Annotated in this window: 85 protein-coding genes and 1 other annotated feature; of the genes, 20 read left to right on the top strand and 65 right to left on the bottom strand. The window is 36.1% G+C overall.

All coding sequences use genetic code 11. The features are described from left to right. Positions 1-40: 40 nt before the first annotated feature. Entirely contained in the window at positions 41-484 is a 444-nt protein-coding gene (locus tag RV15_RS11290; protein ID WP_071878150.1) for an EbsA family protein, read from the bottom strand. Between the two features lie 83 nt (positions 485-567). On the opposite strand from RV15_RS11290, the gene RV15_RS11295 reads away from it, so the two are divergent. Beyond that, positions 568-963 (top strand): ribonuclease HI family protein, encoded by a 396-nt coding sequence (locus tag RV15_RS11295; RefSeq protein ID WP_071878151.1) that lies wholly within the window; start codon positions 568-570, stop codon positions 961-963. Between the two features lie 29 nt (positions 964-992). Here the strand turns inward: RV15_RS11295 and ybaK are convergent, their stop codons facing one another. The 5 genes from ybaK to RV15_RS11320 form a co-directional block, all read right to left on the bottom strand. Next, positions 993-1481: a Cys-tRNA(Pro) deacylase gene (gene ybaK, locus RV15_RS11300; protein WP_071878152.1), complete on the bottom strand. Its 489-nt coding sequence runs from the start codon at positions 1479-1481 to the stop codon at positions 993-995. Between the two features lie 100 nt (positions 1482-1581). Continuing rightward, the gene (gene aroD / locus RV15_RS11305) at positions 1582-2337 is read right to left on the bottom strand and encodes a type I 3-dehydroquinate dehydratase (protein ID WP_071878153.1); all 756 of its coding nucleotides are present in this window, start codon (positions 2335-2337) and stop codon (positions 1582-1584) included. Between the two features lie 13 nt (positions 2338-2350). After that, on the bottom strand, positions 2351-3553 hold the full coding sequence (locus RV15_RS11310) for an MFS transporter (RefSeq protein WP_071878154.1): 1203 nt from the start codon (positions 3551-3553) through the stop codon (positions 2351-2353). Between the two features lie 16 nt (positions 3554-3569). Further along, positions 3570-4448, bottom strand: coding sequence for a shikimate dehydrogenase (locus RV15_RS11315; protein ID WP_071878155.1), 879 nt, complete (start codon positions 4446-4448; stop codon positions 3570-3572). Between the two features lie 16 nt (positions 4449-4464). Further along, positions 4465-6525 carry an oxidoreductase gene (locus RV15_RS11320; protein WP_071878156.1) on the bottom strand — a complete coding sequence of 687 codons (2061 nt, stop codon included), beginning with the start codon at positions 6523-6525 and terminating at the stop codon, positions 4465-4467. Positions 6526-6850: 325 nt separating this feature from the next. On the opposite strand from RV15_RS11320, the gene RV15_RS11325 reads away from it, so the two are divergent. Beyond that, entirely contained in the window at positions 6851-7747 is an 897-nt protein-coding gene (locus RV15_RS11325) for a LysR family transcriptional regulator (RefSeq protein ID WP_071878157.1), read from the top strand. Positions 7748-7869: 122 nt separating this feature from the next. Here the strand turns inward: RV15_RS11325 and RV15_RS11330 are convergent, their stop codons facing one another. Next, positions 7870-9042, bottom strand: a complete 1173-nt coding sequence (locus tag RV15_RS11330) for a class I SAM-dependent rRNA methyltransferase (RefSeq protein ID WP_071878158.1) — start codon at positions 9040-9042, stop codon at positions 7870-7872. Between the two features lie 313 nt (positions 9043-9355). On the opposite strand from RV15_RS11330, the gene RV15_RS11335 reads away from it, so the two are divergent. The 3 genes from RV15_RS11335 to RV15_RS11345 all read left to right on the top strand — a co-directional run bounded on the left by RV15_RS11335 (position 9356) and on the right by RV15_RS11345 (position 12829). Continuing rightward, on the top strand, positions 9356-11455 hold the full coding sequence (locus tag RV15_RS11335) for an LTA synthase family protein (RefSeq protein WP_139243022.1): 2100 nt from the start codon (positions 9356-9358) through the stop codon (positions 11453-11455). A 107-nt stretch (positions 11456-11562) separates the two neighbouring features. Next, entirely contained in the window at positions 11563-12273 is a 711-nt protein-coding gene (locus RV15_RS11340) for a hypothetical protein (protein WP_071878159.1), read from the top strand. 4 nt (positions 12274-12277) lie between these two features. Next, positions 12278-12829, top strand: a complete 552-nt coding sequence (locus tag RV15_RS11345) for a hypothetical protein (protein WP_071878160.1) — start codon at positions 12278-12280, stop codon at positions 12827-12829. 44 nt (positions 12830-12873) lie between these two features. Here the strand turns inward: RV15_RS11345 and RV15_RS11350 are convergent, their stop codons facing one another. Together RV15_RS11350 and RV15_RS11355 are read right to left on the bottom strand one after the other, a co-directional pair. Continuing rightward, positions 12874-14343: a sensor histidine kinase gene (locus tag RV15_RS11350; protein WP_071878161.1), complete on the bottom strand. Its 1470-nt coding sequence runs from the start codon at positions 14341-14343 to the stop codon at positions 12874-12876. Beyond that, entirely contained in the window at positions 14344-15063 is a 720-nt protein-coding gene (locus RV15_RS11355) for a response regulator transcription factor (protein ID WP_071878162.1), read from the bottom strand. Positions 15064-15213: 150 nt separating this feature from the next. Between RV15_RS11355 and RV15_RS11360 the strand changes: the two genes are divergently transcribed. Then, positions 15214-15987, top strand: coding sequence for a Cof-type HAD-IIB family hydrolase (locus tag RV15_RS11360; protein WP_071878163.1), 774 nt, complete (start codon positions 15214-15216; stop codon positions 15985-15987). Positions 15988-16012: 25 nt separating this feature from the next. On the opposite strand, the gene RV15_RS11365 is transcribed toward RV15_RS11360, so the two are convergent. Further along, positions 16013-16201, bottom strand: coding sequence for a hypothetical protein (locus RV15_RS11365; protein WP_071878164.1), 189 nt, complete (start codon positions 16199-16201; stop codon positions 16013-16015). 254 nt (positions 16202-16455) lie between these two features. Here RV15_RS11365 and RV15_RS11370 point away from each other — a divergent pair, with 254 nt between their 5' ends. After that, complete coding sequence (locus RV15_RS11370; protein ID WP_071878165.1) at positions 16456-17217, top strand: threonine/serine exporter family protein; 762 nt, start codon at positions 16456-16458, stop codon at positions 17215-17217. 12 nt (positions 17218-17229) lie between these two features. Beyond that, entirely contained in the window at positions 17230-17688 is a 459-nt protein-coding gene (locus RV15_RS11375) for a threonine/serine exporter family protein (RefSeq protein WP_071878166.1), read from the top strand. Positions 17689-17733: 45 nt separating this feature from the next. On the opposite strand, the gene RV15_RS11380 is transcribed toward RV15_RS11375, so the two are convergent. The 5 genes from RV15_RS11380 to RV15_RS11400 form a co-directional block, all read right to left on the bottom strand. Further along, positions 17734-18519, bottom strand: a complete 786-nt coding sequence (locus RV15_RS11380) for an ABC transporter ATP-binding protein (RefSeq protein ID WP_071878167.1) — start codon at positions 18517-18519, stop codon at positions 17734-17736. Beyond that, positions 18516-19403 carry an ABC transporter permease gene (locus tag RV15_RS11385; protein WP_071878168.1) on the bottom strand — a complete coding sequence of 296 codons (888 nt, stop codon included), beginning with the start codon at positions 19401-19403 and terminating at the stop codon, positions 18516-18518. Before RV15_RS11385 ends, RV15_RS11380 begins: the two co-directional genes overlap by 4 nt. Before the next feature lie 27 nt (positions 19404-19430). Next, positions 19431-20420 (bottom strand): tryptophan ABC transporter substrate-binding protein, encoded by a 990-nt coding sequence (gene trpX, locus RV15_RS11390; RefSeq protein ID WP_071878169.1) that lies wholly within the window; start codon positions 20418-20420, stop codon positions 19431-19433. A 442-nt stretch (positions 20421-20862) separates the two neighbouring features. Then, positions 20863-21450: a GNAT family N-acetyltransferase gene (locus tag RV15_RS11395; RefSeq protein WP_071878170.1), complete on the bottom strand. Its 588-nt coding sequence runs from the start codon at positions 21448-21450 to the stop codon at positions 20863-20865. Positions 21451-21562: 112 nt separating this feature from the next. Beyond that, complete coding sequence (locus RV15_RS11400) at positions 21563-22222, bottom strand: hypothetical protein (protein WP_071878171.1); 660 nt, start codon at positions 22220-22222, stop codon at positions 21563-21565. Between the two features lie 213 nt (positions 22223-22435). Further along, positions 22436-22682, top strand: a binding site (T-box leader). A 65-nt stretch (positions 22683-22747) separates the two neighbouring features. Here RV15_RS11400 and RV15_RS11405 point away from each other — a divergent pair. Next, on the top strand, positions 22748-23866 hold the full coding sequence (locus RV15_RS11405; protein WP_071878172.1) for a 5-methyltetrahydropteroyltriglutamate--homocysteine S-methyltransferase: 1119 nt from the start codon (positions 22748-22750) through the stop codon (positions 23864-23866). 20 nt (positions 23867-23886) lie between these two features. Then, positions 23887-25008 (top strand): 5-methyltetrahydropteroyltriglutamate--homocysteine S-methyltransferase, encoded by a 1122-nt coding sequence (locus RV15_RS11410; RefSeq protein ID WP_071878173.1) that lies wholly within the window; start codon positions 23887-23889, stop codon positions 25006-25008. Between the two features lie 50 nt (positions 25009-25058). Here RV15_RS11410 and RV15_RS11415 read toward each other — a convergent pair whose 3' ends face one another. Further along, positions 25059-26003: a DUF7916 family protein gene (locus tag RV15_RS11415; RefSeq protein WP_071878174.1), complete on the bottom strand. Its 945-nt coding sequence runs from the start codon at positions 26001-26003 to the stop codon at positions 25059-25061. A gap of 259 nt (positions 26004-26262) precedes the next feature. On the opposite strand from RV15_RS11415, the gene efbA reads away from it, so the two are divergent. Further along, positions 26263-27975: a fibronectin-binding protein EfbA gene (gene efbA / locus RV15_RS11420; protein WP_071878175.1), complete on the top strand. Its 1713-nt coding sequence runs from the start codon at positions 26263-26265 to the stop codon at positions 27973-27975. 155 nt (positions 27976-28130) lie between these two features. On the opposite strand, the gene RV15_RS11425 is transcribed toward efbA, so the two are convergent. Further along, positions 28131-29942, bottom strand: coding sequence for a penicillin-binding transpeptidase domain-containing protein (locus tag RV15_RS11425; protein WP_071878176.1), 1812 nt, complete (start codon positions 29940-29942; stop codon positions 28131-28133). 169 nt (positions 29943-30111) lie between these two features. Continuing rightward, positions 30112-30516 (bottom strand): MerR family transcriptional regulator, encoded by a 405-nt coding sequence (locus RV15_RS11430; protein WP_071878177.1) that lies wholly within the window; start codon positions 30514-30516, stop codon positions 30112-30114. Between the two features lie 107 nt (positions 30517-30623). Between RV15_RS11430 and RV15_RS11435 the strand changes: the two genes are divergently transcribed. Then, a complete protein-coding gene (locus RV15_RS11435; protein ID WP_071878178.1) occupies positions 30624-31460 on the top strand; it encodes an oxidoreductase in 837 nt (278 codons plus the stop codon). A gap of 66 nt (positions 31461-31526) precedes the next feature. Here RV15_RS11435 and RV15_RS11440 read toward each other — a convergent pair whose 3' ends face one another. After that, a complete protein-coding gene (locus RV15_RS11440) occupies positions 31527-32975 on the bottom strand; it encodes a DEAD/DEAH box helicase (RefSeq protein ID WP_071878179.1) in 1449 nt (482 codons plus the stop codon). Between the two features lie 217 nt (positions 32976-33192). Beyond that, positions 33193-34176: an aldo/keto reductase gene (locus RV15_RS11445; RefSeq protein ID WP_071878180.1), complete on the bottom strand. Its 984-nt coding sequence runs from the start codon at positions 34174-34176 to the stop codon at positions 33193-33195. A 115-nt stretch (positions 34177-34291) separates the two neighbouring features. On the opposite strand from RV15_RS11445, the gene RV15_RS11450 reads away from it, so the two are divergent. Both RV15_RS11450 and RV15_RS11455 read left to right on the top strand, forming a co-directional pair. Then, positions 34292-35125, top strand: a complete 834-nt coding sequence (locus RV15_RS11450) for a helix-turn-helix transcriptional regulator (RefSeq protein ID WP_071878181.1) — start codon at positions 34292-34294, stop codon at positions 35123-35125. Positions 35126-35237: 112 nt separating this feature from the next. Further along, entirely contained in the window at positions 35238-35876 is a 639-nt protein-coding gene (locus RV15_RS11455) for a DUF998 domain-containing protein (RefSeq protein WP_071878182.1), read from the top strand. A 320-nt stretch (positions 35877-36196) separates the two neighbouring features. Here RV15_RS11455 and RV15_RS18955 read toward each other — a convergent pair whose 3' ends face one another. The 28 genes from RV15_RS18955 to RV15_RS11595 all read right to left on the bottom strand — a co-directional run bounded on the left by RV15_RS18955 (position 36197) and on the right by RV15_RS11595 (position 65024). Next, a complete protein-coding gene (locus RV15_RS18955) occupies positions 36197-36520 on the bottom strand; it encodes a hypothetical protein (protein ID WP_071878183.1) in 324 nt (107 codons plus the stop codon). Positions 36521-36605: 85 nt separating this feature from the next. Continuing rightward, entirely contained in the window at positions 36606-37589 is a 984-nt protein-coding gene (locus tag RV15_RS11465) for an aldo/keto reductase (RefSeq protein WP_071878184.1), read from the bottom strand. Between the two features lie 178 nt (positions 37590-37767). Next, a complete protein-coding gene (locus RV15_RS11470) occupies positions 37768-39510 on the bottom strand; it encodes a class I mannose-6-phosphate isomerase (RefSeq protein ID WP_071878185.1) in 1743 nt (580 codons plus the stop codon). Then, entirely contained in the window at positions 39485-40036 is a 552-nt protein-coding gene (locus RV15_RS11475; RefSeq protein WP_167364096.1) for a glucose-6-phosphate isomerase family protein, read from the bottom strand. Before RV15_RS11475 ends, RV15_RS11470 begins: the two co-directional genes overlap by 26 nt. A 20-nt stretch (positions 40037-40056) precedes the next feature. Then, on the bottom strand, positions 40057-40833 hold the full coding sequence (locus tag RV15_RS11480; RefSeq protein WP_071878187.1) for a glucose-6-phosphate isomerase family protein: 777 nt from the start codon (positions 40831-40833) through the stop codon (positions 40057-40059). Next, positions 40823-41239, bottom strand: coding sequence for a PTS sugar transporter subunit IIA (locus tag RV15_RS11485; protein ID WP_071878188.1), 417 nt, complete (start codon positions 41237-41239; stop codon positions 40823-40825). Before RV15_RS11485 ends, RV15_RS11480 begins: the two co-directional genes overlap by 11 nt. A 49-nt stretch (positions 41240-41288) precedes the next feature. Beyond that, a complete protein-coding gene (locus RV15_RS11490; protein ID WP_071878189.1) occupies positions 41289-42107 on the bottom strand; it encodes a PTS system mannose/fructose/sorbose family transporter subunit IID in 819 nt (272 codons plus the stop codon). A gap of 2 nt (positions 42108-42109) precedes the next feature. Next, positions 42110-42925, bottom strand: coding sequence for a PTS mannose/fructose/sorbose/N-acetylgalactosamine transporter subunit IIC (locus RV15_RS11495; protein ID WP_083429168.1), 816 nt, complete (start codon positions 42923-42925; stop codon positions 42110-42112). Beyond that, positions 42925-43428 (bottom strand): PTS sugar transporter subunit IIB, encoded by a 504-nt coding sequence (locus RV15_RS11500; RefSeq protein WP_071878190.1) that lies wholly within the window; start codon positions 43426-43428, stop codon positions 42925-42927. Before RV15_RS11500 ends, RV15_RS11495 begins: the two co-directional genes overlap by 1 nt. A 94-nt stretch (positions 43429-43522) precedes the next feature. Next, the gene (locus RV15_RS11505; RefSeq protein WP_071878191.1) at positions 43523-44230 is read right to left on the bottom strand and encodes a GntR family transcriptional regulator; all 708 of its coding nucleotides are present in this window, start codon (positions 44228-44230) and stop codon (positions 43523-43525) included. 344 nt (positions 44231-44574) lie between these two features. Beyond that, a complete protein-coding gene (locus tag RV15_RS11510; RefSeq protein WP_071878192.1) occupies positions 44575-45090 on the bottom strand; it encodes a YjbQ family protein in 516 nt (171 codons plus the stop codon). 3 nt (positions 45091-45093) lie between these two features. After that, positions 45094-45795 carry a triose-phosphate isomerase gene (locus tag RV15_RS11515; RefSeq protein WP_071878193.1) on the bottom strand — a complete coding sequence of 234 codons (702 nt, stop codon included), beginning with the start codon at positions 45793-45795 and terminating at the stop codon, positions 45094-45096. Positions 45796-45809: 14 nt separating this feature from the next. Continuing rightward, complete coding sequence (locus tag RV15_RS11520; protein WP_071878194.1) at positions 45810-46637, bottom strand: class II fructose-bisphosphate aldolase; 828 nt, start codon at positions 46635-46637, stop codon at positions 45810-45812. A gap of 11 nt (positions 46638-46648) precedes the next feature. Continuing rightward, positions 46649-46933 (bottom strand): PTS sugar transporter subunit IIB, encoded by a 285-nt coding sequence (locus tag RV15_RS11525; protein ID WP_071878195.1) that lies wholly within the window; start codon positions 46931-46933, stop codon positions 46649-46651. 24 nt (positions 46934-46957) lie between these two features. After that, positions 46958-48295 (bottom strand): PTS galactitol transporter subunit IIC, encoded by a 1338-nt coding sequence (locus RV15_RS11530; protein WP_071878196.1) that lies wholly within the window; start codon positions 48293-48295, stop codon positions 46958-46960. 18 nt (positions 48296-48313) lie between these two features. Continuing rightward, entirely contained in the window at positions 48314-48769 is a 456-nt protein-coding gene (locus RV15_RS11535; RefSeq protein ID WP_071878197.1) for a PTS sugar transporter subunit IIA, read from the bottom strand. Positions 48770-48771: 2 nt separating this feature from the next. Continuing rightward, positions 48772-50745, bottom strand: coding sequence for a BglG family transcription antiterminator (locus RV15_RS11540; RefSeq protein WP_071878198.1), 1974 nt, complete (start codon positions 50743-50745; stop codon positions 48772-48774). Between the two features lie 190 nt (positions 50746-50935). Continuing rightward, positions 50936-51841 (bottom strand): magnesium transporter CorA family protein, encoded by a 906-nt coding sequence (locus tag RV15_RS11545; RefSeq protein WP_071878199.1) that lies wholly within the window; start codon positions 51839-51841, stop codon positions 50936-50938. Positions 51842-51910: 69 nt separating this feature from the next. Then, positions 51911-52339, bottom strand: coding sequence for a MarR family winged helix-turn-helix transcriptional regulator (locus tag RV15_RS11550; protein ID WP_071878200.1), 429 nt, complete (start codon positions 52337-52339; stop codon positions 51911-51913). Positions 52340-52531: 192 nt separating this feature from the next. Continuing rightward, entirely contained in the window at positions 52532-53281 is a 750-nt protein-coding gene (locus RV15_RS11555) for an alpha/beta hydrolase (protein ID WP_071878201.1), read from the bottom strand. Between the two features lie 5 nt (positions 53282-53286). Beyond that, complete coding sequence (locus RV15_RS11560) at positions 53287-54255, bottom strand: LacI family DNA-binding transcriptional regulator (RefSeq protein WP_071878202.1); 969 nt, start codon at positions 54253-54255, stop codon at positions 53287-53289. Positions 54256-54268: 13 nt separating this feature from the next. Next, the gene (locus RV15_RS11565) at positions 54269-57574 is read right to left on the bottom strand and encodes a GH36-type glycosyl hydrolase domain-containing protein (protein WP_071878203.1); all 3306 of its coding nucleotides are present in this window, start codon (positions 57572-57574) and stop codon (positions 54269-54271) included. A 14-nt stretch (positions 57575-57588) separates the two neighbouring features. Beyond that, positions 57589-59739, bottom strand: a complete 2151-nt coding sequence (bglX, locus tag RV15_RS11570) for a beta-glucosidase BglX (RefSeq protein ID WP_071878204.1) — start codon at positions 59737-59739, stop codon at positions 57589-57591. Between the two features lie 57 nt (positions 59740-59796). Beyond that, entirely contained in the window at positions 59797-60627 is an 831-nt protein-coding gene (locus RV15_RS11575) for a carbohydrate ABC transporter permease (RefSeq protein ID WP_071878205.1), read from the bottom strand. A gap of 14 nt (positions 60628-60641) precedes the next feature. Next, the gene (locus tag RV15_RS11580) at positions 60642-61526 is read right to left on the bottom strand and encodes a carbohydrate ABC transporter permease (RefSeq protein WP_071878206.1); all 885 of its coding nucleotides are present in this window, start codon (positions 61524-61526) and stop codon (positions 60642-60644) included. A gap of 118 nt (positions 61527-61644) precedes the next feature. Then, the gene (locus RV15_RS11585) at positions 61645-62886 is read right to left on the bottom strand and encodes a sugar ABC transporter substrate-binding protein (RefSeq protein ID WP_071878207.1); all 1242 of its coding nucleotides are present in this window, start codon (positions 62884-62886) and stop codon (positions 61645-61647) included. Between the two features lie 361 nt (positions 62887-63247). Further along, positions 63248-64273 (bottom strand): zinc-binding alcohol dehydrogenase family protein, encoded by a 1026-nt coding sequence (locus RV15_RS11590; RefSeq protein WP_342715571.1) that lies wholly within the window; start codon positions 64271-64273, stop codon positions 63248-63250. Between the two features lie 205 nt (positions 64274-64478). Beyond that, positions 64479-65024 carry an NAD(P)H-dependent oxidoreductase gene (locus RV15_RS11595; protein ID WP_071878208.1) on the bottom strand — a complete coding sequence of 182 codons (546 nt, stop codon included), beginning with the start codon at positions 65022-65024 and terminating at the stop codon, positions 64479-64481. 182 nt (positions 65025-65206) lie between these two features. Between RV15_RS11595 and RV15_RS11600 the strand changes: the two genes are divergently transcribed. Continuing rightward, positions 65207-65503: a winged helix-turn-helix transcriptional regulator gene (locus RV15_RS11600; RefSeq protein ID WP_071878209.1), complete on the top strand. Its 297-nt coding sequence runs from the start codon at positions 65207-65209 to the stop codon at positions 65501-65503. Positions 65504-65998: 495 nt separating this feature from the next. On the opposite strand, the gene RV15_RS11605 is transcribed toward RV15_RS11600, so the two are convergent. The 15 genes from RV15_RS11605 to RV15_RS11670 form a co-directional block, all read right to left on the bottom strand. Then, on the bottom strand, positions 65999-66685 hold the full coding sequence (locus tag RV15_RS11605) for an alpha/beta hydrolase (protein WP_071878210.1): 687 nt from the start codon (positions 66683-66685) through the stop codon (positions 65999-66001). 258 nt (positions 66686-66943) lie between these two features. Further along, the gene (locus RV15_RS11610) at positions 66944-68155 is read right to left on the bottom strand and encodes an ABC transporter permease (protein WP_071878211.1); all 1212 of its coding nucleotides are present in this window, start codon (positions 68153-68155) and stop codon (positions 66944-66946) included. Beyond that, positions 68145-68831, bottom strand: a complete 687-nt coding sequence (locus RV15_RS11615; RefSeq protein WP_071878212.1) for an ABC transporter ATP-binding protein — start codon at positions 68829-68831, stop codon at positions 68145-68147. Before RV15_RS11615 ends, RV15_RS11610 begins: the two co-directional genes overlap by 11 nt. Beyond that, a complete protein-coding gene (locus tag RV15_RS11620; RefSeq protein WP_071878213.1) occupies positions 68828-69670 on the bottom strand; it encodes an efflux RND transporter periplasmic adaptor subunit in 843 nt (280 codons plus the stop codon). The genes RV15_RS11615 and RV15_RS11620 overlap by 4 nt, the downstream gene beginning before the upstream one ends. 322 nt (positions 69671-69992) lie before the next feature. After that, positions 69993-70715, bottom strand: coding sequence for a dihydrofolate reductase family protein (locus RV15_RS11625; protein WP_083429169.1), 723 nt, complete (start codon positions 70713-70715; stop codon positions 69993-69995). A 2-nt stretch (positions 70716-70717) separates the two neighbouring features. Next, positions 70718-71878: an MFS transporter gene (locus tag RV15_RS11630; RefSeq protein WP_071878214.1), complete on the bottom strand. Its 1161-nt coding sequence runs from the start codon at positions 71876-71878 to the stop codon at positions 70718-70720. A gap of 43 nt (positions 71879-71921) precedes the next feature. Beyond that, the gene (locus RV15_RS11635; RefSeq protein ID WP_071878215.1) at positions 71922-72236 is read right to left on the bottom strand and encodes a carboxymuconolactone decarboxylase family protein; all 315 of its coding nucleotides are present in this window, start codon (positions 72234-72236) and stop codon (positions 71922-71924) included. Positions 72237-72265: 29 nt separating this feature from the next. Next, positions 72266-72673 (bottom strand): cupin domain-containing protein, encoded by a 408-nt coding sequence (locus tag RV15_RS11640; RefSeq protein WP_071878216.1) that lies wholly within the window; start codon positions 72671-72673, stop codon positions 72266-72268. Positions 72674-72676: 3 nt separating this feature from the next. Continuing rightward, positions 72677-73210, bottom strand: a complete 534-nt coding sequence (locus RV15_RS11645; RefSeq protein WP_071878217.1) for a flavodoxin — start codon at positions 73208-73210, stop codon at positions 72677-72679. A 111-nt stretch (positions 73211-73321) separates the two neighbouring features. Continuing rightward, on the bottom strand, positions 73322-74206 hold the full coding sequence (locus RV15_RS11650; RefSeq protein WP_071878218.1) for a LysR family transcriptional regulator: 885 nt from the start codon (positions 74204-74206) through the stop codon (positions 73322-73324). A gap of 70 nt (positions 74207-74276) precedes the next feature. Beyond that, positions 74277-74426 (bottom strand): hypothetical protein, encoded by a 150-nt coding sequence (locus RV15_RS18745; RefSeq protein ID WP_167364097.1) that lies wholly within the window; start codon positions 74424-74426, stop codon positions 74277-74279. Positions 74427-74504: 78 nt separating this feature from the next. Then, the gene (locus tag RV15_RS11655; RefSeq protein WP_071878219.1) at positions 74505-74843 is read right to left on the bottom strand and encodes a MerR family transcriptional regulator; all 339 of its coding nucleotides are present in this window, start codon (positions 74841-74843) and stop codon (positions 74505-74507) included. A 14-nt stretch (positions 74844-74857) separates the two neighbouring features. After that, positions 74858-75496 (bottom strand): NAD(P)H-binding protein, encoded by a 639-nt coding sequence (locus tag RV15_RS11660; RefSeq protein ID WP_071878220.1) that lies wholly within the window; start codon positions 75494-75496, stop codon positions 74858-74860. A 33-nt stretch (positions 75497-75529) separates the two neighbouring features. Then, complete coding sequence (locus RV15_RS11665) at positions 75530-76513, bottom strand: aldo/keto reductase (RefSeq protein WP_071878221.1); 984 nt, start codon at positions 76511-76513, stop codon at positions 75530-75532. Between the two features lie 303 nt (positions 76514-76816). Then, the gene (locus RV15_RS11670) at positions 76817-77209 is read right to left on the bottom strand and encodes a MerR family transcriptional regulator (RefSeq protein WP_071878222.1); all 393 of its coding nucleotides are present in this window, start codon (positions 77207-77209) and stop codon (positions 76817-76819) included. A gap of 149 nt (positions 77210-77358) precedes the next feature. Between RV15_RS11670 and RV15_RS18960 the strand changes: the two genes are divergently transcribed. The 3 genes from RV15_RS18960 to RV15_RS18970 all read left to right on the top strand — a co-directional run bounded on the left by RV15_RS18960 (position 77359) and on the right by RV15_RS18970 (position 78104). Then, positions 77359-77520, top strand: coding sequence for a hypothetical protein (locus RV15_RS18960; protein ID WP_245791346.1), 162 nt, complete (start codon positions 77359-77361; stop codon positions 77518-77520). A 78-nt stretch (positions 77521-77598) separates the two neighbouring features. Beyond that, complete coding sequence (locus tag RV15_RS18965) at positions 77599-77838, top strand: SDR family NAD(P)-dependent oxidoreductase (protein WP_245791348.1); 240 nt, start codon at positions 77599-77601, stop codon at positions 77836-77838. A gap of 179 nt (positions 77839-78017) precedes the next feature. Further along, complete coding sequence (locus RV15_RS18970; protein WP_281246837.1) at positions 78018-78104, top strand: putative holin-like toxin; 87 nt, start codon at positions 78018-78020, stop codon at positions 78102-78104. A 466-nt stretch (positions 78105-78570) separates the two neighbouring features. Here the strand turns inward: RV15_RS18970 and RV15_RS11680 are convergent, their stop codons facing one another. Further along, positions 78571-78939: a winged helix-turn-helix transcriptional regulator gene (locus RV15_RS11680; RefSeq protein WP_071878223.1), complete on the bottom strand. Its 369-nt coding sequence runs from the start codon at positions 78937-78939 to the stop codon at positions 78571-78573. A 187-nt stretch (positions 78940-79126) separates the two neighbouring features. Between RV15_RS11680 and RV15_RS11685 the strand changes: the two genes are divergently transcribed. Further along, positions 79127-79519, top strand: a complete 393-nt coding sequence (locus tag RV15_RS11685; RefSeq protein ID WP_071878224.1) for a RidA family protein — start codon at positions 79127-79129, stop codon at positions 79517-79519. A 404-nt stretch (positions 79520-79923) separates the two neighbouring features. Here the strand turns inward: RV15_RS11685 and RV15_RS11690 are convergent, their stop codons facing one another. Then, a complete protein-coding gene (locus RV15_RS11690) occupies positions 79924-81075 on the bottom strand; it encodes a hydroxymethylglutaryl-CoA synthase (RefSeq protein WP_071878225.1) in 1152 nt (383 codons plus the stop codon). Between the two features lie 185 nt (positions 81076-81260). Between RV15_RS11690 and RV15_RS11695 the strand changes: the two genes are divergently transcribed. Next, on the top strand, positions 81261-83681 hold the full coding sequence (locus tag RV15_RS11695) for a hydroxymethylglutaryl-CoA reductase, degradative (RefSeq protein ID WP_071878226.1): 2421 nt from the start codon (positions 81261-81263) through the stop codon (positions 83679-83681). The last annotated feature ends 39 nt before the right edge of the window (positions 83682-83720 follow it).

Consider the following 83720-nt stretch of genomic DNA (forward strand, 5'->3'; position numbering starts at 1 on the left):
AGGGCGATAGCCCTCATGGGTGTTTGTCCCAGGCTCTTTTTTAATAATGTTTACAGATAGTCAATTCAGGATCATCAATAATTTTTGCTGTAAACAGTGCTTGTCGCTTAAGTGAGGCTATAAATGCTGTTTTATTTTTCTTCGTCATAATAAACATTTGTGTGTTTTCTTTAAACCCTGTTGATGTCATTTCAATACATTTAGGTCCGACTCGAATCATTTCGATTGTTGATAATGTTATTTTTTTACGTCGTATCGGCAGTAACGCGTGTACGATCAAATGCTCGTCATCAATAATAAAATAACGATTATGTCCCAGTAATACAAAGAAAAAGAAAATGCCTAATACGATATTACTAATCAAATAAGGACGAGTATGTTCCAATGTCAATATCAAACTTAAAAATAAAATGCCAAATGTACAGGACCAATAAATTATCGCTGTTGATAATTCTGGTTGCCAATGATAGACTCTTTTCTTCATGTAGCGACCCCTTAATAAAAATTCAATATGTTATAATAGTACCACACTTCAACTTTTAACGAAAAGAAAATAAGGAGATTTTTATGTTACGAATATATGTCGATGCTGCAACAAAAGGAAATCCTGGGCCAAGTGCTGGCGGTATCGTTCTTGTAGGTGATAGACTTCACGAACAAATCCACGTACAACTTGGGGAGTGTTCCAATCATGAAGCTGAGTTTAAAGTGTTTATTAAAGCTCTACAATTGGTTATTGAAAAAGACTTAAATGAGCAAACTGTCTTAATCCATTCTGATAGTAAAATCGTTGTTCAAACAATTGAAAAAAGGCATGCCAAAAACCCTATATTCCAACCTTACCTCTATACCTTTCAGCAATTAGAAAGTAGTTTTCAACTATTATTGGTAAAATGGGTTCCTGAAAGTCAGAATAAAGGTGCAGATACTTTGGCTAGACAGGCATTACATAAATATCAGTAGCGATTGAGACCAGAACGATAATTTCTGCTTTACATTGTTAAGTCTACTATGCTCCCATTCGTTACTTGAAGAATCGACAAGGGGGATAACTCAATCTGCATCCCTCTTTTACCTGCGGAAATAATGATTGTATCAAAGATATTCGCTTCTTCTCCAATATATGTTGGAAACAGTTTTTTCATTCCGATTGGGGAACAGCCGCCTCTAATATAGCCAGTCGTTTCTTCTAAATCTTTCAAATGAAGCATATCAACTTTTTTATTACCACTTGCAATTGCTAATTTCTTTAGGTCTAATTCTTTATTACCTGGAATAACTGCAACAACGGGACCAGTCTTATTTCCAACAGTCACCAAAGTCTTAAAGGTTTTCCCATCTTCGATCCCTAATTTTTCAGCAACACTACCTGCACTTAAGTGGTCTTCACTCCATTCAAATTCATATTCTTTATATATGATTTTATGTTGTTCAACAATTCGCATTGCGTTTGTTTTTTGTATTTTCTTTTTTTTCGCCATTTTTATTCACCTCATGATTAAGTTTATCAAAGAAATCAACGGATGCAAGAAAAATAGACTAGTTCGAAATGAGTTGTCTCGTTTCAAACTAGTCTATTGATTACAATGCTAAAGTGTTAAGAACTTCGCGTAGCTCGCCTACTGGAACTTGGCCTGGAGCTGATGCCTTTTTAGCGGCACCAAAAGTCATGGCTGAACCAAACACTTCTCCGCACATCCGGCTAACCATTCCTAGTTGTCCCATTGACATTGTAACGATTGGTCGATCCGCATGTACCGTCTTCATTTCATTCGTAGCTTCCAAAAGTGTTAACACATCATCTGAATTTTGCGGCATTACAGCAATTTTACAGATATCAGCATTTTTTTCCTGCATACGGCATAATCTTGAAACAATTTCTTCTTTGTTGGGTGTTTTATCAAAATCATGGTTACACATCACAATTTTGATTTCATTTTCATGTGCTGCTTGAATGGTTTGTTGAACAAGAGCATCATCCATAAACAATTCAACATCCAATAAATCGATTGTACCATTTTCGATGACTGCTTTGTACAAACCAAAGTATTGTTCATCTGAAAACGCAATTTCGCCGCCTTCTTGTTTCGTACGAAACGTGAACAGAACTGGTTTATCGTTTAAGATTTCTGCAATCTTTTTTGACATTTCAGCAGCTGCGTGAAAATCAGCTACTTGATCAAAAAAATCAACACGCCATTCCACTAGATCACAATCGATCGTTAATAAATGTTTAGCTTCTGCTATTAATTCTGCTTCATCTTTACCTACTAGAGGAACAATAATTTTAGGACTCCCACTGCCGAGAGTCACGTTTTTAACTGTGACTGTATTCATTTTTTTCTCCTTTTTATTTAGATGTATCGATCGTTTGGCGATAGCGAATAAAAATGATGACCGCTAAAACAAAACCGATTCCTGCAATGATCGTATCAAATAACATGATACCTCGTACATTGGTTTTGGCGATTTGAGCCGCTGCCACTGGAATCACAAATGAAGCGATACTCCCAAATGTATAATAAATCCCTGTAATTGTCCCTTTACCTGCTGGGAACATTTCGCCCATAACTGTTAATCCCAATTGTAACACGCCACCCGCTGCAAAGAAACCAACTAAGGCCGCTCCAATCATACAAACAAGCGGTGTTGGGAATAACCACATAATAGCGATCGTCAAAAATGAAACGAATGTATAAATAACAACTAGATACACTGAACGAACTTTAGAAGCCATAATTGCTGTGAATGCTACACATAATAATGAACCAATAGAATAATAAGAAACTAAGACACCTGCATCTGTTTGAGCCATACCAGCAACTTGTTCACCGTATGTTCCAATAAATTGACTGATCAAATAAAAAGTCGCTTGTGCGATAAAACCATAGATAACAAAAGCAACACCTTCGATCGCCATCTTAGGTTTTGATTTAAATTTAACAGTTGGTGCTTGCTCAACTGCTTCTTCCGTTTCTTCAGCTAGTTTTGCATCTGCATCTGGAAATGGTTGTTTCCATAAGTAAATCGCATTGACACCAAGTAAAATTGCAGCGATCATAAATGACCAACCAAACCATAAGTGATTAGAAGCTAGGAATTTAATCAGCAATGGCAAAGCGAATTGACCACCTTGAATAAAAGCTTTTAATAAAACCGTTGCAGTTCCTGCTGTTTTTGGAAATGATTCCATCAAGGCAGGATACGTTCCAGAATCTAGGAATGAATTAGAAATTCCGGCAATTACTGCAAAAAACATCGCTAACTCAACACTTGGACTATACAGTATGCCAAAGAAATAAGCTGCATATGTCACCATTCCTAAATAAATAAATGGCTTCCGTCCAAACTTATCAGATAAACGCCCTGAAATCATGATTGCGATCAAACGTCCGATCCCTAACATCGAAATAACTTTGGCGATCCCCATCAAATCTGTATCCCATTGTGTCATCAAAGAGTTTTGATTTTGTGAAATAATAATAACGCCCATCCCATGGACAATGTAGTTAATATATAGACCTATGGCGGTCGGTGTGTATTTATTTTTCATCATTTTCTCCTAACTGTTAGTCCTTAAATAGTAGTTCTTTAATATAGTCAACCGGCATATCTTCCCCAGTAAATTGTTTGAATGCTTCTGCTCCTTGATAAAGCATCATACCAAGTCCGTTGATTGTTTTCTTCGCCCCATGTTCACGAGCAAATTTTAATAATTTTGTTTCTTTTGGAATGTAGACAACATCAAAGACAACTAAATCTGGACGGATCACTTCTGGATCATTGATTAGACTTTCTTCTTGTAGAGGTTTCATTCCTACGCCCGTTGCGTCAATATAGATACTACTTTCACTAATTGACTGTTTAAATGCTACTTGATTAGATAAATCAGTTAGTGTTGCTGTACATTCAGTATTATCGTTGATTTTTTTTACTGTTGCTTCAGCATTTTTATAATGTTGATCGTTGATATTAAAAATCCGTAATTCCTTAGCACCATCCAATGCTGCTTGGATGGCAATTGCAGTTCCTGCACCACCGGCACCAGTCATTGTAACGATTTGATCTTTGACCTCTACGCCTTCTTCTTTTAGCGCACGCATTGCCCCAGTTCCATCTGTTACATGCCCTACTAAGTGTCCTTTTCCATCTTTATTTGTCACAGTATTAACCGCACCAACTAATTTTGCAGCTGGTGAAAGCTCGTCTAAATAAGGAATAATTGCTTGTTTATTTGGCATAGAAACATTAGAACCGCGAATCCCTAAGGCACGAATCCCTTGAACTGCATCGCTCAATTCATCGTTTCCCACTTCAAAGGCCATATATGCATAATCTAAACCTAATTTAGCAAAAGCCTCATTATGCATGGTTGGAGATAAACTATGGCGAATCGGTGTTGCAATCAAACTAATTAATAATGTGTGTCCGTCAATTCTTTCTGTCATTTTAAATTCCCTCGCTTTATATAGTTTGTGTTGCTTTTTGTAGATTTTTTGCTTGTTCAAATAACATTTTTTGCGTTCGAGTATTTTCTAACACTTCAATTGTTTTTAAAATGTCCCGAGCTTCTCTGGTACCTTCCATGATTCGTCTAGCAACTTTGCTGTCTCCCATATTTAAAAGTACAGCACCGTTATTTCTAGCATACTGATCCAATTCACGAATCATCGGTGCCTCAGCACGCATGCCCAAACAGACAAAACCTAAGTCAAATGGCAATTCGATCATTTCGCCATCTTTTTCAACTAAGAAGCTGCTTGCTCTAACTTCTGCTAATTTTGTTTCAACATGAACTTCTACGCCAAATTTTTCTACGATCTCCATCATGGCAAGTTTAGTGATCAAATCTAAATCTTTCCCAATTTCACCTTGCATTTCTACGATGCTAACTTTTTTAGCACCACGTTCAGCGTAATATTCTACAACGTCCAAACCTACAGCACCGCCACCGATCACAATGATTTCTTTGCCTTCAAATTCTTGGAATTTTGACATATCATCCAAAATATCAAAAATAGAAAAGATTTTTCTGTTTGGATTGTCTAATTGTTCTTTTAGACCATTGATTGGTGGTAATAAAGGTTTAGCCCCAGTAGCGTTCACAATAATGTCTGGACCGATTGCTTCAATATCCGACAATGTTGCTGCTTGATTTAGATGGATTGCTAAGTTATCTAATTCTTTACAACGGTTGATTTCATAAGTAATAAAATCATCGATTCTTTTCTTATCTGGGAAGCGAGCAATTTCATGCCCTAAGCCGCCTAGATAATCTTTTTGTTCAAATAGCTCAACATTCACACCCACTTCAGCTGCTGTTGCAGCGGCTTCAAGTCCTGTAGTACCGCCACCAATTACAACCATCTTAGTTGGATGTAAAACGGGTTTCATTTTGTAGTCATCTTCATAATGTAGATCTGGATTAACCGTACAACGCATTGGACGAGCTTTAGCAATTCGATGATCAGCGCAGCCAATGTTGCAGGAAATACATTTTCTTAGTAAATCTTCTTGTCCGTTAGCCACTTTGTTGACCCAATTAGGTTCGGCAATCAAGCCTCGGCCCATTGCTAGTAGATCTGCATCCCCAGATTCTAGTATTTCAGTTGCACGTTTGGGACTACGAATATTACCAGAAGTTACTGTCACTTTATCAGGGAAACGCTCTTTGACAGCTTTTGACATATACGCACGCCAGCCATCCGCTAAATTCATTTTGTCGATTTGATACTGTAAACTATCATTCAATGCAGCAGAAACATTTAGAATATCTACTTCATCTGCAAAATACTGTAAAATCTCAATTGTATCTTCTAAAGTATTACCGCCTTCTAACAATTCGTCAGCACTGAAGCGCAGCGAGATCGGGAAAAATGGACCAACAGCTTTCCTAACAGCTTCAACCACTAGTTTAGTCAAACGAGCACGATTTTCTGGACTTCCGCCAAATTTATCTGTACGCTTATTGTATAAAGGAGATAAAAATTGACTTAAAAGATAAGAATGTCCTGCGTGAATTTCTACACAATCAAAGCCAGCACGTTGCGCTCTTAAAGCACCATCTGCATAGCGATCAACAATTCCATAAATTTCTTCTTCAGTCAATGGACGGGGAATCGGATTGCCCTTCTTAGAAGGAATATTCGATGCTGAAACAGGTTGCTCTCCTTCTAAACGTAGTCCATAAGCTGAAGCTCCCGCATGGTTGATTTGAACCGAAGTACAGGCACCGTAGGCATGCATTTTTTCATTAAAATGCCATAGCCCTGAGATATATTGATCATTATCCATTCTTAATTGGCGGGCACCATTTGTCCCCATCGGATAATCAATACAGACATTTTCTAATGTAATTAAACCTGTTCCACCTTTAGCACGTTGTTCATAATACGACACATGTTGCATACTGAACGTGCCATCCATATTGGCGAAATTCGTTCCCATTGGTGGCATAACAACACGATTTTTTAAGGTCATACGTTTTACAGTTAAAGGTTCAAAGATTGCTTGATAATTATTCATGATAACCTCCTATTTTTAAAAGCGGAACACATCGGTTAATCCCTAGGAAAATAGAAACTTATGACTGAGGTGCTTTTTGTCACATGCCATTTTTCTAGCAGATTCGCTCACCAAAATGTTACTTCATCTTGTTACTTTTTTCACAATTGCTATGAATTTATTCTAATTCATCAAACCAATAAATTCCAATGAATGTTTTTTATATTTTTCATAAATAATATTCATATATATATAACTTAGCTCATTTTCTCTTTATTTAATGCATAATTCTACATTTATTGATAAACTGTACTTATAGATGAACGACTGATAAGGAGTATTACTTATGAATTTGCGACAACTAGAATTTTTTAGAATGCTGGCGGATACTCAACACATGACACATGCAGCCAAATTATTAAATACCACACAGCCCAATTTAAGCCACTCTATGTCAGAATTAGAAAAGGAATTGGATGCAAAGCTATTTGAAAAAAAAGGAAGAAATATTCAATTAACAAAATACGGAAAATTTTTCTATACATATGTTTCAACGGCTTTAGAAGAATTAGCCAAAGGTGAACGTGCCTTGAAAGAATTAGTTAGTCCAGAAAAAGGGTTGATTGATTTTGGTTTTATTTATACTGCAGGTTCTTTTTTAGCTCCAATGCTAATGAAAGAATTTTCAACCTATCCTGGTAATGAACAAATCCGCTTTAATTTATTTCAAGGCAATTCATCAGATATGACGGACTTACTCATAAAAGAAGATGTAGATATTGCGATTACGTCCAAGCTAAAAGAAGATGAACAACTTAATTACGAGATCTTAACGGAACAAGAAATTGTTTTGGTTGTACCGTTAAACCATCCTTTAGCTGCATATGACAGTATTTCGTTGAAACAAATAAGTGAGTACCCTTTTGTTTATTTTAATGAACGAAGTGGCTTGCGGCCTTATCTTGATAAAATGTTGACTGCCGCTTCCATCACACCAGCTATCGTTTGTGAAGTAGAAGAAGATCACACTATGCTTGGATTTGTAGCCTATGGTTATGGAATTGCACTGATGCCTAAAATCCCATCAATTTCCGCCTATGCTGTTAAAACTTTGACTCTTGAGGACAATTTTTATCCGCGCTATATTTATCTAGCTACCAAAAAAGATCATTTTCTTTCACCGGCTGCTTTACGCTTTAAAGAATTTATTGTTCCATTTGCACAAAGCTTGTTTTATCAATAGAAAAAAGTGATTGGGAGATAACTCTTCGAGTCATATCTCAATCACATGGATTCCGGATGAACGGTGGAAGCAGAAGCAACCCCTTCGGAAATAAGGTTAAACACTTCTGCCCCATCTTCTTTCTATTTCTTTATTTCTATGAAAAAGACTTTCAAATAATTGCCTTCTTCGAAATGTTTATTCGTTTTAAAGTCACTTGGTAATTGATATGTTTCCTTGAATTGATAACGAACTTGTTTTTCTTCCAATGCGTCGACAATCATTTTTTTGTATTTTTCCAAAGAAATATTTGCAGCATTTGTCGAAGCAATCAGCAACCCTCGATCTTTTAAAATAGTCACAGAGTCCTTGACTAAGTCCCCATAATTTTTAGCCACTGAAAATACTTTTTTCTTATTTCGAGCAAAACTTGGCGGATCTAAAATGATCACATCATAGCTTAACTGCTTACGAACAGCATATTTAAAATACTCAAAAACATCCATGACAATAATTTTCTGATCCTCTACTGCTAAGTGATTCATGTCAAACTGCTCTTTCGTCTTTGGTAAACTACGCTTAGCTAAATCCACACTTGTTGTTGTACTCGAACCACCCATTGCACTAGCAACCGAAAAAGCGCCTGTATAACTAAACATGTTTAACACAGTTTTACCTGCCGCAACACCTTCTACTAAGCGCCCTCGCACTTCTTTTTGATCTAGAAAAATACCTGTCATTAAACCATCATTTAAATATGTTGCGTAGGCAACACCATTTTCATAAACCAACAACGGAACAGGTGCATCTAAGCCAAATAATTTTTGAGACTCTGGCAATGACTTAGTAGCAAAACGGATTTTTTCATAAGCTCCTTTAATTTCTGGAAAACTTACTCTAAAGGCCTGGATGATTTCTTCTTTCATGCAATATAGCGTTTCGTTATACCAAGAAAACACTGCAAAATCATCATAACGGTCAATGATTAAACCACCGAGTCCATCTCCTTCTCCGTTAAACAAGCGATAAGCGGATGTCGAGTCATCTTGCTCAAATACCATTCGATGACCTTTAGCGTTTATAAATAATCCTTCTAAAAAAAGTGAATCCACACTTCCTTGCCAATTAACTAGCCACCCAATCCCCTTGTTCTGCTCACCAAGATAGCCAGTTGCGATAAATTGACCTTTACTGTCGACAAATTTGACCCATTCCTGTGAAAATGACTGTGGCACATCGAATAAATCTTCCTTTTGAATAAGAGGATATCCGCCTTTAAATTTTTTTTCAGATTTTTTTGTTACTATTATATTCATTTTTCATTACATCCTTTAGACAAATTTGAATTTTTTAATAGACAAGCTGGGTTTGCTCGTGTCCTTATCATCCGCTAGTATATCAAATAATAACGTTTCTGTCGTTAACTATATCGACTTTACTTTCGTTCAACATATTAAGAAAAGTAAAATTTTATTAACTTTTCCACCTCAAAAACCTGATTTAAATTGACATAAAATTAGAGAGAGAGTAGAATTAGAACAGTATATTGAAAGCCTTTGAAATTTTTCACGGCTTTCTTTTAGATTTGACTTTGGAAAGGATACGTTTACTTTGAATATTATCAAAAAAATGCATATGCCTAAATTTTTAAATACCCGGTTGGGACTGTTTGGGTTTGTTGCTTTGTTAATCTGGCTGAAAAACATTTTTGCTTATACAGTTGATTTTCACTTAAGAATCGAGAATGCCTTTGAGTACTTCATTCTTTTCATTAATCCAATAGCTTCTACCTTTTTCTTATTAGCTATTGCATTATATGTGAGAAGAAAAAAAGCTTCATATATTACTATGATGATCATTTATTTCTTGATGTCTTTATTGTTATTCTCAAACGTGGTGTATTATAGAGAATTTACTGACTTCATTACAGTTAATACCATGCTTGGTGCTGGTAAGGTTGCCAGCGGTCTTGGCGAAAGTGCTCTCCGTTTATTCAGACCTTACGATGTGCTTTATTGGCTTGATTTTATTATTGTTGGCATTTTGTTGCTTACTAAAAAAATCAAGACAGATGAACGTCCAGTTAGAGCTCGGGTAGCTGTTTCGATCAGTATGTTGTCGGCTTTATTCTTTGTAGCAAATTTAACGTTAGCTGAAACTGCACGCCCACAATTATTAGGACGTCAATTTTCTCGTGACTACATTGTTAAATTTTTAGGATTGAATGCCTTCACGGTTTATGATGGCGTAACAACTTATCAAACAAACCAAGTGCGAGCAGAAGCTAGCGAGAACGACATGGATGCTGTTTCTGATTATGTCAAAGGTCATTATGCTGCACCAAATTCTGATACATTTGGTATGGCTAAAGGCAAAAATGTTATTTATATCCACTTAGAAAGTTTCCAACAATTTTTGATTGATTATAAATTAAAAGACGAAAAGGGTGCTGAACATGTTGTTACACCTTTTATCAACAGTCTCTATCACAGTAACAGTACCTATAGTTTTGATAACTTCTTCCATCAAGTGGGACAAGGCAAAACAAGTGACGCTGAAACTATGTTTGAAAATTCATTATTTGGTTTAGATCAAGGTTCTCTATTTACTCAAGTAGGTGGAAAAAATACCTTTGAAGCGGCCCCTGCTATTCTAGGTCAAGAAGCGGGCTATACAAGTGCTGTCTTCCATGGTAATGCTGGAAACTTCTGGAATCGTAATGAAACATACAAACATTTAGGCTATAATTACTTCTTTGATGCAAATTACTATGATGTCAATGAAGATAACTCATTCCAATATGGCTTGCATGACAAACCATTTTTCCAACAGTCTGCACAATACTTGGAACATTTACAACAACCGTTTTACTCTAAGTTCATTGCTGTTTCTAATCACTATCCATATTCTCAATTTACAAATGATGAAGCTGGATTTCCGATTGCTCAAACATCTGATGAAACCATCAATGGATATTTTGCTACAGCCAACTATCTTGATAAATCAGTTGAAGAATTCTTTAATTATTTAAAAGCTTCTGGATTGTATGATAACTCTGTCATAGTCCTTTACGGGGATCATTACGGTATTTCAACTTCTAGAAATGATAACTTGGCTGAATTAGTTGGAAAAACCAAATCGACTTGGAATGACTTTGATAATTCAACAATGCAACGTGTTCCTTATATGATTCATGTTCCAGGTCAAACAAACGGCGGTATCAACCACACTTACGGTGGTCAAATTGATGCTTTACCTACCCTATTACATTTAATGGGTATTGATACTAAGAACTATATTCAAATGGGACAAGACTTGTTCTCTAAAGAAAATGCTCAACTGGTTGCCTTTAGAAATGGTAACTACGTTTCACCTAAATATACGATGTTAGGTTCTAGTATTTATGAAACTGCAACTGGCCGTTTGTTAGAAGAGCCAACTGAACAAGAGAAACAAGAAGCGAAAGAATTGAAAGACAAAGCCAACTTACAGCTTCAAATGTCCGACCAAACAACCAATGGTGACCTATTACGTTTTTACACAAATAGTGGATTAACTCCAGTAAATCCGGATGATTATAATTACAAAGATCAATTGAAACAATTAGAAAAAATCGAAGAGGACAAAGGGACAAAATCAACTAGTGTTTACAGTAAAAATAATAGTACCTCAACAGTTGATAAATACCATACTGAATCTTTCCAAGATTATCTGAAATCTGGAAAATAACACAAAACAATCATAAAAGCTTGAGTAAATTACTCAAGCTTTTTTATATCTTATTCATAATTAATTCATATTCTTCTTTTATACTTAGTTTAGTGAGGTGAACAGATTTGAAAAGCATACGTTACGCTTTCGCTAGCGTTTCTTACCATAAAAAAATTTCCTTTGGCATTGGTGTCTGCTCTGCTTTTTTTCTTTTTATATTAACCAGTATTTTAAATCTTATCGATATTGAAAAATCTTTTTATAATCAGATAAGCAATCTGCTTAACGTTACTGACTATCACACCAATTATCAAAAAACCATTCAGTTTTATTCTTCATTGTATCTAATTACTTTGTTTGTGTGGGGACTATTGTTCACTATGTTACTTTTCATCTCGTTAAAAATAAAAAAGCAAGATATGATGAAATGGCGCATTATGGGATTTTCCAATCGATTTGTCATTAAACAATCTATATTAGAAAGTATTATTCCCATATTAGCCGGAATAATCACAATGGCACTGTTTCTTATTGTCTGTCAGCATACATATGAATATATTTTAATACAAGTCAGACCATTGCTTGCAAAAAGCCTAGGCGTCAAGCCCGTTGCTTTTTTCTCATCAAAAGTATTAATAGAAAGCACACCCAATCATTTAGCAAATACAGCAAGCGATACACATTTTTTATCTATGAGCATTAGCAATTTACCGATTCTCACAATTTTTAAAGCTTTTTCAAGAAACTGTCTACTATTATTATCTGTGGGATCTAGCATCACCCTGTTTTTAACCTATTTTCTTTCATTCAATTCAAAAAAAGTATTTAGGACGTGAGTAAATGAATTTTCCTTTAGCAAAAAATTGGACCGAAGATAGTTTTAATGAGCTATTTCAACAGCAACATATGACTGTACTTTTAGAGGATCAAAGCAGCATTCAAGCAGATTTTTACTTTCTTATCGATAAAACATTCGATATGAAGCAGTCAATGGCGATCGGTTTTATTTTATCTGAAAATACCTTTTTACCTTACCTTTCCATTAGAGATAACCTCTTTGTCGGATCCAACATCAAAGAAAAAGATAAAAAGAAGTTGCTCAATGAATTATTCGATTATGTCGCTCTTAATCCAAGCGTATTGGTCAAATCAGAAGATACTCTGACCTCTTTTGAACAAATCAAACTGCAGTTAGTTCAATTACTTCTTATTGATAAAGATATCATCATTATCGATGATATCTTTCAAAAACTCTCTGTTGCCCAACGCCAAGAACTATTACCATTGCTTCAAAAAATAGCCAAAGAAAAAAAGAAAGCTATTTTAGTTCTAACCAATGATATTCAAATTGCTGAAAGTCCGTATATGGATAAAATTATCAAAACAGCTTAAAAAAGATCTAGTTAAACGTTTTTGTTTAACTAGATCTTTTTTATTTAGTCTTCATCTTCTATTTCTACATCAGGAAATGAAATAGTAAAGCTTGTCCCCTTACCTGCTTCACTTTCTACACTGATCTTTCCTTTGTGTAAACGAACCAGCTGTTGAACAATTGATAGACCTAAGCCAGATTCACCATATTTAGTGTTTTTTCTAGATGGATCTACTTTGTAGTAACGATCCCAAATATTATGAACCTGTTCTTCTGTCATTCCAATACCAGTATCAGAAATTGTGATAATCGTTTCTAAGTAGCCTTTTTGCAAATGAACACGAATCTCGCCATCTTGGGTAAACTGTATCGCATTTTGAATAATGTTAACCATGATCTGAACAAAGCGATCATAATCTGCATAAACATCAATTGCTTCATCAGCTTCTAAAATAAGCTTGTCATTCGCCGTAGCAGCTTTTCCTTCTAATTGCGTTAAGATATTCTTTAATGTTTCAGTTGCATCAAATTTTTTCACTACAATACTAATTTGATTCGTTCTGATCTTTTCATAATCTAAGTTTTCATTCACTAATCGAATTAAGCGCGACGTTTCATTTTGCATAAGCTTGATGGCATTTTCTCTTTGCGTCTCTGGTATTGCATTATACTGCAGGCCTTCCAACAATCCATTGATGGTCGTCAAAGGTGTTCTCATCTCATGAGAGGCATCTGCCATAAATTGGCGCCGTCGATCTTCCTGACGATCAATTTCTTCTCTAGATTCTTTTAGCGATCTTGCCATTTTATTAAAATCTTCTGCTAAATCATCAAACTCATCCTTGTCATGAGTTACAAGTTTGATATCAAAATTACCGCTAGTTATCTCTTTGGTAGCTTTTCTCATACGATTGATCCGCTTCACTTGGAAACTAGCGAAGAAATAACTCAAGATCAAGCTGACAATACTTGATATGATAAAACCTTTGAATAAATTGGCTGTGATTGCATCAACACTGTCTGACACATTCTTAGCAGGTTGAGTAATCACTAATGCACCAATGATCGTATTTTCCTTTGACTGAATATTGGTTTGAGTCACTGGTAACATCACATAAGATGACATTTGCTTATTTCCATAAATATCTTTATCGATAGTCGTATACTCTTGTTGACCTGCCATCAAATTATCCCACTTACTTTCGATCAACGAGTAATCTAATTTTTTTTCTGTATTGACTGGGTATTGAATCGCCATTTCTCGATCAATAAAAACAAACTGCACATCTTGCTTACTTAACACGCTCTCAGACAACGTAAACGACATATTTAGTAACTCTTGATCAGACATTCCAGGATAGCGATTGATTGAGTCTTTTGTCTTCCAAGCTGACTGCGCATAGCCACGCAGCTGCTCATAATTTGTATCCTGCATTGTTTTTTTGGTCAGTTGCGTAAACGAGGTGCCAACAATCAAAATAATCAGAATGATCACACCCCAAAAGGCTAGCAATTGTTGATATAAATATTTCATCTAAGCGACTCCAGAATCATCAAATTTATACCCAACGCCCCAAACCGTTTGAATGACTTGCGGTCCTACTTTTTCAATTTTTTGACGTAATTTTTTAATATGCGCATCTACCGTACGCTCATCTCCAAAATATTGATAATCCCAAACCATTTCAAGTAATTGTTCTCGTGAAAATACTTGCCTTGGTTTTTTCGCTAATGTATACAACAAATCAAATTCTTTTGGCGTTAACCCATCAATCTGTTTATTATCAAGATACGCTTCTCTTGTCTTAGTGTTCATTTTAAAATGGTCCGTCTCTACATCAAATTGATCATCAGAACGGTTTGTACCATCCGGTGCATGTTCACCGATCTCCGAACGACGATGCAAGGCTTTTATCCGTGCAATTAGCGTTAGCGGACTAAACGGTTTTGTAACGTAGTCATCCGCTCCCATCTCCAATCCTATTACTTGATCGCTTTCAGAATCTCTAGCTGTCAACATAATGATCGGAACAGTGTTGGAAACTTTGCGAACCTCACGACACACCGCCATACCATCCATCGTTGGTAAGTTCAAATCTAGTGTGATCATATCCCATTTTTCCGGATTTTCTAAAAAAGCATCCAATCCTTCTTTTCCATCATATTTAAATGTAGCTTCCCAGCCCTCATTTAAGAAAAACATTTGCATCATTTCTGAAACTGATTCGTTATCTTCTATCATTAATACGTTCATTAGTTACTCGCCTCTTCCCTTCAAGTTTAACGTCATTTATATTATACTCTAAAAACAAGCCAGCTCCAATAACTTCTACCTTTCTTCAAAAAAGCTTTGTCTTTTATTCAATCTTTGATACTATTAAAGATGAAAGGACGTTGAAAATTCATGGAAAATATACAAGCAGTTGCTTTTTTTGATTTAGATGGAACACTGTTGAATGATAAGTCACAAATTACCTCAGAAATAACAAAGGCTATCAGCTCTTTGAAAGCCAACAATGTCTTACCGATGATCGCCACTGGTCGGACAGTTGTAGAAATCGAACATATTATGAAAGACAGCGGTATTGATTCAGCAATTGTTATGAATGGCCAGTTTATTCAAGTGGAAGGCAAAAAAGTTTATTCAGATGAGTTTACCTATGATGAATGTCTGAAAATGTATGAGCACGTCAAAAGTTTGGGACATGAAATTTCATATTATAATGACCAACAAATTTGGTGTTCTGGTCACAGCGAGATATTAGCGAACGCCTATGCGTTTATCCATTCAGATGTCCCAGTAATCGATCACTCCAGCTTAAAAGATAAGACCATTAACATGATGTTAGTCCTATCTGAAGATGGTGACGAGCATTATTTAAAGCATTTTCCTGAAATGACTTTTTATCGTAATGGTCCGTATTCTATCGATACTGTTCGAAAAGGAGTTTCTAAAGGATCAGGTGTCAAAAATCTCTTCAAAGCCTTAGATTTACCAACTGTTCCAACTTTTGCATTTGGTGATGGAATCAATGATCTGGCTCTTTTTGAAGCTTGCGATAATAAAATTGCGATGGGCAATGCACGGAACGAATTAAAGGAACGTGCTAGTTTTATCACTAAGAAAAATACAGATGGCGGAATCGTTCATGCCTTAAAGCACTTTGATCTGATGTAAAGAGCGTATTAAAAAATCCCACTTCTTATTTAGAAGATGGGATTTCTTTTTTATGTCTTTTTTGATGAACACAGATAACGGTTCCTGTCACTTGAATCAGTAAGAGAAAAAGCAAAATTGCGCTTAATCCTAAATGTCCTTGATCGATGGTTCTTTTTAACAATACAAGTAAAATCAGACTGCTTACTGAATAAAGTGACCATTGTTTATCCATAATATCTAGACCCCTTTGGTTTGTTATCTATAAGGATAGGACTTTTAAGTATAAAATGCAAGGATCTTTTAGGTATCTGTGAAGTTTCCAACAATTTTTTAGTATTTTTTTATAATTTTAAGGAAAATCTAACCCTATTACTCACACTTTTCTTCATGCTTTTTCCGTCTAAAAATGCTCTATCCATTTCAAACGGTTCAAAAAAATGATACACTGATTTTACTGCAAATTTTACCGTAAGGAGTCTTTGATTTATGAAAGTGCAAAAACACTCAAATTTACAACTTATTTTAGATACCTGTTTAATGGCAGGAAAAATCATGACAGAAAGTGGATCTGAAGTTTATCGTGTAGAAGATACGATGAATCGAATTGCCGAAAATGCTGGTCAAAAGGAAAGTGTTAGCTATGTTACTGCAACAGGTCTGTTCATGGGATTTCGTTCAAGTAATTACACTCAATTAGAAAATGTAACTGAGCGAAGTATTAATTTAGAAAAAGTAGCGATTGTTAATAGTCTTTCACGAAAATTTGCTGACAAGGAAATTTCTTTGGAGGAACTTCATCTAAAACTGACAAATATCAATCATGAAGCACCAACCTATTCTGTTCCCTTACAAATTTTTGCAGCAGGGATCGTTAGCTGCACATTGATGTATATTTTTGGTGGAAATTGGCACGATTTTTTAGCGACTTTCTTCGTTGGAATGATTGGTTTTAGTGTTGCTTATTTTACTAAACAATGGCTGAATATCAAATTTTTAGATGATTTTTTGGCCGCTTTTACGGTTGGCCTATTGGCCTATTTAGCAGTGAGATTCCACTTAGCAGGCAATATTGACAATATTATTATCGGGGCGGTTATGCCACTTGTACCAGGGGTTGCTATCACAAATTCATTCCGAGATATTTTAGCAGGGCATTTATTAAGTGGCACGGCACGCGCAACGGAAGCGATATTTATTGCCGGATCGATCGGCATTGGAATTGCGATTGTATTTAAACTATTTATGTAAGGAGAAAAGAATGTGGAAGTTGTGATTCATTGTTTATTTAGCTATCTCAGTACGGTTACTTTTGGGCTAGTAACAAATGTTCCCAGAAAAGCATTAAACGCATGTGGTATTACGGGAACTGTTGGGTGGATGATTTATTGGTCTACTAAAAATCTTGAGGCTGGCGGGATTTTTGCTAATTTTCTAGGTGCAATTGGCATCGGTCTGTTAAGTATTTATTTTTCGCGTAGAAAAAAAATGCCGATGACTATTTTTAACATTCCTAGCCTTGTTCCTCTAGTCCCTGGTGGTCCAGCCTATCAAGCAGTCAGAAGTGTTGTTTTAGGGGATTATGTTGGTGGGGCACATTTCATTATTAAAGTGATCATGACTGCCGGTGCGATTGCTGCTGGTTTTATGGTAACTGGTATTGCGGAACGTTTATTGAAAAATATATTAGATAAAAATAAACCTACTATCAAAAATCAATAAAAAAATCATTCAAGTAGCCCTATAAGTACTTGAATGATTTTTTATTTAGTCAATCGAGATCTCTTGCGCCTCTTCTTCAAAGAACAATAGTAAATCTTGTAATGTCAATTTTTCTTTTTCCTCTTTCTTTAAATCCTTGATGATTTGTCCTTTTTGTAAAACGATCAAACGATTTCCATAATTCAAAGCATCCTCCATACGATGAGTGATCATTAAACATGTCAACTGTCCTTCTTTGATCCGTTGATCTGTCAGTTGCATCAATTGTTTCGATGTCTTAGGATCTAAAGCTGCGGTGTGTTCATCCAAAAGTAACAGTTCCGGCTTAGTCAATGTTGCCATCAATAGACTTAAGGCTTGTCTTTGTCCACCAGAAAGATTCCCAGTCGGTGTATCTAAATGATTTTCCAGCCCGTTTCCAACTTCACTGCAAATTTTAGTAAAAAAAGTTCTTTCCTCATTCAATTTGCGCAATCGAAAACCACGTCTTTTGCCTCGATGCAGCGCTAGTAGTAAGTTCTCAGCAACAGTCATTCTTGGTGCTGTACCCATTTTGGGATCTTGGAAAACCCGCGAGAGAAATTGGGCACGCTTTTCTTCAGAATAAGAAGTGATATTCTGATTGTTGATAAACAAGTCTCCTTCACTTAATGATAGTGTTCCTGCAATACTATTAAATAATGTACTCTTGCCAGCCCCATTGCCGCCTAGTACTGTCACAAATTCTCCTTGAGAGATTGTCAGGTTCACATGATTTAAAATCGTTTTTGTTTCATTCAGTCCATTGTCAATATTTTTTGTTGCATTCTTTAGTTCTAAAACGACACTCATTTGTCTCCCTCCTTTTGTGGTAAGAAATGCAGATTCAAGGCTTTTTTCAGCTGCGGAATCATTAAGCAAGCAGCTAATATTACGGCAGAGAAGATTTTTAGATAGGTTGTATCAAAGCCAAGTTTGATAACAAATAAAATCAATAATTGATAAATAATACTGCCTACAACGACAGCCACTAAACGTTCAGCAAAAGTTAATTCACCAAAAAGTACTTCTCCTATGATGATTGATGCGAGTCCGATAACGATCACACCGGTTCCTTTATTTACATCTGCATACCCATCATTTTGAGCAATAAGCGCTCCAGATAACGCAATCACACCATTTGATAACGTTAATCCTAGTATCTTCATAGAATCTGTTTTTATACCGATCGAACGAGCCATATGCTCGTTATCGCCCGTTGCGATGTATGCTTGTCCTAAGTTTGTATTGAAGAAAAACAATAGTAAACTAATGATGATTGTCAAAACAATCACGCCCAAAAAGATTATGTCATAATAATTGGGTAAATTTAGTTGCAAAAAGAAATCCTGAATTTTTGGTTGATTCAATAAAGATAAATTTGGTGTCTGCATCACATAAAGAATGACCGAATTCAAACCCGACATTACTAAAATACCAGCTAAAATAACTGGAATCTTTCCTTTTGTAAATAGTAAGCCTGTCACCAAACCAGCGCACATACCTGCCAAAACGCCCAATAGTGTTGCTAAAATCGGATGAATTCCAGATGTGATCGCTGTAACACAAACTGCTCCCCCTAGCGGAAACGAACCTTCTGTCGTCATATCTGGAAAATTTAAAATACGATAGGTCATGAAAATTCCTAATCCTAGTATTGCCCATAACATTCCTTGTCCAATTGCTGAAACAATCATTTGATCCTCTCCTTATGTTTATTATGTTTATTCTATAATGGTTGCTTTTGATTTAATTTTTTCTGAGATTGAAATACCTAATTTCTCTGCTTGCTTTTGGTTGATGATGATATCTCCTGTTTTAAAAGTATAAATTGGCGTTGTTGCAGGTTTGGTTTGTCCTGATAAAATAGCTGCTGCCATTTTCCCTGTTTGAACCCCTAAATCAAATTGATTAATCCCAACTGTAGCAAGGCCACCTTGTTCAACCATTGTATCAACAGATGGAATAATCGGTGTTTTGGTTTTATTGGCTTCATTGACAACCGTTTGCATCGCATTGGCTATCGTATTATCAGTAGGAATATAGATAGTATCAACTTCACTTGTCATGACCTGAACAGTTTGTGCGATTTCATTACTGGATGGAACCACATATGTTTTTACAATCAAGCCTTTCTTCTCAGCAGCTTTTTTTGCTTCTTCTACTTGAAATTTAGAATTTTCTTCAGATGATGCATAGAGAATACCAATTTTTTTACTTTTGGGTAATATTTCCGTTAATAAATCAAATTGAGCAGCTACTGGCGACTTATCGCTTACCCCGGTAATATTTCCTCCTGGGACTTGATTATCTTTTACTAAGCCTGCACTCACTGGATCTGTAATGGCACCCAGAACGATTGGTATTTCTGTCGTCGTATTTGCCAGTGCTTGCGCCGCTGGTGTGGCAATTCCAATCAACACATCTGCCTTTTTTTCTTGTATTAATTGCTGGCTCATGGTCGCTAATTTACTTTGATCGGCCTGACCATTTTGAAAGGCAATCGTCATATTTTTCCCATCTTCATAGCCTTCTTCTTCCAACCCAGCTTGAATCCCCTTGTATATTTTATCCAAAGCAGGATGACTAACAAATTGCAACACTCCAACTGTTGGTAATTTTTCAGGAGTAGCTTCCTTCTTTTCAACAAAAAATGATCCGATTAAAAAAATGACAATGATTGCTACAACGATCGATAAACGATTTTTTTTCATATATTCTCCTCCTAATTTAAAAGCTGAACAGGCTCATTTAATTTTTATCTTTTTCTCGAAAAGTTAGCCTATAAAGCTAGATAATGTGAAACTGATTCATTCCATTAAATGAAATAAATTTAGACAAAAAAACAACGACAAACCCTAAAAAAGGAGTGGTCGTTGTTTTTATAACAAAAACCACATAGATCAATCATCTACGTGGTCGAAATTCATCTTGAACAAACCGACATAGATACAAATTTTAGAATTTGTCTTCTAAAGTTGCATCTATGAGAGTATCATACATACAACTATCTACGCCAGTTTTGCCATGAATTATTCAATTCGCTGATTGGTTTTGATAGTCGGTTCATGTAATCACTCCTCTAGTTTTTCTGTTAACGTAAGTTTACACTAAAGAGAATTTGTTCGTCAAGCCTAAAAATAGGCTAATTTAAGATTATTTTGAATTTTTCTTCTCAATTTGGGCTTTTTTTAGCCGTCTGCGGTAGCTCCAGCTGTCTTTATTTTCTTTAAAAGGATAAAAGCCTAAGTTTGTAAACATTTTCTGAGAGGTTTTATTCCAATTGAAAATTTCGCTTACCGTAATAAAATCACGGTTCATTTTTTTTGATTTATAAATAAAATATTTTGTGACCATCCGGCCTATCCGACGATTGCGAAAAGCTTGATCGATCACAATAGCATAATCATCTTCTGCCAGCCAGACATCCCCAATGATTTGACAATGGCTACCATGATTGTATTCAATATAATAAAGTAGCCCGTGTTGATTTTGCCATTCATACATTTGCTGAATTTGTTCTTTGCTGTATATGGTTTTTATTCCGACGATATTGCGCATACTCTCTGGATCTTGGTACCATTTCAGTGACTCTTTACGCATTTTATCAAAAGGAATTAAGCGAACTTTCTCATTTAGTCGGACTTTTTTTGCTGGCTTACGATTGAAAGAGGACTCAGTGTTTCCCTGAGTCCTCTTTTTTAATAAATCAGTTGCCAAAGTCCGCCATTTAATACTTGTCACGTCGTTCACTTCTCACATAGACTCGCTGTAATCTAGGTTTTCTTATAAAAAGTCCCAATAAAATGAATTGAATAAATTCTTTCATATTAAGCCCTTCTTTCTAAAATTTGATTTATTGTGCCGGCTCAACTTCTGCAGACTGTTCGACTATTTGTCCATCCTCTGCGGTTGTTTGAGTCGTGTCTGCTGTTTCTACTGTTGATTCGGGTGTCGAAGAAGCTGGTGGCTGAACATTTGGTTCTACACTAGACAACGGCAACTGATTTAAAGCAGGAATAAGCATCGTATTGACGTCAAAACTTCCATCAATGGGAATCCGATTCTTTTCCTTCCCATTTTCAAAGAACACGATCGTCACTTCATCCTTTTTGATAGCATATTTTTTTTCGATCCTCCCTGTATCATACACAATAGGATACAAAAATATACTATGGTTAAATTCTTTCATTTTTTTAGAATCTTTTAAAACTTTGATCGCTTGATTGTATATTTTTCCGCTTGGTACTGAAAACAAAACAGTCATAGCAGTCTTTTCACTAATTTCTTTATCAGCTGTTTGAGCATCTAAATAACTTGCTTTCTTCACTAATTTTTCTTGACTCACCAGGGACTTAATTTCGGACGAACGAATATTAGCCTGTACTCGAGGCACTACTATAAATAAACTTATAATCAATAATACGATCACGGCTATAATAATTGCAGTAAGTTTTTTCTGTTTGTTTAAAGAAGCTACAAAATCATCTTTAACATCAATAAAATTTTTTTTCATTTATTCTCTCCTCTATAACTTATATTCTTATTATACTAGTAGTTCATTCCTTTGCCTAGTATAACAAATAATGCTTGATTTATTTTTACCAAAAATTAGAATATTCCCAATTTCAAAATAGATAAATATTAAAAAAGACAATATAAAAAAGAGCTTGTCAGCTGTTGACAAAACAAAGTACGTAGCCTATACTTTCATTAATGATGAATATATTAAAATACGATGAAAAGAAGAGTACTATTTTTAGATAATTTATGAGAGAGTCTCGGCTGCTGAAAAGAGATAATTTGAAAAATAGGAAGATGGTCTTTTCGTAAATATTGGTCAACACTTGGACAGCCATTATTGGGAGCGCCCATTACAGCGCCACGGTATTGATTATAATGATCTGTACCTACAGAGAAAAATCTTGTGAGAGATTTTTGAATCAAAGGTGGTAACACGATTAGTCGTCCTTTACTTTTACAAAAGTATTGGGCTTTTTTTGTGTTCTTTAATAAATCAAACAACTATGGAGGAATCATTATGCTTAACAGTAACAAAGAAATCCCTTTTCGCTATGATATCGTCGGAAGTTTTTTACGTCCAGATTCTTTGAAAAAGGCTCGTAGTGCTTTTGCAAATGGTCGTATTTCCAAAGAAGAATTAACAACCATTGAAGATCAAGAAATCATTGACTTAATTGAAAAACAAAAAGCAGCTGGGCTTCACGCAGTAACCGATGGTGAATTTCGTCGTCGTTGGTGGCATTTAGACTTTATTGCAGGTTTAAATGGAATCACTGTTTATGACTTTCAAACAACTGCCTTTGGCATCACAACTGAAGCGCAAGGAAGCTATGTCAGCGGACCGCTATCTTTTTCAAATGACCATCCATTTCTTGATCATTTTCGGTTCACCCAAAAACATGCGTCACCTACTTTAGCGAAACAAACAATCCCTGGACCGAATATGATTTTCTTGGATTCACTGATTTTGTCAAAACAATACAATGAACAACCGATTTATGACTCTTTAGAACTATTCAAAAAGGACTTGATCACAACCTACCAAGATGCAATCCAAGCTTTTTACAACGCTGGCTGTCGCTACTTGCAATTGGATGATACAAGTTGGGGCGGATTATTCGATGACAGATTCCGCGAGATGATCAAAACAAATGGCTTGGATGCCGATCAGCTCCTAGAAGACTTTCAAGAAGTGACAGAAAAAGCTTTAGCAAATAAACCAGATGATCTTGCTGTGACCTTCCATTTCTGTAAAGGCAACTTTCAGTCTCACTGGCTGTACAATGGTTCCTATGAAAAAATCGCCAAAAATTTGTTTTCGATTAAAGCCTTCGATGGCTTCTTCTTAGAATATGATGATGAACGTTCTGGCGGCTTTGAACCACTCAAGGAATTAAAGGATCAACGAATTGTTCTGGGATTAGTGACAACTAAACACGGTCATCTAGAAGATATCTCTGACATTAAAATCCGCATCAATGAAGCTAGCAAATTCATTCCATTGGATCAAATTTGCCTATCTCCTCAATGCGGATTTGCTTCAACCCATGAGGGCAATCACTTAACAGAAGCGGAACAATGGGAAAAAATCGAACTTGTAAAAACGATTGCTGAAGCAATTTGGCAAGACGCTTAAAATAAAAAGGAGGCAACATTATGACTATTATTAAAGAAATTCCATTTCGCTACGATCAAGTAGGCAGCTTTTTACGACCGGATTTGTTAAAAAAGGCCAGAGTAGATTTTCAAAATCAAACGATTTCGGCTGCTGAATTAAAAGCAGTTGAAGATGCTGCAATTATTGACTTGATCAACAAGCAAGTTGAAAATGGCTTAAAAGCCATAACGGATGGTGAGTTTCGCCGTAGTTGGTGGCATTTAGATTTTCTTTGGGGACTAAACGGTGTGGAACAAACTACTCCTGAACATGGGTATCAGTTTAACCAAGTAGAAACGAGAGCCGCATCTTATCAAATAACAGATAAAGTCACGTTTAACCCAGAACACCCATTCTTTGACGCCTTTACATTCTTAAAGGAGCACACACCAGAAGGAGCTATTCCAAAAGCGACAATTCCTTCTCCTACACTACTTTTTAATCGCAAAAGTGATACATTTACTTATGCAAGTTATACAGATGAAGCTGTTTTTATTGATGATTTAGCTAAAGCCTATCATCAAACCATCCTAAAATTTTATGAGTTAGGCTGCCGCTATCTCCAATTAGATGACACTTCTTGGGGGATGTATACAGGTTTTATTGAAAATGCTAAGACACAAGATGAAATCAATCACTGGCAACAGCAATGCGAAGCAGGCGTAGCCGTTGTTAATAAGTTACTTGAAGGTTTACCTGAGGATCTAACGATTACAATGCATGTTTGCCGTGGAAATTATAAATCTGACTGGGCAATTGCAGGACCCTACGATCACGTTACCACTTATTTAGCACAATTAAATATTGATGGCTACTTCTTAGAGTATGACGATGACCGCTCTGGTGGCTTTGAACCGTTAGCCCAAATCTACAAAAATGGACCAGCAAAAAAGGTCGTTCTTGGCTTAGTAACGTCTAAATTCGCCGCACTGGAATCTGCGGCTAATTTAACAAGTCGAATCAACGAAGCATCCTCGTACATTCCACTTGAAAATCTTTGCCTTTCTCCTCAATGCGGTTTTGCTTCTACAGAAGAAGGAAATCATTTAACAGAGGATGAACAATGGGCCAAAGTTCGACTAGTTGTTGATACAGCTAAAGAGGTTTGGCAAGATGCTTAAATCAAAAAATGAGAAATGGCTAGCGAGCAGCCATTTCTCATTTTTTAATTTTATCGATTGACTGAACGAGCCATTCGATTGATTGTATGGCGCATTCCTCGAATCGCAACAGACATTTCATAAATATTTTCCACAGGAGCTAATCCACCATAACCTGCATCGCCAATATGCTGAATGTCTACTCCACAAATTTTATTGGTTAAGGCAATTTGGCGAATCGTCTCTTTACTTGCACTTTCTTGGCTTGTGCCAATTGCAGACATGGTTAATAAATCGTATTTTTTTGCAATTGCTACAGCTGCTTTCATATCATCTTCAGTAAAACCCTGAACGGTTCCAACAGCAGGTAATAATAAAATATCCGCGCCCGCTTTGGCATATGCTTCTACTGCTTCAGTTGATACAACAGGTTCATCGGAGCCAGCACTGTGCATTTTTCCAGCAATGATCAAGCCAGAGAAATTTTCTTTGGCGACTTTGACTGCTTTGGCAATTTCCAAATTAGTCACACCGGTCTCAGGATTTCCCGTTAAACAAATAAAATCCACACCCATTTTTTCCGCTTTTTGAATCGTTTCTTTTGAACTTGTCCGGCCATTACTGATTGTTAGCTTTTCGCTAAACATTGCTGAAGATTCATCTACTGGTTCTAAATTCACACCGATTGGACGACCTACAAGCTTCTTTAAAATAGGAATTGGGTTGATGTTATTTTTTTCTGGATGCTGCCAATAGGTCATAACTTCTTCTAAGGACATTCCGGGGATTCCTTGTACCACTGGATTAAAACAGTCAAACACATTCAATAAAATCAAATCCGCTCCAAAAGCGGCAGCCACTTCTGCATTGCTGATGTCTCCTGCTTGTGGTGAAGCCACGACTACATTTTCGGACAAAATCGTCCGCCCTTCACTCGCCTTGATCGACTGTTTTAATTCTTCTGCTGTCATTTTTGCTACTTCACTGTAGCTCGCACTGATTAATCTTTTTACCATGATATTCCTCCTCATATATTCTATAGAAACAAGTTTCTTCCTCTGTATATTCACTGTGCTACAGGCTTATTTCCCTTTATTTAAAGCACACAATAAATAACACTCTATTAATTATACTAAAAACCATGGGAAAGCGCAGTCATTTAGTCATTAACTTAATCAATTTCACATTCTAGCACTTTTATTTTCCAGTTCCTTTATAATTAAAAAGAACTCCGTTATAATGATACTATTATGTATATAGAATTGAGGGATGTTTATGTCATTTGATGGCGTATTTACTCATGGAATGGTCTCAGAACTATCTGAAACCTTAGTCAGCGGCCGAATTTCAAAAATTCACCAGCCTTATGAAAATGAAATCATATTAGTTATCCGTACAAAAGGGAAAAATCATAAATTGCTCTTGTCAGCTCATCCAAGTTATACCCGAGTGCAACTGACGGAAATTGCCTATGCTAATCCTGAAACACCACCAAATTTTGTGATGATGCTACGCAAGTTTCTTGAAGGAGCAATTTTAGAGCAAATTCATCAAGTAAACAATGACCGCGTAATCCATTTTACTTTTACTAAAAGAGATGAATTAGGCGACTTACAAAATATTGTGCTGATCGTTGAATTGATGGGCAGACATAGTACGATCGTTTTAATAAACAAAGAAAATGGTAAAATTTTAGATGCTATCAAACATATTGGCAGTTCTCAAAACAGTTACCGTTCTTTACTACCAGGTGCTGAATATATTGACCCACCAAAACAAGAGCAAGAAAATCCTTTTTCAGCCAATAATGAAAAGGTTTTTGAGCTCCTTTCAAAAGCTATAGAACTGAACGGAAGCTATTTACAAAAGAACTTTCAAGGTCTAGGTAAAGATACTGCTGATGAATTGGCCTTCCAATTAAATGAGCGACCAAATGAGAAAATGCTGGTGTGGCAGTCTTTTTGGACTGCAATTGAAGCAAAGACCAATCCAACACTAACCATTACAGAGAAAAAAGAATATTTCACTCCACTCCCCTTTGCTTCTCTTGAAGGAAAACAAGAACACTTTGAGTCACTCAGTCAATTATTAGATGCCTTTTATGGTGGAAAAGCCGAAAAAGACCGTGTGAAACAGCAAGGAGGGGAATTGATTCATAAAATCGAAAATGAATTAAAACGAAACCAAAGCAAAGTTGTAAAACTTCAACAAACTTTAGCTGACACCGAGCATGCAGAAAACTACCGCCGTGATGGTGAGTTGCTCACTACTTTTATGACTCAGGTTCCAAAAGGAGCTGAATTTGTTGAGTTACCAAATTATTATGAAGAAGATCAGCTGCTAAAAATAAAATTAAACCCAGCACTGACTCCCAATCAAAATGCTCAAAAGTATTTCCAGAAGTATCAAAAGCTTAAAAATGCAGTCAAGGTTGTTCATGGCCAGATTGAACAAGCAAACCAGGAGATCAGCTACTTAGAATCGGTTTTAGCTCAGCTAGAAATTGCTGGTCCTATGGATATTGAAATGATTCGTGAGGAATTAATTGAACAAGAATATGTCAAAAAGCGAGGTCCTAAAAAGCAAAAACAACCGAAAAAAAGCAAACCAGAAGAATTTTATTCTAGCGATGGCAGCTTGATTCTTGTCGGGCGTAATAACTTGCAAAATGACCAACTCACTCTTAGAACAGCGAAAAAAACAGATATCTGGCTACATGCAAAAGATATCCCCGGTTCTCATGTGATTATCAAAGATACCGATCCATCTGACAATACCTTACGAGAAGCAGCAAATCTTGCAGCTTATTATTCTAAATATCGATTATCCGCACAAGTCCCTGTTGATTACGTGCAAGTAAAGCATGTCCATAAACCAAATGGGGCAAAACCTGGCTACGTTATTTATGAAAATCAAAAAACGATTTATGTTACACCCGATGAACAATTATTGGAAACCTTAAAAAGAGGCCGAGACAAAAGCGTTTAGCTCCGAGAAATAAGAGGGAATTCACGAAAATTGCTTTTCAAATTTTTGTGAATTTCAGCTTATTTCCGAAGGAGCTGCTTTTTTCTCGCCGTTTATTCGGATTTAGAGCGCGAAACAAAACTGATCTTTAGTTTTGTCCCACGCTCTTTTTATGTTCATCCTTCGGCTACCATAGCCCGTTGAACAAGTTTATTAGATACTTCAGAGATAATCGTATTTGCTGAAACGCCTTCTAATGCTGGTTTTTTGAGCGTCATGTAAAAAATATATTTTGGATCTTCCGTTGGCGTGATCGTCACGACCGAATGTAAGTATTCCTGTTTTTGATAACTGCCATTTTCGAAAAATTCAGCTGTCCCAGTTTTAGCAGAAACATTTAATCCTTCTATCGCATACTCTTTTCCCATGCCATACTTTGGATCAATCGTAACATCTTTCATGTATTCGAGTACTTTTCCTGCAGTATCCGCAGAAATCGGTGTTCCTACAACTTCTGGTTGAATTGTCTTTTCTTCTCCATTTGCTGAAATAATTTTACTAACGATAGTAGGTTTCAGCATTTTCCCGCCATTAGCAATCGCAGTGTACGCCTGAAGCATTTGTAAATGCGTGACAGAAATCCCTTGTCCATAAGACGTCATCGCTCTATCCACCGTGGTCTTATTTTGGATCTCTCCCGAAGCTTCACCAGCTAAGCCAATATTGGTGCTTTTACCGAAGCCAAATTTAGTAAGATACTCTTGCCATAATTCTGGCATTTGTTCCTGAAGTGTAACCATTCCTACATTACTTGACCAAGCTAATCCTTGTCTAAACGTCATATTACCTTCTCCAACACCATTATTCCAATCGCTGATTGTGGTATCATCGACTTTGATACTCCCTGAAGTAAATTGTTCACTTTCGTTAAACTTATTTTCTTGAAGGGCGCTAGCCACCGTCATACTTTTCATAGTCGATCCTGGTTCATAGACATCTTCTACAAGAATATTGCGCCAACTATTGTCCGCTTCACCCAACCCCTTTTTAGTATCCAATGCAAATGTTGGGCGTTGAGAAGTCGCAACTATATTTCCCGTTTTGGCCTCCATCAAGGTAGCTGTGATATGCTCTGGGCGATATTTTTCCTCAGCCTCATCTAATAATTCTTCTAGATAAAACTGTAAATTGCTATCTAGTGTGGTGTAGACATCACTGCCATCAACGCGCTTATGCTCTTTAACACTGCCAGGCTTTACATCACCCAATGCAGAGTTTTTTTCATAGCTACGAGAACCATTCTTACCAGATAGTGTATCATTGTATGCTTCTTCGATGCCCATTACGCCTTGTTCCTTACCTTTATCATCTTGCTGAGTATAACCAATAAAATAAGAGGCAAACTTTCCAACTTGATACGCTCGTTTTTTTTCTTCTCTAAAATAGATCCCTGAAATTTTTTTCTGATCTAATTCTTCTTGAATGCTACGTTTTGTTTCAAAGTTTAAATTTTTCCCGTTCGTGCCAAATTCAACTGTGGTTACTAGCTCTCCATCTTCATTTACACTTGGCTTTAATTGCTTTAATGTGATATTTTCATCTATTTTGACATATTTCTTAAAAATCTCAGCAATCGCTGCCCAGTCTTTTTCTTGTACGTATAATTTCTTACCATCTAAAGCAGTGTAGTTTTTATCTAAAATCGCATAGAGTGAAAATGCACTCGAATCTTCAACTAATATATTGCCATTTTTATCAAAAATCGATCCTCGTTTTGCCTCTAAGGTCTCATGCACCTCATAAAGCTCTTTCGATTTTTCAGACAAAGAAGTACCAGCAACTTTACCAGTGATCAATATGGAAGAAAGGCGAATTGTAAACAATAAGAAAATCAGAATGGTCAAAAATAAGACAATAATGCCCACTCGTTTTCGGTTTTTAGTTGTTGTAAGATTACGACTATTAATGATCTCTTTAAATTTTTTCATTCTAATGTATCTCCAAATTGTATTTTAATGTGTCACTCTTGAAATAACTATTTATAAGCAGAATTTTTACTACTTTCGCTTCTTCATTCTACCTCTTCCACCTGTTGATTTTTGACTCTTGATTTGTTTCTTAAACAAAAATTAGAGTATTGTAACAATAAAAATACATTTAATGATTTATCTTGGGATTTCTGTGATCGATCCCTGCTTCTAAAACTAATTCTTCATAATACTGTTCTTTTTCTTCTAAGATTTGAATTTTTTTCTTGAGCTTGATTAATTCTTTTTCTGCATTTTCTCGTTGCTCAGTAATTAGACGTGAACGTTCATTGATCGTTGTATTTCCAAGTTCACAAAGATCTATGTATCGTTTTACCTCGGCCAAGCTCATTCCTGTTGTCCTTAATGTTTGCACGATTTGTACCCAGTCTAAGTCTTCAATTGAAAATTGGCGGACATTGTACTGGTTTCTACTTACATGAGGAAATAGTCCTTGATTTTCGTAAAAGCGTAACGTATGAGGCGAAATATCCATTTTTAGTGCTACTTCGTGGACTGTATACAACTTTTTCATCTTCTTTCTGTTTGACTGAGAGTTACTCTCAAGGTTTATAGTTTCATTGTACCATGATAACGCAACTTTAAACGTTGCCCTATGACAAAAGTATTAGGAGGAAAAAAATGTCAAACAGTGAAAAGGTTTGGTTTATAACAGGAGCCTCAACAGGCTTTGGAAAGGCACTTACGTTAAATTTATTAGAGCATCATTATCGAGTAGTTGCTACGGCACGAAATCCCCAAGATATTGAACGTTATTTAACAAATGAAACTGATGTATTGGTTTTACCTTTGGATGTTACCGATAAAGGACAAGTCGAGCATGCTGTGAAGCGTACGATTGAGTATTTTGGTCAAATCGATATTCTTGTAAACAATGCAGGGATCGGCTATTTTTCTTCAATTGAAGAAGCCGATGAGCAGGAGGTTTGGAAATTGTTTGACGTTAACTTCTTTGGCTTAGCCAACGTAACGAATGAAATTTTACCTATAATGAGGAATGCGCAGGCAGGTCATATCTTAAACATCTCATCCGTTGGTGGTCTTGTCGCTTTCCCTGGATTTGGCTATTATCATGCCAGCAAATTCGCACTTGAAGGCTACTCAGAAGCACTTTATCAAGAGGTAGGACCTCTTGGGATAAATGTTACGTTAATCGAACCTGGTGATTTTACCACTGATTTTGCTGGTCGCTCTGCCAAAGAAAATAAAAGGAAGATTGCTGATTATGACGAAACTGCTGGAAAAAATATTCGCGGTCTTCGTCAGTTGAGCGGACACCAACCAGGGAATCCAACCTTGGCAGCGGAAGCAATGATAAAAATGACTGAAAGTTCGATGGCGCCACCCTTGCGACTATTATTAGGAAGCGATGCGTATAAGCATGCAACCGAAAAAAATAACGCCGCCCAAATAGCGATTGAAACATGGAAAGAGTTGACACTAACAACCGATTATTGAAAGAAGTTGCTTCAGTGTAAAAAAGTACGTAACTCAGTTAGCCTCTGAGTTACGTACTTTTTTAGATTATTTTTTTCTAGCAACATGAACTTTCAATTGCTTGCCTTTGATCGTTCGTTCTTTCATTGCTTGAATGACAAGTTGACCTTTTCCATTTAAAATATCGATATAGGTCACGTTCTCTTGTATGGTGATGATCCCGATGTCCTCTGAAGCGACACCGTCGATTTTGGAAATAGTTCCAACAAAATCAAGCGCTCGTAATTTCTTTTTCTTACCGCCATTGAAGTAAACTTTTGTGATTTCTTCATTTAATCGTTTAGCTTTTTGGTGTTTTGGTTTTTGTCTTGTTGTTATTTTTGCCTCAAATGCTGACTTACTTCTCGCAACTAGTTTGGCATTTGGCAATGTGATTCGCGTCATGCTCAGATCGGCAAAATGTTCGATTTCTTTTTTTAGCGTTTCTTCTTTCGGTGTGACAAATGTTAGAGCAAACCCTTCTTTTCCAGCTCGACCTGTTCGACCTACACGATGGATGTAGCTTTCTTTTTCAAACGGAACATCTAAATTGATGACGTGCGTGATATTTTCAATATCGATACCACGAGCTGCTACGTCTGTTGCTACAAGATAGCGAAACTTTCCTTTTCTAAAAGCGTCCATTACTTCAAAACGATCTTCTTGCATCATCCCACCATGCAATTTGCCAACAGGATAACCTGCTTCAACCAAGAAATCATACGTATCATTGACTTTTTCTTGTGTATTCCCAAAAATAATGCAAGTGTCCGGATTTTCAACAATCGTCACCGCTTCTAAAGCAGCCATTTTATTAGTTTCAGTGACATCTAAAAAAGCATGTTGAATTTTTGGCGTTGTTTTTTCTGTAGCTGCGATTTTTATTACTGTTGGTTCATGCAAATACGAGCGACTCATTTGCTCAATAACTTTTGGCATCGTCGCAGAGAATAACAAGGTATTCTTATTTTTGGGTAGAGCTGCGATAATTTCTTTTACTTGATCGATAAAACCCATATTTAGCATTTCATCTGCTTCATCAATCACTAAACAATTGATTTTTTCAAGAGGAAGACTCCCTTTGATGACATGATCCAGTACTCGCCCTGGTGTCCCTACTACTATGTGGCTTTTTTGTTTTAATTCTGATTTTTGTTTGATATACGATGCTTTTCCATACACTGCAGTTGCCTTGATTCGTTTATAGCGCCCAATATTAATCAAATCTTCTTGGACTTGTTGTGCTAGTTCTCTGGTAGGTTCTAATACAAGAACTTGCGGCTTATTTTCAGTCCATTCTACTTTTTCACAAAGTGGGATACCAAAACTAGCAGTTTTTCCACTACCAGTCTGAGACTGAACTAAAACATCTTTTCCATCTAAGACAGCTGGAATAACTGCCTGTTGAACTGCAGTCGGTGTATCATACCCTAAATCCGCTACAGCCTTTATGATTACGTCACTTAACCTATTATCAACAAAATCTCTTTTATCCATATTTCCCTCATTCTTCTATTTATTGGATTAATTTTTTAACACTGATACTTACTTGATAAAAATAGAAATTGGAAAAGAGAATTCATCCCTGATAAACAGCAGTGGTGCAATAGCTCTTTCTTTTTAAATTTATCACTCAATTGCTTATTATCTATGAAAATTGATTGAACTGCAAGTTTTCACGAATTTTTTTTCTACGTTTTTATCTTTTCTTCGTTTATTTGTCGATTGTTTGCTCCATATTTGAGGGAAATCGCTCACCGTATACTTTGATTTCAGAGAGTTTGTTCATCTCAGTGACAGACAATCGCAGCTTTGATGCAGAAGTATTCTCTACTAAGTAATCGATATGCCTCGTTCCAGGAATCGGAATCAAATTCTTATTTTTAGTTAAAAGCCATGCTAAGGCAACAACGGCGGGCTTACATTTATGCTCCTTAGCGATTGTAGTAATCACGTCAACAATATTTCTGTTTTTAATTAACGTTTCCTCTTTAAATCGTGGAAAGTTGTTGCGCCAATCTTCTGCTGACAAATCATTGGTTTGTTGAATCGTTCCCGTTAAATACCCTCTTCCTAAAGGTGCAAAAGGAACTAAGGTGATAGCCAATTCATTACATAGTGGAATAATTTCTTTTTCTAATTCTCGATACCAAATTGAATATTCTGACTGTAGCGCCGTTATCGGATGGATGCTATTAGCTCTTTTGATTGTCTTGGCCGAAGCTTCGCTTAGTCCGAGATATCTTACTTTCCCCTCTTTGACAAGTTCTGCCATTGCATAGATTGTTTCTTCAATCGGCACTAAAGGATCTACTCGATGAAGATAGTATAAATCTACATAATCTGTCTTTAGACGCTTTAAACTACGCTCAATACTATTTTTTATATATTCAGGTGATCCATCAAGCCGCTTTTGCCCGCTTGAATCCGTGGATAACACTTGATCATAAACGTTTCCAACTTTCGTTGCCAAGAAAACATGTTTCCGATTGTTCTTCAAGGCTTTTGCTAGTAATTCTTCATTTTTTCCAGCACTATAAAAGTCTGCAGTATCCCAAAAATTACAGCCGATTTCAAGCGCTTTTGCCAATACATTTAAATTTTCGTTTTCATCCGACGGACCATAAGCATGTGTCATTCCCATACAACCTAATCCTATCTCGCCCATGAAATCATTTCCGATCTTTCTTTTTTGCATTGTTTAACACTCCCTCAATTGATTTACGTACAATAGAAGCATATACTAATCTAAATCCAGAAAATAGCCGTCCGTTTATCCTAGGATAAATTGTGATAGAAAAGAGTGAGCCTCAATGGAAAATTACACTAAAAACAAGGAACTTGGTCATTTTTTGAAAAGTCGCAGACAGATGATTTCACCCGTTCAAGTTGGCATACCTGATAGCAAGCGCCGCCGAGCTTCTGGGCTAAGGAGAGAGGAAGTTGCTTGGCTTTCCAATGTTAGTATTAGTTGGTATACACGGCTCGAACAAGGAAAGGAAATACAGGTTTCATCCCAAGTACTACTAAGTGTCGCTAAGACATTACACTTAAACGCGGATGAAACAATTTATAGCCTAAATCTTGCTGGGTTTAGTTCAGGACTGTATGAAAACATTCCTCTTGAAAAAGTGTCTCACATGGTTCAGCATGTTTTAGATAGTTTTGTGACCGCTCCTGCGATAGTACTTGATATTTATTGGAATATTATTGCTTGGAATAGTATCTCCTGTTCGCTCTTTTATGATTTTGAGCAACTAGAGCCATGTGACTGTAACTTGCTTAAATTACTCTTTTTAAATTCTGATTTCAAAAAACTATACCAACAACCGACTTGGGAAATGAAAGCAAAAATAACGTTGGCAAATTTCCGGCGTTCTTTTATTCAAACAATCAATGATGAGCAATTTCTATCGTTGATAGAGCAATTAAGTATACTCAGTCCTGAATTTAATACTTGGTGGTCAGATCACAACATTGCATCCGAACATGAATTGACTAAAACAATTGTTCATCCCCAGTTAGGTGAATTGATCTTTGAACATACTAGTTATCCCCTTTCTGACAAAGACAATCTCAAAATGTATGTTAACTTACCTAAAAAAGACAGTACTACAGAAAAAAAGATTACACATTTTATTAGTTAAAACGAGCCTGTCCCTAGAAAAAGATAAAGTCAAAATCTTAGCTAAAATCTGCTTTAAAAGCTAAAATTATATTACAATAAAATTAACGATGAAATATAAAGAAGGTTTTTTAATGACAATTCTAAAGAGATATGGTTTTTTTATTATGATTTTAGTTATTTTAAGTGAGCTTATTGTACCTTTTGTTTTGATTGCTTTTTATCCTCATTATAATCCAATCACGATGCTAATCAGTGATTTTGGTGAAGATGGTAGCCCAACAAAAATGGTTTTTAAAATGTGGCAGTTAGTTGATGGTAGTCTATTTCTTTTGGCTGTTCCAAGTTTTTATGAACGATTCAAAAGAACCTCCAAGTCATTAGCTATCTGGCTTAGTGTTATGATATCTACTTTTGCGATAGGCGATTGCCTTGTTACTGGGATATTTGACCGCTCACCTAGTGTAACAACTATTGATATTGAAGCTATGATCCATGATTATGCATCAGGTGCTGGTTTTGTAGCGCTACTTATTGCGATCTTTCTTTTAATCAAGCTCTACATTTTGGAAGAAAATCAGTTGGCTATTCGTGGACTTTTCATTGTTTTTATCCTTTCAGCTTGTTTTATGTTTCTATTTGCGGAACCAAAAATTCCTATTGTGAGAGAGCTTCAGATTCCTTATCGTGGACTTTGGCAACGAGCCAATTTATTATTTCTTTATCTGCCATTTTTCTTTGTAGCTTGTGGGAATTTAGATTTCAGAAAATAGCAACAAGAAACTGGGAGTGAAACAAAAGTAAACATCACTTTTGTTTCACGCTCAGTTTCTACGCAAAATTATAAATAAGGTTTGGTAATCAAGTCATTTGAAGTTGCTAATTCTTTTGGTGTACCGCTAAACATTAATTTGCGACCTTTATTACCACCTTCTGTTTCCCAATCCGCTTGTTTGATCATACTTAGATGATGTATAAAAAAATTAGATTACTTCCTTCATCTATCATTTGATTAAACTGTTGCAACAATTGATCAATATCCACTAAATGTAAGCCATCGGTCGGTTCATCCAACAAATAAATCGTCCCCTTCTTAAGAAGCTGGTTCGCTAATTTCAAGCGCTACAGTTCGCCCCCGGAAAGTGTTGTTAACGATTGATTCAAACGCAGATAGCCTAAGCCTACTTCTATCAAAGTTGATAATTTTTTTGACAAACTGATCAGCAAAAAATTGACAACTCTCATTAACAGTCATTGCTAAAACATCCACAATTGTTTTGCCTTTATAAGTGTATTGTAAAATCCCAGGATCATAACGCGTGCCATGACAAATTTCACAAGGGAGCACAATATTTTCCGTAAAAGCAATATCGGAAACAATCATACCTTTGAGTTTACACGAAAAGACTTTTAACACGATTCAAAATTTCAGCGTTTGATATTAAAAGTCTTTTCATTATTCTATTTTTTCTAGCTCTTTTTTTAAGACTTTTAGGATTCTGTTAACGTCCAGTGCGCAGTTTCTCTGATTCTGGGTATCGATCTCCTACAATTTTAATTTCTTGTAAAGCTTTTGCAATAATCGCCTTTTCCTCTGACGTAAACTTTACATCCAACGCTTTGATATTCTCTAAAATACGTTCCTTTTTAGTTGTACCTGGAATCGGAACGATCCAAGGTTTTTGATCAAGTATCCATGCAATCGCAATTTGTGCGGTTGTAACACTCTTGCTCTCTGCAACTTTCTGCATAAAATCAAGCAAAACTTGATTCGCCTTCATTGCTTCTTGAGTAAATCTCGGTAACTCTCCCCGATTGTCATTTTGATCAAAAGTAGTATTCTGATCTAACTTACCAGTAAGATACCCTCTACCAAGAGGACTATAAGAAACAAAGCCGATACCCAGTTCATCTAAAACTGGAAAAATTTGTTTTTCAGGTTCACGCCACCAAATAGAATATTCACTTTCTACAGCCGTTAAAGATTCAACTCTATGAGCTTTTCGAATTGTGTCAGCACTAGCTTCTGAAAGACCCCAATGTAAAATTTTACCTTCTTGCTTAAGTTTTTGAATCGTAAGTGCAACTTCTTCAATCGGAGTATTAGGATCGATGCGATGGATATAATATAAATCGATATAATCTGTTTTTAAACGTTTTAGCGAACCTTCTACGGAGGAAATGATCGATCGTGGACTACTATCAGGTTGATTGTTTAAACCATCTATTTTAAATCCTCCTTTTGTTGCGATTTGTACCTGTTTTCTTTTTCCAGCTAAGGCTTCTCCAACCAATTCTTCATTAGTATACGGACCATATACTTCAGCCGTATCAAACATTTTGATTCCTGCATCAACAGCTGCATGAACGACTTCGATCATTTTATTTTTATCTTGTGCAGGTCCGCGATGATAATTTAACCCCATACAGCCAAAACCAATTGTTGACGTCTTTATGCCATTTTTACCAAGTTGTCTTTGTTTCATCTTGTATCCCATCCTTTCAAAATCATTCATTTTTAAATCAAATTTTATTCTATATAATTGATTTTACTTGTTAGAGTCCACTATAAGTCAAGTAGAATCGGTTCTAAAAATGGAGACAAAATAAAAAAACAAGACAAATTTTAACGTTTTGCCTTGTTTTTATCAACTCATATTGAGCCTAGCGAACAAAAGCCTTCATCGTTTTAATTGTTTCGCCTAGGCTTACGCCATAAGGCTCAATATCATACGATTCAATTGTGGCTGGGATAATAAAAGTTTGTGCGTATTGAATTCGATAAGGGTCAAATTCTCCTGTCGGGCTGGTCACTAATGCTTCTTTTCCTTCAACTAAATTTAATACATTGACACTTCCGTGATTTTCATGACGTACTTTTCGATTAAATGTATGACGTCTTGTTTCGATAAATTCTGTTTCATGAAGACCCGTTTTTTCTTCCAGCCACCCTTCACCCTTTGCGATTGTGCTAAAAGGATTAATTAGTTCTTTTTCAACCCATTGCTGGTCTTTGTAGATATCAATATTCGCTTCTCCATGATCAATATTGACGGGTCTAGGTAGTCCATCAAAATCCACACGATCCCAATCCCATAATTTAAACGTAAAGCGATTTGGCGTTGCACTAATTTCTAAAATAACAGAGTCTTTCCCACTAGAATGAATCGTACCTGAAGGAATCGAGTAATGATCGTGCTTTTTCATTTGATAACGATAGATATATTTTTGATCATCGAAACTAACGTCCCCTTTTTCTGCTTCTTTCAGCGCACTGATCAAGGCATCTTTCTCAACACCATTATTTACACCTAGATAAACAACTGCATCATTTTTGGCCTCTAACACATAATAACTTTCATCTTGAGTATAATTAACACCAAATTTTTCTTGTGCATAATCAACTTTTGGATGAACTTGTAAACTCAAATTTTGACCATCCATCGTATCTAAAAAATTAAAACGGATCGGAAACTCATGCCCAAAACGACCGAAAGTTCGAGTGCCTAACAATTCTTCACCAAAGTTAAAGATCAAATTATTAGCTGGTATTTCAATTCTTGTTCCAGAGAAATTCAAAAGCAAACTATTTTCCTCAGGCACTCCATTAAAACTCCAAGCCAAATTCTTTTCTTTTCGACCAACATCAAATGTTTTTTGCATCCAAGTGCCACCCCAAATTCCTGGATCAAAAAACGGGACTAATGAAAATGGCTGCGCGACTACTTCTTTTAGACCACCTATATAATCACTATACTTGATTAATTTAGGGTTTGCTTCATCATGAATGTCCAATAGATAGTCAATGTTATTTGCGATTTTCCGTTTGTAACGGTCGGCAAGCGGCCACTCAAAAAAGTAACCACGCTTGATCATTCTCAACGAATCTTCCCCTGTATTCGCTCCTTGCCAGTTACTATATTCACCTGAACGATAGCGTTTTTGGATTTCCCAACGGGCTAAATCCACATAAATGATTAGATCAATATTCTCAACCAATGAAGCACCTACACCGTAAATAATGGAGAATTTACCTTGGCTTCGCTTTTCATTTAACTCATCAGATACTAATTTGAACTGTTTTTCGTCAATAAAATCCTCAAAAACGTGATGACTCATCAATCCAAAGATTCGATCATCCGTTAAAATGTCTTTGATTTTTTCATTTAATTCAGTTGAATTGATAAATAGTTCCTTACTACTAATAATCAACTCAGGGTTTAACGGGGTAATGATTTCTTCTAAAATAAGGGTCTCATTTGTAACTGGGTAACATTCTATTGCGATCGTATAGGCTTCATCTTTCCCCTTTTGTGCTAATAAGGTTCTAACAATCTCTTCATAAGATGTACTTACGTTTGCTGGATGTTGAATCTTTATCTCAGGTCGTACAATGGCTGACTTCAATTGTTTTCTCTCCTTTTTTAAATACTCTAACCGGAAAATGGCAGTTAACGTAATCGTGTCCAGATTCACTTAACCAACACGCACCAACGGATAGTTTTTCAGTACCTGTATTAATCAAACGATGACTTGTGTTTCCTGGAATATAATGGATAGAGCCTTCTGTGACGTCTTCAAGTTTATAGGTGTTATCTTTAAAAACGATTAACAACAGGCCTTTTCCTTTCATTCCCCAATAATATTCACCCGTATCTTTTTCCCGATGAATATGTCCTTTTGTCATATAAAATTCATTTCCTACGGTTCCAGGCATTACATGAGATATTCCTAAAAATAGACCACCCTTGCACCCTTCAACTAAGCCATTATCATGATACTCAACCTCATAAATAATTTTAGTCAGGTCAGGTTCTTGGTTCCCATGCAGATAATGATCAACATAACTTTCAAGTCTAGTTTGACTAGATTTAACTGCCACTCCTTCAAGTTTAGGTATGATTGGGTTAAAATGAATTATTTTTTCTCTCATCATTCGCGATTTTCTCCTTTCTATGGTCGAAAATCATTCCAAAGACTTTGATAGCTTAATGGATCTGTGACGAATTCAAATTGCGACGGATTTTCTTCGTATTGCCTATATAAATTTTGTTTTGATAAGCCAAATTCTGGGTATTCTCTCGCCTGTTTTACTTCCATACCTTCAGGTGAATAATTAGGATTTTCGATCCAGTTTATTTCACCATCCGTTACAACTGGATAATAGGCTAAACCTTGACGAGCTCTGATTTCTTGATACTCAAATGCGTAGTCACGAATACACCATGCACCGAATAACATTTTTTGATGTTGAGAAGCGTTCACTGTATAGTGAGCCCATTTTGGCGGCACAATCACAATATCTCCTGGTTTAGCTAGTATTGCAGCACATCGGCCTGGTCGCTCGGAAACAAACTCTTGCATGTAAATGTAAGCTTCCCCTTGCCAAATTTCATAAACCTCTGGTGTAGAGGAATTACATGAAGGCGATATTGCATGAATATGCCCTTGACTGCGAACCAATTCACTTCCGATTAAACCAGCATTATAAGCAACTACCCCATATAATAGATTACGAGTTATCAAATCATCTGCATGTTGCTTTTTCCCAACATCCATTGCGATTGAATACAAAACATCAGGTCCTTTTGCTTCACTGTCTAATAAACTATGACGAACATCATTCAAATATCTTTGTTCTACTTTTTCAGGATGAAAAACATCCAAGCCAAAATTCAAAGCTAGATCTGCTTCATTCAAATAGACATCTAAGACTTTATTAAAAGTCATCTTCTGTCTCTCCAGTTGAATGGATCGTATACTCTTGAATTGTTTCTTTTGCTGCAGTGATTGCATCAGGTATTAATTGTTCTGTTGGTTTTATTGCACTTGATAAAACCAAATCCAGTACTAAAGGAAGATTCATTCCGCTTAATAGCCGGACATCCCCACTTTCAGCAAAATAGCTATAAGCTGTTGCACCCGGTGAGCCTGAAGGTATATCACTCACAAGGATTGTACTATCACATTGGCCATCATTTGGTAACAGGGTAAGTTTCTTTTTGAAATGTTCGATTCCAGCTTCATCGAGTTCTACGGCATGAAGTTGAGACTGCTCTCCGACGATAAATTCCAGCGCCTTTTTCATGCCTGTAGCTAAACCTAAATGGCTGACTAAAATGATTCGATCATTCATTTTATTCATTCTCCTTTTTGAAATGTCGTTCTATTATTCCTACAATTTTTTAAAATAAGTATGCTAATCCCACACCAGCAAATGCAACCACAAAATAGATCATAATTAATTTAACGGGTGAGACATTCTTTTTAGCCATCAAATACCAAGAAAAGAAAATTACCATGAGTGGTGCCAATTTAGGAAAAATCCCATCTAAAATGGCTTGAATGTCGATCTCTGTTCCAGTTAAGGCAAATTTTGCAGGTATTTCAAGTTTTACGTAAGATGCCGCAACACCTCCAATTACTGTCATCCCCAATACCGTAATTGCTTTTGTGATTTGTTGCGCTTTTTCTCCTGTAAAAACATCAACAGATTCTGCTCCAAGTTCATACCCTTTAAAAAATAGGTAGCGAGAACCAAAATACATAATACAGTTATAGGCAACAATGTAGAAAAGAACGCCTAAAATACTGCCGTTTGACGATAAGCCCATTCCGATTGAAAGTAAAATTGGAATCAACATGCCTGGTACCATCGAATCACCGATTCCAGCTAAAGGACCCATTAAACCAATCTTCAAACTATTGATTAATTCACCTGTAATTCCAGTGTTTCCCAGAGCCTTTTGTTCTTCCAAGCCAGCAGAAATTCCGTTTATCAAAGCTCCAACCTGTGGTTCGGTATTATAAAAGGCCGTGTGACGCTCCATCATTTCTTTTTTCTTTTCCGGTTCATCGCTATACAATTTATCTGCTATGGGCTCCATTGAAAGAGCAAAACCCATTGCTTCTAAAAACTCAAAACTCATAGCAACTAAGTTATACATCATCCACTTATGATACGATTTCGTTAATGTTTTTTTATCTAGTATTTTTTCAGCCATCGTTAAAATTCCTCCTCGTCATCTTCTTCATCTATCACACCATTTGACATAACAACACTCTTTTTGCTTGAACCTGTATAATATAGATAAGCAATCACAGCCGCTATAATTGTTAGCGCAATCATATTTAAATTCAAAAAGACAATACAGACAAATCCTAATAAGAAGAAAAGAAATAATGAGTTCTCTTTAACAACAGCTGTCAATAACATTGCAATTCCAATTGCTGGTAAAACGCCACCTAAATAGCTCATGACATCGATCAAATATTGTGGCATTGAATCTAGCATAGATTTGGCAAAACCTGAGCCGAAATAGACTACTAAAAATGAAGGGACAAATCGAGAAATAAAGTTTGTTGCTTGCGGTCCTGCAATTGCATTTAATCGAAACTTACGGTAATCACCTTCTTGAATCGCAGCGACTGCCCGATGATTCCAAAAAGAGTTAACAACCTGATATAGATTAAATACGATGGTACCAAGAACACCAATGGTTGTCGCAAGTGTGACAGCAACTTCAGTACTTGCATTGGACAACATGGCTAAAGCAATTGCCGGAAAGGCCACAAAGTTCAAATCAGCTGGCATTTGTCCACCAGGGGTTACCATTGCTATATAGACGGTCTGAATTGCGACCCCTATCAATATTCCTTGTTTTAAATCACCTAAAATAAGTCCTACAATCATTCCCGAAACAAGTGGTCTAGTGATCGTATACCAACCACCTGTTAGTCCTAACAGCCAAGGTGTCGATAACGCACCAAGGTAGCAAAAGACCGAAATTGCAATGGCCTGTAATAACAATGTCCCATCCATTAACTTTCTCCTCCTTCAGCTTTAAGCTCCGTCCAGGTTTTCTTTTTAGAATCAGGCACTAACTGAAACGAGACCGTCATCCCATTTTTTTGCAACGTATCAAAGGCCACTTCTTCTGTTGGAATCATACTTAGATTTTTCCCATATTTTTTTGCACCATCTCTCACACTCATCGGTCCGACATTTAACTCCTGATGCTCAGAAATAAAATCGACACCGCTTTCAAAAATTCTGACTAAAGTTTCGGGTGAGCGAGCAATCAGAAAATAGTGTCGTTTACTTTCAACAATTTTTGGCCACTTTCTAATTAGTTCTTCCTCTGTTAAAACAAATCCTTTTAACGGTGAAGGGACTGCTGATTTCAACATTTTTGCAAGTACTGGGTTATTTGCTGACGGATCGTCCACCGCTACTACACCATCACATTTTCGTTCGCTCATCCATCGTGTCACTACTTGGCCATGAATAATTCGATCATCGATCCTAATAAATGAAATTGCCATTTTTCTTCCTCCTCATATTGACATATTGTCATTACATTATATTATAAAGAAAATATATTCCTGTTTTCAGAAATACACTTTCATTTAATCAAATTTAGCCTTCTACATAATAACGATACTCGCTACCAATGTAAAAACACTCAGAATACTCGTGAAACACTTTCCCTAACTGTTGCGTAATTCTTACTCGTTTTAAAATTGGTGTATGCTCATTGATCTTTAACGCCTCGACTAATTGCTCACTTGGCTCGATCGCTTCCACATATTCTTTGATCGAATCGACAACAATGTCAAAGGTTTTCAAATACTCGTAAAAAGAACCATAATACTCTTCGGCATCTGTTGAAAAATCTGGATCATACGTAAAATATGTATCAAAAAATGCAAATGCTAGATCCTCTGTTCCGAAAACTCGCTGTAAGTTTAGAACTGGATCCCCTTCTTTAATATTTAGAAAATTAGCGATCTTAGCAGAAGCAGTCTTTTTTTCTATATGAGCTTTTAACGTGTGTACTTTCCGACCGAGATCATTCATTTCTTGAGTAAAACTTTTTACTGTTATCTCTTTAACTTCAGGCTCTTTTGATTGGACAAAAGTCCCTACTGCACGTTTTCGGTATAGAAGACCTTCGTTGACGAGTTGGTCAATTGCTTTTCGAATGGTAATACGACTGACATCATAAATATTGCACAACTCAAACTCTGTTGGAATCTGATCTTCAACTTCCCACTCTCCAGAATGAATCTTAAATTTTAAATCGCTAGCGATTTGAATATATAAGGGTAGTCTGTTGTCATTCATTGTTTCACCTTCCGTTCACATCTCATTGTCATAACAATAGCACATCACCATATTTATTACAAGACATTTTATATCTGAAATTTATTTCAAATCGATTATTTTTATAAAAAAAGCTATATGCTTGCGTTTTAAATCGAATTACCACTAATTCTTGACACTCTTTTTTTAGTATAACAATAGCGAACATTGTTATACATCTTATAATCAAAAAAGAGAACAACAAAACGAATTTTCGTTTTGTTGTTCTCTAAGTTCAATACACGTTCATAAAAGTAGCTTAAAGCAACAAGGTGAGCATAATTGCGTTGCCCGTTAATCCTACATAGCCTTCCCTCTATAACTATTTATTCCCCTATTATCATCAACTGACATTTTCGATTTCGTTTACGATTTTGATCAAAGTCTATAAAATAGATATAACCAACTGATCCGATTTGAAGCGCCGTTTCTTTGATAATAAAGGTTTCACTTGAGCCAAATAAAGAAGCACGAATATGAGCATCTCCATTTAGAATCGTACCAGGATCACTTGGATAATTTGGATCATCCAAGCTCATTAGAAAGTCAAGATGCTTAGGACCTGGATAACGATAATTTGTTTCTTCTGACAACTCCCTAGGAATGATCTTGTCTAGAATTCGATTTAAATCCACTTGTAAAAATTCATCTCCATTGAAATCTAAATCGTGAACAAATTCTTCAAAAATTACTGAACAGGTCGTATGAGGGGACTGAACTACGCATATTCCGTTTGCTATCTCACTTTCCTTAACAGCTTGTTTCACCACTTCAGTGATATTATGATAACTCACACGTTGTCCATTAGAGGTTAAACTTAAATCCTTCGTATATGTCTTCATTCTTTATTGCTCCTTTGACTCTGCTCTGACTTTAGCAACTGCTTCCACCATATCACGCAATGTTTGAAGAGGATCTTTCGCACACACGATCCCGCTTGTCCCGCCCGTGCCATCTGCCCCGGATTCTATCGCTTGCCGAACATCTTCAATGGTGCTGATACCTGCGGCTTGAAGTACAAATGTTTTAGGTGAAACAGATTTTACGGCTTCATTCGTTTGTTTCATATATGAACTATCACTAGTATTCCCAGTTCCAATCAATGCTGTTGGCTCACAAACCATTACATCAGGTTTGAGTGTCGCAATGGCTTGTGCTTCTACAATTGAATCTGCACAGGCAATCACTAAGACTCCTAGCTCTTTCGCTCGTTTCATGATAGTGACTAGTTGATTGATTCCAACAGGATGTTCAGCATGGTTCAAAAATGTTGCTTGCACACCTGCCTCTACAAGCCCTTCTGGTAAAATGTAGCCCATACCTGGTCCCACGGTTAACCCATCCATATGTTGCACCGTAATGATCAAGTGTTTTGTTGCTTGGGCAATGCGATAGGCATCAACATACTGAACCGTGAAAAAAATATCTATATCATATTTTTCGGCAAGTTCATCTGCCTCTTTCGCTAATTTTAAAGCTGCATCCCCATATAAATATGCTTTGGGATTCACACAGAAAAATGGCGCTCGAACTGTTCTTTTTTTCAAAATGATCACCTCTTTTATTTAGTTGAAAATACTGTAAAGTAATGTTCCAATGTTTTTTCCATTGCCTGATTGGCCTCTTTTTTTAATTGAAAATAATCGGTAGGATTCTCTTCTTCGATCGTTTTCATTGCTGCCGTAATAAAGTCAGTAAATATATTGATTTTACTGATTCCTTCTGTGGCACATCGATGTAAGTTATCATCGCCTGAAGAAGAACCTCCATGTAATACGAGCGGTATTTTTACAGCCTTTTGAAGTTCTGCCAAGCGTTCAAAACTAATTTTGGGTGTTCCTTTATAAAACCCGTGAGCTGTTCCAATCGAAACAGCTAAAGAATCTACATTGGTCTCTTCAACAAAGCGCATCGCATCTTTTACCTCGGTGTATATGGAATCGCTGTGGTCGTGATTTTCATAATTCACACCAGAACCGACAAACCCGATTTCTGCTTCAACAACGACGCCTCTTTCATGAGCATAATCTGTAATTGCTTTGGAACGACGAACGTTTTCTGCAAATGGATCAAGGGACGCATCGATCATGACGGATGAAAATCCTAATTCTATGGCTTGTTTTATAATCGCTTCATTTTGTCCATGATCTAAATGTAAGACCACCGGTACTTTTGCTTTTTTTGCTAAATAGTTTCCAATCAAAGCGGCCTCTTCTAATGACATCATATCCATATGTGCCTGTGCAAAAGCAAGAATTAAAGGCTTATTCATACGTTCAGCCACGCTCACATATGCTCGTGCTGAATCTAAGTCAAAAAAATTAGTAGCGGGAATAGCAAATTGTTCTTTTTGAGCCTGTTCAAATAATTCTTTAGATGTAACTAACAAAGCAATCCCTCCTATTCTTTGATTTTAGCTTCAATTTCTTGATACATTTCCTCAGTTCCCATTCCTGTTAATAGCGGTAAGCCCATGATGATTTTATCTTTGATTTTATCTGGAACGACCGTTGTACTAACAATAATGTCATAATCATCAATTCGGTTCATCTCATCAGCGACTTTTGATTGATATAATCGTACATCATTTTCGTACCCTTTTGCTTTCAACCATTCTTTCACTTTGTTTGTTACGATTGTAGAAGTAGCTACACCAGTACCACACATGATCAACATTTTTTTCATCGTCTATACTTCCTCTCATTTCGTTTATTTGTTTACTTGTCTTTTGGGTAAAATTTTATTCACATAAATCATTCCACATAGTACAACTACTCCTATGATGGCTAAACCGCCCCAGCTTAATAGTTTGGTCAGACCAACGTACATCCATGTCGTCCATAAGCCACCTTCAGCAAGTGCTGTAATACTTGAATTTCCTTGTAGATCAAAGTTTGCTGCCTTAGCTGACATCGTAACAAGTGGAGCGACCCAAGACGTGATATAAAGAATACTTACCATATAGATTGAACCTGCGATTACCGTTCGAACGATGTTTCCAGCGAAAACAGCAGCCATTAAACAAACTAAGAAAGGAATCGTTGCAAGATCTCCAAACGGCAAGGTTGTATTTCCTGGCAAAATAACTGCTAATAAAATTGTGATTGGTACTAATAACAGGGAAGAAGACAGAACGGCTGGATGTCCTACTGATAATGCAGCATCCATCCCAATATATAATTCTCTTCCAGGAAAACGCTTCTTGACAAATTCATTAGCTGCTTCTGAAATTGGCGTCAATCCTTCCATCAAAAGTGCAACCATTTTCGGCATCAACACCATCACAGCACCTGTTTTAACGGCTAGTTGTAAAACTCCAGCAACATCATATCCTGCAAAAAGACCAATCACTAAGCCGATCAGAAAGCCCATCACCGTCGAATCGCCGAAAATACCAAAACGTTTTTGGATCGTTTCAGGATCTGCCTTCCAATTTTTGATGCCTGGAATACGATCAAATAGCCAATTCATCGGTATTGCAAAGATAAAGCCTGGTGCCGCAGTGCCATGCGGAAATGTAATATTAGGAAAACCATAGAATTTTTTTACAACTGGGCCTAGAATATCGCCAAACAATAAAATCATCATCATGTAAACAACTGTTGCTGCGATTCCAATCGCAAAATTTCCGGTTAATGCGTAAACTAAAGAAGCAATAAACGCACCATGCCAAAAATTCCAAATATCAACATTCAAGGTCTTCGTTAACCCCAAAATAATCAATCCCACATTTAGTAACACGCCAATAGGAATGGCCAAACTTCCTAAAACAGTTCCATATGAAATTGCGGCAGCCGCCGGCCAGCCCACATCGATAGTTGTCAAATTTAGACCAAAACGCTCAACCATCGCTTGTGCCGCGGGCCCTAAACTACTGCTCAATAAATCAATCACCAAATTCAACCCTACAAACCCTACACCGACTGTCAAAGCAGATGTAAAAGCTTTAGCCGGTTTTGTTCCAAGAATCATACCAAACACAAAAATCAAGATTGGTAAAACGACGATTGCACCCAAGTCAACAAACCACTGTAACGCATCTAACATATTATTTCCTCCATTTCTTTACGCTAAGCCAGCATCATGAATAATTTGAATGAATTCTGGTTTTGATTGACAATGATATAGCTTTCCCATTATTTCCGGCTGTTGAATCATCCCAATCAGCTTTTGCAACATTTCCAATTGTTCATGCGGTTCTTTTAACGCCAGCATGAAAATCATATGAACATCAACTGGTTTATCAGCAGTACCCATTTCAAAAAATGTGATGGGTTCTTTCAAAGACATAAAAGCAATTTGCGATTTTTTTACATAGTCACTGTCAGTGTGCGGAATTGCAACACCAATATTCGTAACAGGAAGTCCTGTTGGAAAACGCTCCTCTCTTTCAATAATCTGTTCAAGAAAATCATCTGTAATAAACTGTTTTTCTCTTAATTCTTTCGCTAACCGTTGAAATGCTTCATTTCTATCCTTAACTTCTACTTGAAATTCAGCGATCTCACTATTAAAATACATCTTCAACATTCCCTCCTTTTCAAAAAAGCTATCAGTTCTTCCACGCTTTGACTTTGACTGATCTGCTCAACACGCTCTTTTGAATCGATTCTGTCATATAAAGCCGACACCAAATCTTTGGCTATAACCATATCTTTTTCTGCAATTGCGATTGTAACAATTAGACGTACTTGATTTATTCCCCATTGAATAGGTTGTTTCGTTGTTATAAAAGATAACTTAGTTTCTTTGACTGTGTCTGGTGCACTGTGCGGAATCGCTACTCCGCTAACAATACTGGTGTTACCCAGCTCTTCTCTTTGAATTATTGACTCTTCAAACCCCTCATTTACCAACCCTAATGCTTGATATTGTTGAATTAAATACGCTAAAACATCTTCCTTCCGATGAAAACTTTGGTCTAAGAAAATTAATTCTTTTTGGATAAATGGAAGCAAAGAAATCGTGCTATTTTCTTTTGAATACGTAAATGTTTTTTCATTTTCACTGATGTTGGATAAATAAGTTGCAATCATTGCCACTTCTTCTGCAGTAGGTAAAGCGGATACGTGAAGAACAGGAATTTGCTCTATTTCAAGTGGAATCGCTGCAATGATTAAGTCAATATCATCCACTGGATTGTCCAAAAGCTGTTTTTCTGTTCCAATTTCAACCACGACACTTGCTGGCAAGTTTTGTTTGATGCGATTAAAAATCAATTCAGATGTCGCCAATCCATTACCACAGACAATTAGAACATGTTTCGTTAATTGAATTTTTTCGAATGCTACTTGAAAGTGAATTGTCAAAAATGATACTTCATCTTCATTTAAAAAAAGTGAATAGTATTTTTCAAAAACAGCAGAGGCAAATTGTGTTAATGTAAACATCGTAGTATATTGCTTCTTGATGCTATCCTTAAGCGGATTTCGTACGAAAATATCATTTTTTAATCGGTGGAGCATTGGCATAATATGGGCAATCAATGAATGATATAATTGCTCATCTTTATCGACTTTTACATCGAGTAGATGTGTCATATCTTTGATCAAGGCATCAGTTACATCATTCAATTTTTGGTCAACAGGTAAATCTGATATTCCCGGCACAACACTATGAGCGAATAATAGTGAACACATATATTGCATATCATTCTTAGAAAAAATACAATTTAGTTCTTGATTGATTTCTTCTGAGAAGTTTAGAGCAACCATATACAGTTGCATTTTCTGCAAATCCTTAAAAATAAATTCATTTTGCTTTTCCATGTGATGCCCCGTTTTAAGTCTAGTTAGAAAAATAATCAGTGACAATTTTAAAGAGTACACAAAATAATCATTTAGTATTTTTCCCGTATGAATCATTATTTTTTCAATAAACTCGTTCACCAATTGAATGATCAGGGCTTCAATAATTTCAGAAAGAAAATCTAAACTGTCGCTTTGACTCTTTTCAGCATGTGGATGGTATCTTTTACTGTACCGTACTAAATATTTTTTATAGACCTTTTGAATCGTACTTTCTTTTTCAAAAGCATTGATTCTACGCTCATTAAGCTCAAGAAGCTCCGTCTTTTTTAAATAATGCAACACTTCATCCATATCTTTTTTGATCGATTGCTTACTGACCAAAAATCGTTGCGCGTAATCGTCATATGTTATTTTTTCATCGTCAAGTAAAATAGATGAAAACATGATCAATTGTCGATAAGCTGGTGAAAATTCCTCATCTTCTAAAACAAGGACCCGATCCTGTTGAATCATTCCTTTTAAGCGTTCTTTTGCTTCTTTCGTTCCAATTAAATAAATGCCTTTTCTTGGAACGCGATCAATCATTAATCCATTTTCACTAAGGTAAGCTTCTATACTTTTTAAGTCTGTATACGTCGTCTTATTTGATACAGAGAGCTTCTTACTGAAATAATTGGTTGCTTGGTACTCTTTTTGATGTAGCAGTAAACGAATCAACTCATTTTCTCGTTTTGTTCGTTTTTCCATTTATCACACCTCCGGAAAGCGCTTTCCATAATTAGAGTATACGAATAGTTTAATAGATAGTAAATCATCTTCTATTTCCACATTAATGTGGACATCGTTAGCAAGATCGTTATTTTATGCATTAAGACAGAAAAATAAAAAAACAGTATCAGGAAATAATTCCCATACTGTTTAGTCATTCGACATTTTATCATTTTAAAATCAGACGTAAAATAAAGGATAAGCCAAACCAGCCAATCAAACTAATACCGATCGCAATCACCCAACCTAAAATATTATGTTCCAATGGTAACGGCATATTCATCCCAAAAAAACCAGTTACAATCGTTGGAATGGTTAATAAAATAGAAAGAACGGTCAAAATTTTCATCGTATCATTCAAATTATTATTTAAAATATTATTATACGTACCAGATAATTGCTGCAAAACTTGTGCCGTTAATTGCGCCATTTCAACTAATTGTCTTGCCTCAATCAGTGTATCTTCCCACTGTTCTTTTTCAACTTCATTCAATGATTGGTAAATTGCATTGGTTTTGATCTGTTCTAATAAAACAGCATTTTGTTTTGTCGCAGATATAAAATAAGCAACGCCTGTTTCTACATCTGATAACGCCAGCAAGTTCTTCTTAGTTGTTTTTTCTTTCAACATATTATTAATATGATTTCGCTCACGATTCATCTCTTCTATCACTGGGAAAAATTTATCTGTAATCAAGAATAAGCTGGAAAATAAGAACTTAAAAACGGAAATTTCTGAATTGTTTTGTAAATATTTTTCCATATATTGAATGATATAGGCATTCTCATTATTCGTTATTGTCAATAATTGTTTATTTTTAATTAGAAATGTCATTGGTACCGCTTCATAGTGATTGTTGCTCTTTTTATTTTGTGGGACGTTGTAAATCAAAATAAACGCATCAAGCTCATTATCATATTCAATACGAGCACGTTCATTTTTATCTAATGCATAAGAGATGATCTCACTATCAATACCATATTGTTTATATAAATCCGAGTCAGTTGCAATCTGATCAGAATCAATGTTGATCCAAACATTTTCACCAGTACCAAATTTCTTTTCCATCATCATATGAAAACCTCCTAATTTTAAACTTTCCTAAAAGGCCTCAGCCAGTTCCTCTACGACAAAAAAATCTTCCTAATTCGCTTCAAAGTTCTTTTGGGCTTTAGTTAGATTGATTTCCAGTTGTTCTTGTTCTTCTTTGGTCAAACCATTACGAACTTTCTGATCTAACTGTTCAAAAATCAAATTTACTTGAGCAACCAACTGCTCACCTTCAGCAGTCAGAAAGATATTTTTCTGTCGCTCGTTGTCTTTAGGTATTTCACGATAAACAAGTTTTCGTTCTTCCAAACCCTTTAAAACATTTGTGACTGTTGCCTGTTTTTTACCCAAATAATCTGCTATTTCTCGTTGAATAGTTCCTGGATGAAGAAAAATATAACTAAGACTGCGGGCTTGTAAACTGTTTAATTGTAACATCTTTAATCTCACTACTACATATTTTTGTTGCTGCATACCAAGCAAATAAACTTTTTCTGCTAAACCGTCTCGATTCGATATCATTCTCATCACCCCTTTTTTTAATAGTTTAAACTAAAATACTTTATTTTACAACTATTTAAAAAACATCTATCATACAATAATAGGATATGATTTGTTATATACACATAAAAAAGCCTTTAACTAAATAAATTACTTAGCTAAAGACTCTTGTGTGACACGATACAATGACATTCGATTTTTTCTGCTGTAGATCTATGCTTGATTTAATGCTGAAAAATAAGCGAGAACGCGTTGTATTACTTGGTTCCAAAAGTCCCAAGTATGACCACCTGCATGTTCTTCATAAGAATAGTGCGCAAGCGTCTGTGCTGCTTTGCTTCGAAAAGTCTGGTTGTCCTGATAAAGAAAATCCTCTGTTCCACAAATTTGTAGAAAATACGGCGCTGACGCTTCCCCCAATTGTGTAGAAAATAATTGAAAAAGATTATCAGAACTTTTTGATAACCGTACCTTATTTCCAAAAGCAAGGCCAAAGACCTTATTTCTGCTCGCATCCCGCTTCCATAAAGACAAAACATCTAGCGCACCAGACAACGAAGCCACTGCTCTTACTTGCTCTGGAAAAGACATTCCCCATTTAAAAGCACCGTAACCACCCATTGATATGCCTGCAACAAACGTGTTATTTGCCGGTGACGCTAATCCAAACCATTCATGAATCTTCTTAGGTAACTCTTGTGTTAAATACTCCCAATAATCGGAGCCCGACACCATATCTGTATAGTAGCTGAGCTCCACTTGAGGCATTATGATCACAAAGGGATAGTCCTCAGCAAAGCGTGCTAAAGATGTTCTATCTAGCCATGTATTGCAATCATCTGAATAACCATGCAACAAATAGATCACGGGAGAATGACGTGTCATATTTTCAGGTAAATAAATCGTTATACTAGTCGCTTTATCCAATGAATGTGAGCGGAAATTCATACGAGCAATCGTCATTTTTATTAAGTCCTTTCAGAAAAAGAATCACCATCGATAAAGCTTGTATAAATATGTTCATCTTCTGTTTTTTCGCCAGCAATCAATTGAATGATTTTTTCAGCAGCCAACATACCCCAGCGGTGTTTAGAATAAGAAATCGTGGCCAATCTCGGTTGTACAAAAGCGCTAATATCAATATTGTCGAAACCAATCAAACGAATATCTCGACCTATTTTGTAATTCGTTTCTTTAGCATATTTGTAGATACCGATCGCCATTTCATCATTCAATGCAAAAATATCGACTGGTAATGTTGGCTGTTTCCCCATGATTTCTTTAGCCGCTCGATAGCCTGACGGTGCTGTAAAGTCTCCTGAGATAACTTCATAATCAACACCGAAGCGTGCTAATTCTTTGATACTTGCCTCTAAACGTTCTTGCCCGTCATAACTTTTTTTGGGGCCTGAAACGATAAACATCTTTTTTGTTTGGTTAGCTACAGCTTTTTCAATTGCTAAAGTAGCACCGCCTTTATTATCCAGTAAGACCTTACGAACATTTTTGTGAGTGATCACACGGTCTAAAATCACAAGAAAATGTCCGCGATCAGCAAATTGCTCGATTTCTTTGTTTTTAAACGTCCAATCCAATACAATCGCGCCATCAATCATCCGTTCTGGAATAAATAAATGCGATTTATTCCCGCTACAGACAATCATTTCAAAATTATGAGCTTCCAAACCTTTTTTGATGCCATCAAGCAATTCACCATAAAAACTACCGCCATAATCAGCGAGGTACACACCAATAATATTCGTTTGCTGCCTTTTCAGCGTACGAGCGGCCATGTTAGGAACATAGTCCAATTCCTCTGCAATCGCTTGGATTCTTGCTCTAGTTGCTTCAGTGACTTTTGGACTACCATTTAACGCATAAGAAACAGTTGAAATTGACACCCCTGCTTTTTTTGCAATTTCCTTGATTCCTACCATGTACGCTCATCTCCTAACAATAAATATCTAGTTGATTTTCCTTTTGATGTAAATATGTTTTTAATTCAGCGATCGAAACAACTAAGCCACCTTGACGATATGGATTGGGTTCCCTTATTGTTGCTAGTTCCTGTCCGTTTACCAAAATAGTTCCTTTTTGGCTACCCAGATGGAAAATAATGTTTACCGCTTTACCTGCTAATTGATAAATCATTTCTAAACCGTCTAGTTCAATTGGCAATATTGGATCGAGAACCAGTTGCTCTTTATCTTCTCTGATTCCTAAAACATTCGACAATAGTTGATTCATATAAATACCTGGTCCGCTGGAATAAATCCGCCAACCACCTTTAACACCGACATGGCCAGCTTTTAGTTGATTGAAATGATCTTGTGCCTCATATCTAGTCTTAAAATCGCCGTCAGAGCTACTAAAGTAAGCATTAGCTTGGCGTATTTCGGCATTTTTCACATGAATTTTGATTTGAATCGGATTGATGATGTTTAATGCTTGCCATGTTTCATCAACATGCCCTAACTTAGCCATTGCCTCGACATAACGAATGTGGGCATGTACATACTGTAAACCGATTTCCCGACCAAAATTTGCTGCTTGCTCTGCTCGTTTGAAGTTTGTACTTACACCGCCGCGATAAGTTGCCGGTTGATTCATCAAACGTACGCCATCTGGAAATTGTAAATACTCTTTTATAATACCATAATGGTGTTCAGCTTGTTCAACAGTTAACAATTCAGCAATCATACTGCGAGTCATTGGCAATAACCGATACTGGATGCCAGTTTTTTGATCGCTTGGATGGATCATCAATTCAACATGATCTGGATCTTCCATATAAACAAAGCCCGGGATCGTTTCAGTCGATAACATATATTTTTCAAAATCAGCTTTAATATTTGTCGCTAATTCGTGTAAATGCTTACCATAGTTACTATCGATCTCTACTAGTAAACGAGATAATTTTTCTACTACTTGATAGGTCAAGGCAACAGTCCAACTGCTTGCCATGTATTTTTTCAATTTATTATCATATGGCTGCAGCGTATCATCCCAATCCCCATCGCTGTAACATGATAGATAGGTTCCTTGTAAGAAATGATCTTCAGTGAATTGAATTTCTTTTTTCACATGATCGAGTAAAGCATATGCTTCAGTCGTTTTTGTAAAGGTTGTGCGATCAGTGTACGGGATTTTTTGATTTAAAATCTCAAAATCTTTTGTTTTAGCCAAATAATCAGCTACGATTTTCATCGGCCAGACGATGATATCGCCATGGCTTTCATCAGCTTTTTGCTTTTCATAGCGATCGAACATAAACCACTGCGGCCAATTTCCATCATCTGCAAATTGATTAGCATAAACATTTTTGATGATTGATCCTACCACTTCTGGTCGATTGACAGCAAAAAAATACTCTGTAGGTCCTTGAGAAACATCTCTAGTTCCCCAAGCAGCACCGCCATATTGTTCCAACCCATGAGGAGAAAGATAGTGCACAAGCATATTATGTGTATACCATCGAGATAAAACATTCATTGATTCTACGGCTTCTGTTTCATGTTTTAATTGAAAATTATTCAATAATCCATTAATAAAGGTCAGATACTGAGAATTTTCCTGTTCTGGTGTTGTCTTTATTGTTTGAAATGTGGAGCCTGTTAAACTGCCTTGAATCCGCATTGAAAAACCTTGACACGCTTCAATGACAAAAGTCGTCAGAACCTCTTCAGACTGACCAGATAAAAACAATCGTTCGTCCGTCAATTCAAATGGTTGATCCAATGAAATATAATATGTTAAATCTGGATACTCTTCATGAATCACTGAGTTTGCTGAAGCTTTCACCGTAACTAGTTGACTTGTTTTTACTATTTCATATGCAGGTTCTTCCTCATCGTCATTCATCACCAACTGATTCGTTACAGCAAACGTACGCTTTATTCCTTTCAGACTCATCACTTCTGTGCGAACTTCTCTTGTCTCACATACAGTAAACGTTCTCACTGTGATTATATCATCCTCTAATTTATAATGCCATGTCGCGTTGTTCAATCCCATCTCAAATGCAGATGGCATCGTTAGTATACGCCACTTCTCACCGTCTCTGATATAGATTCTTTGCCCTGATTGCTTCATGATATTTAAAGAATTACGGCTATTGCTCATTAATTTATTCATCGACGTATTACCCAAAACGATTTGAGAATTGAATAAACCATACATGTAAACCGTTGTACTCATTATAGGTTGTTCCACGCTTAATTCCGTTCCACTTAAAAGAATATGTCCATGCGCTCTTTCCATCGCTGTTTCCTTTTCTTTCAAAACAACATGGTGATAATCTTCGGTAAAAAATGAAGCAAGATTACCATTGATTCGTTCAACTAACTCTTGATGCGGAAACAGCTCATTCAGTTCTTCTTCAGTAAATGTTTTTCCTGTCAGTGGTGCGCCTACTTTTTTTTCTACGGTCGCGCCTTGCCCGTCAAGCGTTGCTATTTTTAATGAGTCATAACTTTTTTGAATCTCTTCTCTTGAAACTATAGGTTGCTTAATCACCGTTTCTTGATTCTTTAGAGGAGCACCATAAAAGACAATTGTTGTTTCTTGTTCTGTTACATTGTATTGTTCTGTTTGCAAAGCAATATAAGCAAACTCATATTGGTAAACTTCATTTGCTAAAAAGGCTTGACTCAAGGCCATTGCTTGGTTGGTTTCCTTATAGTCACGTCCAAAAAATTGATACCCATCTGTCGAAAAGCCGACGATTGGATTCAAACTGCCCTGCTCAACAACGGGGAAATTCCCGTCTTGTGGTTGGTTTTGTCTAGATGAAATGACAATACTATCATTTTCTTTTGTAACATGGTGATCCACATATTGCGACATGTAGGCTTCATTTGAACGAACCGCACCTTTTGTTGCATTGCCGATATCTTGGCCATAGACGACATCGACTTTTTGTCCAGTTCCCGTTAATCTCACTTGCCAAAACCAAATGCCTGATTCGGCTACTTGAAAATCAACCTGATATGTTACAGCTAAAAAATTTCCTAGCCAAGATAGCTGCTCTTTGCCGACATAGAGTTGACTGGCCGCATTAGAGCCAATCATCGGCACTGACTGTATCCCTTTTTCATCATAAACTCTTAAATACAGTTGATTTAAACTACCATCTAACGCATTGCCATTTAATTGGTTGATCATGATATTTTCATGCAGAATTTCAAAAAGATCACCATTTTCTAAGAAGGAGACCGTTGTTCCATTATGCTCAAATCGTTGTTTTTTATGCGTCATAGCTCTCTTCCTATCTACTTTAATAATTTGAACGTTTGTGTTAATACGTCCTTACTGCTTGAACCGATCATTACATCAAATAATCCTGGATCACTGGTATTATTTTGATCGCTATGGACATAACGTAACAGTTGCTCAGTGATTGTAAATTCTACTGTCCTTTTATCATGTGCGGGAATCATTACCTTTTCAAACCCTTTTAATTCTTTCACCGGGCGGACAACTTGACCGATTTGATCTCGAATATACAATTGAACCGTTTCTTCACCAACAATATCTGACTGATTTTCAATAGTAATGGTTGCTGTAATGGCTTCACCTGGGATTAACTCCGTCGTATTTAGATGCAAATCAGAATAAACAAACGTGCTGTAGCTTAAGCCAAAACCAAAGGGATATTTTGCAAAATTGGAAACATCCAAATATTTTGTCTCGTATTTCTCCTGTGAACCAGGTTTATAGGGTCTCCCTGTATTATCATAATTGTAATAGACTGGAACTTGTCCTACAGTTTCAGGAAATGACATGCTTAAACGCCCACTAGGATTGTATTTACCATATAAAATATCAGCTAAAGCAGCACCGCCTTCTGTCCCTGGAAACCAAGCTTCTACGATTGCTTTTGCAGAATCAATCCCTTGAAGATCAAGTGGTCGACCATTATAAAGGGTCACAATGACATTCTCATTTATTGCTTGTATTGTTTTGAATAGATCCAATTGCGCCTGAGGCAAGCGAATATCACTACGACTTGAGGCTTCACCACTCATCCAATCTTCTTCCCCAAGAGCTAAGACGACTTTATCGGCTTTTTTGGCAAGAGAAACTGCTTCATCAATCGCTGCTTGAGTTGGTTCAAAATAATCAAAAGCTTCTTTTCCAATCACATAGTCTGCGCCAAGCTGAGCTACACCTTGTGCCAAAGAAACTGCTTCTGCTTTTTTCCCTTGCCAAGACCAAACACCTAAAACATCATTTGATGCTGCCGCTGGTCCCACAATAGCTACGGTCTCTTGTGTAGATAACGGTAAACTATTTTCATTTTTTAACAAAACAATCGACCTTCTAGCAACTTCTCTAGCTGCTGCACGATGTTCTTTGGATAAGACAACTTCCTCTTCTAACGCAACATTTGCTCCCCGATGAGGATTTTCAAACAGTCCTAGGTCATTTTTCAATGTCAAGATACGTAAAACAGCTTCATCCAATAAAGCTTCGTCCACACTATTTTCTTTTATCAGTTCTTTTAAATTTTCTGTATAGCAGGTCGTCATCATCTCGATATCCACACCTGCTTCAATCGCAAGTTCCGCTGCTTGTTTTTTGTCTTGCGCCACGCCATGAGGAATCAGCTCGATCACAGCTCCCCAATCGGAAATGACAACGCCGTCAAAGCCAAACTCTTTTCGTAATACATCCCTAAACAGCCATTTATTTCCTGTTGCCGGCACTCCGTCAACTATATTAAAGGACGTCATGACTAATTTAGCTCCTGCATCAAGAGCCGCTTGATAACCTGGTAAGTAACTATCCCTTAGTTGTCTTTCAGACATATTTACAGTGTTGTAATCCCGCCCCCCAATAGCAGCACCATATGCCGCAAAATGTTTGACACAGGCAGCGACACGAAAGAAATCATTTTTTAAATCTTCTCCTTGATAGCCCTTAACAAACGCTTCCGCAAAACGACTATTTAAAAAAGGATCTTCACCTGTGGATTCCATAACACGTCCCCAACGAGGATCACGAACCAAGTCAACCATCGGGGAAAATGTTACATGCAAACCAGATACTGCTGCTTCTTTCGCTGAAATTTCCGCAACTTTTTTAGCTGCATCTAAATCCCATGAGCTGCCTAAACCAAGTGGGATTGGAAAAATTGTACGGAAGCCATGAATGATATCAGCCATTAGAATCATTGGAATTCCTAATCGATTGTTTTCCATATAGGCTTTTTGTACCCGAATCGCTTCTTTTGCCCCTGAAATACCCAGTGTTGTTCCTGCATTGTTGATGTCATCCTGGGTTAAACCAAGATTGGTCATGGGCCCGGTTTTTTCCTCTGCTTTTTCAGAATAAAACTCTGCTGCTAATTGCAAGAGTTGTCCTACTTTTTCATCTAATGTCATTTGCTCCAATAATTCAGTCAGTTGCTTGTGCTCCATATTTATTCACCTTTTCTTTTTTTATTTGGGAAACGTTCCTATTTTTAACCTTAGTCACTATTTAATTCCTGAAACGTTGAACCCTTGTAAAATATATTTTTGAAAAATCGAAAATACTATCAAAATTGGAATAACCATAAATGTCGCACCAGCCATCTGCAAAGCATAGTTTGTCCCATGTTGCCCTTGTAACAGCTGCAGACCAACAGATAACGTATAGTATTTCTCATCGTTAGCAATGATCAATGGCCATAAGAACGAATTCCAGCCGCCAATAAAGGTCAAAATACCCTGAACAGCTAAAATCGGACGACTTACTGGTAAAATGATTTTAAAGAAGATGTACCATTCACTCGCGCCGTCTAGTCGAGCAGCTTCAAGCATTTCGTTTGAAATGGTATTCATAAATTGCCTAAATAAAAAGATACCAAAAGCGCCTGCTAGCCCAGGTAAAACAATCCCGATCAAAGTATTTGTAAGACCAACTGAATTTAACAGTAGATAAACTGGAATCATTGTCACTTGTCCAGGAATCATCATCGTAGCTAAAACCATCATGAACAGCCAATTTTTCCCTTTAAAATCAAACTTAGCAAAGCCGTATCCCGCCATGGCGTTTAATAACAAGCCTAAAAAAGAACAGGCAGTAATAATCAGTGTATTTTTAAGATAGGTACCAAAGTTTAATCTGAAAAATAGTTCTTTAAAATTATCGAATGTTGCTTCTTTTGGTAATAAACTAGGAACGATCTGATTGATTTCTGCATTGGTTTTAAATGAAGAAAAAATCATCCACAGAAAAGGGAAAAAGGTCATAACACCCAGAACACCTAAGAGGATACCTATAAAAAGCTTAAAACTCATTTGAGCATTTTTATGTGACTGCATATCGTTCTCTCCTTTTATCCTTCATTTTCTTTTTGCTTCGTTTGAATTTTCATTTGGATGCCCGTCACGATAATGATCGCAATAAATAAAATCACTGATCCTGCTGCGGCATAGCCAAATTTATTATATTGAAAGCCTCTTTGATAAATGAATAACGCCACGGATAAGGTACTATCTAGCGGACCACCTTTAGTCATAACGAATGGTTCATCGAAGAATTGGAACCAGCCAATCAATGTTGTTACAGTGACAAAGAAAATCGAGAATTTCAGTAAGGGAATAGTGATTTTTAGAATCTGCTGCCACTTATTAGCACCATCGATTTCTGCCGCTTCATAATATTCTTTTGGAATCCCTTGGATCGCTGCTAAAAAAATCAACATATTTAAGCCAATCGCTTTCCAAACAGCTATGATGATCAATGAAAGTTTCGATGTACTAGGATCTGTCAGCCACATGATAGGCCCAACATTTACATAAGATAATAAATGATTTAATAACCCGATCGTTGGATTGTATAAGTACATCCAAACAACAGATACTGCCACTGTATTTGTGATCGACGGACTATAAAATACTAAGCGCATAAAAGAGAAAAATTTATTTTCTCCAAAATTGATCATAATAGCTAAGGCTAAGGATGCAATAATCACCAGTGGCACACCGATAATGACATAGTAAGCAGTGTTGAACATTGCTTGACCAAAAACCTTGTCATTAAATATGTTCAAATAATTATCCAAACCAACAAAATTGATTCGAGAAAAATCAGCTAAACCTGCCAAACTCATATCAGTAAAGCTAATGGTTACTGCAATAAAAATCGGTATAATTGAAAAAATAAGTAATAAAGCAATAGCTGGAGCTATAAAAAAATAAGGTGATTTTGATTTTTTCATTTTGTCCTTTCCTCCTTATGAATGAGTCAAAGGAATAAAAACGAGCGTCTTGGCTATTGCTCATCTATTTAGAATAAACAACTTATTCTGAATTTTTATTCCTTTTGACTCATGACTATTACTTGATCAACGTCTCTGTTTGCTCATTTAATTCGTCCATTGCGTCTTGAAGATTCTTGCCACTAACAACGACTTGTTCCCATTGCTTCATGAAGTTTTGAGAAATTTCATCCCATTGTTTTAACAAAGGCATTGGTTGTGAGTCATTTAGTTGTTTTCCGAATACTGAAATCAATGGATCGCTCTTGAAGACCTCAGCCTCCCAGGATTTTTTGTTCGTTGGAAGTGAATTGGTACTTTCAAAGAATTTTGTTTGATTTTCTGGTTTTGAAAGGTATTCGATCAATTTCAGTGCATCCGCTTTTTTCTTAGAGCTGTTAAACACAGCTAAGTTTGCTCCACCAGTAACAGACATATTATTCACAGGCCCTTTTGGTAGTTCAGCTACACCCCATTTTCCATCAATATCAGGAGCAGAATCTTTGATACTATTGATCATCCAAGGGCCACTGATAAACATTGGAACAACACCTTCGCCACCAAAGCTTTGACCGATTTCTAAACCTAAATCTGTTTTAGGCGCTGAGCCATCTTGAACTAGTTTGTCTAAAAATTTTAAAGCATCTACCATTTCTGATTCATTGAAAAGCGGCTTATCATTCTTATCAAATAATTCCGAACCATTTTGGCGAGCAAACATGAAACCAAAAGTCGGTTCTTTCAACTCTACACCAAACCCATATTTATTATCTCCACGTGCTGCTAGTTTTTTGGCCGCATCTGCTAATTCATCCCAAGTTTTTGGCGCTTCTTGATAACCAACACTTTCTAATAAATCTTTTCTGTAATATAATCCGCGAGTTTCTGTATACCATGGAACTGCATATGTTTGTCCACTGAATTCAGTTGTTGCGACAGAACCATCGAAGAAGTTATCTGATTTCATGCTATCGCTTTTCTTTACATCCTCGGTTATATCCATCAATGCGCCTGCATCAACAAACTCGCTCATATAGGTTGTCCCCATTTGAACGACATCAGGTCCTTCTTTAGAAGCAACTGCTGTGAGTAACTTATCTCTTGACGTAGCCCAAGGAATACTTTGAATTTTGACTTTGATCCCTGATTCTTTCGTGAATTCATCTACGATCGGCTTGATTCCTTGATCACCATCACCCATATACCAAAATGTCAGTTCATCTGAAGCGCTTTCTTTATTTCCTGAAGAACAGGCTGCCATCAGACCTACAGTTGCAAATAAAGTTGTTCCTAATAAGCAAAGCTTTTTCCATGATTTCATACTTCCACTCCCTTAATAATATTTAGTGAAACGTTTCTACAAAAATGATTATATTCCCTATAATAAATAAAAGCAAGCGTTTTCTTTTATTGTTAACAGGATTTACATTAAAATAATTGCTGTTTTTAAAAATGAAAATAGAAACGTTTCACCTACGAGGACTATATATAAAAAACAGATTATTTAACAGAGATAAATATAATTTCACATAACATAATCCCTTAACAGATTGACTATTTTATAAGAAAAGAGCAATTTGGATATCCGTCATTTGACTGGCATCCGAATTGCTCTTTTAAGGGTATCGTTCTATATTTTTAATCTCTCAGCCGTGTCATAACTCTAAATTTATTTTTGCTATTTATTGAAAGTCAGATAACACTACTTTTCCAATAGAATTACCTGATTCAATCAAAGCATGTGCCTTTTTCATGTTTTCAACATTGATTGGTGAGAACTCTTTTTTTAAAGTGGGCGTTAATTGATTTGTTTCAATTAATTGGGCAATTCCATTTAAAATTTCATGCTGTCTTACCATATCAGGTGTTTCGTATTTTGCCCTAGTAAACATCAATTCCCAATGGAAAGAAACACTTTTGTCCATTAATGCACCTAAATTTACTGGTTTGTTTAATCGAGTGATCGACGTCATGTGTCCTTCTGGATTAATGATCTTACACATTTCATCCCAATTTTTTTCTGTACTATACAAATTCAAAATATAGTCTGTCCCAGCTAATCCAAGTTCAGCTAACTGTTTAGATAAAGAAAAATGATGATTAATAACTTCATCTGCTCCTAGAGATTTTATCCATTCAATGCTTTCATCTCTTGATGCTGTTGCAATGACCTTTAACCCACTCATTTTAGCTAATTGTATAGCAACTGATCCAACGCCACCTGCACCGTTGATAATCAAAATCGTTTTCCCTGCATCTTTAGATTTATCAATGTTCATACGATCATACAGTGATTCCCAAGCAGTTAAAGATGTTAAAGGTAAGGCAGCAGCATTAGCAAAATCCATATTTTTAGGTTTTCTTCCTACAATTCTTTCATCTACAACATGATATTGCGCATTGGTTCCGCTACGTTCTAGAGCACCAGCATAAAAAACTTCATCACCAATTTTAAATAAGGAACAATTTTCTCCCACTTCTGTTACAATGCCCGAAGCATCCCATCCTAAAATACGATAATCCTTTATAGTACTGTCTTTGGGGCTTCTGGCACCGATATCCACTGGGTTAACAGAGACTGCTTTGACTTCCACTAAAAGATCTCTTGCTTTTAGTTCATGAGGTTTCTCAATTTCTAAATCCAGAAAACTATTTTCAGCGTCTATCGGTAGATATTCTTTTAAACCAACTGCTTTCATCATAATCATAAGATCATCCCTTTCTTCTTCGTTTATTGTACACCTCTCGTATTCTTAATGTAAGAACGCACATTTTTGCGCCTTAAGAAGGAATCAATAATAAACCTGATAATCAAGGATGAACAATGAAAGCAAAGGCACCTCTTCTTGCCCTTTTCATTCTAGAAACTACTTAAGCCATACTATTATTAACATTGTATCTCGCTCAAATGAATCATGTTGATTGGTTTGTCAGCATTTCTTGGATAAAGTGCAAATATTGTTTGTATTCATTTGGTAGTCTATCTCCCTCAAGGTTTGCATTTGATTCAAAAATGTAAAATGAATCTACATAATCTGTTCGAACCGTCCGAAACATTTCATAAAAGCCATACATATAATTTTCAATATTTCGAGAATTAGAGTGGTTGTATTGATAGGTTGCTTCGGTTCCTCCAGCAGTCATTATTAAGACAATTTTTTTACCAGTTAAGGCAAAATTAGCACCATAAGCCCAATCTTTCTCTAGCATCACTTCTAACCAGTTTCTTAGGCTGTGTGGGGCGTTATACCAAAAGATTGGAAATTGAAACATAATTAAGTCCGCAGACATCAGCATTTCCTTTTCTGCTGCGACATCTATTTCACCAGTCGGGTATAGTTGATCAATATGGTGAATTTCCAAATTTAAGTGTTCCTTTTTTAATTCCTCAATTAAATAGCTATTCATTGTTGATTGTTCCAGATTTGGATGTGCTAAAATTAAAATCGTTTTTCCCATAATATTGTTCCTCCATTTTCAGTTATTGCAAAAAGAAATACACATTATTTTCCACTTGATTTCTTCTCTAAAACAAGCATACAACAAGAAAAAAATAATGGAAGTACGCACTTTTTCTATATATGATATACTTTAGTGATACTCAGTATAAAAAAGATACTTCAAATGAAGGAGGAAAATAGATGATTGATAACTGTCCTGTAAAGAAAACGGTGAACTTGATAAGCGGAAAATGGAAACCAATTATTTTATTTCGTCTACTTTCTGGAAAAATGAGATTTGGTGAATTAAAAAAAGGATTGGGTAATATCACAAATAAATCATTAACAGACCAATTAAGACAACTTGAAAATGACGGTCTAATTTCTAGGAAGGTTTATCCAGTAGTTCCACCAAAAGTAGAATATCAATTGACTGATAAAGGTCGTTCAATGGAAAGTATCTTACAGTCCATGTCTATTTGGGGTGATCAATATTAAATTGCTAGCTACTTACTCTTATTTCAAGATAAGAAGCATAACAGAGAAGGCAATAGTCCTTCTCCCAAAAAAACAAGTTCGATTTTGATGATTGCTCAAAATCGAACTTGTTTTTCCTGTTATACGCACTTTTCTCTCCATGTGCTTACCTGATTTCCTTAAAATTAATGTAAGTAACCAGTTTAAGCTTGTTTCGTTGGCAAGATCGTCATTTCAGTAATATTAACTGAATAGTGAAACGTTTCTAAAAAAATGATTGTATTCCCTATAATAAATAAAAGCGAACGTTTTCTTTCTTTTTTTAGCTAAAAATTTAAACTATCTTATAAAAAAAACGAGATATGAATAAAAAATGTTTCACTTGACATGCAGATAAATACGCTCTGTTGGCTCAATCCTTTTACAAATAAGCTATAGTAAAAAGCTTATTGTATTTTTTTCAATTTAGTCAACGAGGTTTTTATCTAATTCAATGATTACTAGAAAGATTGAAGATTAGCACAGGATAAATCTTTTTATATCTTCTACCGCAAGGTTTTTGTTTTTTCCTAGAAAGAGCTGATGTCTTCCATTCTCATATATTTTCAAAGAAACTGTTGCATTACTTGCTTTTGCTAGATAGTACGCGCTTTTATAATAGGTAGTTTCATCTTGTCTATTTTGTAAAATAAGCATTTTTTTATTCATTGTTGCTTGACTAGTTTTCTTCATTTTGATCTTGGTTTTTCTTAATAACGATAAAAACTGAAAACAGGATCGAATAGATGACGTTTGGGCAGAACGAAAATAATAATCCAATTTTTCTTGATTTTTAAATAATAAACTTTCGACGATATCTTGCATAATAATTTTCATATTATAAAGATAGATCGGTGTACTGCATAAAACTAGTTGATCTACTGATTCTCTTTCTGATACTTGAATCGTCAATAATCCTCCCATTGAAAAACCAATGCAAGTAATGTTTGTATAGTTTTGTTCAAGCTCATCTAATTTATTCTTAACATCCGCTAACCATTGATCAGCTGTTGCTTTTGAAAAGTTTTCCTTATTTCCACCATGGCCAGTTAATCGAATCCAAAATGAATCAAGCTTGCTTTGTTTTAAGTAATCGTGTAAATAGAGGATTTCTTTCTCATCTCCCCCAAAGCCATGGATGATCAGTATTGCTCTTTTTTTCATTATGCCTCACTTTCTTTTGAATAAATGAAATTATTGCTTAAATCATCCCTTCAAAAGCCATTTGATTTTATGTACTTTAACATTCTACCTTACTCCTTCTGTTCATTCTGCCCTTTTTAATTAAATTTAATAAAATATTGGTATACAGTCAATTCAAAATGTTTAACAAGCAGAAAAGTATGAAACAAAACTAAAAATCAGTTTTGCTCCATACTTTAAATCTGAATAATTGATGATAATATTAATAGAGACTCTACTTTAACGGATCAACGAAACAATATCTTTTTTAGCAGCACTTTTAGCAGGTAACCAACTAAAGACAATGCCGATCACAATTGAAAGAACTAGTGCTAACATAGCAGTAAATAAATCTGGAGCAATCGTAAACGGTGTAACCATCCCAACGATATAGCCAATCAGCATACCGAAAATGTACCCAATTGCACCGCCAATCAATGTTAACGTAATTCCTTCTAGTAAAAACTGCAACATAATATTATTTCGAGTGCCACCCATTGCCCGTCGAACGCCAATTTCTTTCGTTCGTTCAGAAACAGAGATGTAAATCATATTCATAACACCTATACCTGAAATAAACAATGAAATACCACCAATGATTGAAACAATTGCCGTAATACCAGTCAAAATCATCCTAAGTTGGTTGACTTGCCCTGCAAGATCCTGACTCTTATAAGCTCCCATATTTCTAAGTGAACCATATTTATCCAATGTTTTGGTTATCTCTTTGGTCACTGCTTTAGGATCAGCAGTTGCTTCCAGCTTAATCAAAAGCGAGTCTTTGGGATTTTCAAAGTACTCTTCATAGCTTGCCCCAGGTACCTCAACGCCAACATAATCTTCTTGAGTTGTGATAAATCCTGAGTTGTTACGGTCTTCCATAATACCGACAACTTCAAATAGTTGCCCTTTGATTGTTAAACTTTTACCAATCAGCGATTCTGGATTTTCTTTTTTGATTGCCTTAGCAATTGTTTCATTAATCACCATCACTTTATTGCGATTAATGCTATCCGAAGTTTTTATTCCTCTTCCATAAATCGTTTCTGTCCCATTTGAGGATAATAGTTTAAAAGAGCCTTGCGCAGAAGCATTACTTGCTTCTGCAATTTGCTGTGAATAGTATTTTGCGCCTTTTTCCTCATTATCATAATATTCCACTGCTTTGACACCATCTATATTTTCGATTCGTTCAAAATCAGTTTCAGAGAATGAAGCTAAGTTGGTATCATAGAAAGCTTCATCATTTGGGGCAAAATTAAAAAAGATACTCGAATCATAATTATCCAACCCAATAAAATCAGCAGCATACCGTTCGAAACCGCGTCCTATAGAAAAAATCGTGATTACAGAGGAAACCCCAATAATCAGGCCGATCATCGTAAGAAAACTACGCCGTTTATTTTTTAAAATAGATTTTAAAGATGTTTTCCAAATTTCACTAAACCGCATAATCAGCGCCTCCTTCAATGATCTCCCCATCTCGAACAGTAATGACTCGTTTACAATATTGAGCAGCTTCACTATCGTGAGTTACCATCAAAATCGTTACTTTTTCTTTGTCATTTAATTGTTGAAATAATTCCATAATATCTGCTGATGTATGTGTGTCAAGCGCTCCAGTTGGTTCATCGGCTATAATGAAACTGGGATTACCGACAAGCGCTCGAGCAATTGCGACTCTTTGTTGTTGCCCTCCAGACAATTGTTTTGGTAGTTTATTGTATTTATCGGGAATTCCAACTTTTTCTAAAGCATTCATTACCAACTCTTTAGTATTTCGATACTTCATTCCTCCGTATAATAAAGGCAATGCTACATTTTCAAATACTGTATTGTTCTCAATTAGTTGAAACGATTGAAAAACAAATCCTACCGATTGATTACGGATTCGCGATAATTTATTGTCATTATAATGATACGCATCTTCATTTTTAAACAAGTAACTGCCTTCAAAATTACCGTCCAAAAAGCTGATTGTGTTCATTAAGGTAGATTTCCCTGAGCCTGATGGTCCCATAATAGCAACAAATTCATGTTCTTGTATGTTCAAATTGATATCTTTTAGAACATGAATTTTTTCTTGATCCAATGAATAATACTTATTAACATGTTCTAATTTGATCATTGTACTGCCACTTCCGTTCCTTTAGTGATTCCTTTCACATTCTTGATTATTTTTATTCCTTCATCTACACCGCTTTCTAAGATATAAAAGCCTTCCGCTTCTTTGACGGTTACTTCTTTTTGTTCTGCCTTGTTATCTTTAACTAAGTATGCATAAAATTTCCCATCCTTTTCCTGCACACTTTTCGTTGGTAAATGAATTTCATTTCTAGGAATCAGAATTTCTACACTATAGCCCAACGGAATATTTTCATTTGGCTGAGCAGTAAAATCATAATTGACAATACTAGTTGAACTTGTACTAGCTGATGCTGAATTAGCTTCTGGAACTGTATTGATTTCGGCAATTTCAGTTATTTTTCCAGGCACTGATTTATTTTGATTGACATAATCAATTGTAACATCCATGTCTTTACTTAATTTTTCTTTATCGTATTCTGTGACCGTTCCTCTAATTTCATTTTCGATACTTTTCAGCACCATCAAGGGTTTTGAAGGATCGTTTTTTGCATCTGGATTCAAAGTCGCAATAATGCTATCTCTTTCTGCTTTGATTTTTTCGCCCCACTCATACGTTACTAATACGGCATCTTTTACAACATGATCCCCTAAATTATAATGAATCGTTTTTACTGGACCTTTATCCGTACTTAACAATACGGACTGGGTCAATTTCGCTTGTACTTGTCCTTTTAAATGGAGAGGCGTTTGTTTTTCTACCTCGTATAAATTGACACTTTTAGCAGTCTCTGTTTCTTTCGGCTGCGAATTTTGATAGATAAAAAAACCCACTCCTAAAACAATAATCGCGCCTGCCCCAATCAACAATTTTTTTTTCATTTTCTAATCCTCAACTTTCGTTATTTTTGTTTACTTAATTATTATAAATAACAATCGTTTCATTTTCTTCCTACTATAGTCTTATTTTTTTCTAAGCTTTAGTTGGAATCAATGCTAGATTTGAAAATAAAAAAATGATATGTATTATTACTTTTTTTAAGTATACACTCAGTAAAAAAAATTGACTCCCAGTACAAATCAGATCTGCCTATTTTTTGTCAACTTGGCATGTGAAATAGTAGTACATCCATTTCCAAATTCCAGATGAGGTACCTGTAACGACTACATCGTTATCTTTTATGTTATTATTTCTAAATTCAATTTAGTCTTTATTATTCACGCTATATCTCAACCACAAGGTATCTTCTTCGATGATATCGACTGATTTTAATTTAAACCCAACTGGTGCTATTTCGGGCAGGTTATCTGCTCTTTCAAAAATTGTATTGGTATCTGTTCGTCCATCAGTTACTGGTGTCATCACAATACTCACTTCATCAATCAATCCCTCTTGTAAAAATGACCAATTGATATAACCACCACCTGATACCATTAATGTTTTGATCCCAAATAAATTCAATAATTTTTCTGAAGCGAGGGTACAATCAATCAATTCTTGTCCAGCAAAAATATAAGAGATTTGTCGCTCTCGAAGGTAAGCGACATACTCATCACTAGCTTTATCCGTTAAAATTTCAATAACGTGGGCTTCGGGACGATTTTCGTATTGAACGTTGTTTTCAATCCAGCCAACTTTACCAGCAGGATCAGCTGAAACAATATACATTTGAGCGTTTGCTTGTGCAACATAATCCGTTCTAGGATAAGGTGTTTCTATTTCTTTCAACTTAGGTTTATGGAAATGAGTAAAATTCTTTTCCATCGTAACTCTTCCACATAACCACGCTTGGCTAAGGTAGCTGTCATTGGTTGTTTCATAGGCTTTGCCACCAACAATGGCATATTTTGAACTCATATAATCACCACTAATTTTGCCATTGATAGAAGTTAGCATATGGCAAATAATTTTTGGTCTTTTCATCATTGTTACTTTCCCCCATTGATTTTTTGTTTTTTCGTTATGGTGCTGATTACAGTACAAAAAGCCAAGAGCATCATGATCATACCTTCTGCCATAAATAGGTCCGTATTTTCTTTAGAAGGAAGGATATTTCCTAATAGTGAAATCGAAATTGGGGCAAAAGCTGCGCCAATATTGAAACCTATCAATAACAAAGATGTACTCTTTTCTGAATTGCCATTGCTATCTTGATTCACCTCATTAAACAAATATGGGATAAAGGTGCGGAAAGAAAAACCGCACAATACTACAGCAATTGAAATTGACACTAAATTTCGAGAAAAGGCAATCATAAACATTGATAAACTTAAGACAAAAAAGGATAGTGGTAATGTCCATTTTTTTGTTATTGTAACGATTGACCCAAATAATGCACCAGCAGTCATAGCACCTAAACCTACCAAGGCAACCAAATTACTGCCATCTGTTGCATTTCCAAAACCTTCTTCAAGCAATAAGGAGGTGATTTTCACTGTCACTGACATATAAATAGTGACAACTAGTATCAATAAAGCAATATAGCCATACGTTGAAGGATTGATTGCCTGATTCTTTGTTTTGCTCTGATTCTCCTCGGTCTCAAGTGAAACATCTGGGACAAACCATGTAAATAAAAGAAAAATCGGTAAAGCAAATAAATAAGCTAAAAATGAACTACGCCAATTCATTATCAGCAGTTGACCTACGGTAAACGTAATGATCATACCGCCAATTCCTTCGAATGCACTTTGAAAGCCAATCATAGATGAAAGTTCTTTTCCTTGATACATTTTTCCGGCTAGAGAAAAGAGTAGTGGGTTAAATAGTCCAATGCCAATACCAAATAATATTCTGCTGAAAAATAAAAGCCAAAAAGAGTGCGCAAACACTGGTATAATCCCTGCGCCTAATACAATACCAATACCAAGCTGTACAGATAGCTTGTAACCAAATTTTCTAGCGAAGGTATGGCTAAATGGCACGGTTAAGATTATAAACAAAGAAGGAATTGTGGTAATTAATTCTACTAAAATAGGATTAATAGTCGGATAAGTTGCCATAATCGCAGGAATATTTGCAGCAATTGCGCCACCTGATACCACAAGTAATGACACAGATAATAACGAAAGTTTGGTTAGTTTATTCACTGAGTTGTCTCCTTTAAGATACGCAAAAGATAGTCCATATTTTTTATTCGCCAAAGATTTCTTTTGCTAGAGCAAATGCTGACCAAGCTTTTGGCCATCCTGTATAAAAAGCTAAATGAGTGATCAATTCCACCATTTCCTCTTTTGTCAACCCATTTTGTTTGGCGATGTTCATATGCGCTTCTAATTGTGGTACGCCTTGTGTTAATAAGCTTGAACAAGTAATCAAGCTACGGTCACGTGGTGAAAGTTGTTCTTCTCGCGACCAAACTTCACCAAATAATACATCATCATTTAATTCTGCAAATTTTGGTGCAAATGCACCTAATTGATCTCTGCCTGCTGTTTGTTTTTTCATTAGGTAGGACTCCCATCTTTTATTCATTTTTATAATTGATTGTATAATTCATCTGAAACAGGTTCTAACCATTCTGGCGTACCAGCTGTAATTGCTAAATGTTCAAACCAACTATCTTTTGCCGCACCATGCCAATGTTTCACACCATCATGAGTAACAATCACAGCTCCAGCAGTTAAAAATTGCGCAGCCTTACCCTCTTCTTGATACCAGCCTTCACCGCCAGTGACTAATAACAGTTGAAACCCATCATGATGAATATGCCAATTATTACGGCAACCAGGTTCAAAGGTGACATTTCCTACACCTACATTGACCTTGGGATCTGCAATTAAATTGTTTAAATAGCTTTGACCGATAAAATATTGCGCATAGGCCTCATTTTTTTCTCCCACAGGAAAAATCACACCATTCTTTACTTCTTCAAATTTTGCCATTTTTTATTCCTCCAATTGATTTATTTTTGATTGGTCATGTTGTAACCAATTTTTGATTGCGATATCTGCTTTTTCAACTCTGGACCCACGTATGGGTAACCCGATATGAATCGTTGCATCAGGGCATAATTCCTGTAGATCGTTGATGCTATTGCCCATTCCACTGCCTTCATGTGTGCAAAAAGGATAAATATTTTTTCCTGATAAATCATTTTCCTCTAAAAAAGTTGCAACGATCATTGGAAACGTGCCCCACCAATTTGGATAGCCTAGATAAACCGTTTGATGTTTTGCTAAGTTAAACAAAAGTGGTTGATATTTAGGTCGCTCGTTTATCATTTTTTCCTGTTCCGCTTGAGTCACCACTGCTTGATACGCTTTTGGATAGGTTATTTCTGGAATGAGCGCAAAAGCATCAACATCGAGTATCTCGGCAATTTTTTGTGCCACAACTTTTGTATTTCCAACAGACAAATATTCCTTCTTTCCACCAATCAAATTTTCAAAAGGTCGAGAAAAATATACGATAGCCGTCATTTGATCACCTTCTTTATCCTTTACTTATGCAAAAACAGGCTGCACCACCTACTTACAAGTAAATGATACAACCTGTTTCTCTAAACGTCTAATGCCTAAACCATCCAGTTGCTATGCCTTGAAAGCATCGTTAAATCGTTGGATAAATTCCTTGACAGCTGGTGTTTGCAGTCGATTTTTCTTCCAAACAAGGACACAATTTGTTTTAACTTCTGGGGCTAATGGAACAAATGTCAATCCGCCATGTTCGCCATTGGTTGTTGCTCCTTCAATCGTTAAAGCCGAACCAACACGATTTTCTACTAAAGAAAAAACATTGAAAATCAAATTAAACGTACCTACCACATTTAAATTATTTAACGGTTTCGCAAGCCAGCCTTCAAGCATTAGCTGGACCTCTGAACGATTTGAACTTAATAGTGGAATCCCTTCTAAATCTTCAGGCTGAATGGTTGCTTTTTGTGCAAGAAAAGAATCATTTGATACTAACAATCCCCATTTTTCTTCTCTTGGTAAAATAATTTTTTCAAAATTTGTTGTAGCTATCGGTTCTAATAAAATTGCTAAATCCAAAATTCCCTTTTCCAATTTATCACTAATATCATCGCTAGTTCCCGAAACAATATTAAAGGTCACTTGAGGATAGTCGCTCACCAATTCCTCCAACATCATGGCCATCGTATCTGAATTATCGGCTTCAACACACCCGATTGAAAAATGTCCGCTTAAAAAGCCTTTACTTTGCTCTTCAAATTCACGCTCTGTTTGTTCAGCTAACGTTAATATTTCAGCAGCACGCTCTTTTAGAAAATATCCCTCTTCTGTTAAGGTCAATTGCCTATTTTCTCGGATAAAAAGCGGTGTACCTAATTTTTCTTCAAATTCTTTGATTTGTCGACTTAAAGTTGGTTGCGTAATATGCAAAATTTTTGCTGCTTTAGAAAAATTCCTTTCTTCTGCAACAGTCCAAAAATAACGTAGTTCTCTTAATTCCATCATGGTTCTCCTTTTTAAGTTCACATGCTTATTTTACAATAAAACAGAACGAATTTCTAAAAGAACCGTTTTATAAAGTCTCTATCTCAATCACAAAACGATATTTAACAACGTTATTTGATTCACGTTCATATGCAACTGGTACATGACCTACCGCGATCATTTTAATTTTAAGCAATACTTTATTTTCAGCTGCAAAGTTGATCAATTCTTGGAACATTGGTATTCCACCAACATTGGGCTTGGTTTCCAAATACGCTTCTCACATGGAATAACTGTGCTTTTATTCTTTTTAAACTTATTTTACCACTATTCGTCTTTGAAGCTCATATTTTGCTGCTTCTAGTCGGTTGATTTGTGCTTGCAATTCAATTTTTTGTTCACTCAGCAGCTCTGTTCTAGCTTGGACTGTTTTTTCTGGTTGAACAGATAAAGCCACATATTCAATCAATCCTTCGATGGAAAGATTGACTTCTCTCATTTGCTTAATAAAACAAATCCAATCAGCGTCTTCTCCATTAAACTCACGTAGCCCATCACAATTTCTCTTTACCTGTGGAATCAAGCCAATTCGTTCAAAGTAACGAATGGTGTTGATTGGTGTATTGGTTTGCTTACTAATTTCTTTACTATTCATAGACTGAACCTCCCTTAATAAAAAGAGGGTTTTGCCCAATCAGTATCGGGTTCGCTTACACCTAGGCTAGTTTTAGCGTATTTATCTGAATCATGAATAATCGTCGTAATCAATCTAGCTACAGCTTCTCTTGTTACTTGAGCACCAACAAAAGATTCTCCTTTTTCTGTCAATACGTAATCTTCATTGCCTGTTTGATTGTATAACCAAGTTAATCTTAAAATAACATAATCCAACGAAGACTGTTCCACTACTTCGGCTGCTTTCAAATATTTCTGTGTAGCTGTCGAGCCAACCATACTAGTGTTCCATTCACCAAATGCCCCCGCAACTTCATTGTAAATACCTAAAACATTCGCTCCTATTAGGTAATTTACACCAGATTCTTCCATTGCTTCAACGATTGCTTGTGTCGCATCTGGAGAGCTCATATCATTTAAATACGCAATATCCACTCCAATTAAGGCTTGTTTTAATTTGTCTTGATCATTAAAATCACCTTCAATGATGACTTCTCTCGTTGGATCTTTCACGGAAATTCGACTTGAAAGATTACGACCATACAAAACAAGCTCGTGATCTGTTTCTGTTAAAATCAACTCTGTAACCATTTTTGAAATTTGCCCTGCTGCACCTAAAATTAGCATTTTCATATTAAATCCTTCTTTCACGTTTTGACTGACCTCTTATTTATGACCAACAATAGCATGAGGAACATAAGGTTCTTCTAAAAACTGCACTTCTTCTTCAGTCAAAATTAAATCTAAAGCAGGAATCGCATTCGTCAAATGACTTTCTTTTGTTGCCCCAATAATCGCTGCCACAACTGGCTCTTTTTGAAGCAACCACGCTAATGCAACTTGTACACGTTCCACCCCACGTTTTTCAGCAATTTCTGCAACTCTTTCAACGATGATACGATCTTGTTCAGCCGTTTTATCATATTTTGACATCGCTGTTTTGTCCGTTTCAAAACGTTTAGTTTGCGCGCTCCAATCACGAGTTAAGCGACCTGAAGCTAATGGACTATAAGGTGTCACTGCAATTTTTTGATCTTCACATAACGGTAACATTTCTCTTTCTTCTTCACGATATAGCAAATTCAAATGATCTTGCATCGACACAAATTTTGTCCAACCATTTTTTTCAGCTACTGCTTGTGCTTTAGCAAACTGCCACGCAAACATCGCTGAAGCACCAATATAACGGGCTTTCCCAGATTTCACGACATCATGTAAAGCTTCCATGGTTTCTTCAATTGGGGTGTTGTAATCCCAGCGGTGAATAATATATAAATCAACATAATCCATGCCTAAACGTTCTAAACTCGCATCAATTTGATGGAAGATTTCTTTTCTTGAAAGACCTCCACTGTTGGGAACATCTTTTTTCATGGTAGTAAATAATTTGGTTGCCACTACAATTTCATCACGATTCGCATATTCATTCAGTGCTTTCCCAAGAATTCGTTCACTAGCACCATATGAATAGACATTGGCTGTATCAAAGAAATTAATCCCTAAATCTAACGCTTTTTTGATGACTTTTTTACTTTCTTCCTCTTCTAGAACCCACTCGTGAAAGCCACTATTCGGATCACCAAACCCCATTGCTCCTAAACAAATTCTTGAAACTTCCATTCCTGTATTGCCAAATTTTACATAGTTCATTGTATTTCCTCCTCTATTTTATTTTTCGTTTTCTTCTGGTAAGACTTCATTGATACAATTTAATGTGATTAATGTTCTTGGATAGCCGATAAATGGTAGTAAAACCGTAATCGTCTCAATCAATTGTTGCTTATCATTATTACTATATCAATGAATGTTTTTTCTTACTAACAACAACAGTCTAGCTCTTGAAGTTCACTCCAAGTCAAGGGATTTGTTAAAATAAATAAAAAAACTTCTAAATCAGCCTTCCTCTAAAAAAATTTAGAAGAAAGATACGATTTAGAAGCGATTCATTTTCTATTATCTATTCATATTAAAATCTCTTAATGCATTTTCAGCTGGAATCATATGCTCATCATAATTGGCTAGTTTAAACTCTAACCGTTCAATTGCTGTATTTAATTCCGAAGCTTTTTCTTTTAATTCCAAAATTTGATCTGCAATGATTTCTTTACGGGCCGGTACTGTTTCATTCCCCAATTGAAACAAAGTTAAATATTCCACTAACGATTCAATAGATAGACCTGCATTTCTCATCTGTCTACTAAAAACGATCCAACGCAAATCTTCTTCATCAAAATTACGAATCCCATTATCATTACGTTTCACAGGTGGAATCAAACCTATTCGTTCATAATACCTGATTGTATCTGCAGAAACCCCACTTAATTCACTTACTTTTTTTATATTCATGCCCTAATTCTCCTCTGCACATTCCTTAACAAGTCTCTTTCTTTTTCATTATAAAACAATCTTGTTCTCATTTACAAATTTTCTTATTGACCTAGAGTTCACTTCAAGAGGTGAACCAGCCTCACAATGAACATTTGGAGGAATGACAGATGAAAAAAAACAAACTTGGAATCACCGGTGTCAGTAGTGGATTTGGTTTAGAATTGACGAAGCAACTAGTAGCAAAAGGACAGACCGTGATTGGAACTGTGCGTAAGGATAAAAATGTACAAGACTTAATGACTCAGTATTCAGAAACTTTTGATCAATAGCTTTTGGATGTAACAGATACAGATGGAATTAAGGTATTAGTAAATAAAGTCTATCAAAAATAGGGCACAATCGATGGGCTGGTAAACGATACGAACTATGGCTTATTTGGAGCCTCGGAAGAATTCACAGATCAAGATGTTGATAAAATTATCGCAACTAATTTAACCGGTGCTATTCAAATGATCCATGCTGAGATTCCATTTATGCGTGAACAGCAAGTTGGGGGTATTATTCAAATTTCTTCATATGGTAGGCAAGTCGTTGAATTGATGCACGAATATGGCAATAACCCATCTTATCCCTCTTGGCTATGTTAGATCTGGCAAATGGTTTAGCCACTTCGACTGATTTTTAATGGTTTATTGTAAAAGAATGATCCATTGATGGAAGGATTGCGTATTTTTATAGTGTAGAAAAGTAAAAAGGATGGTGGCTAACTCTCTAATAAAGGGGTGATGCCTATGGTTTTCGGCTTTATCCCTAGAAAGGAATAAGCATGTCCGTTTTTGAAGCACTGACACTAATGATTGCCTTTGCAACCTTAGTTGTGCTGATAATAGATAAAAACAAACCAAAAAAATAACCATCTAACCTTTACTTTGGACAGTAATTAGATGGTCAAAACATTTAACTATAGCCACCGTCTTTTAAACGGGTCTACAAGAGAGACGGGGTTTCCTGTCTCTTTTCATTTATTATCGTAACACAATTATATTTTAATGTCACTACTTCTAAAAAAAACGTTTACTATTTGTATTACATGATATCTAACTGTTGTTCTACTTACACTAAACAATATATGAAATTGTTTAGTCAAAAAAATTGGTTTAATAGTTTAAAAAAGTCAGAAACAGCTTTTCCAATAATTTTTCATTATCCCCTCCATGCCAACAAAACACGTCATTCTCTTCCCCATTCCACTAAGGCATCTGCCTATATAAGTGTCATGATTCATCCTAAATAGGGTCTAGCGCTAAGTAATGAATATTCAAATTGCAATTATGTACGTCCATTCTTCTACTCCTTTATGATGATATTTTTTGTCCAAATTAGAGATTTTGATTATCTTCTTCCAAATAAATGATTTCCTTAACTGGCAAATCTCTTCTTTTAGCGTGTGCTTCACCAAGTTCACATAGCTGATACAATAACGGTACAAATTGTTTGCCATACTTAGTCAAAGAATACTCTACTTTAACAGGAACCTCCTCTGGAAAAACAATCCGTTCAACTAAACCATCTTGCTTTAATTGTTTTAGTTGCTCATTCAATACTTTCGTAGAAATGCCATGACACAAGCTTAATAAATCTTTTGGCCGTTTACTGCCAGCATTCATATGTTGTAGCAAAGAACTTTTCCATTTTCCCTTAATAACATCTTGCAATAAAAAAAAGCCTTCTTTGGGTATTTTGGACATGTAATTATTTCCTCCTTACTTTAAAGTAAGTCACGCACAAAAAAGTGCGATATTTTCTTTTACTTTGACTGATGATACGATGATTATAGCAAAAAAATGATAGGACACCAAGCCAAAACGAATAAAGAAATCATCATTTTTCAACATTTTTTTGCAAAAATATCTAAATGAAAGTAGGTCATTCTATATGAAAAAAAGCTTTGAACAAATTAACATAACGCCAGATCCTTATGCCCCATTTAATCTCTCTCAAGGTATATCCTTGGAGAAATTACTTTTTATTTCAGGTCAAACAAGTATCAATGAATTAGGCGAGCTACTCCATCCTGGAGATTTTACAGCGCAAGCTGAGCAGACTTTTATTAATTTAAGAAAAGTTTTAAATGCAGGTGGTTCTTCTCTTGATAATGTGTTGAAAGTTACGATATTTTTAACCGATATGAGTCACTTTCAAACAATCGTTGCCTTGCGAGAAAAATATTTTTCAAAACCATTCCCAGCTGATACAATTGTAGAAATTAATGGATTGTTCCATCCAGATGCATTAATTGAAATTGAAGCAATTGCTGTCAAAAATTAATGTTATACTGAACTGTTAAATAATCGCATTTCTACAAATAAAAAATTGGATTTTATCCATAAAAATCATGGGTAGGTAGCTATTTTGTGCCCCGAAGAACTGTATCACGAAACTTGATAGTTAATACGAATAGCTTGAAAAATTTAGTTGATTTACCCTCTAATTAGGTTATCGTTATAGCCGGCATCTTAAAAATATACTCAGTATCTTCAGGAATTTAATGCATATCTAGCTTTTTTTCATGTATAACTTTTGATTTATCAGGGGTTTACGAAGAAGATTTTCAACAGGGATATAAAGTGATCTCTCTAATTTGTACAAAAAATCGATAGTGTAGCGTATTAAACTGCTTTAAAAAGCACTTTAATACGCCACACTATCAATTTAATTTTAGCCAAAATAGGTTAATCTTCCTTATAAAACCTCACTGTATTTGAAACAGAGGCAATACTATATAACAGCTGATCCTCGTAATCCTGATCTAGATTACTATCTAACTGGTCATTGAACATTTCTTCATACTCTGAGATCGACAAGACTTGTCGTTCCTCTAACTGTTTTTGATGAAGATCGGTTAGTAAATATTCTTGATAATTCTCAACAAGTTTACCACTGAAAAATTCAGCGACAGCACCTGATCCATAGCTGAATAAACCAATTTGATTTCCTGCATTCAACTGACCATTTTCTAACAATGAAATCAACCCAAGATATAATGAACCAGTATAAAGATTACCGACTTGACGACTATAAATAATACTTGCTTCATATTTGGTTAGAATACGTTCTTGCTCTTCTGTCGATTCAGCTTCCATTGCAGCTAATAAAGCTTTCTTTCCCATTTTTGTATAAGGAATATGAAAAGCTAATGCATCAAAATCCGCTACCGTCTTTTTATGTCGTTCTTGATATTCATCCCAAACCTTTTGAAAAGCTTGAATATACGTTTCATTCGACAATTGTCCGTCGACCATTGGATAATCATGTCCCACAGGCCGCCAAAAATCATAAATATCTTGCGTTAACGTCACGCTATCGTCATTCATCTCCAAAATTCTTGGATTAGTTGATACTAACATCGCAACTGCCCCAGCACCTTGCGTTGGTTCACCACCTGAAGCTAAGCCATATTTAGCAATATCAGAAGCCACTACTAACACTTTACTTTCTGGATGACTTTGAATATGCGCAACCGCATACTGTAAAGCCGCAGTTCCTGCATAACACGCTTCTTTTATCTCAAAAGCACGGGCAAATGGCTGAATTCCTAACAAACGATGTAAAACGACCGCTGAAGCTTTTGATTCATCGATGCCAGACTCCGTTCCTACAATCACCATATCAATTTGTGCTTGATCTTCCTCTGTTAAAATATTTTTTGCAGCATTTGCAGCAAAAGTGACAATATCCTGTGTTTTCTTATTGACAGCCATCTTGTCTTGTCCAATACCAATATGAAATTTATTTGGATCTACCCCTCTTGCCAAAGCTAAATCAGTCATATCTACATAGTACGGTGGAACAAAGAAACTAATTTTATCTATACCAATATTCATTGTTTATCTCCTCTATCATTATTCTCAATTCATTACCTACTATAATTTATCATAAATTCGAACAAGATTGGTAGAAAAAAGAACAATTTAAAATTTGTTAAAGAATTTCAGAAGTTTTTTTATTATGATTTATAGAGTATTCTTTTTTCACAAACCATGGTATATTTCATAGTGGAGGTGACGTCGTGGAAATCGTAATTATCGACGCCTTGAGAACCCCTATCGGCAAGTATCGAGGACAATTAAAATCATTATCTGCAGTTGAGCTGGGAACAGCTGTTACAAAAGAGCTACTTAAGAGGAATACAAAGGCAGCAGAACATATAAAGCAAGTCGTTTTTGGAAATGTATTACAAGCTGGAAATGGACAAAATCCTGCACGTCAAATTGCAATCAACAGTGGATTGCAATTTGAAGTTCCAGCTTTTACCGTAAACGAAGTGTGCGGATCAGGTATGAAAGCAATTAGTTTAGCAAAGCAAGCTATTCAATTAGGTCAGGCTGATGTTATTTTAGCTGGTGGAACAGAAAGTATGACAAATGCCCCTGCTATCACTTACAAAGAAGAAGACACCTATTCAAAACCTGCTCCAACTATGATAGTGGATGGTTTGACCGATGCTTTTAGTGGTAAAGCAATGGGACTGACGGCAGAAAATGTTGCTGAACAATTTAACATTACACGTGAAATGCAAGATATTTTTGCTGTTCATTCCCAAATGAAAGCGGCCAAAGCACAAGTTGAAGGAAAGTTTGTGAAGGAAATCGTGCCTATTTCCATCGACGGTACTATTTTAGAACACGATGAAGGCGTTCGAAAAGATACCATTTTAGAAAAACTAAGCATGTTAAAAACAGTCTTCAAAGAAGATGGCTCTGTCACAGCAGGTAACGCATCAACGATCAACGATGCAGCCTCAGCAATGATCTTAGCTTCAAAGTCATTTGCAGAAAAACATCAGATTCCTTACCTTGCTATTGTGAAAGACGTTACTGAAATTGGGATTGATCCAAGCATTATGGGCATCTCACCAATTAAAGCCATTCAAACCTTATTACAACGCAACGATCTGGCTGTGGAAGACATTGACTTATTTGAAATCAATGAAGCTTTTGCTGCATCATCGATTGTCGTTCAAAATGAATTGAAGATTCCTAAAGAAAAACTCAACATTTGGGGCGGTGGCATTAGTTTAGGCCATCCGATTGGGGCTTCTGGCACTCGAATCATAGCGACTTTAGCGCACCAATTAGAAGACACAACTGGTCGATACGGAGTGGCTTCTCTATGTGTTGGCGGTGGTCTTGGACTTGCTATGCTGATTGAGCGCCCACAAAAAACAACAACAGATAAAAAATTTTATCAGCTATCAAAAAATGAGCGCTTAACATTTTTACAGGAAACTGCTAATCTTTCTGTAGAAAACAGACAAGAGTTAGAAAACATGTCCTTAGATGCGGACACTGCTAATCATTTGATTGAAAATCAAATCAGTGAAATGGCCTTACCCATGGGTATTGTTCCAGATATTTTAGTCAACAATAAGAGCTATCAAGTACCTATGGCAACTGAAGAACCATCCGTAATAGCTGCATGTAGTAACGGGGCTAAAATGATTCAAAAATCTGGCAGCATTCACAGTGAATTAGCAGAAGGTCTTTTAAGAGGCCAAATTGTTTTTATGAATGTTGCAGAGCCAAACTCAATAGAAGAAAAAATCAACCAGTTCTCAGAAGAAATATTTATTCAAGCTGAAAAAAGTTACCCTTCTATCGTGAAACGAGGCGGTGGCTTAAACAGAATTCAAATTCGTCATTTTCCTGAAGACAGCAGCTATTTGTCTGTGGATTTACTTGTTGATACTAAAGATGCTATGGGCGCAAATATTCTTAATTCTATTTTAGAAGGTGTCACAGATCTATTCCGTCAATGGTTTGATGATGAAATATTATTTAGCATCCTAAGTAATTTCGCAACTGAATCTATCGTAACAGCAACTTGTGAGGTTTCATTTGCTGCTTTAAGTAAAACTGGCGATTTGGATACTGGAAAATTAGTTGCAGAAAAAATTGCAGCAGCTTCCAAACTTGCTCAACTAGATCCGTATCGTGCTGCCACGCACAATAAAGGGATTATGAATGGGATAGAAGCTGTCGTTTTAGCAACAGGTAATGATACTCGTGCTGTTGCAGCTGCCGCCCACGCTTACGCAGCTAAAGGAGGTATTTATCACGGTTTGAGTTGCTGGAAACTAACTGGCAATGGCTTAAAGGGTACAATAGAGCTACCGTTGGCTATTGGAACTGTTGGCGGTGCCATCAGTGTTTTACCTAAAGCTCAGGCTGCTTTAGAAATTGTAAATGTAGCCGATGCAAAAGAATTGGCAGAAGTCATTGCAGCTGTTGGTTTAGCGCAAAATTTAGCCGCTTTACGTGCCTTAGTTTCAGAAGGCATTCAACAAGGTCATATGTCCTTACAAGCTCGCTCTTTAGCTATGTCTGTTGGTGCAAAAGGAACCGAAATCGAAGTCCTTGCAGGAAAACTAAAAACTGGCTTGATGAATCAAGAACAAGCTTTGGCATTTTTAATAAAATTGAGACAATAGCAACACACAAAAAATGAATCTAGAGGAATATTCCTCTAG

The sequence above is a fragment of the Enterococcus silesiacus genome, from assembly GCF_001886225.1.
Classification (GTDB): Bacteria; Bacillota; Bacilli; order Lactobacillales; family Enterococcaceae; genus Enterococcus_L; species Enterococcus_L silesiacus.

Bases quoted from the DNA above. Each gene is read 5' to 3' on its own strand.
- RV15_RS11295 (WP_071878151.1), top strand. From the start codon at position 568: ATGTTACGAATATATGTCGATGCTGCAACAAAAGGAAATCCTGGGCCA.
- RV15_RS11605 (WP_071878210.1), bottom strand. From the start codon at position 66,685: ATGAAAAAAAGAGCAATACTGATCATCCATGGCTTTGGGGGAGATGAG.
- RV15_RS11335 (WP_139243022.1), top strand. From the start codon at position 9,356: ATGCATATGCCTAAATTTTTAAATACCCGGTTGGGACTGTTTGGGTTT.
- RV15_RS11355 (WP_071878162.1), bottom strand. From the start codon at position 15,063: ATGAACGTATTAATGATAGAAGATAACGAATCAGTTTCAGAAATGATG.
- RV15_RS11525 (WP_071878195.1), bottom strand. From the start codon at position 46,933: ATGAAAAAAATGTTGATCATGTGTGGTACTGGTGTAGCTACTTCTACA.
- RV15_RS11440 (WP_071878179.1), bottom strand. From the start codon at position 32,975: ATGGATAAAAGAGATTTTGTTGATAATAGGTTAAGTGACGTAATCATA.
- RV15_RS11435 (WP_071878178.1), top strand. From the start codon at position 30,624: ATGTCAAACAGTGAAAAGGTTTGGTTTATAACAGGAGCCTCAACAGGC.
- RV15_RS11400 (WP_071878171.1), bottom strand. From the start codon at position 22,222: ATGAAAAAAAATTTTATTGATGTTAAAGATGATTTTGTAGCTTCTTTA.
- RV15_RS11350 (WP_071878161.1), bottom strand. From the start codon at position 14,343: ATGAAATATTTATATCAACAATTGCTAGCCTTTTGGGGTGTGATCATT.
- RV15_RS11370 (WP_071878165.1), top strand. From the start codon at position 16,456: ATGAAAGTGCAAAAACACTCAAATTTACAACTTATTTTAGATACCTGT.
- RV15_RS11485 (WP_071878188.1), bottom strand. From the start codon at position 41,239: ATGAATGATCGAATCATTTTAGTCAGCCATTTAGGTTTAGCTACAGGC.
- RV15_RS11365 (WP_071878164.1), bottom strand. From the start codon at position 16,201: ATGGATAAACAATGGTCACTTTATTCAGTAAGCAGTCTGATTTTACTT.
- RV15_RS11535 (WP_071878197.1), bottom strand. From the start codon at position 48,769: ATGTATTTTAATAGTGAGATCGCTGAATTTCAAGTAGAAGTTAAGGAT.
- RV15_RS11380 (WP_071878167.1), bottom strand. From the start codon at position 18,519: ATGAGTGTCGTTTTAGAACTAAAGAATGCAACAAAAAATATTGACAAT.
- RV15_RS11610 (WP_071878211.1), bottom strand. From the start codon at position 68,155: ATGCGGTTTAGTGAAATTTGGAAAACATCTTTAAAATCTATTTTAAAA.
- aroD (WP_071878153.1), bottom strand. From the start codon at position 2,337: ATGAATACAGTCACAGTTAAAAACGTGACTCTCGGCAGTGGGAGTCCT.
- RV15_RS11320 (WP_071878156.1), bottom strand. From the start codon at position 6,525: ATGAATAATTATCAAGCAATCTTTGAACCTTTAACTGTAAAACGTATG.
- RV15_RS11555 (WP_071878201.1), bottom strand. From the start codon at position 53,281: ATGACGATTGCTCGTATGAATTTCCGCTCACATTCATTGGATAAAGCG.
- RV15_RS11410 (WP_071878173.1), top strand. From the start codon at position 23,887: ATGACTATTATTAAAGAAATTCCATTTCGCTACGATCAAGTAGGCAGC.
- RV15_RS11315 (WP_071878155.1), bottom strand. From the start codon at position 4,448: ATGACAGAAAGAATTGACGGACACACATTATTAATTAGTTTGATTGCA.
- RV15_RS11325 (WP_071878157.1), top strand. From the start codon at position 6,851: ATGAATTTGCGACAACTAGAATTTTTTAGAATGCTGGCGGATACTCAA.
- RV15_RS11620 (WP_071878213.1), bottom strand. From the start codon at position 69,670: ATGAAAAAAAAATTGTTGATTGGGGCAGGCGCGATTATTGTTTTAGGA.
- RV15_RS11560 (WP_071878202.1), bottom strand. From the start codon at position 54,255: ATGGTAGGAATCAAGGAAATTGCAAAAAAAGCAGGGGTGTCAATTTCA.
- RV15_RS11475 (WP_167364096.1), bottom strand. From the start codon at position 40,036: ATGAGAGAAAAAATAATTCATTTTAACCCAATCATACCTAAACTTGAA.
- RV15_RS11580 (WP_071878206.1), bottom strand. From the start codon at position 61,526: ATGAAAAAATCAAAATCACCTTATTTTTTTATAGCTCCAGCTATTGCT.
- RV15_RS18970 (WP_281246837.1), top strand. From the start codon at position 78,018: ATGTCCGTTTTTGAAGCACTGACACTAATGATTGCCTTTGCAACCTTA.
- RV15_RS11490 (WP_071878189.1), bottom strand. From the start codon at position 42,107: ATGGCTGAAAAAATACTAGATAAAAAAACATTAACGAAATCGTATCAT.
- RV15_RS11550 (WP_071878200.1), bottom strand. From the start codon at position 52,339: ATGATATCGAATCGAGACGGTTTAGCAGAAAAAGTTTATTTGCTTGGT.
- RV15_RS11595 (WP_071878208.1), bottom strand. From the start codon at position 65,024: ATGGGAAAAACGATTTTAATTTTAGCACATCCAAATCTGGAACAATCA.
- RV15_RS11430 (WP_071878177.1), bottom strand. From the start codon at position 30,516: ATGAAAAAGTTGTATACAGTCCACGAAGTAGCACTAAAAATGGATATT.
- RV15_RS11615 (WP_071878212.1), bottom strand. From the start codon at position 68,831: ATGATCAAATTAGAACATGTTAATAAGTATTATTCATTGGATCAAGAA.
- RV15_RS11465 (WP_071878184.1), bottom strand. From the start codon at position 37,589: ATGAAACAAAGACAACTTGGTAAAAATGGCATAAAGACGTCAACAATT.
- RV15_RS11510 (WP_071878192.1), bottom strand. From the start codon at position 45,090: ATGAAGACATATACGAAGGATTTAAGTTTAACCTCTAATGGACAACGT.
- RV15_RS11425 (WP_071878176.1), bottom strand. From the start codon at position 29,942: ATGAAAAAATTTAAAGAGATCATTAATAGTCGTAATCTTACAACAACT.
- RV15_RS11640 (WP_071878216.1), bottom strand. From the start codon at position 72,673: ATGGCAAAATTTGAAGAAGTAAAGAATGGTGTGATTTTTCCTGTGGGA.
- RV15_RS11405 (WP_071878172.1), top strand. From the start codon at position 22,748: ATGCTTAACAGTAACAAAGAAATCCCTTTTCGCTATGATATCGTCGGA.
- RV15_RS18745 (WP_167364097.1), bottom strand. From the start codon at position 74,426: ATGTTCCAAGAATTGATCAACTTTGCAGCTGAAAATAAAGTATTGCTT.
- RV15_RS11680 (WP_071878223.1), bottom strand. From the start codon at position 78,939: ATGTCCAAAATACCCAAAGAAGGCTTTTTTTTATTGCAAGATGTTATT.
- RV15_RS11495 (WP_083429168.1), bottom strand. From the start codon at position 42,925: ATGGATGGGACATTGTTATTACAGGCCATTGCAATTTCGGTCTTTTGC.
- RV15_RS11635 (WP_071878215.1), bottom strand. From the start codon at position 72,236: ATGAAAAAACAAACAGCAGGCAGAGATCAATTAGGTGCATTTGCACCA.
- RV15_RS11545 (WP_071878199.1), bottom strand. From the start codon at position 51,841: ATGATGATGGAAAAGAAATTTGGTACTGGTGAAAATGTTTGGATCAAC.
- RV15_RS11645 (WP_071878217.1), bottom strand. From the start codon at position 73,210: ATGACGGCTATCGTATATTTTTCTCGACCTTTTGAAAATTTGATTGGT.
- RV15_RS11505 (WP_071878191.1), bottom strand. From the start codon at position 44,230: ATGAATGACAACAGACTACCCTTATATATTCAAATCGCTAGCGATTTA.
- RV15_RS11445 (WP_071878180.1), bottom strand. From the start codon at position 34,176: ATGCAAAAAAGAAAGATCGGAAATGATTTCATGGGCGAGATAGGATTA.
- RV15_RS11290 (WP_071878150.1), bottom strand. From the start codon at position 484: ATGAAGAAAAGAGTCTATCATTGGCAACCAGAATTATCAACAGCGATA.
- RV15_RS11500 (WP_071878190.1), bottom strand. From the start codon at position 43,428: ATGGCAATTTCATTTATTAGGATCGATGATCGAATTATTCATGGCCAA.
- RV15_RS11650 (WP_071878218.1), bottom strand. From the start codon at position 74,206: ATGGAATTAAGAGAACTACGTTATTTTTGGACTGTTGCAGAAGAAAGG.
- RV15_RS11660 (WP_071878220.1), bottom strand. From the start codon at position 75,496: ATGAAAATGCTAATTTTAGGTGCAGCAGGGCAAATTTCAAAAATGGTT.
- RV15_RS11585 (WP_071878207.1), bottom strand. From the start codon at position 62,886: ATGAAATCATGGAAAAAGCTTTGCTTATTAGGAACAACTTTATTTGCA.
- RV15_RS11360 (WP_071878163.1), top strand. From the start codon at position 15,214: ATGGAAAATATACAAGCAGTTGCTTTTTTTGATTTAGATGGAACACTG.
- RV15_RS11655 (WP_071878219.1), bottom strand. From the start codon at position 74,843: ATGAATAGTAAAGAAATTAGTAAGCAAACCAATACACCAATCAACACC.
- RV15_RS11670 (WP_071878222.1), bottom strand. From the start codon at position 77,209: ATGAATATAAAAAAAGTAAGTGAATTAAGTGGGGTTTCTGCAGATACA.
- ybaK (WP_071878152.1), bottom strand. From the start codon at position 1,481: ATGGCGAAAAAAAAGAAAATACAAAAAACAAACGCAATGCGAATTGTT.
- RV15_RS11600 (WP_071878209.1), top strand. From the start codon at position 65,207: ATGATTGATAACTGTCCTGTAAAGAAAACGGTGAACTTGATAAGCGGA.
- RV15_RS11385 (WP_071878168.1), bottom strand. From the start codon at position 19,403: ATGATTGTTTCAGCAATTGGACAAGGAATGTTATGGGCAATACTAGGA.
- trpX (WP_071878169.1), bottom strand. From the start codon at position 20,420: ATGAAAAAAAATCGTTTATCGATCGTTGTAGCAATCATTGTCATTTTT.
- RV15_RS11540 (WP_071878198.1), bottom strand. From the start codon at position 50,745: ATGGAAAAACGAACAAAACGAGAAAATGAGTTGATTCGTTTACTGCTA.
- efbA (WP_071878175.1), top strand. From the start codon at position 26,263: ATGTCATTTGATGGCGTATTTACTCATGGAATGGTCTCAGAACTATCT.
- RV15_RS11690 (WP_071878225.1), bottom strand. From the start codon at position 81,075: ATGAATATTGGTATAGATAAAATTAGTTTCTTTGTTCCACCGTACTAT.
- RV15_RS11685 (WP_071878224.1), top strand. From the start codon at position 79,127: ATGAAAAAAAGCTTTGAACAAATTAACATAACGCCAGATCCTTATGCC.
- RV15_RS11455 (WP_071878182.1), top strand. From the start codon at position 35,238: ATGACAATTCTAAAGAGATATGGTTTTTTTATTATGATTTTAGTTATT.
- RV15_RS11530 (WP_071878196.1), bottom strand. From the start codon at position 48,295: ATGTTAGATGCGTTACAGTGGTTTGTTGACTTGGGTGCAATCGTCGTT.
- RV15_RS11415 (WP_071878174.1), bottom strand. From the start codon at position 26,003: ATGGTAAAAAGATTAATCAGTGCGAGCTACAGTGAAGTAGCAAAAATG.
- RV15_RS11575 (WP_071878205.1), bottom strand. From the start codon at position 60,627: ATGCAGTCACATAAAAATGCTCAAATGAGTTTTAAGCTTTTTATAGGT.
- RV15_RS11625 (WP_083429169.1), bottom strand. From the start codon at position 70,715: ATGATGAAAAGACCAAAAATTATTTGCCATATGCTAACTTCTATCAAT.
- RV15_RS11450 (WP_071878181.1), top strand. From the start codon at position 34,292: ATGGAAAATTACACTAAAAACAAGGAACTTGGTCATTTTTTGAAAAGT.
- RV15_RS11310 (WP_071878154.1), bottom strand. From the start codon at position 3,553: ATGAAAAATAAATACACACCGACCGCCATAGGTCTATATATTAACTAC.
- RV15_RS11665 (WP_071878221.1), bottom strand. From the start codon at position 76,513: ATGAACTATGTAAAATTTGGCAATACAGGAATGGAAGTTTCAAGAATT.
- RV15_RS11590 (WP_342715571.1), bottom strand. From the start codon at position 64,273: ATGATTATGATGAAAGCAGTTGGTTTAAAAGAATATCTACCGATAGAC.
- RV15_RS18960 (WP_245791346.1), top strand. From the start codon at position 77,359: ATGAAAAAAAACAAACTTGGAATCACCGGTGTCAGTAGTGGATTTGGT.
- bglX (WP_071878204.1), bottom strand. From the start codon at position 59,739: ATGGAGCACAAGCAACTGACTGAATTATTGGAGCAAATGACATTAGAT.
- RV15_RS11330 (WP_071878158.1), bottom strand. From the start codon at position 9,042: ATGAATATAATAGTAACAAAAAAATCTGAAAAAAAATTTAAAGGCGGA.
- RV15_RS11345 (WP_071878160.1), top strand. From the start codon at position 12,278: ATGAATTTTCCTTTAGCAAAAAATTGGACCGAAGATAGTTTTAATGAG.
- RV15_RS11565 (WP_071878203.1), bottom strand. From the start codon at position 57,574: ATGACGCATAAAAAACAACGATTTGAGCATAATGGAACAACGGTCTCC.
- RV15_RS11480 (WP_071878187.1), bottom strand. From the start codon at position 40,833: ATGACTTTTAATAAAGTCTTAGATGTCTATTTGAATGAAGCAGATCTA.